This window comes from Paenibacillus sp. S25, assembly GCF_019454085.1.
Taxonomy (GTDB): Bacteria; Bacillota; Bacilli; order Paenibacillales; family Paenibacillaceae; genus Paenibacillus; species Paenibacillus polymyxa_B.
In genome coordinates this window covers 2,973,187-3,088,529 of sequence record NZ_CP073683.1, presented here as the reverse complement: position 1 = coordinate 3,088,529, position 115,343 = coordinate 2,973,187, and the positions used below count along the sequence as shown (strand labels likewise).

Below are 115,343 nucleotides of genomic sequence, written 5' to 3'. Positions count from 1 at the left end.
CGTTACGAATGAGGCTATTGCCAAAGCTAGTCAACGTAAAAAAATTCATGATTGGATGGTCGTTGTCATTCTGCTTGTATTGCTCATTGCTGCGTTCACCATAAGTGCGAATACGGGAACCATCAGGCTTTCGCCAATGGAGCTATTTAGAACTTTGTTTGGACAAGGGACTCCGCAGCAGGAATTAATCCTATTTGAATTCCGATTGCCACGAATGGTTATTTCCCTTCTAATCGGTGCAGGTCTCGCTGTTTCTGGCTGCATCATGCAGGGGGTTTCGCGTAACGGCCTAGCCGACCCAGGGATTCTGGGGATTAATGCGGGCGCCGGGCTGATGGTTATGCTGTTTGTATTGCTTTTCCCATCAATGCAAACTACGAATTCATTATTTTTACTTCCCGCTCTTGCGCTGATTGGATCAGGAGCAGCTGCTATTCTAATCTACGCGCTTTCTTACAAGAAAGGCGAAGGCATTTCTCCAACAAGGCTACTGCTGAGCGGAATTGGCGTAGCGGCGGGTATCAGTGCTGCAATGATCATTATGACTCTTAAACTGACACCTGAAAGCTACACGTTTGTAGCTAATTGGTTAGCAGGAAGCATCTGGGGCTCAAACTGGAAATTCGTAATGGCTCTGTTGCCTTGGCTGATTGTATTGCTTCCTTTCGCATATTACAAAGCAAATGTGATGAATGTGCTTAATCTGGGAGATCAGACGGCATCGGGGTTGGGTACACCTATCGAAAAGGAACGTATTCTCCTTCTCGCAGCTGCGGTTGGATTGGCCAGTTCTAGTGTTTCGGTTAGTGGCGGTATCGGCTTTGTCGGTTTGGTGGCTCCACATTTGGCGAGAAAGCTGGTGGGTCCGAAGCATAAAATGCTGCTGGTAACCTGTGCTTTAGTCGGAGCACTCCTGGTACTTGTAGCGGATACGATCACACGATCCTTACCTTTGCAGAAAGAAATACCGACAGGTTTGATTGTAGCCATCATTGGTGCGCCATACTTCTTATATCTGCTGAGTCGCTCCAAAGGGTAACATCACGAAAGGGTACCACCTGTCAATTAGAGGATACACAACAAATAACCTTCAACACCACTAATGAAGTGGGGCTGAAGGTTATTTGTTTTATTTGATTTAGCAGCCTTTCATCTCAACGGGAAGTATTCAAGGCATGAGAGGTTTGATGCAGCTCTCTGATCATTTTATGCAACGTGTAATTTTCCTGACGTGTCACGCCGTGTTGATTTTCCTGAACCAGCAACTGATGGATGTTTCGTTTTAGAATTTCACTTCGACGTTCCAGCATTTCGGTACTCATAAATAAATAAACACTCCCTTTGTCATGAATAAACCTACATTTTTGAAATGAGCATAGGCTGAAAATAAGGTTGCCTTTCGACTTCTTTAAGTATATCGTGCTAGATGATCAAGGGAAAACGGAGCGAGACTGCAAATTACTTTTTCTCATCATCCATGCCGTGTCGACAGTGACTCACCCCATGAGTTCTTAGATATACTTCCTGATGCTGGCGATAACAGGGGATTAGGCGTAATTAACTTCATGTATATAATTTGACTAGCTCATGTTTTGTGATATAAACGGATTTAGTGTATTAATCCATTTAAAATATTTGTCCGTAAGGGATATTACTCAGGCTGTCCTGAACAAGCAGGGGCTTAATAGCGAGCTAATACAAAGGATCAATTGTGTATTTGCAGAAAATCAATTTGTGCGCTTAAAAGTTAGCTAGGTTTTCTGAAGATCAGCATTTACATACAGAATTTATAGATGAGCCCGACCAGTTAAAGCGAATGTATATGGAATCACTTTCAGTTTGCAGAAAGCCATGATCCGAATGAAGCACCGCTCCAGATACGTCTATTTTGTGTGCATTCATAATACCAATTTCTTTATCCCCCGGACCGAAAAGATTCGGAGTGGTGGAGAAATAGCTGCTTTATCATCATTATTTGTATTGTGGATATACCGGCTGAACGGCTACCTGCTCAGGATCATGACCGAAGAACAACAGATTCGGCTTAACCTCCTGCACAATCTGCTGAATGCGGGCGATTGACTGGCGTGCCTGTTCACGGTTAAAGCCGTCAAACGGCACGTCGTTTGCGTAATTCTCCTGCGTGTAGGCAACATCAATCGTCAGCATGACCGGACCCGACTCCTTTGTTGTGACCAGTGCGGACTGATGACCCGGCGAATGACCCGGAGTATAGAACAGTTGCAAACCTGGAATCAGCTCATGATCCCCTTGAAGCAGTCGGTAATTCAAGTCCACCTGCACGCATTCCGGTGGCGCATACTCAAGATTACCGATCGCAGCGTCTGCTTCGGTCTGCTGCACATAAATCGGTGTATTCGGAAAATGCGGATTGCCTCCGGCATGATCCATATGCATATGAGAGATTACGATGGCATGGATATCGTCCGGTTGATAGCCGATCCGATCCAGTACAGCCACGATACTATCATCGGCTGACATATGGGGAATGAAGCGCCCTTCAAACGGTGTACTTTTAAAATAATTTGGATTGTCGATAAACGAATCCGGCATACCAGTGTCAATGAGAATCGGACCGTGATCAGTCTCCAGCAGATACGACCAGATTTGCAGACGCACCAGTTCACCGGGCTGTGCATGATGGTTGAGTGAGGAGCGATCAATATCAAGCTGACCGATCGGTAACCAGTACAATTTGTTAATCATACAATCATCCTCCAATCTTAGTTTACATAATAATTATTATGTAGTTATTAATCAGGGTTTCGACTGACAGAAAGTGATGTTTGTATTTTCGTTTGTAAGATCCGGGTGCTGGAGCCTCATGTTGTCGTTGTAATCTCACTCTTTCGAAAATTAATTTTTAATAGTTTAAATGATAAGGCATGTAGACGTCCAGCAGAAATTTGCCCAGAACCTGGATCACACGGTCATCATCTCGAAAATCGGTGAAATTTTTGGTGATCCACTGCTGCTAGTGGGTGAAAATTACAATCAGCTAGCAGACTATCATATGGAGATGGTGCACGCGCCGGAAGGTGATCCGGATAGCGAGCTGGAAACTACACATGATATTCATGTTTTGGCCACTATGGCGATTTTGACTGCTACCGATCGAGAGCAGCGCCCCCAGCTTGCTGATGAAGTAGAGAAGTGGTGCCCCATGCAAGACTATTGGCTATTTAGTATTGTTTTGGATATGAATGAATTACATTAGGTGAACTTTTCTTGAGCGTGTTTTAATTTGTCTACATTGTGGAATCGCCCCCCCTGACCCTATGCCACCCCTTTAAGTGCTTTGAAATATCTGCTTGAAGGTGATACCAGGCTGGACAAGAGGGGAGCGCTTTATTTATACTTAAAAAGGGCTGAAAAAACAGCGTATAATATAAATTATACGCTGTTTAGGTTTAAAACGACTTTTAGAATCCCTCCTGCATAAGATGTCGATTGGATTGTCGATAAAAATCAGACGAAAATGAGCGTTTTACAGTATATTTCGGAATATGAACTGAATTGGAGGCGAACGGGATGAAAAAAGAGTTGCGACATGTGGAGCTCGATACAACTGAAGAAACTGATGAAATATATACTGAGGAGCTGGAAGCTTTTTTGATCTGGATGAAGGATGCGGGATATACGATACATACGCAAAAAAATTATATGGGGGATGTAAAGCAATTTTTACGCACGTTGCGTGAAAAACCACTCGATCAGGTGAAGAAGATTCATGTTATGTCGTATTTGTCTAAAGCGCGGGAAGGAGGCGCCGGAGATAGTACGCGGAACCGGAAGCATGCAGCGGTGAACAGTTTTTTTAAAGCGCTACAGGAATTTGAGTTATGCAGTACAAATCCGGCAGCGGGAATTAAAAAAGCAAAAACTGAAAAGAATCGTATGCCCGTCTATCTGGATGAAAAGGATATTCATCCGTTTTTGCTCGCGGTGGAGGGGAAATATGCAAATCGTAATATGGCTATTTTTCTGCTGATGGTCTACATGGGATTGCGGGTGGGGGAGGTTCATTCATTGAATGTCTCGGATTACAGCCGAGAAAGACGTACCTTAGATGTGTTCGGTAAAGGACGTAAGTGGCGTACTCTCCCGGTACCGGAAGCCGTATGTGATTTTGTAGAGCATGCGTTGGAGGAAAGATTGACGCCGTGGAGAGGTAAAGAGGATGCGATGTTCGTATCCCAAAAAGGCCGCCGTCTGGCAGTGCGCACCATTCAACAGATCGCTACAGAAACGTTCGAACGATTCCAGCAAGATAAGAGTATAGAACGTAGGGAGGCTTATTCTAGCCATAAGCTGAGACATACATTTGCGACAATGCTATTACGTAAGGGAGCAGATCTGCGTACCGTACAGGAGCTACTGGGGCATTCATCCATTCAGACAACCACAGTATATACACATGTCACTGATCGGGAAAAGGAAAAAGCAATGGATAAGCTGGATATTCAGATACCAATATCAGGATTGTAAGTATAGCATGAAATTTGAGATTATATGAAAATTGAGTTTACATAATAATTATTATGTAAACTCAATGGACAGAATTACATCCTGACTTGAAAATCACATCAACGGCTTTAGGTCATTACAATCATGAACGTAGTATTCTTTTTCATAGCGTTAGTTTTGTTTTTGATTGATTTGCTCCAACCTGATACTGATTAGCTGCCATCCAATCATTTTGCGCATACGATTCAATTTTGGTTCTTCAACAGCATTCTTCAATAGATTAGCCTCCTTATTTTAGCGATCATCTTATGTTAAGCATGAGAACAATTCAAGATAAGCTGGAAAGCAATAGTGTATTAAAAGTTAGTACGATATTGCCTTGACAAAGGTAATATTTTGCTGCAAAATTAGTAAAACAACTTTATAAAAATGGTTTATAAAGTTGTTTTATGATGTTATAAAAAGAAGGTGCTATGTATGGAAAAAGCTAATACAAATTTAATTAAAGAAATAAATCTGAACCTGGTTCGCAAAGTATTGAAGCAGATCAGTAAGACAACAAAACCCCAACTAGCCGCATTGACTGATTTAAGTGTGGTAACTATCAATACCCTTATGCAGGAATTGCTTAATAATGGAGAGATCTTTGAAGATGAAATCGTCCCTTCAAACGGAGGCAGGCATGCGTTAACCTATCGTTTTAATTATGAGTATAGTCTAGCACTGATTATACATATTAATGAAAAACAAGGGACAGATGTAGTGTGTACTACGGTAGTTAATTTAAATGAGGACGTTCTGATGAAAGAAGAGCATCCCTTTCAAATTTTTAATGCTACACAATTTTATTCCACGATTCAAGACATCATTTCTCTCTATCCTTCCATTAAAGTTATTGGAATAGGAATCCCGGGACAATCTGTAAATGGAGAAATTACAGTCAGCAGTCATGAAAGATTAAATGGAATTCGGTTGGCAGAGGATGTGCAAAGCAAATTTGGTTTGCCGGTTATTGTGGAGAATGACGTAAATGCCGCTGTATGTGGTTACGTCTATAGAGAACAAATAGATGAAGATCAATGTGTACTGGCTATTTATTTTCCTGAGAATTCTCCACCAGGAATGGGGATTTATTTGCGAAATGGGGTTTTGAAAGGCAAACATGGATTGGCTGGTGAAATCAAATTCCTTCCGTCGATAGTTTGGGATGAGAGCAAGGGAACGGAAGTCTTCTTCAATAGTATATGTGAAATTATTCAAATATTACAATCTATATTTGATCCTGATCGAATTGTGATCTATAGAGAGAATATAGAAGAAGTGTCTTTTTTTCATTTTTTAGAATCCTACAAATCTAAGCATAAAATGCCTTTTTACCCTGAGGTTATTCTCTCAGATTTATTTTATGAAGATTTTAAAACAGGGTTGAGAGGGTTAACTCTAAAAGAATTGGAACGTCCAATCATTGTCTTTAAATAATGTATAAAATACTGTACAAGTTAAGAACATCCCCAAACAAAAGCTATTCGAAAGAAAGGAGTTAAGAATTACAGGAGGACTCATTTTGTTGCTTCCTTTTTATGCTGTTCAGTTCAGAACAAGTGAATCGTACATTGAACAAGAGAACTTTGAACGGTTAACCCAAGATTATATCTTAAATCATAAACACCCATGACAAAAATGTGTTTTTCTATAAATTATCACTTGACCTGAAACGCGTTTCATCAGCTAAAGTAAACGTGTAACCTAAAAGAGAAAGCGAGGGCACTCTATGATCTCACTGATTTTACTTTGCTCAGTTATATGGGTTGGTACTTATTGGTGCTTAGCATTATCCGGGCAGCCTAAGGAAGTAAAACCTTACCGCTCCATTGATGATTTTTTCGAATAACTTTGTATGTCCACTTAATAAAGATACTTTTTTTACTTACTTTATTAATATGTTTAATTAAATGGTTTAATAAGTGTACAGGGGATGTAATGCACCTATTAAATGAATGTTTGAAGATTTTAAAAGAGATTTTGATGTTGATCCATGGAAAGAAAATGAAAAGCCGTAAATTAAACTTGACTAATAAAGATCTTTATACATTAAGGGAGGATTTATATATGTTTAAACTGGTAGTAAGTGATCTGGATGGTACTTTTCTGAATAATAGTAGCACTTTCGATGTGGAATTATTTAATCAGGTGTATGGAGAAATGCAAGAAAATAATATTTCCTTTGTAGCCTGTACAGGCAAGCAGTGTGAAAGAGTAGAAGAATTATTTGGAGAGCACGGAAAAGGGATCTGGATCTTAGGGGACAGTGCTACGCGGATTAAAAAGGATGGAGTCGTCGTCAAAGAGTTTACAATTGAACGCAATTTAGCATTACAAGCGATAAGAGATATCGAAAGTTTTTCCAATGATTTCATTATCATAGCATGTACAACGGAAGCAGCATTTGTTCATTCTCATATTCAAGACGAATACTATAAAATTGTGAAAGGCTCGTATAAAGAAGTGATTAAGATTGATTCATTTGATCAAATCAACAGTAGCTTTCTTAAAATAACTGTATATGATCCAGCTGGAGGAAGTTCCTTATTAAGAAAACATGTTGAAAAGACTCTAATGGATCAAATTTATATCGTTGATTCTGAAGCAAATTGGCTGGATATTACAGCACTTCATACCCATAAAGGGGAGACGGTAAGAAAACTCCAAGAGATATTGGGGGTTACTGAGGATGAGACCCTGTCTTTTGGAGATGGTGAAAATGATGTGGAACTTATGAGTATAGCAAAATATAGTTTTGCTATGAAAAACGCATGTGAGAATACTAAAAATGCAGCCAGTTTTATCACTAAATCCAATGAAGAAAACGGTGTCTTATTAACGATAAAAAAAATGATGGATTTACAAAAGCAATAATATTAATTATCGTTATGGAGAGAAGACCCCAAATTGCCTCATGAAAGGACTATACGTAGCATGAAAAATAAAATACTGGTTTTTGATATTGGTGGCTCTTTTATTAAATTTAGTTTGTATTTTCAAGGTGAATTTATGTGCAAGGGGAAAGTAAAAACTCCATTGGACTCACTTGAGAATCTGCTTGTAGCTTTGAAGCAAATTCATAATCAGTTTATGGATGAATGTGAAGGTATAGCCGTCAGCATGCCAGGTATTGTGAATTCGGAAAGCGGTCACATGGTGCATGGCGGTTCATTAAGATATATAAATGATATAAATATGCTTGACGTTTTTAAGAAAGCGTTTCAAAAGCCTGTAGCGATTGAAAATGATGGAAAGTGTGCTGCTCTTGGAGAAGCATGGCGTGGTTCATTACAAGGGATTACCGATGGTGTCGTTCTGGTCGTTGGAACAGGGATGGGCGGTGGAATCATCTCTCAAGGGAAATTGCTGAAGGGCCATCATTTGTCAGCTGGAGAGTTCTCCTTCATTAGAACGAACAACGAAAATGCAGACAATGATGATTATCTGCTTGGTATGCAAGGGAGTAGTTTTGTTTTAACTAAAACCGTTGCGAAAGCCAAAGACCTTCCTGCAGATTCTATGACAGGTGAAAAGATATTCAAGTTCATAGAAGAAGCTGATGACACGGTCCAAACGATTTTTCGAGAATACTGTAGGAACATCGCAACACAAATCATTAATTTGCAATCCATACTTGATCCTGAAAAGTTTGTAATTGGGGGAGGCATATCTGAAAATCCTTTACTGGTTATTACCATTAGGGAAGAGCTAGAAAAGCTTTATAAGGATTCTTTCTATAATTTTGTGCGTGCAGATATTGAACAAAGTAGATTAGGCAATGAAGCGAATTTGCAAGGTGCTATATATAACTACAAACAATCCTATCATCTTGAATGATAACTAAAGTTATATTTCGATGAGTGCGGGATTGAGTATTATAAACCGAGTTTAACATGAACTTTGGATGTCTGATTTATCTTGTCCCTTCCTAGTAAGGAATCAATAAGTTTACATAATATATATTATGTTTTTTATTGTGGTAAAATCTGCAAGTGGATCACTCTTATCAAGTGTCTGCTTGCAGATTCAAGTTTCACTGACCATATAAAAATAACTTATTTTATATTGAGAATATACACATGCGTCTATATTTCATTTTCCGGGGGAGATTCAATCATCACTCCTTCGACATGCTTGCGTCCCAGCAATTTTCGTTTTTTGCGGTTTTCCTTGTTTTCTAAAACAATATCCAGATCATAGTCGTCAGGATACAGTTCAGTAGCAGCGATGTGAAGGACGAGCCTCTTTTTGTTTATGGTTAGCTTCTGTCCTTGGATTAAAATCCCGACATTCCCCCGTTCATCCTCGGTTTTGTATACAATTCCAGTTCGATCAAGGTAGCCTACATAAACACTATCACCAAGGGCAAATGGCTTGGTTTTGAGAGGAATTTCTTGTTTCCCCCGTTTTGTGACTGTACCGTCTAAAGCCGCTTTTTTAGGGAGAGGCTTATTTGCATCATCAGACTTTTCATCATCTACAGAAGGGGGAATAACAAACGATTCCTGTGTTTTCCGAGACGCTCTGCCTGCAGAAATGGCCTCAGAACGCTCGATAATACGTGTCCACATGCCCAGCTTCAAGGCAATTGCATATGCATAGCTTTCTCCGGCCTCTCCAATGCGAAGTCGGTACAATGGTTGCAGCGTTTCGGTATCAAACTCCATACGAGCATTCTGAAATCCCGGTGTGTTTTCAGCAAAATGCTTGATTTCGCTAAAGTGCGTTGTAGCCACTACTGTCGCTCGGCGACGATGGAATTCTTCTAGCAACGCGATAGAAAGGCCAACTCCCTCTCCTGGATCGGTGCCGGATGCCATTTCATCAATCAGAATCAGAGTAGAGTTGCCTGTTGTTTCTAAAATGCTAATCATGTTGCGGATGTGTGCAGAAAAGGTGCTCAAAGCATGTTCAATGCTTTGTCCATCCCCTATGTCAACCACAATTTCCTCGAATACTGCCATTCGGCTGCCATGCAAAACAGGTACCAGTAGCCCAGATTGCACCATTAATGTTAATAGACCGACGCTTTTGAGGGCCATCGTTTTTCCGCCTGTGTTCGGTCCGGTGATGATGAGTGAGGAATATCCTTCACCAATTGAGAAATCAAGCGGCACCATGGTATTGGACATCAACGGGTGACGTGCACCTCGGATGTCTATAATCCCGTCAAGGTTAAGTTCGACAGGGACAGCATCCAGAGTCATGGCGTATTTGGCTTTTGCCAATAAAAAATCCAGTACACCTACCGTCTCTGTATTGATGCTTAGTTCTCGGTTGTATGACTCAGCCATTGCCGTCAGGTCTCCCAGCACTTTCATTTCTTCTTTTGATTCTTCTGCCATGTTCGCGCTCTGATCGAATTGCAGATTCGTGATCTCGGCAGGTTCAACGTAAACCGTTTGACCACTTCCTGATTCATCCAGTACACTTCCTTTCACTTGTTTACGGAATTCTTTTTTGATTGGAAGCACGTAACGGCCATTGCGCTGACTAATCATATTTTCCTGCATAATGGATCGGTGCTGGCTGGCGAGAGAGTCAAGTTTTCTCTTGATACGTTCTTCAGTAACCGCAATTTTTTTGCGAATTTTAGCTAGTTCTTTACTGGCCATATCCGTCACACGTCCCGAATGAATACATCTTTCGATTTCGGATAGAAGTGGCTCCATGCTATACATGGAAGATGCATAAGCGCTGACGGTTGGAGCAGCGTCCGCCTTGGAATGCATATATTTTATGAGTTGAATGCAGCTTCTAATGAATTGGGCCATATGAGAAAAATCGCGCTCGCTGAACATATACCCGGTCCCGAGCAGATGAAGAATGTGCTCCATTCCTTCCAACGAAGGAACAGGGACGCTTGCTCCGTGGCGAATGATCTGTAAGGCTTCGTTGGTTTCGTCAAGACGAATCTTAATTGTACGGATATCAGCAATTGGCCGCATAGAAGCAGCGTGACGCTTACCCAGGTAAGAAAAAGCACATTCGGAAACTCTTGTTTTAATTTGATCATATTCCAAACGCAGCATTGTAGTTTCGTTCATGAATAAATCGCTCCTTTAGTTGTGTAGTGTCAGGATTTTGGAAACCTTGCTGTTAAAATTAAAAAGGGCGGAGAATGAACAAAACGTTCATTCTCCGCCCTTAAGGAAAGAGGGAATTTACCATCAAATAAGCCTGTTATACAGCTTTTGTAGTTCCGAGTTCCGTGTTTCCAAACATTCACACAACAGCTCTTTGCTAAGCTATTTGGATCGAATGGAAGACGTTTAAAGGGAAGTTACAAAATCTGAAAACAAAAAAACCGCGCTGAACACAGCACGGAATAGGGCCTGGATGAAGATAATCCCGAAGGCGATTTATGATATCCGCATGTTCTTAACTAATATCAGGGTAACAACACGGCAACAAACAAACCTGTCCCCGAAGGGTACAAGCGCCTGATGATACTCCCTGAATATGCAATTGCTTAGTTAAGAACGTTCACCGACATCAAAATCTCTCCCTTAATTGAAGATATAACCATACTATACGATTGGACAGGCATTGAAGTCAAGGTCGACTTCTTTAATTCGATACAATGGTGATCATAAAAATAACATAATATATATTATCCTGAATTTCGAAAGCCCGTAAGATCAAAGAAGCCAGAGACTCACCGCTCAAAAAACCTGTAAGAATCAGGGTGTATTAACAGGGGGGATATTCCAAAACGGCTTACCGGCACGTAGATTCCCCCTCCCCAGGAGACAGGGCATCTACATTTCCATGTGAAATTTTAGGAGCGCTCATTCCAATAGGTCGATTCGATATTCCATCTGTTTCCAGATGTGGCGATTGGCGAATGCCTTCGCCAGTTTGAGTACGATGCTTCGACTATGACTCACCAGGATGACCGCAAAGTGGAAGAATTCCAGACGTAAAATTATTAATCTTTATTAAAAGAAGCACTTCAAACTGCCCCATGAAAGGACTACATGTAGCATGAAAAACAAGATATTAAATTAGGCAGTGAAGCCAATTTGCTAGGCGCTATATATAACTACAAGCAAACAATGATCTTGAAGTATGACATTCATTTTATTTTGACGGGTGCATAATTGAGAAAAATAAACCGTTACAAAAAAGCGTGCCTTTAACCCGAGACACGCTTTTTTGTATGAAAGCCACTAGTATAGGTGACTTCTATGAAGGATAGGCCCTGTGTGCTCTGTACTTCGTAGTTAAACCTTCAGCTTTGCAAGAATGTCCTCCATCTTCTTCAGCTTACGATAAACAGCGGAGCGATCAATTCCTAGCTGTCTGGCTGCTTCGGCACTATTGCCACCACAGACCTGCAGCATCTGCTGAATGTATCGTCCCTCGGTTAACGCCGTATATTCCTTCAGCCCGCTTAGTTGACTGCGATTGGCCTGAATGAAATGGTCCAATGTGAACCAGTCTGTAACTTGTTCGACCGGCTGCTGCTGGCGCAGCACGGTCTGATCAGTTACGTTCAATCGTTCGATGTAATTACGAAGCTCACGCGCATTCCCATGCCATGGCTCGGCTAGCATTCTTTGAAATTCGTCCGCTGGCAATACATACTTTTTATCATATACCTTATTGAAATGAGCAATAAAGCTGGAAATCAGTCCGACAAGATCCAGTCTGCGACTACGTAGCGGCGGGATATGGATCGGAATGACATTGATTCGATAGTACAAGTCCTCGCGAAACAATCCTTTTTTCACCATACTCCATAGATCACGATTGGTAGCAAATATCATCCGGCATTGAATGAGAATGGCTTCGGTGCTCCCCACACGCCGGAATTCACCACGCTCAAGCACATCAAGCAGTTTGGCCTGTATTTCCAGTGGAAGCTCGGCGACCTCATCAAAGAACAAAACGCCTCCTCTGGCCACCTCGAACAAGCCTTGCTTCTCGTCCATTAAGCCGGGCATAGCCCCCTGAACATATCCGAACAGCTCATATTCGAATAATGCGGCTGGAATAGCGGCACTATTAATCGGAATGAAAGGTCCGTTCCACTTTGCGCTCTGGCGGTGAATGTATTTGGCAATTACTGATTTGCCTGTCCCTGATTCGCCCAAAATCAGTACTTTGCTATCGTAAGAAGCGATCTGGTCACACACCTGAATAATTTGCTTCATCGCCAGGCTCTCAGCAATGATCCCGTTATTCTTAAGTACAGAGGCTGAAGTGACTGAACGTTTGCTGTTCTCATACCCATGTGGCAGCGTAGGGGCAGCTATGATGGATAATCCACCTTTATAGTTGTTAGTACTGGTAACAACGAGCTGCACCTCATCTGTACTATCAAGTATTGGAAGAGCAGTGGACTTGAGCTTAAAGCCACGTACAGTGTTGATATACTGGGTTACCTTTTGTTTGGACTGTATTGCTTTCATTGTTATTGATTCCTTGTAGTAGCCGGCTTTCACCAGGTCCTGTACATTGTAGCGCAACAGCTCCTCCAACGGAATGCCGATAGTCAAGGCAGTGAATTCATTGGAGATTAAAATATTACCTTTGGAATCGGTGACAAACAGTGGGGCAGGGGACTGATCGCTCTCATCGGTGGAACGTTTATCTATACGTCGGGTCATGATCGATCAACTCACTTTTGGATTATCGAGGCTATGCTGAAATGATTGTTTCATTTTTATTATATCTGCTTTACGCTACGAACAACAGAGGTTACCCAGATAAAAATTAGCACGCAAATCTAATCAAAAAACGGACCGTTTCCTATTAAATATGGATATGGTCCGTTTTTTTCTTTGTTTACAAGTTATATTATACTGATGCTATCTGCTCACCGGTAATCTGTGTCTGTCCAAGACGATTTAGCAGTGCCTGCGCTTCGCTGAACATTGTCGTAATCATCTGCTCAACTGTCGTAATCTCGTCGCACAGGCCGCATATTTGTCCTGCCATGACCGAACCGCGATCTGTATCACCTTCGAAGACGGCTTTGCGCAGGGAGCCAAGGCTGATCTTCTCCAATTCGTCACGGGAGGCATGCTCTTGCTCCAGCTTGAGGTATTCGGCGATCATGCTGTTCTTGATGCTGCGGACGGGTCCACCGATGCTGCGTCCAGTAACCGTAGTGCTGGTATCGTCGGCGTCAATGACGGCTTGCTTGAAATTGTCATGCGTCGGGCATTCGACGGTGGTGAGGAAGCGCGTTCCGACCTGAACTCCCTGTGCGCCGAGTGCAAAGGCTGCTGCAATTCCGCGTCCATCGGCAATGCCGCCTGCGGCAACGACAGGGATGGATACGTTGCTAACAACCTGTGGAACGAGTGCCATGGTGGTTGTTTCACCGACATGGCCGCCAGCTTCTGTACCTTCGGCCACGAGGGCATGCACGCCGATAGCCTCCATTTTTTTGGCAATCTTGACGGAAGGGATGACGGCGATCACCTTAATGCCATGCTCCTTGAAGATTGGCATATACGGAGCTGGTGTGCCCGCGCCCGTCGTAACAATGTTGACTTTTTCCTCGACGATAACCTCGATCAATTCGGGAATATTATGCATCATCAGCATCAGATTTACGGCAAACGGCTTGTTGGTGGCTGCGCGAACCTTGCGAATTTCTTCACGAAGTACCTCAGCCGACATGCCGCCAGAGCCAATAATGCCCAGCCCGCCAGCATTGGATACAGCACTTACGAGTGGTTCACGGGCAATTTGGGCCATAGCACCTTGGAAAATAGGGTACTGGATACCGAGCAGTTCTGTAATATTCATGGTTAGTTCCTCCAATATAAATTTATAGGTTGTACTATACTTAATACTAAAAATAGTGATTTGCTAATATAGCAACGGATTGATCAAACGGTTTCAACAGCAGCTGGTGCAGGGTTCTTACTATTTTCCAAGGCCTTATACAGGAATGTCAGCGCGAATCCGACCAAGGCAATAACGAGCGCAATGTAAAAGGCGTTGGTGAATATGCCGTTATTGGCGGCAGCTACCGAGTTCGCAATTCGCGGTCCAAAGAATGCGGCACCGGAATAGCCGATAAAGGTTATTCCGTAGTTGACACCATAGTATTTCATGCCAAATTTCTGTCCGACGATTGAAGGGAAGACGCCCATCGTACCACCAAAGCACAGGCCGATGCCAATAATGGCAATAGAAAATCCAACTATGGAGCCGGATAATGCAAGTGTCAGCATCATGGTGGCAATGACCAGATAGATCATCATCAGACAACGCAGATGGCCAATCTTGTCTGATATGGCTCCCCAGAAAATGCGTCCCAGACAGTTGCTAAGCGAATAAAGACTCACGAACAAGGCTGCTATACTGGCCGATAGACCGAACATCGTCTGGCCAATGACGGAAGCATTGGATGTAACCATCATGCCAGATAAAGCGCCGATCAGGAACAGGCAAGCAATGACGTAGAACAGGGGTTGCTTGATCATCTGCCGCCAGTTCAAATTCACGGCAACCGGACGTAAACCTGACGTCTGCGGTGGTGTCCAACCAGAAGGGATATATCCTGCCGGACAAGCTTGAGTAAATAGCCCACCTGCCAAAATGACGATCAGAAAGGAGGTGCCAAGGATCATCATAGTGGTCTGAACTCCTGAGTGGGTAATCATCGCGTTTGCAAGTGGGGCAATGATTACTGTTCCACCGCCATAACCTGCGGTCACGATTCCAGCCGCGAGTCCGCGTTTGTCTGGGAAGAACTTGATAGTGTTACCGATTGTTGCCGCATAGACGACACCTTGTCCAAGACCAGAAATGATGCCATACGTCAGATATAGCATCCAAGGTGCAGTCGCAAGGCCAGTCAAGATGAAGCCAAGTCCAAACATGGTACCGCCAATGAAGATGGCAATTCTGGCACCTCCCCGGTCTACGAGCTTTCCGCCAAGAATCGCCGGAATCGGTGCAATTGCGCCGTTAATCGTAAAGGCCATCATAATTTCAGGCATGCTCACTGCAAGCATTTTACTCAGTGGCATTGCAAAAATGCTGAAGGCGTAAATGGAGCCGACGCAAATATTGATCAGGGTCGCGGCGATTAGAATGCGCCAGCGATTCAGTTGTACATTTTCCATTTCGTGTTGGTCCTTTCATATGCAGGATCAGTGCGCGTGGGATGAAGCATTACTCCGCAATTCCATAATTCGTGTCTGGTAGTCCGTTTGACAGCTACCGGTATCTCCTGAGCTGTACTATACAGTAGTCAAAGCGTCAGCCTCATGCTTCGCTTGCTCGCTACCCTTGATCGTAATCACGTCATGCAGCTTACCCCAATGTTCACAGAACATGCCGGTGTCCATTTCCTTCAGTTCTGGTGAGATGACAGGCATGAAGTCCATCTGATCGAGAATCTGGGTCTGCAAATCAATACCAGGCGCGATCTCTGTCAGTGTCATTTTTCCATCTTGCAGCTGGAATACCGCACGTTCCGTCACATAGACGACCCGCTGCTTGACCTTGGTCGCATAAGAGCCACTGAAGGTAATTTGCTGGACCTCCTTCAGGAATTTCTTAGTTTTACCCTCCTGTACAATCCGAAGCTTGCCGTCCTCAACAGCAATTTGCAGGCCTCCTGCTGTGAAAGTTCCGGCAAAGACGAGCTTTTTGGCTGATTGAGAAATGTTGATAAAGCCGCCACAGCCCGTAACACGGGTACCGAACTTGCTGACATTCACATTCCCGGATTCGTCGGTCTGAGCCAGCCCTAGCACGGATAGATCAATACCACCGCCGTCATAAAAGTCGAACTGGGACACATGATCTACGATGGCCTCAGAGTTGTATGCATGCCCAAAATCCTTGATGCCTGCTGGTACGCCGCCGACTGAGCCTGCTTCGGTTGTCAGAATCAATTGGTCACTGACGCCTTCCTCTGCCGCAACCGTAGCCACACATACCGGAATACCCACGCCAAGATTCAGAACGGTATTTGGTACTAGCTCAGCTGCGGAACGACGGGAGATAATTTTACGCTCGTCGAGCGGAATTACTTCCATGGCGTCCATCGGTACCTTTACATGTCCTGCAAAGGCAGGGCTGTATTGTGTGTTTTCAGTCTGGAAATGATTTTGCGGTTCGGAGATAATTAGATGATCGATCAGAATGCCTGGCACTCTAACATCCTTTGGATGCAGGGTCCCGTTCTTGGCCACAGTCTCTACCTGAGCAATTACGATACCGCCAGAATTGCGCACTGCCTGAGCAATCTGTAGAACCTCCATATGCAGGCCTTCCTTTTCCAGCGTCAAATTCCCGTTCTCGTCAGCTATGGTACCGCGGATCAATGCGACCTGAATCGGGAAGCTCTTATAGAACAGCCATTCTTCGCCTTCCAGTTCAATCAGCTTGACGATCTCCTCCGTTGTGCAGGCTGACATTTTGCCGCCTTCCACACGAGGGTCGACGAAGGTCTCCATGCCTATCTTGGTAATGACACCTGGGCGCTTGGCTGCAATTTCACGGAACAGCTGTGTGATTACGCCTTGCGGCAAATTGTAGGCTTCACATTTATTGTCTTCAATTAATTTAGCCATAGCAGGCGAAGCAAGGGCGATCCCGCCGATCCAGCGTTTGATCAGACCTTCATGGCCTAGATGGCTCATTCCCTTGGTCCGGCGGTCGCCGACCGCACTGGCATGAACAACTGTTAGGTTGCGAGGATGACCAGATTCCAAGAATCGTTCTTCGATGGCGATACCCATCTCCTCGGCCCAACAGGAGAGCCCAAAGCCGCTTGCGGCAATGGTGACTCCATCCGGGATAAGTGCTGCTGCTTCACTCGCTGAAATGATTTTGGACATAGAGTGCTCACTCCTTCAATAAAATGGATTGAAATCATATGGATATAAGTACATAGATTAGAAGTTCACATTACGTGCGGGCAAGCTGCCGAGTGTCATGTGCAAGCTAATTGCCGTCATCACGGAATAAGTAGAATAATAGAAAAGCGGATATTCTGTTTATTGTGTGAAAACATTCACTTTCACTCCGGAATGAATTGTGAATATTTTCACTTGAATCATAATGCGTGTTTTTTTTCTCGTCAACCGGGGGCCAACGACTCGGGATAGAGGTGAGGAAGTGTAGCAAAATTGCGAATATGATGAGGGGTGAAAGGTAAGAAAAGCATGCAAATAAGGAAGAAAAATTGTTTATGGCAAGGGGCCTGAGCATAATAGAGCCTTGGAACACGGGATATAAAAGGAACGATGTCTTGTTTCAATAAGAAGAATCAAGGGGAGCCGAGGGAAAGTCTGGGGAAGTTATTATGCGTTAGCAAAAATGCAACACTTTCTTGATCTTGTGAGAATGGACGATGGGCAGAGGAGCCATTAAACCTTGAGGGTACTGGGGATATTCAGCAAGTAAGCACTATGTAAGTCCAATACATAACAATTCATATACCCAGGGCGAAGGGAGAATTCTGCATGAACAGTTTAAGGAGTTCATAAATAATGAAAAAAAATTATGTTGTCTGTCGAGGTAGATTTTTTCGCAATTTTGCTACGATATACTTTTTCGGAAATGGAAATACTTGACTGTAGAAACTTGGCATTACTTAGCTATCACAGTCCGTCCCGAGCTAAGAGCTACGTTTCGAGCCCTGTCCTCGAAGGAAGCAAACGCCTGATAAATGAAAAAGATATTGCTGGCTTGCGCAGGAGGATTTTCTACAAGTATGCTGGTGGAGAGAATGAAAGAGGCGGCTCGTGCACAAAATGTGGAAATTGTAATCGAAGCTTGTAGTGAGAGTAGCATAAGAGAGCATATGCCGGTCAATATTGTTATGCTGGGCCCCCAAATGGGACACGCGGAAGATGACGTGAAGAAAGAAGTGGGCAACGAGATTCCAGTCACTGTAATCAATATGATGAATTATGGAATGATGAATGGAGCGAATGTGCTGAAAACAGCGCTGGATATGATTTAAATCGCCAACTTTATAAAGCGTTATCATTCCTCACATTTAAACCTTTAAGACTACTTATAAGCAGTCTTAAAGGTTTTTTATTTCTGTATCCATAAGTTATGTTCAAGCATCCATATTTTGAAAATTCGATAAATTAAACAACAGAGATTAGATATTGATATGTTAAAACTACAGAATAGAAAATTAATCTCGCAATAAATATTATGTTAACTTAGTAGCGAATGGATGTTATTATCTTTTGGATGAGAATGATAATCATTATAATTGTAATCATGAATGGAACTCGTATGCACTACGAATCCAGATAAGGGAGGAAGCGATAACAAGATGAAGATACATAATTCTCCGTCTACATTTAATGATTACTATAACCATATAACCATATAGCCGATTCAAACCTTATAAACGATGAAAATGATCTCACTCAATCGGCATTGAAACATGAACATATTTTATCATATACCCGAATAGTGGGGAAGCGGTGTGCCTCGTACACATTTTTTTACGTAAAGGTTTCGAGCTTTCACACAGTAAAATGCTATTTCATGATCCAGTCCAGATTACAAGAAGGTTCGGTACGCCTTATTTAGAGCTAGCGCTGAACATCGACTATTCAGCCGCCTGTTCCGTGGATGGCTTTCATTCAGAGCATAGGTTATCTCCATATCTACGACATGGTTCGATTCTCTTGAAGGTGTTTTGATTTGTCTCACGTTATGGGGTCAGTCTCATCCCCATTAATGCTAGTAGGGTGTTTTTCATTAACAGGAGTGTCCTTATGACAAATGATGAGCATTCCCGGTTTCAAGAAGCAAAAAAAGTACAACCGAGGCAGGGATTTAAGACGTCCTGCAGTGCCCGCCCTTTGGGTATTGGTAAATCAGGACAACAGGGCCATGATGAGGGCTCTGAGGCCTGCGGAAACCAGGAGGAATAACACTGTAAAATTATAGGAAGAATAGGAGCGATTCAATTTTATCTATAGTATAATGGTTACTTCAATATGGGATGAAAACAGGGAAAGAGGAAACGAATGCCTACTATACTGGTTGCTGACGACGATGCGAACATTCGCGAACTCGTCTGTTTATTTCTACGCAACGACGGATTCGTAACAGCCGAAGCCGCAGACGGTAAGGAAGCACTGACCGTCTACGCTACAAGGCATATCGATCTTGTCGTGCTCGATATTATGATGCCGATAATGGATGGTTGGACGTTATGCAAGGAGCTCAGAAGAGCCAATCCTGATCTTCCCTTACTTATGCTGACTGCGAGAGGCGAAACATGGGAGAAAGTGAAAGGTTTCGAACTTGGAACAGATGATTATTTGACGAAACCGTTTGATCCACTAGAATTGACAGTTCGGGTCAGAGCACTGCTGAAACGCTATCGGATTGGCACCACGCAGACGATCCAGTTCGGCAACGTCATCCTTGATCGGCAGACCTATAAGGTGATGAGAGGGACGGAGTCGCTCACGTTGCCGCTCAAGGAGTTCGAATTGCTGTATAAGCTCGCTGGAACACCTGGACAAGTGTATACGCGCGAGCAGTTGATCGATCAAATTTGGGGGATCGATTATACTGGAGATGATCGAACGATAGACGTACATATTAAACGCCTGCGCGAACGGTTCGCGACTACACCCGATTTTCGTATCGAGACGGTGCGTGGGCTTGGCTACCGGCTTGAGGTTTACGAATGATCAGATCCTTATATACACGTGTTGTCCTGACATTTCTGGTCTCCGTCCTAGCGGGGACGATCATTGCTTTTTTTATAACATTTTGGGTGTTTGAAGAGAAATTGAACGAAAATTTGCAAACCACCTTATTTAACTTTGGTCAGGACATTGTCCGGGTTTACGAAACCATTCCGTTACGTGAAGCGGACTTATTTGTAAGTGGAATGAAACAACTCGATTCCTATTATATTCGAATTTTCGATGAAACGGGGCAGTTCCAGTCTTACGGAACGCTTAACGGACAAAATCCTGTTACTGTGACGATGGATCAAGTAAGGAAAGTATTGGATGGAGAAGTTGTTCAAGTTAATCCGAGTGGTGTTTCAACGAACCTCTTGGGACTGAGGTTGAAAACGGAAATGGGAATGAGAGCGATGTTTGTGGAGCCTCTTATGTATCCTTCCGCCTCTTTTGCCCAAAAATGGTTATTTACTTTTTTGACCTATTCATTGGTAACAGGAAGCCTATTGATTTTGGTTGCTTCTATATTCCTAGTTAGACCGATCAAAAAGCTAACAAAAGCGACCAGACGTGTAGCAGTTGGAGATTTCAACGTCAAGCTGAATATTAAGCAAAAGGGTGAGCTAGGTACTTTGGCTCGCAGCTTTGAAGAAATGATGCATGATCTACAGCAACTTGAGCAGATGCGTAGGGAGTTCGTCACGAATGTGTCGCATGAAGTTCAGTCGCCGCTCACCTCGATATCCGGTTATGCTATAGCACTCAAGCAAGTAGACATAGCAGATAACGAGCGAAGCCGTTATCTCGATATCATTATCGCGGAAGCAGATCGGATGTCCAAGATGAGCGATAGCCTGCTAAAGCTGAGTTTGCTTGAATCGCAGTCACAGCAGATGCGGCAGGTCACGTTCAGCCTTGATGAACAGATCAGACGAGTCATCGTCGCGTTCCAGCCGCAATGGTCGGCTCGCAACATCCGTTTCGAGCTCAATTTGAAGACCGTTCGCCTATTGGCGGATCAAGATCAATTAAACCAGGTATGGACGAACATACTCGGTAATAGCATCAAATTTTCCAAGGATGGTGGCGTTATTAACGTCAGCATCAAGCAAGATATCAAAAGCGTAACAGTTCGAATATCCGATACGGGCATTGGTATTTCCCTTGAGGACCAGAAGCGTATATTCGAGCGGTTTTTTAAAGCTGATCGTTCCCACAGTCGCAAATATGGCGGTAGCGGTATGGGACTCGCCATCGTTAAACAGATCGTATCGCTTCATCAAGGCGACATTCGAGTGGAAAGTGAACCCGGCCAAGGAACGACCGTCATTGTCACCTTGCCAATCACAACGCCACCAGATTAGTTAGATTCATAGGGTATCATTCGGATGAACTAAACCGCCTTTTCATGATACAGCATTATGCGCAGCTTCCTTGGACAACGTAGCATTTTTTGCTTGTTCATACTCCGTTCATATTGTCGTCATAGGGAGTACATCTTCTTTCGTTAAGCTTTCATTAGCGGCTCGTTAAGGTAGCCCAACAAACAGAATGGGGACAGGAGAAGTTGAGCGTGAAACGAAGAGAGGTAATGAAAATGAGGAATGGAACGAGAACAAATAAAGTACGAAGCGTTTTGCTTAAAATAATAGGAACAATAATTATAGCAATCGTGCTTTTTCTAGCCGTTGTCTATACAGTTAATATTATCAGCAGCAAATCAGAGCAAGGAAAAATACAATCCTATGGTCAGTTCGTACCTGTAGATGGGAAAAAAATGAATGTTTTGATTCAAGGAAAAGGCGAAGAGACCGTCGTGTTACTACCAGGTTATGGAACAGCAGCACCAGCACTTGATTTTAAACCGCTAGTAGAAGAGCTATCTCCATTTTACAAAGTCGTCGTTATTGAGCCTTTTGGTTATGGATTAAGTGATCTAACCGAAAAGGAACGAAACACAGAGAATATTGTAAGTGAAATTCATGAAGCTTTACAGAGTCTTAAAATTGACCGATATATTTTAATGGGTCATTCCATTGCAGGCATTTACGGACTGGATTATGTGAACAAATATGAAAACGAAGTGAGTGCTTTTGTCGGGATTGATAGCAGTGTTCCAACACAAGGTGGTATGGATGCTGAATTACCAATAAAAACGTTTAAATTTCTCAAAAAATCAGGTTTAGCCAGATTGGTGATGAAACTAACTGGTGACCCATATGCTGGACTACCCTATGATGATGAAACAAAAGAACAAATGAGAATTCTTTCTCTCAAAAACATGTATAATTCCAGCACCTCAAACGAAATGGAAAATATTTATCCTAATTTTAAAGCAGCTAAAAATTTAACATTCCCAAAAAATCTGCCTCTTATTTTCTTTATACAAACGAATAATACAGATGTGGAAAGATGGATACCACTACATGAAGAGCAAGTCAAAGATTCTGTTCATGGAAAAGTAACGACACTTGAAGGAGAACATTATTTACACCATACCAAATCAAAGGAAATCGTTGAAAACTTCAGGAACTTTATGAAAGAAATAAAATAAGTGCACTGAAAAAGATACCTTCCTATTGATGACAACAGGCAGGGGAGCGTATCGTCCAATTGCTGAACGAGCCAGTGATGCCGGGTGACCAGCTGCCTTCTTAAAGACACGACATTAAGCTGAGGCGCATAAGCTTTGGGTATGGTGACCAGCCTATACTGCGGGATGTGAGCATGTTTATGCCATTCCGTTCTTTCACAGCGCTTATAGAGCCTTCTGGTAGCGGAAAAAGTACGGCCTGTATGCACGAATGTGGAAAAGACAGCATGAAGGAAGAGAGTCATAATCTGTATGAAATCATGATACAACATTAAGAAACCCGCCCCCGGAGGAAGCCATATCATATCCCAGGGGCGGTTTCTTGTGCTGTTATTTAGAATCATCGGCTATGACAGCTTGTACGGGCTGCCTGTCACGAAGCAATGGTAACAATAGCATTGCTCCGACCAAAAACAAGCCGGCGCTCACCGTATATACAGTGTTCAGGGAGGATTCGTGTTTGAGTGTTCCCCCGATACTCATACCGACGACCATCATCCCGGAGAACAGGGGAGAGAGGGCACCACCGACGCGACCGATAAAAGCAGCTTCGGCGTTTTTCATCATCATTGTGTTGATACCGATATGAATGCAAGGATAAAATAGGCCACTGAAAACTTGTAGTGCCATGGTGAGCACAATATTGTGCGACCATCCGACTCCAAAGGTTGTCAGTGTGCTGACCAAAAGTCCGGCCACCAGCAGCAATTGCGGCTGTACTTTTTTGGCAACCCCCATAATCAGGCCGCCTCCCACCAGCATAGCCGCTCCGTTCGCCATTAACGGCCATTGCAGGAATTCCTTGTTTTGTCCAAGGTTCTCGATGGCGACAAAAACCATTAATGGTTGAATAAGTCCAACCGCCAGCCCGATTACGGTAAATGTTCCCCCAAGCGTGCGAAGTGTGCGGTTATTCCATACATAACGTATTCCTTCTTTAAGCTCTTGAATGAAATGAGTTGGTTGATTATCTATCTCAAGCGCTTGTTCATCTTGTGGAATACGAGTCAGAACAAGCGCCGAGATGAGAAACAATATTCCGGTTATAGACATTGAAGTGAAAATTCCAAAGTGTTGATAAATAAATGTGCCGATAACAGGGCCGATAACCATAAATAATGCCATGAGAGATTGAAAAAGGGCCATCACTCCCTGTAGCTGTTCTGGTGCTACATGCTGCTTAAATATCTTCATCGCAGACGGCTGAGAAAATTGAGATAGAATGGCTGAAAAGAAAGTGGACAGCAAAAGCACCTGCCATGACCCGTACCATAACGCTAACAAGACAATAAAAATAGAAGCCGCGGATAGCAAATCGCAACTAATCATGGTCCGTTTGGGTCGCCAACGGTCCGCGAATGTTCCTCCAATGATAGCGAACAAAAAAATAGGCATGAATTCAGCAACCGAAATGAGCGATACGTATACGGGATCATTATTAGTCAAATCTGTTACATACAACAGTATGGCAAAGTTGCGCACCCAAATGCCCAAATTTAGCAGCGCATTGGAAGCGATAATGGTCCTTATATATGGATTTTTAAACAACAACAAACTCTCCTTTCCTGTTTTCAGGGCGCAACCCCCTTGAAATATCATTTTATATAAACAAAATATATTTTTGTCTATATAATAATAGATAATATAATAAATCAACTACTGATTAGTCAAATGTTTTTTGAAATCATGAAGAAAGTAGAGCATGGAAAATAAAGAGGTCAATGATCCTTAAGGACGTGAATTAGAATAGTGGTAAAAGTACTCACTTTAAACTTGTGAATTGGGAATGATATCTAAATAAAAAAAACGATCAACATAATAAATATTATGTTAACTAAAATGTTTATCTAGTAATAGGGATCTGAATCCGATGTACCTTTTAAAATCATAGTGATATAATTACGCGTACATGCCTGAAAAGGAGCGAATGGAACGTAAATGAACTTTCAAGTGGATTTTTTATCTTTTTTTGTAATTCAGGTAGATGGAAAAGAAGGACAGGGTGGTAAGTCCTATAAGCATTACGCTACAATGGACGATTACGATTATGACGAAAGCGATGTTAAAAAATTTCTGGACGGGGAATTTGCTCGTATTAGCAAGCGGAAGGTTGAAAAAAACCCCAGCACAGAGCAGGCACCGACCAAAATCGGCCGCTTTATCGTCGAACCGGAGCATGAATTGAGCAGTAATCCGAATTTCAATATGTTCGCCCGACTGCGGGCAGCAGAGGATAAGGAAGATTTTAAAAATGCTTGTGACGATCTGGTGCGGATGTATCTGGATACGAGCGCAGTACGCGGCGGAGCGCTGATCATTGTACAGGCTACCTTGAATACACACTCGGATGATCCGTTTATTTTTGTGCTTAAATGTGATTTCGAACCTAAAATTGCCAGAATTACTGAAAGCAGTCTGGTGAGTGAGGTCGAAATGGCTATTTCTGCCCGTAATATGAAATCCATCATGTATCCTTACATGCTTGAGGAAGGGATGAACGATGAGTGGGAGCTTAAAATTCACCAGTCTTCGCATGCCCGGTATTTTGAAGATTTTTTGAAATTCGTGACCTATGAGCAGTCCATGCCGGAAATCGTCAATGAGCATGTCATGGGCTTCGTTCAGAACTATGTAGAAACCAAATGGCCGGATGCATCTAATGAGGAAAGACAGCAGGAAGAGCGCGATCTGGAATTGTGGGCGGCTAGCGAAAAACGGGATCTGCAAGGGAAATGGGAACCCCTTCAGGTTGTAGAGGCTGCACAGCATATTGTCGAGCTGAAACCAGAAATTGAAGTTCGTTTCAAACTAGATGATACGGCCGTGCGTGGGCTACTGTCCGACTTTGGCGCCAAACTGCATATCACGAAACTTCATGATAGATATGCACTTATTATTGAAGGTGATGCATTTACGTTTGAAAAGGGATTTTCACCGATTGAGTTGCTCCAACCTGAATCGTTTGAAACGGTGGCTGAGCGGCTAAAAGAGAAACGCCAGCATGAACATGAGGATGTGGATGGCGATACGCCACCTTGGTAATTCGATTGCATAGCAGGACGACAAACTGAACTTTTACATTATAATGACTAAAAAACTGGCCTCTCAACGGAAATTACCGCTGTGGAGGCCAGTTTTGTTTAGTTTTTACGTTCGCAATCTACATATGAACTTTGCTAATTTGATCTTTCAGCTTGTCCGCAGATTGAAGCAACCTTGCACGCTCCTCGTCATTGAGCGGAAGATCCAAAATTTCACGTACCCCATTGTGATCTACAATACTTGGAACACCTAAATATACGTCAGATACTCCGTTATAATCTTCCAGCAAGGTGGACACATTAAGTACAGACCCCTCGTCCCCGAGAATGGCGGCTACGATTCGGTCGAGAGCCAGCCCGATAGCATAAGAAGTTGCGCCTTTAGCATCTATAATTTCATAGGCAGCATTCTTGGTATTTTCAAAAATTTCATTTTTCGTTTCTTCACCCAGTTCCAGTGGAGTTCCAGCTACGTTGGCTGTGCTCCATACAGGTAACTCGGAGTCACCGTGTTCTCCAATAATATGGGCGTGGATGCTTCGTGGATCGATGCCCTTTTGCTTCCCGATCAGATAGCGAAAGCGTGCGCTGTCCAGCAACGTTCCTGATCCAATGACTCTGCTTGAAGGCCAACCACTGCGTTTCCAAGAGATGTAGGAGAGGATGTCCACTGGATTGGTTGCGATCAGCAAAATGCCGTGTGTATTGACCTTGACGATATTATCAATAATACTTTCAAAAATTTCGGCATTACGCTTCAGCAAATCAATGCGCGTTTCTCCCGGCTTTTGTGAAGCCCCTGCTGTAACAATAATGATATCTGCATCACGGCAGTCTTCATAATCACCTGCCCACACTTTGACACCCCCGAGAAAGGGAAGCCCATGATTCATATCGAGCATTTCCCCCTTCGCCTTTTTGACGTTGACATCAATAAAGACAAGTTCTGACATGCGTTGGCGCAGCAGTAGGGTATAGCCGGTTGTTGTACCAACCGCTCCCATGCCGACAATGGCCACTCTACTTCGTTTGTAAGGTTTTAAGCTCATAAAATCCTCATCTCCTTCTCGGGTTGTATACCTTTTCATTTTGGGCTATTTCTTAAAAATTTATCTTTCCAACTTAGTGTACCGTATATATTTACCCACCGCAAAGAATTATGACATTTTTCCTTGACTTCAAAGGCGAGCTCGCTAATAATTAATCGAATGATAAGAACACGCACTAAAGCGTTGCAGCACCGATATTGACGCATGAAATTATGGAAAGAGGATTCGGCATATGGACTTATTTCGAAAAAAAACAGGACTGCTCCCGCATGAGGAAAGCGGATCTACAGGTCACTTAAAGAGAACAATGGGTGCCTTTGATCTCACCATGCTAGGTGTAGGATGTATTATCGGTACCGGGATTTTTGTTATTACTGGCAAGGCAGCAGCAGAAAATGCAGGTCCTGGATTGATGCTCTCCTTTGTTATTGCAGGTATTGCCTGCGTACTAGCAGCCTTGTGCTATGCGGAGCTTTCATCTACAGTTCCCGCAGCTGGGAGCGCTTATGCGTATAGTTATATTGTATTTGGAGAAATTTTGGCCTGGGTCCTGGGGTGGGACCTGATTCTGGAATATGGAGTGGCGGCCGCTTCTGTGAGTAGTGGATGGTCTGCTTACTTCCAAGGCTTGCTGGCTGGATTTGATGTACATTTACCGCTGGCTTTAACCGCAGCCTTCGATTCAACCAAGGGAACCATTATTGATCTACCAGCCGTGTGTATCATTATGCTCATCACATTGTTACTGAGTCTCGGAGCCAAGGAGACGGTCCGATTCAATTTAATAATGGTTTGTGTTAAAGTCGGAGTTGTATTGCTATTTATTGGGATCGGTATTTTTTATGTTAAGCCTGACAACTGGACACCATTTTTGCCTTATGGTTTTTCTGGTGTTTTGAGTGCTGCGGCAATCGTATTTTTTGCTTATCTGGGTTTTGATGCCATCTCAACTGCAGCCGAAGAAGTTCGCAATCCGCAGCGGAATATGCCCATCGGCATTATTTCCTCACTAGCGATCTGCACGGTACTGTATATTGCGGTTTCAGTTGTACTAACAGGAATGGTACCTTATACGCAGTTGGGGGTAAGTGATCCTGTTGCGTTTGCTCTCCGCTTTATTCATCAGGATTTTGTAGCCGGATTGATTTCAGTCGGTGCGATTGCGGGGATGACCACCGTTTTACTGGTGCTGTTGTTTGGTCAAACGCGGTTAATTTTCTCTATGTCACGCGATGGCCTTTTACCCGTTTTTTTATCTAAAATAAATATCAAAACTCAAACACCGATACGAAGCACTTGGCTGGTGGGCAGCATTATCGCATTGGCTAGTGGATTGTTCCCATTACATGCACTGACCAATTTGACGAGTATTGGAACCCTGTTCGCTTTTGCTGTGGTATCGGTAGGGGTTATCGTGCTGCGCAAGAAACGCCCTGATTTGAAAAGAGGCTTTACCGTGCCGTGGGTGCCGTTGCTCCCGCTTTTAAGTGCTTTGGTGTGCATCGGTCTGATGCTTCAGCTTCATATTAGCACCTGGATTGGATTCATTGTGTGGCTCCTGCTTGGATTGCTGATCTATTTCTTCTATGGATACCACAAAAGTTTGTTGAACCGTAAATCTTAATAAATTCTAGTTTAAAAAAGCCGGCATCCTACACTTTTGTGAAGGGTCCGGTTTTTTTTGTCATTACGCGAAAAGTGTCACATAGAGGCGTTTATGGTATAATTCTGTTTCAGATAAGCTTTTGGCACGTGATTACAGCATGCCATCGAGGGAGGATTTTTATATGAAACTGCGCTGGCGTGCGCTCTTGGGGGGAGTACTGCTGCTGACGGGCATTCTACTGACTGCCTGTTCTGCTGAAGCCCCAGAAACGTTAACTAAACCTCCGATTGAGGAACCTGATGACCAGGGTCAGACGATTACTATTAATCCACCAGTGACTCCAAAGGTGGGCGATCCCAACGCCAAATATGTAGTTCAGACGCGAATAGCGGATTTTCATTTAATTGATAACAATAAAGGGTTAGTTTGGGGAGTTACCCATAATGAGCTCCGGCTTTATGATACTCATGATGGCGGAAAGACATGGAATAATATTTCTCCCTCCGAAAACGTTCAATTTCAAGACAAGCTTGAATATGGAAAGGACATCAGTTTCACTGATTCTCGTCACGGTTGGGTTGTCCGTCAAAATTTGGACAAAACAGCAACCGTCATTCTGAGAACAGCAGATGGAGGACAGAGCTGGGATGTTTCAGCGCTTCCAAGCGGGGATCATGTGAGCTCGATTCAATATGTAAATCCAACTACTGGCTGGATCATGGCATATGTAAAACTGAATGAGCAGGATGAACAAAAACTGTTGTATCACACCACTGACGGGGGAGCCACGTGGAATAAAGTTGCGCAAAGTTCTGATATGACATCCAACAAAACAGGCTCAGGTTTACCCGATCGGGGCAGTCTAGCGGGAATGAGCTTTTCTTCCAACAATCAGGGTTTTGTAGCGATCAATCTGGATAGCAGTGTTAAGTTATACAAGACTTCGAATCAAGGGAAAACCTGGACTCCGGTAGCTAACAGAATACAGGGCTGCCCTCAGGCCAAAGCAGAAGCTCAGCAGTCTCTGAAAGGGAGCAGTTCCTCGTATTGGATTCCGGTTCTTTGCTATGGGGCTAACGGCACAAAATATAATGGACTGTTTACAAATGATACAGGGGCCCAATGGAGCGGTGTGCCTTTGGGTCTGAGTAGCAGCATTAATTCTATTATCCCTGGCCGTACGTTTCTAAACGAAAAGGAAGGGTGGATCATAACTGAAACCGGAATGAGCCATACATTGGATGGGGGGAAGACGTGGACAAGCCTCACAGGCAACAAAATACTACCTTTGAAGCTAAAAGACTACCCACGATCGGTCAAGCTCCGTTTCGCTTCTTCTTCGGTGGGTTGGCTCCTTTTGGAACGCCTTGATGACAAGAAGTCACTGCTGCTGAAAACGACGGACGGCGGTGCGAACTGGAGAATTTTATAATCGCTATAAAGCTGATTGCCCTGGGTGTTTTTCCCAGGGCGTTTTATTTTTAAAAAATTTAAATTTTATACGACTATATGTGAAAAAAATCACAAACTAACGAATAAGCCGCTGTTATACTAAACCTGTAAACAACGATAGGAGTGATAATCATGAGAGCGAATCAGGATCATATGTTAACCCAATACTACCTTCAATTTTGTTATACTTGCCAGGATGCCTATGGTTGCACGACTGAAGAGGACTGCAAGCAGTGTGCAGAGCGTTATGCTGAAGACGAAGATCATGAAGTTCTGGATGAAACACAACGTTATCTCCAGCTTGTACATGTGTAAATCGATGCATCATTCTGATATCGCCATATCTTGAGCCTCCCGGATTATTCCGTGGGGGCTCTTGGCGTTCTTGAGAGTTGCTATCAAATTTGGGCAGGAACATACATATACTGTTATAGAAAGCTTAGGTCAGGTCAGGATGCCCGGTAGTTTCCCTGTGGAATGCCTGGCGGAGAGGAGTGCGGTGCATGGGTTTTGAGTCATTATGGATGTTCGATTGGCTGGGCACGGTACTGCCCGTATTTTTCGTTGTCGTGTTGGGTATTGTCGTGTTGTCTGCAGGCAGGGAAGTCATGGAATGGAGTCGGAATAAAAGGCAGCCTGTATTGACGGTCGGTTCCCGAATTACAGCCAGAAGGACACATCTCCAACAGAGGCGGCAGGAGGAACAAGGGACTCGTACCTATACTTTCTATTACGTAACCTTCGAGGTGGAAAGTGGCGACCGGATGGAGTTTAAGGTATCTGGGGAAGAATATGGTCAATGCGCTGAAGGGGATGAGGGACGGCTTACTTTTCAGGGTACAAGGTATATCGGGTTTCAGCGTCTTAATCGCTATAGCTTGGAACAGGTTAAAATGTAGAATTCAGTCTAATGTTCTTGGATTCATTTACAGCCTTCTGCGAGAAACCAGGGTAGGGGGCTGTAGATGTTTCTTGTACAGCACATTTTGGTACATATATACTAGAACAGAGTAGTTCAGAGGAGGAATGATTTGTGTCATTTGAGGGACAAGTTGTTATTGTAACAGGAGCGGCGCATGGCATCGGGAAAGACGTCGCTTTTGCCTACGCTGCTCAGGGTGCCCATGTTGTATTTGCGGACCACAATGAGGAAGAGGGTGCCGCAGCCGCTGCAGCAGCCCGTAACGAGGGCTATCAGGCCATTTTTATTCCTTGTGATGTGCGGAAGGAAGAAGATATTGTAGCGCTAATCCGTGCCACGGAAGAAGAATACGGTACGATTCATACGCTAATTAACAACGCTGGCGTGTCCAAATGGAAATCTCCATATGAGTTAACGATAGCAGAATGGGATGACATTTTGAATACAAACGTACGCAGCTGTTTTATTGCCACTAGGGAAGCGGCTAAGGTAATGAAACGAAACGTAGAAGGTGGCTCTGTGGTCAATATGACCTCTACACGAGCTTTCATGTCAGAGCCGGATACAGAAGCCTACGCGGCATCCAAAGGAGCCATTGCGGCCCTTACACACGCGATGGCTATATCGCTAGGAAAGGACGGAATTCAGGTCAATTGCATCAGTCCAGGGTGGATTGAAACCGGGGATTATGAGCAACTGCGTGCAGAAGACCATCAACAGCATCCGTCTGGGCGAGTAGGAACCCCTAAAGACATCGCACGGGCCTGTCTGTATTTGACACAACCCGGCAATGATTTTGTAACAGGCACGAATTTGGTAGTAGATGGTGGCATGACACGTAAAATGATTTATTAGCCATAATAAAAGCCTAAATGAGTAGTCCCAATCTTGGGGCTATTTTTTTGTTTTCTGGACTGTCACCCATTGGGCATTTGTACCATACGATAGGGTATGTGATGGAGAAGCGAGGAGGGGACGCGGTGGCTGTAATCAAGACCAACTCAGAGGATGTAAGGACCCTGGCCCGGCTCATGCGGGCTGAGGCCGAAGGCGAAGGAGAGCAGGGAATGCTCATGGTCGGTAATGTTGGGGTGAACCGGATTTTATCCAATTGCCTGGATTTCCAGGGCATACGTATGATGAATGACATGGTGTTTCAAAGCCCCGGCGGGTTTGAGGCTACTCAGAAGGGGTATTTTTATCAGAGGGCCCGTGATCGGGACATTCGACTTGCCCAGCGTGTAATCAATGGGGAGAAAATACGTCCGGCATCCAATGCATTATGGTTTTTCAGACCTGCCGGAGACTGTCCGGGCACTTGGTATAGCCAGACCAATACCGGACGTTTTAAAGCCCACTGCTTTTTTAGCCCAACTGTACAGGATTGTCCTAATGTATATTAGACAATTTACAGAATGGCTTGAAGGATTAAATTAAAACCATTTTAGGAGGAATTTACATGATTTCACAGCAAGCTTACCGTCCCGTATCTTATGCTTCCGGCAATGGATATCCCGAATGGCCAAGAGGGATGACTCCAATCGGAACCATGCAGCCTATGACTGGCTTTCCACCTCAAGTAAGTAGTGGCAGCCCTATGACACCAACGGGTACCGTAGTGCAAGTTCAGACTCCGCAATACGAGCAATCATACATCGAAAATATTTTACGCTTGAACTTAGGAAAAACGGGAACTTTTTATATGACCTATGAAAATAACCGGGAATGGAATGCGAAAATATTCAAAGGTATTCTGGAAGCAGCAGGTCGGGACCACATTATTATTAGTGATCCGGCGACGGGCAAACGGACCATTCTACTGATGCTAAACCTGGACTATGCAACATTTGATGAACCATTGTTGTACCAATATCCCGGCGTCATCGGGAACCCGGGTGCATCCCCGGTTCGCTGATGCCTTCATATATATGAGTCTACATCCTCTGCCAGACGGCAGGGGATGTATTTTGTTTATAATCTTTCTCAAATATAGTAGCTTTCTTGGTGGTAAGCGGCGAAAACGAGAGCTTTATGACCTAAATGATAGGGGGGCTCTTTTTTCTGACATTGCTTGTGGTTTGACTGTATAGAGTATAGTTATATAATTAAATATAAGCTGATGAATGATCTAATCATTTATGCGGAATATGGCTTTGGAAGCCGGAAGGAGTGAATGTGTTGGGAAGTTGACGCTGCTTATGATGTGTTATCGTTCTGTCTATGATGAAACTATCCGAAGGAGGTGCGCCTGTCTGCCGTAATGACGGCTGATGGGGAGCATATTGAGTGACCCTTTACCGAGTATGTTTAACTTATTTATTGTTTTTGCATTAGTACTATTGAATGGTTTTTTTGTATCTGCGGAATTTGCCATGGTGAAGGTCAGAGGCAGCCGTATTGAAACATTGGTGGAAGCGGGCAATAAAAAGGCCGTGTACGCCGCCAATATGTTACACAACTTGGACGCTTATTTGTCTGCCTGCCAGTTGGGTATTACACTAGCATCGTTGGGACTAGGATGGATCGGAGAGCCGGCCATCGCACATTTGATCGAACCTGTATTTACAGCCGCCGGATTAGGAGCGGTATATGTGCACGGTACTGCCGTGGTTATTGCATTTATTGTCATTACGATTCTGCATATTGTGTTGGGTGAATTGGCGCCCAAAACGATAGCTATTCGTAAATCTGAGACCATTACGCTGTATTCAGCCATGCTGATGACTTGGTTTTACAAGTTGATGTATCCATTCATATGGGCGTTGAATGGAATGGCGAACAGCCTGCTGCGTTTATTCCGTCTGGAGCCGGTATCTGAAAATGACGATTCCGCGCATACCGGAGATGAAATACGCATTCTGATGAAAGAAAGCAATAAGAGCGGACTAATTGATAATACGGAATTGGCGCTTGTTGATAATATATTTGATTTTACCGACACGACCGCCAGGGAAATCATGATTCCGCGAACTGAGATGATCTGCTTATACAGTAATGAGTCCACAGAAGAAAATCTCGCGATTGCGACGGAAAGCATGAGAACCCGTTATCCAATCTGCGCCGAAGATAAGGACCATATTATCGGCTTTATCCATATTAAGGACCTTCTACGGGCGAACACACTGGATACCCGTACGATGATTCGACCGATTCTTGCTGTCCCTGAATCTACGCAAATTAGTGATCTGCTCAAACGCATGCAGCGTAGCAAGACGCAAATCGCAATTTTGATTGATGAATATGGCGGTACATCGGGTATGGTAACACTGGAAGATATTATGGAAGAAATCGTTGGTGAAATTCAGGATGAGTTCGATCAGGAACGTCCGAGTTGTGAGCAGATTAATGACGAGGAATTTTCCATTGACGGCATGTTATTAATTGATGAAGTGAACGATCGCTTTGGACTGGATCTTGATCATGAGGATTATGATACGGTAGGGGGCTGGCTATACTCACATGTCGAGGTTATTCCCCCACAACCTGGCCAGTCTGTAGTGTTTGAGGGATGTATGTTCACGGTAGAAGAAGTTGAAAACAAGCGGATTTCACGTATTCGGCTGATAAAACAGCCTATCATCGTGGAAGAAGCAGGAGTCTCATAACGGAATAAATCTAGAGAGCGACCTTGAACGATGTGGGGTCGCTTTTTATTTTGTCTTCTTTACAGAATGGACATGAATTGATATGATGTTTGTGTGATTGTCAACCTAATTATATCATATTAGGTTGACAATAAAAAACTTCCTCTACGCTGAAAATCTTTTCCATTTACATGATCATTAAATTTTGGGAGGCAAGAAGTATGAATTTACTAAACAAGGTTATAGAATGGGACTCGTTGGCTGAAAAAGCAATACATGGCAGTCGTGTATCGCTGGAAGAAGGCATAGCGGTACTGGAAGCCGACGATGAGGAATTATTACCGATTATGCAAGCTTCATTTCGGGTGCGGCATCATTTTTATGAAAAAAAAGTAAAGCTCAACATGATCCTCAATGCCAAAAGTGGTCTATGCCCGGAGGATTGCGGTTATTGCTCACAATCTATCGTATCCACGGCGCCTGTGAGCAAGTATAGTATGTTGGACAAGGAATCACTGTTGGCTGGAGCTAGGGAAGCCGTAGCGCGGAGAGCAGGGACTTATTGCATCGTAGCTTCCGGCAAAGGTCCAACAGATCGAGAACTGGATCAGGTGATTGAGGCAGTACAAGAAATTAATAGCACGATGTCGCTCAAAATTTGCGCCTGCTTGGGGATTCTCAAGGGAGATCAGGCACGGCGGTTGGCAGAGGCTGGGGTACATCGATACAATCATAATTTAAATACAAGTAAGGCCAACTATCCCTCGATTACAACCACACATACATACGATCAACGCGTCGAAACTGTGAAAATGGCTCAATCTCACGGAATGTCTCCATGCTCTGGCGTTATTATCGGGATGGGGGAAACGAATGAGGAAATCGCTCAAATGGCTTATGCTTTACGCGAGTTAGATGCTGATTCTATTCCAGTTAACTTCTTGAATCCAGTCCCGGGAACCCCGTTGGAGGGAGCAAAGCGCATATCACCTATCCAAGCTTTGAAGGTGCTGGCACTGTTCCGCTTCATCTGTCCATCCAAAGAAATACGCGTTGCAGGTGGACGAGAGTTGAATTTACGCTCGTTACAACCGCTATGCCTGTATGCAGCGAATTCAATTTTTGTAGGAGATTATTTAACGACAGAAGGCCAAGAGGTCACATTTGATCATCAAATGATTGAAGATCTTGGTTTCGAAATTGAGATGTGTGCCCTTTCAGCCGTATAATAGAAATTGTACAAACTTGGAAGGGAGAGTTAAACGATGAGCGAAAAAGTATTTATTAGTCCAGGTAAATATGTGCAAGGGAAAAATGTGATTGATAAAACAGGTGAGTATGTTAAGCCATTAGGTCATACTGCCTTGGTTATTGCGGACAAGCTGGTTTGGGAGATTGCAGCCGACCGCGTGGTAAAAAGTCTGGAACAGGCTGATATTACGGCGGTTAAAATTGAGTTTCAAGGGGAAGTATCCAAAAATGAAGTCAACCGTATTGCGGATCAGGGACGAAGCGCCCAGGTCGACATTGTCATTGGTGTAGGTGGTGGTAAAACACTGGATACTGCCAAAGCCGTTAATGAACTACTCGGTTCCTCGGTTGTGATTATTCCAACAACCGCTTCTACAGATGCACCCACCAGTGCACTATCCGTTTTGTACACCGATGAGGGTGCATTTGATACGTATTCCTTTTTCAGTAAAAATCCGAGCTTGATTCTGGTGGACACGAAAGTTATTTCTCAAGCACCGCCTTTGTTCCTCTCCTCAGGCATTGCGGATGCTATGGCGACGTGGATTGAAGCCCGTGCGGTCATTGAAGCTCGCGCAACGACAATGGCTGGTGGTTTGCCAACCTTGGCGGCAGAAGCCATTGCGTCCAAGTGTGAGGAAGTTCTTTTCGATTACGGACTGCAGGCTTACGAATCCGTGAAACGCAAAGTCGTCACACCTGCGCTTGAAGCGGTAGTGGAAGCCAATACGTTGCTAAGCGGTTTGGGCTTTGAAAGCGGCGGTTTGGCAGGCGCACATGCGATTCACAATGGTTTTACCGTTCTGGAAGGAGACATTCATCACCTAACACATGGTCAGAAGGTAGCTTTTGGCACCTTAGTCCAGCTTGCTTTGGAAAAAAGACCTTTGTCCGAGGTGGAGCGGTATATTGACTTTTATCTAAAACTCGATCTGCCTGTCACGCTGGAAGACATTAAGCTCCAGGAAGCTTCCCGAGAGGATTTGTACCGGGTAGCTCAGGCTGCTACCAAAGAAGGCGAAACTGCTCACAATCTACCATTTGCTGTCACAGCGGATGATGTGCTTGATGCGATTTTAGCGGCTGACCAGTATTCACTTGCCTACAAGGCTAAAATTGGACATAGAAACTAACCCGATACAAAATAAAGTAGAATCAAGGGTCGCTGATCAGCGGCCTTTTTCCCATTATTTAACTTGCAGCTTATGTTATGATTTTATGGTACATAATCAGGAAATTACGGGAGTATATCTATGACTCCCCAAAAATTTGAGAGAGGTTTAGCGATGGCAAAATGGAATGTAAAATAGATCTAACATAGCCTATAGGATGAAGCAAGAAGGCTCTCACGCATGAAGCGGTGAGAGCCTTTTTTGCCTTGTTAGATCGCCCAATTTCCTTTACGGAAGATAGGTTCCTCAGTACCGTCCTCGGTAACGCCGTTGATGTCCATTTCACCTGATCCAATCATAAAGTCGACGTGTGTCAGACTGGAATTCAGGCCGTTGGCAGCCAACTGCTCTTGAGTCATATCCTTGCCGCCTTTAAGGTTAAATGCATAAGCATTACCGATGGCCAAATGGTTAGAGGCATTTTCATCAAACAACGTATTGTAAAATAAAATATTTTTATCAGAGATAGGTGACTTATGAGGTACGAGAGCAACCTCACCCAGATAGTGTGAACCTTCATCCATTTCTACGAGATGCTGAAGAGTTTCCAAACCGGTCTCTGCCTGTACATCAACAATACGTCCATTTTCAAAAGTCAGTGAAAAGTTGTCGATGATATTTCCGCTGTAGCTAAGTGGCTTGGTGCTGCTGACCTTACCGTTCACTCCCGTTTTGAGCGGAGCTGTAAACACTTCCTCGGTAGGCATATTGGCTACAAAAGTATGTCCCTGTTGGTTGACGCTTTCAGCTGCTACCCACAGATGATCTTTTGCCAATTCGATGGTGAGGTCTGTGCCTGGAGCCAGATAATGCAGCTTTTTATAGCGTTTGGCATTTAAAATATCAGATTTGCTGGAGAGGGTTTTCAAATGCTCTTTCCACGCCTCCACGGGGTTATCCAGATCCACACGCACGGTGCTGAAAATGGCATCCCACAGTTTATCCATTTGCTCTGAAGCTGGCAGATCAGGGAATACTTTGGCAGCCCATTCTGCAGAAGGGTAAGCAATCAGAGACCAACTGAATTTGTCGGCCATTTGATATTCACGGTATTGACGTAATTCATGTGACCGCACGCGCTGGGCAGCAGTAATTCGACTGGACGGAATTCCTTTAAGCAAATCCGGATTTTCTGCAATGACATGGAGTACAGCTGCACCATTTTCGACCTCTTCAGTCATTTCGGCTGCGTACCATTTGGGAGCAATATTAAAAGTTTCATCAGGAGCTAGTTCATACTGTAATCGAGTAATGGTTTCATCACTCCATTTTACTGTAACCAGCTTGGCTCCGGCAGTATACGCTGATTTGACAATAAGTCTCACGAGTTCGGCGGACAAAATTGGTGCATGCACGATGAGTGTCTGCCCAGGATGAACATTGGCGCCGACCCGAACGGCTAGCTCGGCATATTTTTGCAATTTTTGTTGAAAATCTGACATGTAACTTTCCTCCATTTCACGAAAAGCCTTAAACAAGGCTTGGGTAACTTGCACAGTTTTTTTGCAAATTCGACACATAGCTTATATATTGTACAATGTAACGAAAAGGTTCACAAATCAGTTTTGGTACTATTTAGTGAAAATGAAAGGGCGGATAGATGAATGACAGAGCAAAATTCACCTCAGGAAGTGAAAGAAGTACATATTCAACAAGCACAAATGACAAGAGATGAGAATGGTGCTTATCTGGGCCAAGTGGTATTTGGAGTAGATGGGCAGAGTTCTATATATGAAATCACGTTCCATAGTAAAAGGGGAAAGGAGTGGGATTACAGCCTCCATTTTGCGGGAGAGCCACGGGTAGAGGAAGAGATGCTGCAAATGGATAGCTGGATCGAAGAGAACGATGATTTGTTCGACTATTTGCTAGATACGGCATGGAGCAAATTACCCGAGTAATGTAAACATGGTCTATTTTCGTGACAAGCGGATTATATTAAGCAGTGTCCGCATAATCTGCTGACATGGGGGAAGCCTAAAGGTCGATATTAACAGGAAATTCCATGTGAATAGGAGGGTGAAGCTTTGGCAAATCATCTGTTCACCGAAGGAATGACGGCAAATGAAGAGGCTGCTCCCGATCTCCTGAGCTTACGGACGTTGTTTGTAAATATGTGTTTTATTGGGGAGCCGGGAAGCCGATCCTGGGTGCTGGTGGATACGGGGATGACAGGATTTACAGACTCGATTATACGCCTGGCAGAGGAACGGTTCGCTGGCCCTCCGATCGCTATTGTGCTTACTCATGGTCATTTTGATCATGTAGGTTCGGTTATTGAGCTGGTACAGCATTGGGGTACTCCTGTTTATGCACATCCTTTGGAATTACCTTATTTGACGGGAATGAAGGATTATCAAAAACCTGACCCTAGTGTAGGGGGAGGTTTAATGTCGGGCATTTCCTTCTTATACCCCAATGATGCTATAGATCTCGATGATCGCATCACATCCCTGCCCCATGATGGCAGTGTCCCCGGTGCCCCTGGTTGGAAATGGCTGCATACGCCAGGACATACACCTGGTCATGTATCGCTTTTTCATGAGCGAAGAAGGTTAATGGTGGCCGGTGACGCTTTTATTACGGTGAAACAGGAATCGGCACTGGCCGTTCTTTTACAGGAAAAAGAAATACATGGGCCTCCTGCGTATTTTACAACAGATTGGCGAGCTGCGCAGCGTTCGGTGGAAATGCTGGCCAAGTTAAAGCCTGAGATTGCAGTTACAGGACATGGTCATTACATGCATGGTGCTGAGCTGACAGATCAGCTGGAGCGACTGGCGGGAGATTTTGAGCACATGGCTGTACCCAAACAGGGACGTTATGTGTAGTGATGTGTGAAGGACGATGCCTTGCGGGGCATCGTTTTTTTTGTGGACGTGGAATTTTTTTGCTCAGCATGGTATAGTCAAGCCAAAAGCTAAACGCTTTCATTAAACATCGTCATTTCATCAAGGAGGATTTTTTGATGACACAACAACATGCTGCAATTGGTGATCTTTATTATGGAATACCGGCGATTCGTCTTAAATTTGGACGATATGAAGCGGTTGCCCTGCCGGGAAACGGCGCAAATCTGATTTCTTTTCGTGACAATGAAACGGGATATTCTTTTCTGCGTGAGCCAGATGCTGAGAGCATAGAGGCTTTTAAGCAAAGCCCGTCCGTTTACGGAATTCCTTTCCTGTTCCCTCCGAATCGGTATGAGGATGGAAAATTCCTGTGGAATGGTGTTACATATGAGCTGCCGATAAATGAAGAGGCGACCCACAACCATCTGCACGGCTTTTTACACACTGTTCGGTGGGAGGTTGAGGACTACGGTTCCGGGGAGCAAGGTAGCTATGTGGTAATGAATCAGCATGTAAGGGAAGGACATCCCATGTTCCGCTATTTACCCTTCACCTTTACCATGAAGTTAACGTACAGCCTGGACGAATTTGGCCTGCATCAGCGTTATGTGATCCATAACGAGGGCGATCAACCGATCCCCAACTTATTTGCCTTTCACACCGCGATTCGCGTTCCGTTCGTACCCGATAGCTCGCCTGAGGATTACAAGATTAAGGTCACAATCGGTGAGCGTCGTGAGCTGACGGAACGGTTGTTGGCCACAGGCCAGTTCCAGCCTTTATCTCCGGAAGAGGAACTGCTGAAGACGACGGGAGTTAGTCCTTATTTTGCCTCTATGGATAATCATTACACGGCAGCTCCGCAAAATGGACGCAACTACATGGAACTGACACACAGTAAGACAGGGGCTACCCTCGTATACGATGTAGGTACAGCTTATAAGCATTGGATGATCTGGAATAACAAAGCGAACAAGGAATTCATTTGTCCTGAGCCGCAAATGAACATGATCAATGCACCGAATCGTCCGGACCTACCAGCGGAGGAGATCGGATTGATTGCACTGGCTCCAGGCCATATTTTTGAGGCAACCAGCCGTTTGTATTGTATTACACCTAATAAATCGAAATCCTAGCTTTTAATTTATCCTTATAAGCCTGTATCGTGTCCAACGGTGCAGGCTTTATTTGGGTATGTAAAGCACAGGTAAGGGCCAATGGGGAAGGAGGAAGAAAAAGGTTGCAGAATGCCAAGCAGTCATAGTATGATACGAAACAGGAGATGATCAGATGAATTTTCCTTTTCAAGCCGTCAAACGCAAGCAAATCGCCGATGAAGTAGCTGAACAACTGCAACGAAAAATTGCTGCTGGTGAATGGAATGTGGGGACAAAGATTCCAACCGAGCCTGAGCTCATGAAGCTATTCGGAGTCGGGCGATCTACAGTGCGTGAAGCGGTTAGCGTTCTGGTACATGCCGGTCTATTAGAGAAAAAGCAAGGACACGGAACTTTTGTCTGCCAACCGACGACTTCTCAAGAACCATTGGATTACCGTCTAAGCCGTGCTGAAATTATTGAAGTTTATGAAGTGCGGAGTGTGTTGGAACTAGAGATTGCCAGATTGGCTGCATTACGTCGTAATGACGAGGATTTACACTTAATGCGTGCGGCGCTGGACCGTCGTGCTGCAACTTTGGCCGCTGGAGATTTGTCTGGGTACTTAGATGCGGATATCACTTTTCACTTGGCTGTTGCCGGAGCTACACGCAATAAGGTGCTTACAGACGTATATGGCAGCTTTGTAGAGGCCATTCGCAAGGCGTTGAACAATCTCATTACCGATCCAGCGATGCAAAATCATTTTACTTTGCAGCATGAAAAAATATATGAAGCAATCCGGGATCAGGATGGCAAGGCTGCCGAGCTGTATAGCATTCAACATTTGGACGGCACCAAGCTGGAGCTGCAAAAGCATATGGGAAGTTCATAAATTTTTTTACTCTTAAACATCAGATGATCAGACGAATGATAAAACGAATTTTAAGCCTTCTACTCGAACATCTCCTAAAATCAATCCAAAGGTGGTATCTGTATGCGTAAAATATGGGTGTTGGACACAACGTTAAGAGATGGAGAGCAATCACCAGGAGTTAGCTTAACCAGCACAGAAAAGGTGGAAATTGCTCTTCAGCTGCAAAAGTTAGGCGTAGATCGGATTGAGACTGGCTTTCCAGCAACCTCGCCTGGTGAGATTATCAGCATGCAGGAGATTGCCAAACAGGTTACCCAAGCAACATTGGTTGGTTTTGCACGCTCGAAGGAACAGGATATTGACGCAGTCAGAGAGGCGCTACAAGGAGCTGAGGATGCCTGTCTTCATTTGTTCCTGGCTACCTCACCCATTCACCGCCAATATAAGCTGCGAATGGATAAAGCGAAAGTATTAGAGACCGCTGCTGCTGCCATTCGTTATGGACGCAAGTATTTCAGCAAGGTAGAATTTTCAGCAGAGGACGCCAGTCGTACCGAGCTGGACTTTATTTGTGAGGTCGTGGATATGGCGATTCGTGCTGGTGCGACAGTCGTCAACTTACCAGATACGGTGGGATACGCCTCGCCGGATCAGTTCGGTGAAATGTTTAGAATTGTAAAACAACAAGTGCCCGGTATCGAAAAAATACAACTTAGCACACATTGTCATGATGATCTTGGTATGGCAACAGCTAACACGCTGGCGGCTATCCGTAATGGTGTAGACCAATTTGAAGGCACCATCAATGGCATCGGTGAGCGAGCCGGAAATACACCTATCGAGGAAGTTGCACTGGCCCTTGACACTAGAACCGAGCTCTATGGTGCACAAACGAGTCTGGTTTTGGAGGAGCTGTATGCCACCAGTCGCCTGGTGAGCAAACGTACAGGGATGTCGGTACCGGGAAACAAGGCCATTGTTGGAGCCAATGCGTTTGCGCACGAGTCTGGTATACATCAGGACGGAATGCTTAAAGAGCGTACAACGTATGAGATCGTGTCCCCTGAGCGTATTGGTCTGAAGACAAGTAAACTTGTATTGGGCAAGCACTCGGGTCGACATGCATTTAAAGAAAAACTGGCGGACATGGGGTTTGAAGCTTTGACGGAGGAACAACTGCAAGAGGCGTTCCGCAAATTCAAGGCCTTGACGGATAAGAAAAAACAGGTGTTGGATGAAGATTTGCTCGTCCTGATGGATGAAAGCCGCAATGCCTCACCTCAAATTTACACACTGGATTCCATTCAGGTGTCTTACGGCAATCAGTCGGTTCCAGTCGCATCCATTCGGTTGGGTAAACAAGATGGGACAGCAATTGATGAAGTAGCAATGGGTAACGGTTCTGTAGATGCGATTTTCCATGCTATAGACAAGGCCAGTGGTGAAGAGGTGGAGTTGGAGGATTATTCGATCCAATCTGTAACATATGGCAAAGATGCGTTGGGGGAAGTACACGCCATTTTGAGGCAAGGTGAGTACACAGCACTGGGGAGAGGCACAAGTACTGATATTTTGGAAGCTAGCGCCAAAGCTTACATCGATGCGCTGAACAAGCTACTGGGCAGAAAAGAAGTCCATGGCAAAAGAAATATCACCATTAGCTGAACTTAGTGACCCAGGATAGTAGCTGAAATCTCCTTTTGCCTCCTCTGGCCTCATCGTAAAAAAGCGCTTGCAAAATAAATGATAACATTTGAAATTTAATGTATAATAGGCAAGAGAGATCACCATATTTTGTCTGAATTACATAGGCCAAGAGGAGGAAATGAGTTGAACTACCGCATCGAAAAGGATACGTTGGGCGAAATCAAAGTACCGGCAGACCGTCTGTGGGGAGCGCAAACACAGCGCAGCAAGGAAAATTTCCCGATTGGTTCGGAGAAAATGCCATTAGAGGTCATACAGGCGTTCGCGGTGCTTAAAAAGAGCGCGGCGATCAGTAACTATAAGCTGGGTAAGTTATCACAGGAGAAGCAGGATGCCATTATTTATGCAGCGGACGAAATTCTCGCAGGGCGGGTTGATGACCATTTCCCATTGGTTGTATGGCAGACAGGGAGCGGTACGCAGTCCAATATGAATGTGAATGAAGTGATTGCTCATCTGGGAAGCCAATGGTTACAAGAGCAGGGAAAAGATACGAAGCTGCACCCCAATGACGATGTGAACATGTCGCAAAGCTCAAACGATACGTTTCCTACAGCGCTTCATGTAGCGGGTGTCATTGCAGTGGAGGACCGTTTGTTGCCTGCCATCGATAAGCTGAAAGAGACTTTTCAACAGAAGTCAGAGCAATTCAAGGATATTATAAAAATTGGACGAACCCATTTACAAGATGCGACACCGCTTACGCTGGGCCAGGAAATAAGTGGCTGGTATGCCATGCTGGACAAGAGCAAGCGAATTATCATCGACACGGTGCAATATATGAAGGAGCTGGCGATTGGCGGTACAGCGGTGGGAACAGGAATTAATGCTCATCCAGAGTTTGGCTCCCGAACCTCTGCGGAAATTTCCAGTTTCACTGGCAAAACGTTCACTTCCGCACCCAATAAATTTCATGCATTGACCAGCCACGATGAAGTGGTGGCCGTACATGGAGCAGTCAAAGCGCTCGCTGCCGATTTGATGAAAATCGCCAATGATGTTCGTTGGCTGGCAAGTGGTCCGCGTAGCGGCTTGGGGGAAATTACGATCCCTGCTAACGAGCCAGGTAGCTCCATTATGCCCGGTAAGGTGAATCCGACCCAGAGCGAAGCACTGACGATGGTCGTTACGCAAGTAATGGGTAATGATGCAGCTATCGGCTTTGCTGCGAGTCAGGGTAATTTTGAACTGAACGTGTTTAAGCCAGTAATCATATACAATTTTTTACAGTCTGTTCATCTGCTGGCCGATTCCATTATTGCTTTTAATGACAACTGTGCGATCGGCATTGAGCCTGATCTCGCTAAAATTGAGCACAATTTGAATAATTCGCTGATGCTGGTGACAGCATTGAATCCACATATCGGATATGAAAATGCCGCTAAAATCGCCAAACTTGCACATGCAGAAGGACTGTCTCTAAAAGAAGCGGCTCTCCGCAGCGGACTGTTGACTGAAGAACAGTTCGATCAATATGTTGTACCTGCGCATATGATTCATCCTAAAGCCTAAAGCACGACGATGTCTCTGCTTAACCTTATAAAAAATATACAAACCAGCTCATCGAGTGCGATTTAGCACAGACCATGAGCTGGATTTTTTGGTTTTCTCATATATTTTTTTACTTAAGATTAGTATTCTGTGTGATTTGAGGGTATATAGATAGAAGGCGAAAAATTGAACATCCATTTTCAAGATAGGAGAAGCCGTATGGAACAGACAACCCTTATAAATTTGATTGTGCTTTTGCTGTCCAGCTTGCTGCTGGTCGGTGTGCTGACTACCAAATTTTCCAGCCGTTTCGGTATGCCTGCGCTTGTTTTGTTTATTGCCGTAGGTATGGTGCTCAGTCAGTTTATTTATTTTGATAATGCCTTTATCACACAGCTGGTGGGCATTCTCGCGCTCATTGTAATCTTGTTTGAAGGCGGGATGCAGACAAAGTTTGCAGACGTTAAGCCAGTTATTCGACCTGCGTTATCATTATCAACGTTAGGGGTCATCATTACGACCGTAGTCATTGGCGTATGCGCCAAGTTTATTTTAGGCGTAAGCTGGATGGAATCCATGCTGTTTGGCGCTATTGTCGGATCGACGGATGCGGCAGCGGTGTTTTCCGTTCTAGGAGGTAAAAACATCAAAAAACGAATTACCTCGACGCTCGAAGCGGAATCCGGCAGTAATGACCCGATGGCTGTATTTCTCACGGTAACATTGATTGAGCTGATACATCACCCTGAGCAATCCATTTGGATACATATCTTGTTGTTTTTATGGGAAATGGGTTTTGGTTTAATCGTTGGTTTTGTACTTGGACGTATAGGTGTATATGCGATTAATAAAATGAATTTTGATTCATCCGGTTTGTATCCTGTAATGGCGCTGGCATTTGCAGTCTTGACGTATGCGGCGGCATCGTTACTGGAGGCAAGCGGATTGCTGGCGGTTTATGTCATGGCCATTGTCTTGGGAAATTCCGACTTGACCTACAAGCGATCCATTATTCATTTTAACAATGGTTTCGCCTGGATGGTGCAGATTATGATGTTTGTCCTGCTCGGCCTATTGGTTTTTCCTGATCAATTGCTGGGCATTGCGTGGCAAAGCTTGGCGCTCTCCTTCATCCTCATGCTCGTGGCTCGTCCAATAGGCGTGTTCCTAAGCTTGCTTTTTTCCAGGTACTCTGTGCGCGAGAAGACACTGTTATCCTGGGCAGGACTGCGGGGGGCGGTACCTATTGTACTAGCAACCTATCCTTTACTGGATGAGATGGATGTAGGACCCTTGTTTTTTAATGTTGTATTTTTCGTCGTGCTCACCTCTGCGATCATTCAAGGTACAACTATTTCGTGGCTAGCGGTGAAGCTTGGCTTGATGGACCCTAACGAAACATCGTCTCCTTCATTGCTGGAATTAGTTTCTCTGGGGAAAACCACTTCGGAAATCAACCACATTCAGGTACAAAAGGGGATGTCGATAGCGGGCAAAGCGATTCAGGATATACAGTTGCCTGAAGATATTTTATTCACAGCCATAATTCGGGACGAGCAAATTATTGCCCCGAGAGGCACGACGGTGATTGAACCGGGCGATACATTGTATGTGCTTAGTCCCAAACTCAAGCGACAGCAGATGAAAGAACTGTTCATGCTACTCGAACCAAAGGCTGCTCCGTAAAAAGCGTAGAGTACCCTTAATTACAGTCCTTCACATTCATGTGGAGGACTTTTTCCTGTGTTTTTTTTCAGAGTGGATGAATCTGTTAAAAAATTGACACTATCATTCTACAAAATTAGTTTATGATATTGTCGTTAGATGTCGCTGCCTATCGTTACGGATCATTTGATGGGCCATAGTGATGAATAAGATAGAAGTCACCAATAACAGGAGAGATGATGAATGAAACCGGAAGTCTTGCCACAGCGTGCAGCAGCTCGCAGGCAGAAAAATAGAAAAAAGAAACGAAAAGGAAAATTCGGTCGCTTTATGCTGCGGCTTTTTATTGTATTCCTGTTAGCAGGAATAGGGGGCGGTGCGTGGTTGTTCTTAACGCCATCTGGCAAGGATATGCGCTACTTGGCTGCTGATACGCTGATCACGACCCAACATCGTCACTGGGCGAAGTACTTTATCGGTGAAGCAGAGGCAAAAAAACGTGTGGCTGAATATTCGGCCCGTTTTGAAGCGATGGGTGAGGAGAAGGACAGACATACAATCAATCTGCCTGATCTGATACCGACCAAAGTACAACAAACGCCGCTGGTTGAAGTGGAAGAGGTATCGGGCCGCAACTATCATGGCTATGTTATGACGGTGCATGACCCCACTAAAATCCGGCTCGGGGTTCCTGCCAAGGTCGGCCGGGGAGAAAGGGTATCTAGTATGGTCGAACGTTTAGGAGCTGTTGCTGGTGTAAATGGCGGTGGCTTTGCCGACCCCAACTGGAATGGGAATGGTTTTAAACCGATTGGCGTTGTCATTTCCCAGGGTGAGATATTCTACAATGATATGGGTAAAAATGCCTCTGTTCAAATCGTAGGTATTGATAAGCAGGGAAAAATGATAGCCGGTCACTATTCGTTGTCTGAGTTGTCCAAAATGAATGTGCAAGAAGCGGTTACTTTTCAACCACGCCTAATCGTGAATGGGAAAGGTCTGATTCGCAATGCAAGCGAGGGGTGGGGGATTGCTCCCCGTACCGCAATGGGGCAAAAAGCAGACGGGGCCATTATATTTGTGACCATCGACGGTCGTCAGCCTGGGTACAGTATTGGTGCCAACTTGTATGATATGCAAAATATTTTGCTTAAACACGGAGCGGTTATCGGTGCTAATCTGGATGGAGGTTCCTCAACGGTGCTCGTCAAGGATAATGCCATTGTGAACAAGCCTTCTTCTGAATACGGAGAGCGGTATTTGCCGACTGCGTTTCTCGTATTTGAGCATCCAGAGACCGTTAGTATCCCGAACATATGGGAAGGTCTGAATCCTGGAGACATTGACGCAGCCAAAAAGAGATAGATCAGGAATGAACAAGTTCATTAAGTGAACGGAGACTGATGATGAAGCTAAAACGAGCAGGATTTCAGCGATTGTTTGTCGCCTTGTTAATGCTATCCTTACTCTTGACCACAATGCATCAAGCGGTTGCCGAAGCTGCTGAACAGGGTGCCATAGCGTCTCAATCAACGCAGTTCATAGATATTGTTATAAACGGTCAGCCTATAGACAGCAAGGCTAAGCTTCTATTGATCGACGGAAAGCTCATGGTTCCGCTTAAACCTTTCGCCGAAGCTGTGGGTGCAACCTATCACTGGGATGTCAAAAAGAAGCAGGTTACGCTACAAAAGTGGGCAGAACCCTTGGTTCTTAAGGAGCGACCACGTAAGAACCAGCAGCAACTTACCTTTGAGGTTGTAAGTAAACAAGTATATGTACCTCTGAGAGATGTGTCGCTTGAATTAGGTTATACGCTGGAGAAGACAAATACACAGATTCAGGTGCAGCCAGAGATTCATGGTAAATTAAAAGAAGAAATATACGAGGGAGATCTGGCGACAGCGCGTGATGCGTTAACTCGTTTAGGCAGACGTTCTGTCCATCCTTATATCCAAGCACATTTTCCCAATACTGAGCTCCTGTCGAGTGTCTATATGTTCCCTCAAGGTGAAGCATTACGGTATTTTACGGTGAACGGGGATGTGCTGAGCTTGGTTGAAGTGAAGGACGGTTTTCCACTTGTCACCTATCAAGGGTATGTGGGAGCCCCTTTTGATAAAACATTTACAATGGAATATGATCCGCTTGAGCGTTTTTTGAAAAATAAAGCAAAAAATCGGTGGGGAACTTATCCGAAGCTAAATAAGCCGCTGATCTACGAGTTTACTACAGGATGGGGAGACAGCAGCACTACTTATTATGGACGGATTACCACGCTAAATAAAGAAGAACTGCTGGGTACTACGGGTGATCCCGTAACTGGACTCCCTGCTAATACCAAACAAATTATGAAATCCTTCAAGCTGCCGTGGGAATCGCGTACAGATGCCCCAGCAGGCGATGGATAAGTTAAGAGCAGCAATAGTAAGTGAAAATTTAAAAAGCACGTATCGTTGAAGTAAAGATACTTCCGGTACGCGCTTTTTTTGATGGAATTTGTACTTTTGTTGCTTCATGCTTGCGTAAGTATCTATTAAGCGTCATTATCTGCTTCGAGAAATACGGAAATCAGGATACGTGCGTTGTTTTCACCCACGTTTTTGGCATAATGGGGGATAGCTGCCCTCCAGCTAAAGGAATCTCCTGCTTCCAAAGTAGCTGAATCCTCGCCTTGCTCCACGTATACCGTGCCCTCCAAGATAAAATGAATCTCATCCCCCGCATGAGCATGCTCCTCTTCTGTAGATGAGCCTGGCGGCATGTCCACCAGCATCATTTTAACGTTTCCTTGCCCCCCTAAATGATCAACCTGGAGGTTGTTTTTACCATATAACGTTTTACGACGCTCGTCCTTGCGAATCACTTGCATCCGTTCCTCTTCTTTAAGAAGCAGAAAAGCAAGGGGAACCTTAAGCGCATTAGCGATGCTGTCCAATGTTGCGATGGAAGGGGAGGTTTTATTATTTTCTACTTGACTCATAAACCCTTGCGATAGTCCGGTTCGTTCACATATTTGCTGGATGGATAAATTTTTACGTTTACGAGCGGCGCGTATGTTGCATCCTATACCCATAGAGCGTTCCTCCTTTAAGGGAATATAATGTATACTAATTTAATATTTATCATACCAAATAATTTGTTGACAGACTACAGTTTCTTATGATAAATTCACATTACAAAATAATTATTTCTATTACTAATAATTCGAGTTTGATTCACACTAATGTGGTGGTGCGGCAGAGATTCAGACAGTATTATTTTTTTAACCAAATTATTAGTAATATAAATTAATTATTCATATGCACTTGTATGAGTGTAATAAACAAACAGAATGGAGAGATAAACATGAGTTCAGCAAGCAGAAACATTTCTACAATTATGCGGGTGGCGCTGGGAATTTTGTTTTTGGCACACGGAATTGCTAAATTCCAAATGGGGTTGGGTAATGTAGCAGGCTGGTTTTCCAGCATTGGCGTTCCAGGATTTTTAGGTTATGTCGTTGCGGTGATTGAGTTGGTCGGCGGGATTGCATTGATTCTTGGATTGCTCACTCGCTATGTATCTGGGCTTTTGGTTATTGTTTTGATCGGCGCTATTTTCACAGCAAAATTGTCCGGCGGGTTGATGGGGAATGGTCAAGGCGCTGGCTATGAGCTGGATATTGCTTTTATTCTGGTAGCTCTTCATCTGGTATTTGCTCCAACGACTCGATTGTCTCTGGATTCTTTATTCAGCCGTCGTGAGTCAACCAAACAATAATTTTTGATTAGTTTTAGTCCTCCAATCCATGTAGAAAGAGGGAAATCTCATGACAGCACATATTCATGACAACACCAAAATCGGGCAGGTTTCATTAAAGGTTAGTAACTTGGCGCGTTCTATTCAATTTTATACAGAGGTCGTTGGCTTTCAGCTGCTGCGTCAAACGGCGGATACCGCTGAATTGACTGTCGATGGGAAGCATGCGCTACTGATCCTTAATTATATTGAAAATGCAGTTATTCTGCCGCGTCAATCTGCTGCTGGGTTATATCACTTTGCTATTCTTCTCCCAAACCGTGTAGCTCTGGGCCTGTCTTTACGTAATCTGCTGGCCCATGAGATTGAAATCGGACAGGGAGACCATGATGTAAGTGAAGCCCTATATATCCATGATCCCGATAATAACGGAATTGAAATCTATGCAGATCGTCCCCGTGATCAATGGAAAAAGGATGCAAATGGATTTTACATTATGGGAACAGATCCTGTGGATGCAGAAGACTTGGTTGCGATTTCCGAAAATCTACCTTGGCAGGGACTACCGCAGGGAACGGTAATCGGGCACGTCCACTTCCATGTGTCTAATTTGCTCAAAGCACAGCAGTTTTATTGCGATGTGCTTGGCTTTGACATTACGTGCCGGTATGGCTCTTCAGCCATGTTCGTTTCCGCAGGTGGTTACCACCACCATATGGGCTTGAATATATGGGCAGGTGAAGGAGCACCACCAGCTCCTGAGAATGCTGCAGGATTGGATTATTTTGAATTGATCGTACCGAATCAGAATGAATTGGATGCCATTGTAACTCGTTTAGAGGCAGCAGGCTATGGAATACAAGAACGCGATGGCGCCAAGTATGTAGCTGATCCGTTCCGCATTCAAATTAAACTGATTAACGGTCAAATCTCGTAACATAGAAGACACGCAACAAAAAAGGGTATTCCTATAAGCCGTAAAGGCTGGGAATACCCTTTTTTTCGTATACTTAGAACAAGCTCCAGTCCAAATCCCGAGACATCTTCTCCAGCAAGTGTACACCGGCTGTACTGTTGCCCATACGGTTCAGAGAAGGTCCAACCAGTCCAATGCCATATCGTCCGGGTACCATCGTCATAATACTGCCTGATACGCCGCTTTTGGCAGGTAGTCCGACTTGAATGGCGAATTCCCCTGAGGCGTCATACATGCCGCATGTCGTCATAAATGTTTTGGCGATCTGTACATAGCGGCGGGGAATCAGCGGTATACCTGTCACCGGATCACGGCCGTTGTAAGCTAGTACAAGTCCCATACGTGCTAAATCTGTACAGTTCAATTTGACAGCACAATGTCTGAAATAAACTTCAAGCACATCCTCCACATGACCTCTTAAAATTCCTTTTTCCATTAGAAAATAAGCAAGGGAACGGTTCAAATGGCCTGTAGCTGATTCTGAATCGTAGACATCCTGATCATATTCCAATGTGTCATTGTGGGTAAGCAGGCGGAAAAATTGGAGAACACGCGCAAATCTCTCTTCTGGACTGTTCCCGCGAATCAGAGAGGAGACTGCGATCGCTCCGGCGTTAATCAGTGGGTTAAACGGAATACCCGGCTCGACCAGTTCTAGCTTTAACATGGAATTAAAACGGTCTCCGGTAGGCTCCATACCCACCTTAGAGAAGACAACGTCCTCACCATTATCCATCAAGGCCAGAATGAGCGTAAATACCTTTGAGATACTTTGCATCGTAAATTGGATTTCCGTATCCCCAGCTACCACAGTTTCACCCGCACCGTTCATTACAACAACACCCAGCGCGTCGGCCGGGGCTTTGGACAGTTCGGGAATATATGCTGCTACCTTGCCATGAATATACTCATGACGGCTTTGTTCTACCCATTCCGGCAGTTTGGTCTGTAATCTCTGCCACTCCGATGTCATTTCTTTTCCTCCAGTCGAGTAACCAATCTGTGGTATTTTATTGTAGAGCAAAAAGTAGCTATATACTTATTTTAAAGAAATTTTCAGTCGAAAAACAAGCTCTGATGTCATTTCTTTTTCTCCAGTTAAATACCCAACCTAATGTAATATCGGGATTATGGTTTATCCTCTGTAATCTTCATTCACTTCATCCAACTGCCTATCCAGAAAACACTTCTAAGTGCCACACATACTCTTTTTTAGCGTTGGCTCATACAAAAGATTCCTATCTTTAAAAAAGTTAATAGGAGAAGGAGATGAAATGGAGTATGTTACACGGTATGTTAGCGGATTACCCGCGGGAGAAAACGATTCATCAATTGTTTGAAGAGCAGGTTGAGCGCACACCGGATCACATAGCGGTTGTATTTGGGGACAAGCACTTGACGTATGCTGATCTGAACAAACAGGCTAATCAACTAGCACATGTTTTGCGGGCTAAAGGTTTAGATAATGACGAGGCTGTCGGAATTATGGTCGAATGTTCATTGGAAATGATCATCGGAATTTTCGGGATTTTAAAAGCTGGGGGAGCCTATGTGCCAATTGATCCTGAATACCCGAAGGAACGTATACGCTATATGCTGACGGATTCTGGTGCAAATCTCCTGCTGACCCGGCTTCCAATCCACCAACAAACAGAGCTCGACAGTGTTGTACTGGATTTGATGGACAAGCGGAACTACGGGAAAGAAACAGGAAATCTCACATCTAATCAAGGTTCCGACACCCTTGCTTGCATTATGTATACGTCTGGCTCAACCGGCGAACCTAAGGGTACCCTGACGATGCACTACAATATTATACGTGTTGTTAAAAAGACGAATTACATCCAATTCTCGACAAAAGATAGGATATTACAAGTGGCCAGTTTTTCGTTCGATGGTTCTACATTTGGTATTTATGGGGCTTTGCTTAACGGAGGCACTCTCGTTTTGAACTCACAAGATCAAACCATGAATGCACGTGAGCTATCAAGCGTCCTACGGACACAACAGATCACGAAATGCTTCGTCACGACAGCACTTTTTAATGCATTGGTGGATGTTGATCCCGATTGCTTTGCAACTATTGAAACCTTGCTATTCGGTGGTGAGAAGGTTTCAGTCAGCCATGTGCGTAAAGCGTTTGCCCGTCTAGGTCCGGGCCGTTTAATTCATGTCTATGGACCGACAGAAAGTACGGTGTTTGCTACTTATTACCCGATTGATCATTTGGACGAAAATGCAAACACCGTACCGATCGGCAAACCAATCAGCAGCACGAAGGTTTACATCTTGGATCAAGAGCAGCATCCTCTGCCGCAGGGAGTTGCAGGTGAACTGTACATCGCTGGCGATGGATTAGTTAAAGGTTATTTGAATCGTCCAGAGCTGACAGAAGAGAGGTTTATTCAGTCTTCATGGGTACCTGGAGGCAGGTTGTATCGAACTGGAGATTGGGTGCAAGAGCAAGCGGACGGAAACATCGAATATATCAGCCGGATTGACGGTCAAGTGAAAATACGGGGTTATCGAATTGAGCCTGGGGAAATAGAGTCGCATTTATTAAAAATAGATGATGTACAAGAAGCGGCAGTTATTGCCCGTGAAAATGAGGCCGGTCAAAAGCAGCTGGAAGCATACTTTACGGCGACCAAGAAACTGACAGCAGATGAAATTAAAACCGCTCTCTCTATAAAGCTGCCGAATTACATGATTCCATCTTTTTATATACAACTAGAGCAAATGCCATTGACACTGAATGGTAAGCTGGACCGCAAGGCACTGTTGGCCCTTGAAGAGAATATACATGGTGGTGCAGAATATGTGTCTCCGAAGCCGGGACTGGAAACGAAGCTGATGGACATCTGGCAGGATGTATTGGGTGTGCAGCAGTTCAGTGTTTTAGATAGCTTCTTCGACCTCGGTGGGCATTCTATTCATGCGCTTACATTAATGTCGAGAATGGAGCGTGCAGGATATCACGCCACTTTAACAGACATATACCACTATAAAACGATTCGGGCACTCGCTGATTATCTTCGTTCAACTCAGATAAGTGTTATAGGGTCCCAAAAGCAGCAGGGCATCATAGAAACTACTCAAGAGTTGGTGTCTTGGCTTCACCAAGAAACAGATGGTGTTTACGAGCTGGTGAAATACCAAGTAAGGGATTTTATTCACGAAGTTAGAGATATTCAGGTGCTTTACTACGACACGGCGGCCGACGTAAACCATATCATGCGGATCATGGATGGGAAAATAGCTCAAGAGCTACTGCCTCACTACATTGTACCACTGCATCAAAAAGCTAACATGGCTGATCCATACTGGACCATGGATGAAGAGGAGTTTTTCCAGCGTCTAGGCTTAATAAGCATGGATCTGGATCAGGCGGCAAGTTTACGCAAGCGGCTGGAAGACGATTATTTGAGAAAAGATCAGTGGATTAAAACAGGGCAAGTGGCACAAGAATATCCGCTAAGTGGAATTCAACAAATGCAAATTTCGTTTCATACACCTCCAAGCTTAGGTATATTTAGGCTAGATGAGTGTGTGAATTACGATTTTTTGGATCAGGCTTACGCTCTTTTTATACAAAGTCAAGGATTACTGAGAAGCGTCCCGGTACAAAGAGATGGATGGACTTATTGGTGGGAATACGTACTTCCTAGCGATGGTTTGCCAAAGCTCAACATTATTGACGTGTCGGATTACAATCCATGTGGTCCTATTGCGGACATGATAAATGATTATGTAACGAACACCCGTTTCGCCGTAGAACATACTTTGTTCCACATGTTTGTGCTGAAACGAAACCTGCGTGAACATTATGTCATTACTATTTATCATCATGCGATATGCGATCGGGTGACATCGGAAGTAGCCGAACGACAGTTGATTGCTTACTACAGGAGTCTGCTTCAAAATCAGCCCCTTCCTAAGGATGAAGTGAAGCCCTATGTGGAGTATGTGAAACAAATCCAAAGTGGACCGAAAGGAATTACGGAACAAGAATTGATATCAGCCTTTAATTTGGAAGCGTTCCAAAAAAGCAAGCAAAACGTCTTCCAAGCACCGAATCTTCGAACGAGCACAGAAGCCTATCTGTTTAACGTAAGCATCCCTGCTGAAAATCCTTCTTTGGAGTTTGCGCTTTCTGTCTATACAAAGGGCTTGCAAACTTATTTAGGTATGGATAAGCTACCATTGTTATTTTTATATGATGGAAGAAGGTACGACGAGGCGGCTTATTATAACACAGCTGGTGAATTTATTGATTTTGTGCCTATGCTGATGGAACTGAAGCAGAATCCAGATGAAATGATGCAGTCTGTCAGAAGCAGACTGGATTTATTAAAGCACCACACAATTAATTTTATGCATCTTCTTACAAGTCCTGATTACAAAGACAAGTGGGAACGGGCCAGAACACTCGTACAGTTTGGAAAGCAGTACGAGCAACTAGACTTGTTCATGTTTAACTATTTAGGAAACAGCGCCAAAGCAGGCTCAAAACACAGCAATTATTATGATGATATTGTCATAAAACAACCAAATCCGCTGCCGATCTATTCACTGTTCAATTGCATTACTTCTTCCTACACGGACGGCCTTATTTTTTCTATACGATGCAGTTACGAGATAGAGGTTAAGGAAGTCAGGGCTGCTTTTTATCAAGCTGCCGGTATGGCATTCCGGATAGGGGAGGTTTAATAAGTGATGGAATCAGCCAATACACCTAATCAGAGTTGTTCTGATAGGCCGCGACGTTACTTGCCTTTATTTTCTCACCATAGTGGAAATGCCGGACAGCCCGAAAGCGATGATCAAGCGCTTTACAAGATTCGTTTGGGGACAAGACAGGTCAAAGCGATTATGGGATTTGTACAGCATCATCAGCTGGGTATGCCTTCTTTTATAACAGCCATATGGTCCGTACTGCTATCCCATTACGCCAATCAATATGCTCTGCCTGTTTTATATTCCGTGGTATCAGACAAAGAAGGGGAAGAATGTCGTCTGGATTATCCACTACTCATTCATATACAGAAGGAAGATCATCTTCTCTCTTTGATACAAAGGATACAAATGGAATGGAGCCAACAACATAGTAGCGATGAATTGAGAGAGGATTTTTCGCAGCAAACTAAAGTTGATCCTCTATCAGGGGGAAAGAAGGATTTCTTCAATGTGGGTATCGCAGAAATTTATGATAATTTCCCATCTCCAAGTTTAAATATGGTAGAGCTGGCTCCCCTACATGGTATAGATCAGCGAGAAATCGCGCTCTGCTACCGTTATGGCCCGGATGTATTGGAGTGCGCAATACAGTATGATGGCAGTCGTTTTGGAAAAAGGCAAATCGCTAGATTCGCAGGCCATTTCAAAACACTTCTGGCAAATGCACTCCTTCTTCCGGAGAAGAGGGTACTATTTCACCCCATGCTGACCACAAGAGAACGTAGACAGATGCAACAATGGAATGATACGGAACAAGCCTATCCTTTGGATAAAACTGTGGTTCAATTGATCGAGGAGCAGGCTGGCCGAACACCCGATGCAATCGCCTTGGAGTTTGGAGAGCAGAAGCTGACCTATTATGAGTTAAATCACCGGGCAAATCAAATCAGCCGCATGATTTTAGAGTCGTATTCGATACAGGGGCATGGCGTTCTGCCGACCGGCACGCTGATTGCCATCGTCTTGGACAGAAGCGCAGACGTGATCCCATCGATGCTTGGAGTTATGAAAGCGGGCGCTGCTTATCTTCCGGTCGATCCGCAATATCCCGGGGAACGGCTGCGATTTATTTTAGAAGATGCACAGGCCCAAATGATTATAACGCACAGCCAATTAGTAAGTAGGCTGAATCCATATATTTCTCAAATGGGTATGGGAGCACATTCGCTGATTTGTGTGGATGAATGCTTGGTGCAGCAGGACTACTATCCCTACGAAAAGTTGAAGATCAAGGTTAAACAGAATGATCTGGCTTATGTCATCTACACATCCGGTTCTACTGGAAGACCAAAGGGAACACTTATTGAACACGCTGGTCTGGTTACATTGATCCCTTACCTTGTTGAAAAGTTTGGTATCACCTCAGATTCAAGAGTCATGCAATTCGCCTCCATTAGTTTCGACGCTTCGGTCTACGAATGGATCGGCACGCTATCAGTAGGCGGAACAGTGGTTGTTCTGGCAGACGAGGAACTGCCTCCTTATGCAGACATTTCAGATATTCTTGAAGAGAAAAATATCCACATTGCCATGCTGACGCCATCTGTGCTGCGAACGATGAAACATAGGGAACTGCCAAGGTTGCGGACAATTGTATCTGCTGGAGAACCCTGTACGTCTGATATTGTGGACTATTGGGGAAGAGGAAGACGATTCGTGAACGCTTACGGGCCGACCGAAGTGACGATTATTTGTTCTACTTCTGTCTGCAGACCAGGAAAAGAAATTACGATCGGCAAACCCGTCTATAACAAACGTTTATTCGTTTTGAATCCATTCGGTAGTCCTGTGCCTGTCGGCGTTCCCGGCGAACTATGGGTGGGCGGTATAGGGCTTGCCAGAGGATATTTGAATCGTGAAGAACTGACTCAGGAACGGTTCGTTCACAAAGAGGTTGTAAACAGCAGTGAAAAGCCACCACACAGTGAGCGGTTATATAAAACCGGGGACATTGTGAAATGGACGCCGGGCGGTGAATTGGTATTTATCGGCCGTAGTGATGAACAAATTAAAATCAGAGGGTATCGTATCGAACTGGGTGAAATAGAACATCAGCTCTGCCAACATCCCGACATCGGTCAATGTATCGTTCAAGCCTGGAAAGACGGGTCCTACCATAAACTGGTGGCCTATTATACTGCCGTAGAAGAACTGAAAGAGGCCGATCTGACACAGCACTTAAACTCTGTATTACCAGCTTATATGGTTCCTTCATATTTTTGTTATCTGGATTCATTTCCAGTAAATACAAACGGAAAAGTCGAACGTGGAGCTCTCCCCGATCCGAGGGGCAACTTATTTATTCAAGCTGATGAAGTTGTGGAAGCAGACGAGGACGGTTTCGAAAAGCGCTTGCTTTGGATTTGGCGGCAGATTTTAAAAAGAGGAGATATCGGGGTTAACGACCATTTTTACGCGGTTGGGGGAGACTCAATTCTTGCCATTCAGGTCGTATCTATGGCCAGGGATCATGGTATCATGCTTACTCCAAGACAAGTTGCGGAGTATCCAACCATTCAGAAATTAGCTACTGTGGGTACTTGGACAGACAATGATCAAAAGGAAGGTCTCAGCGTTGACTTGACAGGCGAATTTGGTTTGACACCGATCCAGCACTGGTTTTTCGAGCAACAGTTTGTAGAGCCGCATTATTTCAACCAATCTCAGCTGTTTGTACTCAGTGATTGTGATGCTGTGAAGCTGGAAACTGCCATTAATCAATTGATTCGATTACATCCAGAGCTTTCAATGGAGATCGTAGTCAAGGAACATGTGTATTCGCAGCGCTACCGAAAGGATGCTTCCATTCAACTGGCTAGCTACACCCTTCAACAAGTCGATTATCCCGAATCCGAAATTTCAAGCATATGTGATACGTGGAACAGACAATTGAATTATGAGACGGGCGCCATGATGAATGCAGGAGTAATTCAAGGTCACCCTGACGGTAAAACCCGTCTGTTTATGACTATACATCATCTAGTCATTGATGGAGTGTCTTGGAGAATATTGGTCCAGGAATTGTATCAATTGTATCAGGGTATAGCGCTGCCTACTGTTTTAAATCCATACAAAAAATGGCATTCTGTATTGATGAGTTATTCTAAACATAAAGATACTTTACGTCATATTGAATATTGGAAAAAAGTGCAGCATCAAACCGCAGCATTTGTGCTGCCAGTAGACCATTCCCCGGCTCGTAAAAAGATCAGTGAATCTTCGGGATGGGTTACGATGCTTACTCCAGACGATACGGAACTGCTTTTGCACCATTGCTCCCAAGCTTACCATACCGAGATTAACGACCTGCTACTTACAGCCTGGTCCCTGGCGCTCTCCGCTTGGTCTGGGCAGAAGACGATTGCGTTTCGCTTAGAAGGTCATGGACGTGAGCACTTTGTATCTGATATAGATCTGACAAGAACCATCGGTTGGTTTACCTCCATGTTTCCGGTATGCATTCAGATTACGGACAGTTCCCCCTTGGGAGCGACGATTAAATCTGTCAAAGAGCAGTTGCGTTGTATTCCTCACCGCGGCATATCATATGGCGCTTTGAGATACTGCCATCCGAATACAGAAGTCCGTTCCGAGTTATCAGCTTCTGAACCTCAGGCTCTTTTCAATTACTTGGGCCAGTTTGATCAGGGGAATGCGAGCGAATTAAATCAGTGGTTAGGGTTTACAAGTGACGCAGCACAGGACTATAGCTCGCCGCTTAATCATGGAACAAGCCTATTGGAACTCAACTGTTCCATTGTTCATGGCAAGCTGCATTTGTTTATGAAATATAGCAAACGTCACTATGAAGAAGCCACCATTACTCAGTTATTTGATACTTTTATAACACGTTTGCTTGCTATTATCGAACATTGCAGCCGGACTGAACACCAAGAGTTCACACCTAGCGATTTTCCATCAGTATCACTGGAACAGCATTCGCTCGACCAGATCGTAAAGACATATCATTGGCAATATGGTTTGGATAAAATGATGTACCTAAGTCCCTTACAAGAGGGACTGCTGTTCCATTATTTAGATCATCCTAGTTCCGATCAATACTTTGTGCAGGTTAGTTGGAAATATCATGGCAGGCTAGAGGTAGACCGTTACCGAGAGGCCTGGAACAGCGTCATTGCCGAAAATGATAGCTTGCGGACTTGCTACATTTGGGAGGCGTTGGACAAGCCCATACAATGTATTGTCCGAAATGCAGAATGGGATTGGACATTTTTGGATTTTGAAGCAGAGCAACCAGAGCAGCAACAGGAGTGTATCGAAGGCTGGATGACAATGGATCGTAATCGCCGTTTTGATCTGAGTCAGCCTGCGTTCCGCATAACACTGATTCAGACCGCTTCGAATGAATGGACGATGATCTGGAGTTACCATCATATTTTGCTGGACGGTTGGAGTCTGCCGCTACTACTGAGTCGGGTTCATGAGCTCTATGCTTGTAGCCTGCAAAACCGGATGCCACAGCGCAGCTTGACCCGTTCTTTTGAAACTTATATTCGTTGGTTAAACAATAAGGATCGCACGGAGGCCGAGTCATTCTGGAAGGCATATTTGGCCGACGTAACGGAGCCAACCCATTTGCCGATAGAGAAGGGCGTACTTCCCGATGTACATCAACCGATTGAGAACCAACAGATCGAGACTTTTTGTATCGATTCGAGACGAGCCAAGCGGATCGCTGATTTTGTACAGCAAGCACAAGTTTCGCTAAATACGTTGGTGCAGTTCGCATGGGGCAAAGTGCTACAAGTCTATCAAGATGCGGATACAACCGTATTTGGCATGGTCGTGTCCGGGAGGGGATCGGATCTTGCGCAATCGGATCGGGTCACGGGTATGCTGATTAATACGTTGCCTTTGGTCATGCACTGGAATGTGGAGCAAACCATCACTGAATATGTACAAAAGCTGCACCAAACCATTCAGAAACTAAACGACTACAGCTATGTGAGTCTGAACGAACTGAAGAGCTGGTCTGGTATTCAAGGACATGTCATGTTTTACAGTATCGTGGCATTTGAAAATTATTTGAACGACTATCAGCAGCCTGAAAATGAATTGAAGATGTCAGCTATGGAGGAACGAGAGAAAACGAATTATCCAATGACGATCACCGTTGCCAATGACGGGGAACAGATCACCATCAAGTTTATGTATGATGCAGATCGACTGAAACAAGAAACGGTTTGCCGACTGGCAGAGCAACTGCTAAATACGGTGCAATATGTGTTGGAATATCCGAATCACACCGTCGGAGACGTTTGCTTTATGAACAAGGATGAATATGATCAAATCGTCTATGACTGGAACAATACGTATACAGCATATCCCAGAGAACGTTCAATTGTTGATTTATTCCAGGAGCAAGCGAAACTACGGCCTATGCAGCCGGCAGTAATTGTGCACAATCAGGTTTTGTCCTACCACACCCTAAACCTCATGTCTCAGCACATTGCCAAGATGTTAACGGATAATGCTGATGATAACAGTCATGGAAAGTTTATCGGGGTTTACTTGTCGCGCTCTCTTGAATTCATTGTCTCCATCCTAGCGATCATGAAAGCGGGATATGCCTATGTTCCCATTGACCCCGATTTTTCGGCAGCAAGAACCCGTGAATTAATCAAGGACGCTGGACTGGGCACCATCATCACCTCACAGGAAGGAGCGGAACGCATCTCGGAAGCCTGTAAGGGAGTCCGTGTAACACTGATTAATACAGAGCATTTTGACCAAAATGAAGTGGTGCAACAAGAAGAGAAGAAGAACATGATTGCTCCCAATGACCTTGCTTATCTAATGTATACATCAGGATCGACAGGAAAACCGAAAGGCGTTATGGTGGAACATCGCAGTGTCATTCGCTTGGTCAAAAACACCTGTTATTTCCCGTTTTCCTCTGATATCAGATTGCTCTATACGGGTTCGCCTGTTTTTGACGCTTCTACGTTTGAAATTTGGGGGACGTTGCTGAACGGAGGACAGCTGTTTGTAGTTTCAAAAGATGATCTTCTAAATATCCATGTGCTGGAGCAGCGGATGAAGGAGTGGAGAATTAATACACTATGGCTAAGTTCCGCACTGTGTAATCACTGGATTGAAGAAAATGAAAAGATATTTGCTGGACTCCAATGGCTGCTCATAGGTGGGGAAATTTTGTCGGTTAAGCATATAAATCGTATCCGGCTTGCCTATCCGGAACTTTCGATTCTCAATGCATACGGCCCTACGGAGAACACCACCTTTTCGACGAGCTACCGGATCGAAAAGCCTTTTGAGCAGAATATTCCTATTGGCAAGCCCATTAGTAACTCAACTTGTTATATTCTGGACAAGTGGGGTCGTGTTCAGCCTGTCGGAGCAATCGGGGAATTATGCGTGGGGGGAGACGGGGTTGCAAGGGGGTACTGGCGGCAAAACCAATTGACACAGCATGCGTTTGCACTGAATCCATATCGCTCTGCCAAAGATGGCGAAAGAGGTACAAATTTAATTCTATACCATACGGGAGATCGGGCGAGATGGCTGCCAGACGGGAATATCGAGTATATCGGACGGGCTGACGATCAGGTAAAACTTCGCGGCTATCGAATCGAACTCGGAGAAGTCGAGTCCCGTCTTAGCAGCTATCCTGTAGTGAAAGAATGTCTGGCCTTTGTCCGGGAGGTTCATGGCGATTTGCGGATGATCGCTTACTATACAGCGGAAGAGGAGCAACGAGTGGAGCAGCTTCATACTTTTATGGCTGAAGGTCTTCCATCTTATATGATACCGTTTCGTTATGTTTGGCTGAAATCGTTCCCATTAACGGCTAACGGAAAAATCGATCGCAAAAAGCTTCCTTTACCTGAAATTCATAGTAGTGATAGAGAATCAAATGCTGGATCGAAGACTGAATTGGAACAAACAATAGAAGAAGTTTGGGGTATGGTTCTGAAGCTAGATTACATTGGCAAAAATGAAGACTTTCATACGTTGGGAGGACATTCGCTCCATGCGCTACGCATAGCCAGCCTGCTGCAAAAAAGCGGATATCCGGTTACGGTCAACCAAATATTTCGCGAACAGACGATTGAACGTTTGGCCCTTTCATTAAGTAATGCAATGACAGATACAGCAACTGTCCTTTGTCCGAAAATGGATATCTCATATATTCAGTCCATAAGAAAAGCATATCCGGATGACGGATTTCCGCTGTCTGCTGTACAAAAACGTTTTTTCCAAAGAGATCTCGTGAATCGTAACATGTTTAATGTACCTTATCTGGCCCGGCTCAAAAATTGCATTCCTATAGAATTGCTGAGCACGTCGCTTGAGTCACTATTGAACAAACATGAGGCCTTGCGACTATCCTTTGCTCAACTGGATGATGAATGGTATCAGTTTGAGCAGAAAATAAGTATAGAACAGGTGGTCTCTTACGTGGATTTGCACATGGTCTCGGGATCACATGACGCCTACATTTCGGAATACTGCTCGAAAGTGCAGCGTGAATTCGATATCAAGGAAGGACCTTTATGGAAAGTTGTGTTGTTTGACCATTATTGCGAAGAGAGACAACAGGTGATATTACTTCTGTTCCATCATTTAATTTTTGACGGGATTTCCATAAACATTTTTTTAGAAGAGTTGAGACATCTTCTCCTGCCGGGAAAAGGGAATGATCTGGCGTTACATGCGGAGGAGGAGGGAAGCAGTTATCGGGATTGGTGCATAGCGTTGACGCAATATGCGGCAAAAGATCCTTTTCCTAAAGCATCCACTTTCTGGAGTAAGGTTGTGGAAGGCGGCCAATCTTTACAGGTTGACACGGAATCGGAGATACAGCCTCTTCACCGACACATGAGAACCATTACGTATGATTTACTTGAAGGAGAGGAGCATATGCTTCTTCTAAAAGCATTGGCTGTAAAGCATCATACTACACCACTGAGCATCTTACTGACGGCATTGTCACAGGCTTGTTTCCAATTGAAAAAGCAATCAGATTTGCTGCTGCATGTGATGTCTTATCAACGTGAGTCCTTTTTGCCAGGTATCGTGATTGATCGTACAATTGGTTTTTTCGCCGGAGCATATCCCCTTCGAATTCAGATCCCGGAAGGAGAACTGTCCGACAATTGGGAAATGGCACTGGGACATGTCGTACACACGTTGCGGCATATTCCATCTGAAGGCATGGATTACTTTATTTTACGTCATTTGATACAGTATATTTATCCAAATACGGAACCACTAAAGGACGGAACACACATGCTTTTCCATTACCAATCAGAGGAAATGAACGGGATAGCCGATGAGTTGTACGAGCCTTTATCCATTTCTTACGGAAATACGAACGCGGCAGACAATCCCTCTGCTTACAAGCTAAATATAACAGCAGGTCTTAGACGCGATAGATTAAGTTTAACCTGCTATTATAGTTCACTACATTATAAGGATCAGACGATCGCTGAGCTAATACGCTTCATATCCGAACATCTGTGCCAAAGCATCGGTGTTCGCCCATATACCATGATAGGGGAGGGGAGCTTCAGATTATGAAAGTATATGAATTTTGCCCGTTTTTCAATGAAAATCGCATTGCAGATATTAAAATAAAAGAAAATGCCGGCTGGATTGACGAGCTGCACGTGATCGAAGCCAACAAGACGTTCAGCTATTTGGATAAGCCCTGCAACTTTAATCCAGATTATGTTGGTCCCAAGGTGATTCATCATCCATTTCACGCGGATCAACTGTTTCGTGAACCTGAGAAGCACTCATTGTACTTCGATGTGGATAGCTGCGGCGCAGATAACTTTGACCGCTGGTACTGGCGTCTGCTCAGCTATAACAGTGCGTTTCATAATGAGGCTTGCCAAAGAAACAGGAGTACCTCTATCTTACAGGATAAAGTTAAAGACGATGATGTGATCATTTTGGCTGATTTTGATGAGATCATTGACAGTCGGATGGCGGATCGTATTGTTTCGGAAGTGAAGAAACATCAAGTTATTACAATTAAAATGCACTATTCTGTATTCTTCCTGAATCTTTTTTGCCAATCTAATCACGGTGCTCCTCATTGGAGCTACCGCGTGTTCGCCATGACCGGCCGGCACTTCAAAAGTATGCCTTTCTCACCCGACTATCTCAGGAAGAAGGGAATTGCTGAAGCGTTGTATCATGATATTTATTGTCTGGAGGAGCCAGCTGGATTCCATCATTCATGGCTTGAATATCAGAAAACCGCGCTTCCCAAATTACAAGCTTTTGCTGCCAATGTAGAAGATAAAAGTATATTAAATGCAGAGTATATTGATCAATGCTTACATGATAAAAAGCTGTACTATATTGATACCGAACTTTATGTTGATAACTCAAAATCGTTTTTGAGCAGTCTACAGGAACTTGAAACAGATGATCTTTGGTATAAGTAAAGGAAGTTAGGTTAGCTGCCTGAGAAACGCGGTCCACACAAAATCAGGGTTTCTCTTTTGCTTTTTTTCAAGCTATAAGGGGGAGCTACGCCAATTGGGAGGAGTAAAGCGAAAAGAGATCAAATAAAAACTGCCGACGGGATCGGCAGTTTAGATTAAAGACCTTCTGATGTATCAGCTTGATTCATCAGAAGGTTATTTTGCTATGTACTTGAAATCAATAGTAGCTGCTTGAATTCAATGAACTTATGATAGCAGGCAACAGAGCAACAGCCATAATGATATAGATCACAATTACAATAGCGGCCCAAAGAAGGCCTGCTTTAGCATAGTTAGCTTTGCTCGGATTAGTCGAGCCGCTAAATGCCCACACAAACAGCATAATAAGTCCAACTACCGGTATAGCCATCAAAAGTAAACTGATCATCCACTCCTTGAATGATACAGGAGGCGGGTAAACAGGGGCTGGTCTGGATGGTGCTCCTTGCTGATTGTTTTGCGGGTTAAACTGGTTAGACAATTAGATCTTCTCCCTACGTGTTTAGTATGTTGTATTTCCTATATTGACCAAAACATCATACATGATATGACAATAAGCAACAAGTAAAATTCAGTAAACAGTCTAATAGTACTATTCAACAATTGAAAATAGGTCTATACACCCTATTGACGAAGCACTTTTTATATATTATTGTATTGATATTAACATTTTGTTTTTATCAATTGATTCAAATTAAAAATTACATAAAGCATTCGTCACTTTTGAATCAAAAGCGACAAATGACCATATATGAACAGGTAGGTGACGCAAGTGACAGATGGATCGAAACATAATCACAGTGGCTTAACGGAAGAGGAGTTCTTGGCCGCTTATGATGCGAATGAATATGAGCGCCCATCCGTAACGGTAGATATGCTGCTATTTACGGTAATGGATCAGCTCCAACAAAATTACCGGAAGCTGCCGGAGAAGACCCTCCAGCTTCTTTTGATCCAAAGAGGGGAGCATCCCTATATAGGGCAATGGGCGTTGCCGGGTGGTTTTGTAGGCATACATGAAAGTCTGGAAGAGGCTGCACGACGCGAGCTTAAAACAGAAACGAATGTGGATCAAATTTATATGGAGCAGCTATATACTTGGGGAGATGTGGCACGTGATCCTCGTATGCGGGTAATCAGCTGCGCTTACATGGCATTGGTGGACCATGATTCCTTGGAGGTACAGGCGGGGGATGATGCCGCTGATGCCCAATGGTTTGAGCTGGATTACAGCGTAGCTCAGGAGACGCGGACGAATCAGCCGGAAGGCTACACATGGGAACAAGACATTGACATCACATTAAAGCATGGGGACATCCATCTGTCAGCCAAAGTAAAAATAACTGAAATTCTTAAGGGAAGAACCATTGAAATCAAGCGAGAAGTGCTGGAGTCACAAGGAATTGCTTTTGATCATGCAAAAATTATTGCGTACGGTATAGAGCGTCTACGCAGCAAAATAGAATACACAGATATCGCGTTTCACCTGATGCCAGTTCTATTTACATTGAGTGAGCTTCAGCAGGTGTATGAAATTATTCTAGGTAAGGAGCTGTTGGCCGCAGCTTTTCGTCGTAAAATAGCTGATCTCGTTGAAGAAACCAATGAGTATAGAAAGGCAGCCGGACATCGTCCGTCCAAGTTATACCGATTTAAGCCTCGATCGCGTTTTATGTAGCATAAGGAATATGAAATGAGGAATCTTCATGGAAAAGTTTACGTTTTTTTATCGCAGTCATTCGCCGTTTTCGCAATGGTATCCTTCTGATTTTGTCGTGGATGGATTGGAGTTTAACTGTGCCGAGCAATATATGATGTTAAAAAAAGCACAGCTTTTTGGGGATGAAGAGGCGGCCCTGAAAATTATGCAAGCCCCTACCCCAAGGGAGCAAAAAGCCCGTGGCCGCAGTGTGCGCGGATTTGACCAGTCCTTGTGGGAGGGCAATTGCCAGCAATTTGTGTATGACGGTAATTACGCCAAGTTTACACAAAATCCGAATTTGCTCAAGCACTTGCTTAAAACGAAAGGAACCACTCTGGTTGAGGCTAGTCCGACCGACACCATTTGGGGTGTAGGCTTAGCTGAGAGCGATGCTCGTATACGGAACCGCAAGCTATGGCGTGGCACGAACTGGCTAGGAGAAATATTGACGAATTTACGTGAGGATGTATTGCAAAAGGAGGAATAGTCACCGTGAAAAATACAATGAATTCCCGGAGCAACCGGGATGCCCGATCGCATATGGCGCAGGAAACACTATCCATTTTGGAACATGGGTATTATACGAATATCAAACAGGTTCAAGTAAATATGACAAAAGAAATAGGAAATGCGGTCACAGACTCGAAGTTATATACACCTTCTCAGCTGATAGCTGTAAAACAAGAGGCAGAGCAAAGAATAAAAAGTATATTGGGGCCTTCTTCCCGCATAGAAGAACAGACGATCATTGCAAAATTGGAAATTACGGGAGAAAGCACGTTACAGGCGGCATACAGACTCCAGGTAGAGGAGAAGCTGACCCACGTGGCGTGTTTGAATTTTGCATCAGCCAAAAATCCGGGAGGTGGATTTCTCGGAGGCAGCCAGGCTCAAGAAGAAAGCTTGGCTCGTTCGTCAGCATTGTATCCTTGCATTTCACAAATGGAAGAGATGTATGGACATAATCGGAAGCTGCGGAGCTGTTTTTATTCAGATTATATGATTTATTCGCCTGAAGTTCCGGTATTTCGGGATGATCACGGGACATTGTTGGAGGAGCCGTATCAAGTCGATTTCCTGACCGCACCTGGTGTAAATGCTGGAGTTGTGCGAGAACGGAAACCAGAGCAGGTGAATCGGATTGGTGAAGTGATGCTGGAGCGGATCCGTTACATTCTTGGAATGGCTAAGCAAAACGGCGTAGAACATCTTGTGCTGGGAGCCTATGGTTGCGGAGTATTCCGCAATAAGCCGGAAGAGGTTGCCCTCTGGTTCAAGCAAGTGCTTGTAGATGAAGGATACGGTTTGCTGTTTGACCGGATTGTTTTTGCAGTGTTGGATCATAAAGCAGACCAACGTACCTTAAACAGCTTTAAAAATGTTCTTTCTTGAAGTAAAGGCAGCGCATTAAATCGTTTACTATAATATCTCATGAAAAAGGAAGGTGCTGAATGAATCCATCTTCGAATTTAACCTGGCATGTGTCCGATGTTGATAAGCAAGCGCGTCAGCTTTTGAATGGACATAAAAGTCCGGTGCTTTGGTTTACGGGGCTGTCTGGTTCGGGGAAATCAACGGTATCCTCCACACTTGAAAAAGCGTTATACGCACGAGGCATACACACGTTTATTTTGGATGGGGATAATGTTCGGCATGGTTTAAATCGGAATCTAGGTTTCCTGCCCGCTGACCGTAAAGAAAATATCCGCCGTATTGCTGAAGTTGCAAAGCTAATGGCACATGCGGGTGTTCTAACGATTTGCGCCACCATTTCCCCTTATCGTGAAGATCGTGAAATGGTAAAGGAGATTTTACAGCAGGAAGGTTGCTATGAGATTTATATACAGTGCAGCCTGGAGGAATGTGAGCGACGCGATCCAAAAGGAATGTACAAGAAAGCGCGTGCCGGAGAAATTCATCATTTTACGGGGATTGATGCTCCCTATGAAGCACCGCTGGAACCCGATCTAATCGTATCGACTGAAGGTCGGGAGGTAATCCAGTCGGTTCAGGATATCTTGGATTTTCTCGATAGGAAGCAGCTGCTTTTATGATCTTATGATGAATTCTACATGAATATTGTCTGAAAGCCTCCATACCAAAACTTCGAGAAGTGATCAAAGTAATCATTACAGAACATAAAAATGAAGCATACCTATTAGTAAATAAATACAATACTGCATATACGGCAAGCCTTATGAGGCTTGCTTTTTCTGTTTATGATTTTAAACTAATTCTAAATCCTAGATTATAATAATTATAAAAAAGTATTGATTTTTGTTTGTACACAATTTATAGTGAAAGGCACATAGTCAACCAACAACCAATTCATTCAAGAGGTGATGTCAATCATGAGTAACCAACCAACGAACCTGACCACAAGCTGGGGCGCTCCTGTTGGAGATAATCAAAATTCGATCACAGCAGGCTCACGGGGTCCCGCACTAATTCAGGATGTGCATCTGCTGGAGAAATTGGCGCATTTTAACCGGGAGCGTGTGCCGGAACGTGTCGTTCATGCAAAAGGTGCAGGGGCGCACGGATATTTTGAAGTCACTAATGATTTGTCTGCATTTACAAAAGCAAGCTTCTTGTCTGAGGTGGGCAAGCGTACACCGATGTTTATTCGCTTTTCGACTGTGGCTGGTGAGCTGGGCTCGTCCGATACGGTGCGCGACCCACGTGGTTTTGCGGTGAAGTTTTATACAGAAGAAGGCAACTATGATCTCGTGGGCAATAATACACCTGTGTTTTTTATTCGGGATGCCATTAAATTTCCTGACTTTATTCATACGCAAAAACGTCATCCCCAAACCCATCTGAAAAACCCGAATGCGGTCTGGGATTTCTGGTCCTTATCTCCTGAATCGCTACATCAGGTAAGTATCCTTATGTCTGACCGCGGTATTCCAGCTACACTTAGACATATGCATGGTTTCGGTAGTCACACGTTCAAATGGGTCAATGCCGAAGGACAGGCAGTATGGGTGAAATATCATTTTAAAACAGAGCAAGGTGTGCAAAATCTTGATGTGGATTTGGCTGCGAAAATTGCCGGTGAAAATCCTGATTATCATACAGAAGACTTGTTTAATGCCATCAAAAAAGGTGATTTTCCTGCATGGAAACTTCATGTGCAGATTATGCCGGTAGAAGATGCAGATACGTACCGCTTTGATCCATTTGATGTGACAAAAGTATGGTCTCAAAAGGATTATCCGCTGATTGAGGTTGGGCGCATGGTGCTGAATCGCAATCCTGAGAACTACTTTGCTGAGGTAGAACAGGCGACATTCTCTCCGGGTTCATTTGTTCCTGGAATTGAAGCATCCCCGGATAAGATGCTGCAAGGACGCCTGTTTGCCTACGGCGACGCACATCGCTACCGTGTAGGTGCAAATCATAATTCGTTGCCGATCAACCGTCCGCATGCAGAAGTACACAACTACCAACGTGATGGTGCATTACGCAGTGACAGCAATGGCGGAGGATCTGTTTATTACGAGCCTAATAGTCTCGGTGGACCCAAAGAATCACCTGCGCACAAAATTGCTCCTTTTGAAGTGTCTGGCGAAGCTCAAAGTGTAGCCTACGATCATCATGATCACTACACACAGCCAGGCGACCTGTACCGCTTGCTCAGTGAAGAAGAACGTGCACGTCTGGTCCGAAACATCGTAAATGCGATGAAGCCCGTAGAAAGTGAAGAAATCAAACTGCGTCAGATCGGACATTTCTACAAGGCTGATCCTGAATACGGACGTCGTGTAGCGGATGGTCTGGGCTTGACCGTTCCACAAGGCGAATAAAAGGATTTTTAAACTTCTAATCTGATAAACCCGTATGAATAAATAATAAAAGGATGTCCCAACACCACGTACATGGTGGATGGGACATCCTTTGTTTTTGAGAGCGATGTAAATCAGGTGCTGTTATATCCTCTGCAAGCGAGGTAAATAGATTACAAGAAACAGCGACCGTCCTAGGGCAAATACAATAAAGGACAGCCAAAGTCCGTGATTCCCATAATGGGGAACGCACCAGAAGAGAGCGATCAAAAAGCAGAGCAATGAGATCAGCATCGAATTACGGATCGGATACGTTACCGTCATCCCTGTAAACACACCATAGAACACCAGTCCCAGCCCGGCTGCCAGCGGAAAGACCACAAGCCATCCATTATAAGGGCCTGTAAGGCTAATCACTGTAGCATTATCCGTAAATAGCGAGATAAGCGGCTCTTTCAGTGCGAAATACAATCCTCCCGTCACTACGCTGGTCACCAGTGTCCAGAACCAGGACAAGTGAATAACCCTTTGCAGCATTTTACGATCTCCGGCACCCCTAGCCTGACCCGTCATAATGCTACTGGCGTTGGCGAACCCATCAAAAAAGTAAGCCATAATATAATGGATCTGCAACAAAATAGCGTTCGCCGCCAACTGATCGGTTCCAAAGCTCGCACTGCGTGCCGTAAACAGATTAAACATTGTCAGCAGACAGGCTGTGCGAATCATGAGATCAAGGTTTGTTGCCATGACATTTTTCAACTCTGAAGCTCCAAACCAACCTCGCCAATTCATCTGTCCGCTTTGCTTCCATTCTCTCCAAATCGATGAGCGGAACACCAGCACCAGACCCAATACACATGCAAGAATTTCTGCAATCAGAGTAGCGCTTGCCACACCCGTGACATTCCAATGCATGATCTGTGTAAATACAATAGCTAATACCATATTGATCACATTCATCGAAATTTGCAAAAACAATGTAGCCTTCACGCGGGACAAACCCATCAGCCAGCCTAGCAGCACATAGTTCACCAATGTAAGGGGTGCTCCCCAAATACGAATGTTAAAATAAATCGCTGCCTGCGCCGCCACATCCTGCGCCGGATGGATTAGCTGGAGAGAAGCCAGCAGAATTGGCTTTTGCAACACAATGAATACCGCACCAATGAGTAAAGCAATGGCCAGTGGGCGCATGAGAGCAGCTATGCCCTGGTCGTTATTTTGTGCCCCTGCGGCTTGTGCCGTGAAAGCTGATGTGCTAACTCGCAGAAAGCCAAACAACCAATATAAAGTATTGAAAATAAGAGTGCCCACCGCTACACCGCCTAAATACGCGGAATGGCTTAAATGACCGATTACTGCTGTATCCACCGCACCGAGCAGCGGGGTTGTAATCGTCGAAATAATTAAAGGGATAGCTAAAGCAAGATAGGCTCGGTGGGAAGGCAACATGTTGAAAAAACCTCCAGTAATGATTGTGTATAGGGATGGCGTTCCGAATGAAATAATGCTTCTTTGGGAAAATGCTCAAGCACACTGCCTTCTTTCATGACCATGATTCGATCACTCATAAAGTGCACAGCCGCCAGATCATGTGAGATAAACAAATAAGCCAGTCCTAGCTCATCCTGCAAATCCTTGAGCAGATTTAAAACGGTGGCTTGTGTAGTCACATCCAAACTTGCCGTTGGCTCGTCCAATACGATAAAATCCGGCTCTGTACTGATAGCACGTGCGATGGTTACACGTTGTTTTTCCCCACCGCTGAGCTGATGTGGAAACTTGTCCAGATAGCTGGCTGGAAGCTTTACCATACCAAGCAAATGTTCTGCTATATCCCGACGTTCTGAGGACATACCCGCCATAAAGGAAGGAACATAGCACTTAAGCTGGTCCAGCGGCTCCAGCAGGGATTGCAGGATGGTTAGTCTGGGGTTCAAAGCCGCAGATGGATGTTGAAATACTGCCCCCAGCCTGCTGCGAATCCGTTTTAATTCGCTCCGCTTTAGCCCACGGATAGACTGTCCATCCAGCCTAAGCTCACCTTGATCAAACGGGTCCAATGTCAAAATACAGCGAGCGAGTGTGCTTTTCCCACTGCCGCTTTCCCCGACGATACCCAGACATTCTCGGGGGGAGATCGACAGAGCAACATCTTGCAGCACCGTTTTACCTCCAGCGTAAGCCTTCGTCAAACCGGAGACGGTCACGACAGCATTAGACGTGTCTTGCTGCTGAGCGTAGGCGGCTTGATTATTCATGTAAAGCGCTCCTTTCCAATGCGTTCTGTTCTTCAGTGTTGTTGTAAGGCAAACGTGCTGGAGCGCCCGGAGACAGCGGTGGAATAGCCGCCAGTAGACGACGAGTATACGGGTGGGCCGGATGGTTCAGCACCGCTTGCGTTTCACCAGTTTCAACCAGTGAACCTTCGCGCATCACTGCGATTCGATCTGCATACTTGCGTACATGACGCAGGTCATGAGTGATCCACAAGACGGAAATACCCGTCTCCGTCCGGATTTGGTCAATGAGCTGAAGCACCCGATGAGCTGTGAGCGTATCCAGCGCTGTTGTAGGCTCGTCGGCAATAAGCAACTTCGGCTCCAGTAGCAGTGCAGCCGCAATAGCTGCCCGTTGCAATTGACCGCCGCTGAGCTGGAACGGATAGCTGCGGTACACGCGCTCGGCGGGAAGCTGTACGCGCTCCAGCACCTCGATACAGCGTTGCTTACGTGCCTTGCGATCTTGTTTGCCGTGGGCGCGCATCAGCTCGTCCAGTTGGCTGCCCACACGCAGAAAGGGGGTGAAAGCCCCGTGGTAGTCTTGAAAAATGTAAGATATTTCACTACCAAGCAAAGAACGTCTTTGTTTAGCGGATAGATCCAGCAAATTCTTGTCCTTCCACGCAATAATTCCTTCCGCTGTAACAGAAGAGGGGAGGAGGCCGCCGATAGCGAACGCCGTCATGCTTTTGCCGCTACCGCTTTCGCCGGCAAGAGCACACCATTCCCCCGGACGAATGGCAAGCTTCAGTTGCTCTACAATCGTTTTTACATTTGTCCGAATCGTTAAGCCTTCAATAGTCAGCATGTGCCAGTTCACTCCTCTGTCCGGGTTTTAACATCATAACGGTCGCGCAGTTTGTCTCCTAATACATTCGCCAGTAGCACTGTTAGCACGACAGCTATCCCTGGAACAAGCATCAGGTGGGGAGCCATTTGAAAATACGCTCGTCCTTCATTCAGCATCGTACCCCATTCAGGAATTGGCGGCTGTGGACCTAAGCCCAAAAAAGATAGGGAGGCAATCATTAAAATGATTTTGCCGATATCCAGCGTAGCCAGCACAAGAACATTCCCAATTGCATGGGGGAGAATATGCCGCATGACAATCCGCAGGGAGGAGGTACCCGCCAGTATGGATAACGAAATGTAATCCTTTTGCTTTTCAGCCAGAACGGTACTACGCACCAGGCGTGCATAACCAACCCATTTTACCGCAGTCACCGCGAAAATAAGATTTACTAAGCCTGGTCCGAGCAAACCGCTCAGTACAATGGCAAAAATATAATCAGGTAATGTCATGAAGGCATCGACCACCCGTTTGAATACACGATCCATCCAGCCTCCAATAAACCCTGAAAGCAGACCAAGAGGGACCCCGACAACAAGCGAAACGGCCAAAATCAATAAACTGGTTCCGACAGTCGTCCGAAGTCCAGCTATCACTCTCGATAGTACATCTCTGCCCAAATGATCTGTTCCCAGCCAGTGTGTAGCGCTGATCGATTGTAGTCGATTCCCCATCTGGATACGATACGGATCTTGCGGAGCAAGAAACGGAACGACTGTAATTGCTGCAAGAATGAGCAGGATGGAGAGCGACACGATCCATGTATTGGACAATCGCGTTCTAGTGAGCTGCCTGTTTTCCGCATGTACGGATTTTATCATGATAAACGTTTCTCCTTCAAAGCGATTTCAGGATTGACCCAACGGTAGGACAGCTCTACCAAAATATTGATACATACAATGAATGCAGCCATAAATACGGTATAGCCCTGAATAATGGGGTAATCCCTTGCTGCAATGGCATCCACAATCCATTTGCCCAGCCCTGGATAGGCGAATAGCACTTCAATCACGACTGTGCCTCCCAGTAGGCTGCCTATACTCTCACTGAATACCGTAATGAGTGGAACTAGACTGTGACGGAGCATATGTCTGAAAAAAATGCGGATGGGGCTGATTCCACGCGCTTGCGCCGCTTTGATAAAGTCTTGCCCCGAGCTTTCAATCAGACTTGCGCGGATCATTCGTACATAAACGGCCGCCATTGCCAATCCCAAGGTAAGAGAAGGCAGTACCAAATGAAAAGCGGTTCCTTCACCCATAGACGGCAAAATGCGCAATTTAACTGCAAACCATTCAATAAACAAAAGCCCCAGCCAAAAGCTGGGAATCGAGGAGCCAATTAAGGCAAACACACGACTGGCTCTGTCAACCCAGCGGTTACGGTAGAGCGCCGCCATCGTTCCCAACGGGAGAGCTATTAGCAGCATAATGAACAGAGACCCTCCGGTCAGCAGCAGTGTATAAGGCAGTTTTTCCATAAACTCTGTGAATACTGGACGATGGGTTAAATAAGATTGTCCAAAATCAAACTGAAGCAACTGAACCAACCACTTACCATATTGCACAGGTAATGGTTGATCCAGCCCCAGTTGGCTGCGCATATCCATAATTTGCTGATTCGACACAGCTACATCGTCGACTCGGAGAATGCTCCGGACGGGATCGCCCGGAACAAGCTTAAGCAGACAGAAGCTCACAAAGGAAAGAATAAGAAAGAACAAAACCAGTTCAAGAGACTTTTTGGCGATGGATTTAAACATGCTAGTTCACATCCAGGTCCTGGGTCAGCAAGTAGTATTCACTTTGGCTAGTTACCCAGTTATGTACGTAATCGCGATAGGCCACTACGTTGTTTGGATGGACCAGAAAGGATTGCAGATTTTCTTGGTCAATCAGCGTGACAGCCTTCAGCGCCAGCTTGTTGCGTTCTTCCTCATTCACGGTTGTGTTCAGCTGTGAAATCATACCCGTGAGTTCCGGTACATGCACACGCCCATAATTCAGTGCTCCGTCAGGCATGTAAGCCGCATTCAGAAAATAGCTTGCATCGCCGCGCGGGGCTGTAATGCTACTATAAGTCGCTAAATCCCAATCCTGATGAGCGGCAAGATATTCGTCAATATTATCAACCTGACGGATATCAATCGTAATGCCAAGTTCTTTAGCGTTAGCCTGAATCAGCTGAGAGATGAGTGGAAGCTCCGCTCTCGACTGGTAAGTTAGCAATGTAAGATGAAGCGGCTTGCCGTCGGGGTTCGCAACTTTTCCGTTCTGTACTGTATATCCAGCTTGCTTGAAGCCTTCTCGGGCAGCATTCAAATCAAACTGTTTCGTAATATATTCCGGTGAAAAAGGAAAGTTGGGCAAGAACGGGCCTTGAGCAGGGGTTCCCTGACCAGACATGATACCACTGGCGATCTCATCCCGGTTAATCAGGTTATCAAATGCTTTACGTACAGCCGTCTTTTTCAGATCGTTATTGTTCATATTGTAAATAAGCTGATGCGTTCGCAAACTAGGAAGTGAGTCAACCTTTACGGTAGAATCAGCTTTCAATAGCTCCAGACTTTCAATTGGCGGGCGATACACAATATCAGCAGTTTTGGCTTGAAAAGCAAGCTGACGTGCATTGGCGTCTTCGTTAAACATGAATTTAGCATGTTTCAACTTTACTTCACCGTTCCAATATTGTTCATTGCGATCTAAATTCAGTTCACTTCCAGCACGGAAGCTGGCAACCTTGAACGGTCCCGTCCCTGATGGGAAGTCATCTGTAGCTGTGGTGTCTATAATAGCGGTATTCGGATGAACCAGCTCGGACACAAATTCCGGAAAAGGCTTGTCTGTCGTAATGGTCAAAATCTGTCCATCCGCATGAATATCACGGATATGTAGCGCATTTTTGACCGATGGATTGAGCTTTAGCGCTCTTTCCAAGGAGGCTTTGACAGCAGCGGCATTGACGACTTTACCGCTGTGGAAGTTCACATCTGTTCGGATGTTGAAGGTCCAGTGCTGTCCGTCCTTGCTGTCCCATTTCTCTGCAAGCCAAGCTTCCAGCTTAAGATCCTTGTTCACTTTGATCAGTGTTTCACTTACTCCAGCACGAACAGCTGTGTAATTTACATCTGAATGAGGATCTATAGAAGGGCTTTGCACATTGAACAATAAGGTGACACTTTTATCTTGTGGTGCAGCAGATGGAGAGGGTGAAGCTGACGGAGATGAAGCGCAGGCTACCATCATCACCGCAATTACCGCAGGTATAAATAGTTTAAAATACAAACGCTTAAACAACAGAGAGTCCTCCTTAATAGTAATCGTAATTTTTACGCTTTAATTCATAAATCATATCGTAACCAAATGAAGGAGCTTTGTAAATATGTAATTGATGAATGTGTATGTAAATTCATATGAAAAAAGGCTGCATAACCAATAGTGAGATGGTTAGCAGCCTTTAAGTGTATTTAGATATTTTTATTTGGAGTGGCAAAAAAAATTATGAATTAATGCATGGGTGCTTTGGCAGTGCCATGTTCAACATGAACTCTGCGGATGAAAAACGCAAGGATCAAACCGACCACACTAATGATCATCGCAAAGAAAAATGAATTTTGTGATCCGATTGTCATGGCATTGGCCATTTCATTTACCGATTCAGGCATACTGGATTGGCTCAAATAGCTGTCCATGCCTTTCGAGAGAATGCTTACCGCTACGGCTGTACCGATAGCACCAGCAACTTGTTGGAGCGTGCTCATAATGGCCGTTCCGTCTGGGTATAGATCCATAGGGAGCTGGTTAAGGCCGTTTGTCTGAGCTGGCATCATAATCATGGAAATGCCGATCATCAAGCAACTATGAAGCACAATAATCAGTACGAGAGTTGAAGTTGTTGTAATGCCGGACAGGAAAAACAAAACAGCGGCCACAATCACAAGGCCTGGAATAACAAGCCATTTGGGACCAAATTTATCGAATAGGGAGCCCATAATGGGAGACAAGAGACCGTTGATAATCCCACCAGGCAGAAGTACCAAACCTGCTGTTAGAGCAGACAGAGCCAGCCCTTTTTGCAAAAAGAGTGGAAGAATCAGCATCGTAGAAAGGATCGTCATCATACATAGGAACACCATAATAACGCCGATAACGAACATTGGATATTTAAACACACGCAAATTCAACATTGGCTGCTTCATTTTCAATTGACGTACAGAGAACAGTATCAACGATACCAGACCGACGATCACAGGAAGCAGAACCATCGGGCTAGCCCAACCTTCGCCACCTTCTCCAGATTTACTGAAACCAAACACGACACCGCCGAAACCAATGGAAGACAGGAGGATAGATAAAAAATCAATTTTGGGCTTGGTCGTTTTTGAAACGTTTTGCATAAATAAAATACCGCAAATCAGTGAGAGAACCAAAAACGGAAGAGAAATCCAAAAGATCCAATGCCAAGACAGATTTTGCAGTACCAGACCTGCAATGGTAGGTCCCACCGCAGGTGCAAACATAATTACCAATCCGATGATTCCCATAGCCGCGCCTCTCTTTTCAGCCGGGAAAATGATCAAGATGGTGTTAAACATCAACGGCAATAACAGCGCTGTACCAATGGCCTGAAGAATACGAGCGATCAATAGCACTGAAAAAGTAGGTGAAAGTGCAGCAACGAGGCAACCAGCTATTGAGAACAGCAACGATGTAACAAACAGCTGTCTTGTCGTAAAGGTTTGAATCAGCAATCCCGATACAGGTACTAAAATACCGAGTGTCAGCAAATAAGCGGTCGTCAGCCATTGGGCGGTTGCAGTTGTAATATGCAAAATCTGCATCAAATCATTCAGTGCAATGTTAAGTGCCGTTTCACTGAACATTCCAATAAAGCCACTAAGGAGCAGGGCAATCATAATAGGTAGCACCTTGAACGTTTTGGGTTCAGAGGGTGAACTCGTTTGACTCTTTGTACTCATGTTGTTTTTGTTCCTCCAATAAATTAATGGGTATTGAATTATAACGATCGGTCTATATATAATAAACATGTTGTTATTTTTTTGTCAAAGGAATTATAAATAATATATAATGAAGGATGCTGTATATGGCTGCTAAACCCGAATCATACGAGAATATCGTACAAACCGCATCGAAGCTCTTTTTTCATCAGGGGTATCACGCGACCGGACTGAATCAGATTCTTGCGGAGAGTGGATCACCGAAGGGCTCACTTTATTATTATTTTCCGCGTGGTAAAGAAGAATTAGCTTTGGAGTGCATAAGAAGAGGGAATGAATTTATTAAGCAAAAATTAAAACGTACACTGGACGAAAACGATAATCCTGTACTAGCCATTCAGAATTTTATTCGCAATACAGCTGAGGAGGCAGACCGTACCGGCTTTAACGACTTCATGCCGATTGGCTTCTGGGCTGCTGCGGAAACTTCCTGTATTAGCGAATCGCTACGTCATGCTTGTGTGAATACATTTGCAGATTGGCAACGCATTTATATGGAGCGTCTTCAGAAATCGGGATGGACAGAGGAAAAGGCACACAGTCTGGCGGTACTTATCATTTCGATGCTCGAAGGTGCATTAATTTTGGCTGTTACGCAACAGAGCAGTGCTCCTATTTATAATATCGTGGATTACATTCCACAGTTGGTCAAATAATCCTGTCTCTTCGATTTTCAATCGCTCCTAATGAGCTCCAACAAGCAACTTTAAAAAGCCGATGTTCTCGTTTTTGAGAACTTGGCTTTTTAGTGTATTTGAGACGTAATTTTACTCACATTACCAGCACCAAATGATGAAAAGTATGGTAAAATGGAATGAATTTGATTTTGATTTTGCACGAAAGGAAGGGTGATAGCAAATGGCAAAAGCGAAGGTAGCCAAACGGCCTACTCGGGATGAATTTGTACTGGAGGAAATCGGGAATCAGCTTGTAGAAGCACAACGTGAGCAATCCGAAATCGTATTGACCGTATGGGGACGCCAAGAAACAACCCGCGGACAGATCGTTAAAATGGACCCGAGAACGGGAAAGGTTCATGTGGAGAGTAATGGAGAAACAGAAAAAGTTCCTTTCATGGATATTATGAGTGTAAATTACCCGAGAGATTAGTTGTTGTGATTACATAAATATAGCAGAAAGGGACGAAAAGAATGACAAAGTTAGGGTCTCCCTTACTGCTGTGGGAAAGTAACAATTTACAATTCGCGTATACAAAAACAACCGAGTGGTTTAGAGCCATCGGTTGTTTTTGTATGCTGCTGCATGAGTGGGAAGAGAAAGCCGCGTTATTGTATTGGCACTTTCCCTTGTACATGCTTATGTAGCTTTTATCGGGCTGGTATGACTGGCACGTGCTTCGGCTTTCTTAAGCACCTTACGATCAAAAATGAAGGGGCCAAACGGCAACAGCGATGCAATCAAGGCTGCAAGACTTTGCAGTAGCGTTATTTTCCGCAAAATCAGCATGACCACAGTAGCTATGACATAAGCCACGAACAGTACCCCATGGATCATACCCACCCAGCTTACCATTTGCGGCATTCCAGCTGCGTATTTAAGCGGCATAGCGATACACACAAGCAGCAGATATGAAATCGCTTCAATATTACCAATGACACCAAACATCTTAAAGGTATTTTTGAACATAATACACCTCCTTCTCCTATTGCTTAAAATTTAATATATCCTATAATGCAATGTTATTAAACGGTAGAAAGTTACGATATATCGAATATTTACAGCTGAACCCCAAGGTTATGTCAGAGCTTTCACATGACTGAAGTATCTCCCATCAATGCTTCATTTCGCTGATTCCAGCGTCCTACAGATTATCGTTCCCGGAAACTTTAATCGTAATTTCGTTTACCTTGTCAAAGTGACGGAATTGAAGCAAACAATAGGGCATAGAAAGATGGCTTGAGTAAGAAAAAACACTAAGCAGATCAAGTTCGAAGGCTTAGTATATGCTGTTTGCGCGACCCTATCAGTAAAAATGCTAGTGTGAAGCCTAAACATTTTGTATGCAAATTCCGATAACAGTTAAATGAACGTGTGTACATTATAGTGTGAATTTCAAAAGCTGGATGGCAGCAGAAGGGTTTGTAAGCTTAACTTATTAGTTTTGACAAATAAAATTTCCATACTGGTATCAAGGAGAGCATAGATCATGAATAAAAAACGTTTGCGTCAATGGATGGCTCCGTTCGCAACGGCTACACTGATTTTGAATACGGGATATGGCATTTTGGCACCCGATGCAGTGGCTAGCGCGTTGCCGACTGAGAGGCATAACTCAAATCTGACAGGACTGAATACAGCACAGTTACATACCAAATTAGCAACCGCTCAAGGTCGTAATGTGCCTGTTACTTCAGGCACGAAAGTGACTACGTTAACAAAAGGTTATAGTCAGAATACCTATCTTAACCAAATGCTAAAAGTAATGTCGAGTCAAATGGTTACTGCGAATATCGCACCGGCAGAGGTCGGCAATCTGACAGCGGTTCCTACAGATACAACAAAAGTAAATTTGTCCTGGACCAATCCGTCGGACATTAATTTTGACCACATAAAAGTGGTAAATGTCACTAACGATGTATATGTAGATAACATTCGAAGTAACTCTTATATGATGAGCGGTTTACAGCCGAACACGACATATACCTTTCGCGTGAAAACGGTGAATAAGAGTGGAGATGAATCTCTAGGTACGACAATACAGGCTAAAACGGCTTCCGTTGATGGTCCTGTGGATAAGACACCCCCAGGAGAGGTAAGCGGGCTGACAGCTACGAATGTAGGATATAACGCTTTTACCGTAAATTACATATTGCCTAAGGATGCTGACCTGAGCCAAGCGATCATCTATTTAAATGGTAAGGAAGTGCAGCGAACTACAGGGACGTCCTATACGTTCAGTGGATTGATTGCTTCCACAAATTATACAGTTCTGGTCAAGACTATTGACAAATCCGGCAACATCTCTGGAGGAATCAGTATTCCGGTTACGACCTCAGCGCTCACCGTTGATAACGTGCCCGAAGTGACAGGAGCTTCAGTGACATCAGTTAATAACTATAGCGTCACTGTTTCCTGGACGAGACCCAGCGGAATTAGTACAGTCAGTCTGTATAAGGACGGGCAACTGGTAACCGATTCATCAGGAACATCCTATACATTCAACAATCTTTCTTCAGGGCAGGCCTATTCGTTCACGATTAGGTCCAAGCGAAGCACAGGTGCATTGTCCTCCGGTGTGAGACTGACTGCCACAACGGACAGTACGTCCTCCAATTCGTCAGAAGTGTCCAATCTTGAAGTAGATAGCAAAAGTGACACCTGGATCAAAATCACCTACGATATGCCGAGTAAAGCCGACAAGGTGAAGATATATGTTGATGGAGATTATAAGGGAACTACAAGCTCTGAGTCCTATAAAATCACGGATTTGCGAGAAGGACGCTGGTATGAGATTAAGGTCGTAACTGTCAATAGTAATGGAAGAGAATCTAGCGGTGTAAAGATATCAGAACGCACGAATTCGGATGGTTACTATTCTTCTTCGTCATCTAGTTCATCGAATTATGAGAAAGCGAGAGATTTGATGCGAATTGCAGAAAACAGTCTGAATGCCTCGGACTGGCGTTCTGCCAGAGATGCAATCAGTGATCTGCCGAGCGGAACCCGTAAAAGCGATTTGCTGGATCGGTTAGAAGCTATTCGCAATAGAGCGATTGGTACCAGTAGTTCATCATCCGGGACGAGTTCTACAACAACAACTTCTGGTACAACGTCCTCATACCCTAACAATGCGGTTTCCTCATATTCAACTTCGTTCACCCTGACACCAGGAGCTAAATCAGCTTATGTCGATGGTCGTGCTACGACGATGGCTCAGGCTCCGCGAATCATAAATGGGGCGACGATGGTCCCGCTGCGCTTTATCAGTGAACGGATAGGTTACGAGGTAAATTATGAAAAGGCGACCAAAAAGATCATTCTGACTCGACCTACAGATGGCAAACAAGTAGTGCTTCAAGTCAAGAATTCGACCCTTGCCGTATATGAGTTAAACAACTCCCGGAGTTATTCGACGAACATCACAGCTCCGGTAATTGTTAACGGCTACACGCTGGTTCCATTACGAGTGATTAGCGAGCTTTCGGGGTATCAGGTGAACTATAATACTGCATCCAAACAAATTACGATTACAAAATAAATACTTCTGCAAGAAAGGGTTCTAAAGTTTTCACTTTAGAACCCTTTCTGTGTATTAGGAAGTGTATGTAGAACAATGACAATCTGTTACTCTGTAAACAAGTTATTTTGATTGAAAAGAATATCGAGTTGCTTAAGCTCGCCACTTGTTAGTCGAACACCCAGAGTTTGAAGATTGGACTCGATTTGATCAGACTTGGTTGCACCTGGAATAATTAGATCAACGGCTGGACGCGTTAATAGCCAAGCTAGCGCAATCTGTGCAGGATCTACACCCTTGTCTTTCGCGAATACTTTGAATCGATCCACGCGTTCCAAATTCGCGAGAAATGCTTCTTTTTGAAATAAAGGATTATTCATTCGTGAAGTATCATTAAATACATCATCCTTCTTATATTTACCGGCCAACAGACCTGATGCGAGCGGGAAAAAAGGAATCAGTGAAATTTCGTGCTCTAGACAATAAGGAATAACGTCGGCTTCTGCATGACGGACCAGTAGTGAGTACTCAGCTTGAAGAACATCCAAGTGCTTATCAGCATTAAAAGCCTTAAGCTGCTCAAAGCTTAAATTTGAAGCGCCAATGGCTTTGATTTTCCCTGACTTCTTCAGCTCTGCAAGTGTGTCAGCAGCTTCAGCCAGCGGGGTACGGCTGTCGGGAAAATGAAGAAAGAAAATGTCAACATAGTCTGTCTGTAATCTCATCAGGCTGTCATCCACAGCCTTACGTAATGCAGCTGGACTGTTGTCGACTTCCAGATGGCCTTGATTAAATTGCGGGTTAGAAGAAGCTTTAGTAGAGATTACAAGATGTTCCCGGCCACCATGTTCCCGGATGGCTTCACCGATTAACTCCTCAGAGTGGCCCATTCCATACAGAAATGCGGTATCAATGAAATTGATTCCTTTTGCAAGGGCAGTTCTAATTAATTGTCGGCTTAGAGTATCATCGACTTTTGGATACATCATTGAATTACCTACCACACCTGCTCCAAAACCAAGTTTAAATGCTTTTAATCCTGTTTTTCCTATTGCTATTGTATTGTTCATGTTTATAAGCTCCCTTTTGTATGATGTGGAATCCTTGGAGGGAATCTAATGCACATCTTACAACCTGGTGTAAACACTAGGTCAAGCAGAGCAATTCAGTTTTAAAAAAAGATTAAGTTTGGGTCTCAAGCGGCAAAAACTTTTGGCCAAATTTTTGCCCGGTTTGCAATTTCAATTCAATCATATCCTTAATTTCCTGAAGTTCTTGCAGCTGCTGATCTATCTTTTTTTGGTAATTGTAAAGCCTATCATACCATTCATTATTTGATATGTTGCTCTCATCTAATTGAAGCTGGATAATAGGTTTTAACTCCTTCAGCGACATTCCGGCTTTTTTTAAACACTTGATCATTAGAAGTGCCTCTTTGTGTGAATTGTTATATATCCTGTGCCCATTATTTTTGCGGGCCACGGGAGGAAGAAGACCCATTTTCTCATAGTACCGTAAGGTATCCTCACTGATTTGGAATTGATCCATAAGTTCTTTCATTTTAAAATTTGTTGTCATCTCTCGTCACCTTCGTAAGGGAATCTTTAACGCTTAATGAATGTATTAATTATAATACATGGAGTTAACACGAGGTCAAATGCTGATCTACATATTACTGTATATTCGAACAGGCATTAAAACGAAATTCATGCGGAGTAAATCCACATCGTTCCTTGGAGATTCGATAGAAATACTTCATATCATGAATCCCGACTTCAAGTGCGATCGTTTGAACGCTCCAACTAGTATCTAGTAGTAAGCTACAACTCTCGTGAATACGAATATCCTGTAGCATTGTTGTATAGGTCATTCCGCTAGCTTTTTTAAATTTGCGTTGAAATTGACGTGAACTAATGTTTCCCGGTGCTTTGATTGCTGCATTGCTTGGGTTGGTAGGTGGGAAAATTCGGATGCAAAGGGCAATCGCTTTGTATTCTCGTTGGCATTCCTGTTCCAAGTCATGGCAAACACCATTTCTCGAACATTAAGTGGTAATCAAACCGGAGCTGGTATGGGTATCTATATGATGGGAAGCTTTATGGCAGGGGCTATCGGAACGTCTATTCTTGGTTCCGTACTTGATCAAAGAGCATAAAGCAAAATTATGTTCAGCTTTTTTTGATTTTGGGCATATGGATTATAGGCTTTGCTATTTTTATTTTACAGTTTTTCGTAAGGAAGTATCACCGTTCAGCAGGACATATAGTAATCCAATAACCAATGTTCCTTATAATAATCGCGAGTCTGTGCCAGGAGTGTTTTCATTCCGATGGCAAAATGATAAAACGCTACTGACCTTCATATGTCAGTAGCGTTTTAAATTGTTTCAATAACAAACGAGGAAGAGGTGTGTGCCTTATGAATCGAACCAAGCTTAAGAGCAAATTATTTATTTCGGTAATTTTCTTATTATGTCGCTAATGAACTGACGGAATCTCAATGCTTACCTGTCCGCCGCCTGTCTGAGTGGAGTTGGTGATGATCAGCTTTCCACCATGTAGATTGACAATGGATTTTGTTATATACAGACCCATACCGTAATGTCCATTTATTCTTCTGGACGAGTCACCCATATAGAACTGCTCGGCGGCCTGTTTGAGGCCTTCCGGAGAGAAGCCTGGGCCTTCGTCTAAGATGCTGAACCGAATGCAGTCTTCCACAGACTCTATGGTCAGCTGGATCTCGCTATATTCAGGCGCCTGATCTACCGCATTAGAAGCAACATTCATAATGGCTCGCTCAAGTAGAACTGGGTCTGCATACAGCGTCTTAGGGAGGTTATATGCAGCGAATGCTACAGATATTTTTTTGACAGCAGCCAAGGCCAATATCTGATCTTTCACTTTCGTTAAATAGAAGTCAGCATCCATCGTTTCCGCCCGCAGGGTGACAAGCGTTTCCGCTTTTGAAATTTCAATAAGAGTCTTAATATACTGCTCCATCTGCCTGGTGCTTTCCGATATATAATCCGTATAGTTCTTTTGCTCTTCGGACTGATTGGTCTCGGACAGTAGCTCTATGTTTCCACGAACGATAGTGAGTGGTGTTTTGACATCGTGTGCTAGGGCGGATATTTGCTCGTGGCGAGATCTTTCCAGATTCCACTGTTTCTGAAGCGAAGTCTTTAAAGTTTCTTTCATTTTATCCATGGAATGCAGCACCTGATCGATCTCCATCACGCCACTGAATTCGATTGAGAAGTCCAGATCCTGTGCTTGAATTTGTTTGGTGGCCTGCTGCAACCCACTCATCTTACGTGCCAGCTTTCGTCCGAAGGAGGAAGCCAGCAAGGCACCTCCCCCCAGAAAGGCGATACAGAACACGGCAAAAAAGGACAATTCCGCGTTCGGCAGGTATTGACGCAGGATAGGAAGTTCAAACTGAGCCGAGACAGAATAGCGCATCACAGTAACTTTATCATTATGTGAGACTTTTACATAGTTATAGGGAAATTGATAAGCAGTATCGTTCTGCTGCGTAACACTCCAAGCAGTTTGAGCCTGCTTTTCAGAAAGGTTTCCCTCATTGAGGCGGCCTTCCGAAGTGAATGATGCGTATTTATACAGTTTCTGCCGAGAATCCGGCTGTAGGGTCTTGCCAGCTTCAATGATTGTCTTGTCCTCCCGCACCTGATTCTCAGCATAGTTCGCGGGGAGAATGGTCCCACAAGACATCAGGACATAGAAGATGAGAACCAGGAACAGAGCGAGCGCAATCGTCCCGATACAGAACATAACTAAATAACCCAGAAAAATGGTTCGTAGTTTGGTTGTCTTGCATGCTTGCTGTACTTTGGTTACTTCCATCGGTACCCGATCCCCCAAACCGTCTCCACTGGCGAAACCTCTACTTTGCCAAGCTTGGCTCGGATATTTTTAATATGCTCCACGATGGTGGCGGAATCGCTGTCCCCATCCAAGCCGAAGACAGCTTCGTAAATCTGCTCTTTAGGGAACACCTGTCCCCAGTTCAGGGCTAGAAACTTACATATCTCATATTCGCTTTTGGTAAACGGGACTACAACATTCTGAACGGTGATTTCCTTGCCGGACAGATTAAAATGAACTTCCCCAATGCAGAATACATTACGCCGTTCACGATTCTCCCGTCTGAGATGGGCGTTGATTCTTGCGCGCAACTCTCCAGCACCAAACGGCTTGACAATATAATCGTCGGCCCCTTCCCCAAGCCCTAACATCACATCGTTCTCCATGGATTTTGCGGTGAGGAACAGGATCGGGCAGTCTATTTTGCTGCGAATTTCCCGACAGAGTGTGAACCCGTTCATGGTAGGCATCATCACGTCAAGCAGGATGAGGTCAAAGGCTCCAAGCTGCATGGTGAGAACCTGTGGGGAGTCGGAGACCACCGTGACAACATGGCCATCTTTCTGCAAAATATTTTGAAGGAGTGCCAAAACGGCGGGTTCATCATCAACGGCCAACAAGTTTGCCATGCTTAATTCACTTCCCTTGCTTTCTTTACTCTAGTCTTTATTCCGACGAATTGTGTCCTTCCCAACGACAAATCCATAATCCTAATAATACCATGATGACTACGGTCCCTACTACGCAATATCTGACTCCCGAATCAAGCCGTATAGCTTCAGGAATAGATACTGCTGAGTTTATACCGTATTGCACCCAAATCGTGATGAATCGGGCAGTCCAAGCAGAGGGGATGAATATCCAATTATGATCACCCAGCCCTGTAAGAAGCAAAGCGGACAATAGACTCTCCATAATGCCTAGACCGATGGAAGCTCCCTTGCCGAACCGCAAACTAATGAAAAAATGCAGAAAATAGAGGAATACACTGGACATAAACAGAATGCAGGCAGCCAACACATAAAACTTCAAGCCATACGGTGACTCTCTCATAAGATATATATAGCCAGCCCCAAAGCCACCGGAGGCAAGCAGCACACTGCCAAATCCCAAGATCAGGAGCAGGCTGAGCTTGCTCAGGAAAGGTAGCAGCTTCACTGGCGAGATCAATAGCTGCTGGAAATTGCCAGCGACTGCCTCCTGCTCAACAGCAATGGAGCAGACAATACCAATCATGGTAGGAAGAACCACGGCCAAGACCTGCAAATAGCCGTCCACCTTTGAAATCGGTGAATACGGAGTAAAGGAATAATAGGCTAGAAAGATTGCTATGCCTAAAAGCGGCACAAACAGCTGCACAAGCAGTAAGGGCTGCCTTCTAAGTTTAAGCACATCGGATTTCAGATAGCGGAAAAAAGAAATCATCTTATTTATCCTCCCGCTTGCGGAAGGATATCGCCGTCAGTATCGACAGAATTATAAACAGGCAGATTGTGATCACTAGGCCGGGCACAATCACGCCTTTATCCAAAAGCGGATCTCCTGAAGGAACGGCAAGCCCATTAGGTAGTACTTTAATGACGGCGCACATTAATCGGGCTGGAATAGCATAAGGGACCGCCCACCACACAGAGGACGTAGCGAACAAAATGGTGCAGGATACGTTGCCCAGCATATTAATAATTAGAGTGGCAAACATGCCTATTCGGTCCGTCAGGAACAGGCAAAGTGGAACTTGCCACAAAAAGGTGATGAAGAGGATTAGAGTTGCGGCAACGCTTCCTGCTAGTGTCACAGAAGTTGAGAATACGAATCCGCCAAGAGTTATCCCTATAAATAGGACAATAAAGGAAACCATTAAGAGTCTTACGCAAACCCCGATTTTACCGTACCATACCTGAGCCAAATCTACAGCCATGCCGAGGACAGCACGGCATTTCAGCTTCTTGCCATCCTTTTGGATCACTCCTGAGCACATTAAGGTGAGGGCACCTGGCAGCAGCATGAAATACCACCAATTGTAGCTGGCGCTTTGGAGCATACGTCCTCCCATGAGTACGGTACACAGAAGAAGAGTAGCGATGGGGGCAAGCCAGACCAACTTTTTTGTGAAGGTACGCTTTAATTTTAGATGTTCGGCGGCTATATATTGCTGCATTCTACTCATCTCCTTTTCGGTATTCCTGTGCAATCTGCATGAACAACGATTCCAGGCTTTGTCCTGGAGTGACCGCCTCTTGATAAGCTAATACGCCGCCCGCAATGATACCGACATGGTCAACGATTTGTTCGACTTCGGATAAAATATGGCTGGAAAGAATTACGGTAATTCCTTGCTTCGGGAAGGAGCGAATCAACTCGCGTTGCTCCTGAATACCAATGGGGTCTAGTCCGTTGGTTGGTTCATCTAAGATCAATAGCTTGGGATGATTGAGGAGAGCAATGGCAATGCCCAGCCGCTGTTTCATACCCATCGAGAACTTGCCCGAGCGCTTTTTCCCGGTATGGGTCAAATCAACAATGTTCAGCACTTCATCAATCTGCGAATCAGGCAATCCCAGCAACGTTGTACGAACTTTGAGGTTCTCTCTAGCTGTCAAATTTTCATAGAGTGGAGGGGATTCGATCAGTGCGCCGATCTGAGCAAGATCTTTTCGGGACCAGGGTTTTCCTTGAAATAAAATCTCACCGGATGTCGGGCGTAGCATACCGGTTAACATTTTCAAGGTGGTTGATTTTCCAGCCCCATTTGGGCCAAGTAGTCCATAGACGGAATTCTCCTGAATAGACAGTGTGACGTTGTTCACCGCCTGTTGTCGTCCGAAGGTTTTGCAGAGATTTTTAGTCTGTAAAATAATGTTATCCATATCAGTTCATCCTTTTCATTTGTTCTGACAACTACTTTAAAGATCAATTCTAAGAACTTTATAAGGATTTAAAATATTAATTTCAAACTTTATGCATTCATGCACTATTCGCTATAATGGATACAGTGATTTAGGAAAGGGATGTAATCATGAAGAAGGTCATCGTAATCGGATCAGGAATTCTGGGGGCATCGACAGCATTCCATCTAGCAAAAATGGGTGCTAATGTCATTATTGTAGATCGTAAAGATAAAGGACAGGCTACTGATGCCGCTGCTGGCATTATCTGTCCCTGGCTATCACAGCGACGCAATCAGGCTTGGTACCAACTAGCCAAAGCGGGAGCGCGTTTTTACCCTGGGTTGATTGAAGAACTCAAAAGCGAGGGAGAAACAGAAACTGGCTATGCTCAAGTGGGGGCTCTCAGTATTCATGATGATTTGGAGAAAATCAAAAAAATGGAGGAGCGGGCACACTTACGACAAGCGGATGCACCGGAAATCGGTGAAATTACCCGGCTAAATGAAAAAGAAACCCATGAACGGTTTCCTTTGTTAGTAGAAGGTTATCATTCTGTTCATATTAGCGGTGCCGCCCGAATAGATGGGCGTGCGCTGCGGGATGCGTTGGTCCGATCAGCACAAAAAAACGGGGCGGTCCTTATACAAGGAAATGCTACGCTTCAATATGAGTCCGACCATGTAACGGGAGTAGTGGTCGGTGCACAAAGCTTCTCGTCTGACAAGGTCATTGTTTGTGCAGGTGCATGGGCAAATCAACTACTGTTGCCTTTGGGCATTCATTTTAAGGTTAGTTATCAGAAAGCACAAATTATGCATTTGCAGGTTTCTAATAGGCAAGACACAGGCACTTGGCCTGTAGTCATACCACCTTCTGATCAATATCTGCTGGCTTTTGATAAACAGAAGATCGTAATAGGGGCGACTCACGAAAATGAAATCGAAGGTTACGATACGAGAGTAACAGCAGGTGGGATGCAGGAAATTCTGGATAAAGGTTTAGAATTGGCCCCTGATTTAGCAAACAGCACTTTTCAGGAGGTAAGAGTTGGTTTCCGTCCTTTTACACCCGGTTTTCTACCAGTGATCGGAGCTGTTCCAGGCTGGGATGGTCTTATAGCGGCAAATGGGCTTGGAGCATCCGGGTTGACCATGGGCCCCTTTATTGGAAATCAGCTGGCAAAGTTGGCACTTGGAATGAATTTAGATATCGATATCAATGATTATGATATTCGAAAAGCAATAGATGAAAGTTGATTCTTGACCGGAGAAATGAAGTCGCCACAATGGCGGCTTTTTTAGCGATATAAGTTCTTTTTCTCAACTTTAAGTGAACTTATATCGCTAGCTGAAAAGGGCAATTACAGGTTTCCATTTTAAAGATTAGATAACCATCTAACCGTTGAGTAGTTTATAGAGATTGACTCATATTAATGTTCAAAACTCCGCTACGTAAGAACAAGATAAGTGACATACTAAAACAAATCACAGTAAACAGGCTAACGGAAATAAAACCACCAGAGTGTGCATATAGCATTCCGCTGTGAAAGAGCCAACCGCCGTACCACAATACATAGAAGAATTGGCAAGTGATGAAATTGTTCCTCGTGCTGTAGCAGACAGGGTTTGAAGCAAACTCATCATAAGTGGAAAAATCATTCCAAGGATGAGGAAGATCAGGAAATATGTAATTTCGACATAAGTTACGCTAGGTAAATATGGAAGAAGTAAATAAAGCAGGCCGATGAAGATTATGCCATATTTCAAAGAGTGTCTAGCACCTACTTTATTAACTAGGCTACTACCAAATAAGCTGCTGATCGTATTTCCTAAACCAAGGAACAGAATTACCGTACCAATACTTGCAACATTGAGACTGAATTTATCGGAAAGCCATGTGCCAATAAAAGAGAAAGCAGCAAAATTTCCGAGTTGGAATAGGAGATAGGCAAGAAAAGCGATCTTAGGTGTTGATCCGCGTAGTAATGAACGATATCTACTCCCAATAGAGGAAGCATTATGCTTCTGTAGAGAAGCAGGTAAGGAGGGCAAGAGAACAGCAGTCAAAATAACGATCAAGAAGGTGCAGCAACCAGTTATAATAAAAGGTGTTTGCCACCCTGTGGTAGCGAGATAGCTGCCGATGGGCACACCCAGCATTTGGGAAACGGCCAATCCTGCGGTAGCAACCCCCATGGCTTTTATACTTTATGTGGTTGAACCAGCTGAGGAATGGCAGCCCAAACTTGAGGCGACGCGAAAGCGGCGCTAATCCCAGCCAATAAGCGAAAAGCAAACATGGACCAAAAATCCGTGGCAAAGCCGCAAAGTAAAGTAAAGATACCAAAACCAAGCAAGCCGAACAGTAGTACTTTTTTTCGATTCCATTCATCTGACAAAGGTCCTGCAATTAAGGCAAACACAGCATAACCTAAAGCATAGGCCGAAACGATCCAGCCTGATTGCTCGATAGAAATGCCGAAACTTTCACGAAGAATAGGTAAAAGAGGCGATACAATGAACGTATCTGTGCCGATGAAAAACATGATAAAGAAAAACAAGGTGATAATTTTATTCAAAACTAATTCCTCCATTTGTTCTATTGTTCGATAATTTTCGAACATTAGAAATATAACATTGCAATATGTTATAATGCAACTATAATTCTTTATTCAGGTAGGTGAACGGATCTTGAGAACACTGTATCATCCTAGCGTTAATGAAATTACTCTATCTACAGTTTTATATGCCCTGAGTGACCCGATTCGGCTTAATATCATCAAGATTTTGGACGAAAAGGGGGAGCAATCCTGTAGCTCGATAGATATTTCGGCCCCAAAGTCAACCTTGTCCCATCACTTTAAGGCTCTTCGGGAATCAGGAGTCGTCCATACAAGAATAGAGGGTACCCAACGCTTTATTTCAATCCGGTACGACGATGTGAATTTACGATTTCCGGGATTGCTAGCGGCTGTACTGATGGGCTTGAAGCAATAAAATAAAGGTCTAGTTAGCATGATGCTGACTAGACCTTTATAGACGGAGGTAACGATAGAAAATCATAAGTTTCCGCTTATTTTGTAGTTAGAGGAAGAACAATTACTCTATACGTCATTCATCATGTCATTGAGATGCGAATTCTCCAACGATTGTGTTGTGGTTTGCATGTTTTTCAAGTAGTCGATTTTATAGATACAGGAGTAAATCACATTTAATACATAGTCAAAGGCAATTTGCGACGAAAATGTACCAATCTTGGCATGTTTTACTTCGTCATTAGGCACTTGGATACAGATATTACTGAGTTTGGCCAATTCATTTTGATTGGTTGCTGTAATTGTGATAAAAGGGATATTTTCATGTGCGAAATGCCGTGCTGCTTTTAAAAAAATCGGCGACTTTCCGTGGTAAGTTAAAAAAACAGCGCAATCCTGTGTCGTAAGATTAGCCGTATGGTAAGCCCACTCAGACAGCTCCGTGGCTATAACCACATACTTGTTTATTTTTACTAATTTATTTTGGAAACTTTTCGCACGGATTTGTGAATCACCTAACGCATATATAAAGATTCTTTTTGCTTGATCCAGCAGTAGGGCTGTTTGCGACAATAAATCATCATCCAAGAATGTAAAGTTTTTTTCAATCGTTTCTTTCATTAATTCTGCAATTTCTTTCGCTACTTGAAGTGGGGATTCATCAAAACCGAAAGGATAGTTGGGGTCTACATTGGAAATGTTCTGGGTATTCTGCTGAAATTCCCGAGCAAGTTTGATTATAAACTCCTTGAAGCCCGATAGCCCAAGTTTATGTGTTAATCGATTAATCGCAGAATGCGAAGTATATGTTGCCTTTGCAAGCTCCTGAATATTTAAGTGCAAGATACTTTCCTTATGAAGCAAAATATAGGATGCAATGCTTTTTTCGTTTGGTGTAAAGTTTTGCATTTCGGATAATTGCATCAGTATTTTCAACAGGTTCACTCCGGTTCAATTGAAATAACGTTTGATAAAGGATATAAAATAAACATTTTGTTTAAAAATAAACAACCATTTTTAAAAATAATCGGTTGATTGTACCATTTTGGCGGCAAATCCTTTACGATCAACGTTCTTCTTCTATAATAAATGAAAAAGAGCCTAAGGGGGAAATAATATGCTTACCATCGGTTATATTGGAAATGGGAAAAGCACGAACCGTTATCATCTTCCTTTTTCATTGAACAGAGCTGATTTGAAAGTGAAGACGATATACGCACGCAATCCAGATAAAGGGGAGTGGAAAAAAATCCCTGACGTGCTGTATACAGATAATATTGAATCTCTAATGAACGATAAGGAGATTCAGTTGATTGTTATCTGTACACCTGTAGAATCCCACTACGACTATGCGAAAATGGCGCTTGACCACGGGAAAAATGTACTTGTTGAGAAACCTTTTATGTTAACCAAAGAAGAAGCCATGTCGATCTTCCAATATGCTAAAGAGAAAAATCTGGTTATACAATGCTATCAGAATAGACGTTACGACTCGGATTTCCTCACTACCCAGAAGGTTATTGAATCAGGAAAACTTGGAGATTTGCTGGAAGTGGAGATGCATTACGATTATTATCGCCCTGAGATCCCGAACTCCACTTCTCATTTTTCTAAATATAACAGTTACCTATATGGACATGGCGTTCATACCATTGACCAGGTTCTTTCCTATTTTGGGAAGCCGGACACAATCCATAACGATGTTCGTCAATTGCTGGGTGCTGGGAGAATGAATGATTACTTTGATCTGGATTTTTATTATTCCTCGCTCAAGGTATCCATCAAATCCAGCTTTTTTCGCTTAAAAGAGCGGGCGAGTTTTGTTGTATACGGCAAAAAAGGCGTTTTTATAAAGCAAACGAAGGATCGTCAGGAGGAGCATCTGAAATTATACTATCTGCCTAAGGGACACGCCGATTTCGGCATCGACCTGCCCGAGCATTACGGCATCTTAACATATCTGGATGATAAAGGCGAGTATCATGAAGAAAAAGTCGTTTCTGAAAAGGGAGACTATGCTCGAGTGTATGACGATATTTATCAGTCGATCGTATTTGGTAAAGAAAAAGTGATTAAAGACGAAGAAACCATAATTTGTATGGAAATACTTGAAAAAGGTATAGAGGAGTGCAACTAAAATGAAGTTGGGAATTGTCGGAGCAGGGATGATCGTAGGGGATCTATTGAGCTTTATTCAGGAAATCCCAACTATTTTATTAAAGGGCATTTGTTCTAGACCTAGCCACCAGGAGAAATTACTGGATTTGAAAAATAAATATGGAATATCTCAGATTTATTCGGATTACAGTGAGATGCTGATGAACCGTGATGTGGATACAGTTTATATCGGGTTGCCTAATCATCTTCATTATTCATATGCCAAAGAAGCATTATTGAGTGGTAAACATGTCATTTGTGAGAAGCCGTTTACTTCCAATTTGCAAGAATTTCTAGAGCTAAAAGAAATTGCTCAGCAAAGAAAACTGGTATTGGTGGAAGCCATAACGAATCAATATTTGAAAAATTATTTGTCAATGAAGGAGTATCTACCTAAACTTGGTGAGATCAAAATAGTTGAATGCAACTATTCTCAATACTCATCTCGATATGAAGCTTTCAAAGCGGGAATAATCCAGCCTGCATTTAATCCGGAGATGTCTGGTGGAGCCTTGATGGATATTAATTTATATAATATTCATTTTGTTGTTGGATTCTTCGGGAGCCCTAAGAAAGTGGAGTATTGGGCGAACATGGAGCGTGGAATTGATACTTCAGGTATGCTGCTGCTTGATTACGGTGATTTCAAGTGTGTCTGCATAGGTTCAAAAGATAGTACGGCCTCCAATGCCGTGAACATTCAAGGCAATAAGGGCTATATACACATGGCAAGTTCGGCTAATATATGCAACTGCTTTGATTACACTGCGAATAAGGAAACGCCAATTCGGGTCGACTTAAAAGATCATCCGCATCGAATGTATGACGAATTCGTTGAGTTTGACCGTATCATCGAGGAAAAAGATTTGGAAAAAGCCTCGGATATGCTTGAACATAGCGAGAAGGTCATGAATGTCATTGAGAAAGCCAAGCAGTCCGCCAATCTTGTATTTGGCCCTGATAAACACGATCTATAATACTTTTAGATCAGTTAACGAACTGAATGTTAAAGAAGCAACTCGCTAGGGTTGCTTCTGACTCGCTGATTTGAGAGTAGCAGACATAGTAGCCTGCTACTCTTTTTTTATCAGATTCACAATTTCCGGTCCAACAGCATGCCTATTTGCTCTGCCATCTCGACAGGAGGGAGAGGTTTATCATTCAAAAACCACCACTCCATAATCCCTACCACAGCGGACGCTGCATAACGGACAACCACCTCTTCGTTTAGTCCCCGATTTCTTGCTTCATTCATGTCGACCTCTTCCCGAAGTTCATCGATCATAAATTCAAGAAACTGAGTGCGGAAGTAAGGGGCGCCTTTGCTCACCAGCATCGTGGAGAAAAATAAATAGTTAGCCTCAAAATATTCAAACCAAACAATTTCGGCCTCTGTAAAGCTCAAATGAGCCGATTCAATACATAATCTTCGAAGTTCATTGATGTGTGCGGCAATCAGCTTATCCAGCAAATCATATTTGTCCACGTAATGAAGATAGATGGTTCCCCGGCTTACATTCGCTTTGTCGGATAGATCCTGAATCGTAATATGGTCGAAACTCTTTTCGGCCATCAACTCCGTTAATGCTTTTTTCAAGGCTTCCTGTGTTTTGAGTATTCTCCTGTCCACTTTCACTGTGTTCAACCCCTAAACTTCTAAATGATAATTGACTGTTTTAACTTATATGTCTATTAATGAACAAATCAAGCGTATTTAACAATTGCAAGCATTCTGTATCATCTTATAATAATAGACACAAGTTCAATAATGTATCTCTTTCAATTATAGATGCATTTATATGAAGGATCAATGCAAATGAAGAAAGAGGAGATATCACATGTCAGATACTCAAAAACTTACGGCTGCACAGCGAACGATTGGGCTTTCATTTGAGTAAAGCCAAAGACAACGGCCTGACGGAAGAGGAACTGATCGAAGTCATTACCCATCTTGCCTTTTATGCGGGCTGGCCGAAGGCGATGTCCGCTATTACAGTGGTGGCCAAAGAACTATTCGCAAAAGAAAACTAAGTCTCAAAGCAAACATTTTATATCCAATCTCAGAACCTCAATTAAGCAATTCAAATTAGAAAGGATGTTCATTCTCTATGTCCAACATTCAAGATAAAGTCGTTATTATTACAGGTGCTTCCAGCGGAATCGGAGAGGCAACGGCCAAAGAGCTGGCATCTAAAGGTGCGAAGCTTGTGCTGGCGGCTCGCCGTGAAGACCGTTTACAAAAGCTGCAAGAAGAAGTTGAACAAAGCGAGGGGACAGCCATCTACAAAGTAACCGACGTGACATCGCATGAACAAGTGGAGGAGTTGGCTTCGTATGCACTTCAAGAGTTTGGGAAAATCGACGTACTTATCAATAATGCCGGAGTCATGCCGCAATCGTTTCTCTTTAAGAAGAAAATTAATGAATGGGATATGATGATTGATATTAATATCAAGGGCCTCTTGTACGGGATTGCTGCTGTTCTGCCTGCGATGCGGGAACAGAAATCTGGCCATATCATTAATCTGTCTTCTATTGCCGGACATAATGTCTACCCCGGCGGCACTGTATATTGCGCGACCAAACATGCCGTAAGGGCGATTACGGAAGGTTTACGTCAAGAAGAGGCGATCTGTGGTACCCAGATTCGTACAACGAATATCTCTCCAGGAGCTGTCAGCACTGAATTGACGGAGGGAATCACGGATGCAGAGTTAAAACAAACCTACGATGAGTTATATCAAGGAGCGATTAAAGCGGAAAGTATCGCACGTGCGATTGCTTTTGCGATTGAAGAGCCAGGAGATGTTGCGATCAATGAAATGATTATTCGCCCTACCACACAACAGGCGTAAGTCAACAGCAGGAGGAATGACGATGAATTATCGTACAGTAGGAAAAACAGGAATCAAGGTTTCAAATTTATGTTTTGGCACGATGTCCTTCGGCGGAAATGCCGATGAAGAAACATCCAAAAAAATGTTCAACCGCTCCCGCGAAGCTGGCATTAACTTTTTCGATACAGCAAACGTGTACAGCCAGGGTCGCTCCGAAGAAATTCTGGGCGAGTGCATCGAGGATTGTCGGGATGAGATTATACTGAGCACCAAAGTTTTCTATCCGATGGGACAGGACGTGAATGCTAGGGGGCTTTCCCGCCGTCATATCATGCTTGAAGTGGAAAACAGTCTGCGACGCCTGAAGACGGACCGCATCGACTTCTACTTCGTGCATATGTTCGACGAAAATACGCCAATGGAGGAGACGCTTCGTGCACTCGACGATCTCCAAGCGCAGGGTAAAATCCTTTACCCAGCGGTGAGCAACTGGTCGGCCTGGCAGATTGCCAAAGCGCTCGGCATCTCTGCCAAGGAGGAGCTGGCACGCTTTGAATTGATCCAGCCGATGTACAACTTGATCAAACGTCAGGCTGAGGTAGAAATCCTGCCTCTTGCCGTTTCCGAGCAGATTGGGGTCATTTCGTACAGCCCTCTGGGAGCCGGGATTCTTACGGGCAAATACGGAACGAACAAACGACCGGAGCAAGGACGGCTGGTCGAAGAGCAGCGGTATACGGACCGCTATGCGGATGAAATGAATTTTACCGTCGCCGACCGCTTTACTGCACATGCAGCAGAACGAGGCGTGAAGCCCTCGACGCTTGCGGTAGCCTGGGCGATATCCAATCCTATGATCACGGCGCCAATTATTGGCGCAAGAAACCTCGCGCAGCTGGAAGACTCACTGGGCGCTGTCGATGTAGAGATGACTCCAGAGTGGCGCGATGAGATTTCCAGACTTTCGGTGACTCCCGCGCCTGCTACAGACCGGGGTGAGACGCTGCTGCCGAATTGGGCCTAGTCATTCATGACCTGGTCATATTTTTCCTTCAATCGCTTGATGTCAGCTCTCGGAGGAGCACCGAACGTGCGGGAGTATTCACGGCTGAATTGGGAAGAGCTCTCGTAACCAACTCTGAAAGCGACGTCTGCGGCGTCCGCCGATTCAGCCAATAAGATGCGGCGAGCTTCCTGAAGTCTCAGCTGTTTTTGGAACTGAATTGGGCTCATGGCGGTTACCTCTTTAAAATGCCGATGGAACGAAGAAACACTCATGCTGGCGGTGTCTGCAAGATCTTCGATCCGAAAAGACTGGTCCCAATTTCGGACAATATGGTCGATAGCTTCCCGGATCCGATAGGTGCTGCTTCCTTCGACTGCAATCTGAGCCAATTCGACTCCATAGGGCCCCTGCAGCAGCCTGTACAGAATCTCCCTCGTGTAAAGCGGGGCCAGAAATGGGATTTCTCCCGGGGTGTCCAGCAGACGGGCAAGCCTGAGCACGGCGTCCTGAATGGACGATTCCATCCGGCCGACGAACAGGGCACGCTTGGCATTATCTTTTGACGTGACCTTAATATCACAATCGTTCAGCACTTCAAGGATCTGGTTCTGTGTAAATTCGAGCTTGAGACTCAGGTAAGGAGAGTCAGCAGACGCTTTTATAATTTGACCGATCACAGGAAGATTCATGGAAGCGATCAGATAATTGGACGGTCCATATTCAAATCTCTCCTGTGCCAGCAAAATTTCTTTCAGACCTTGAACGACAACACAAAAAGAAGGCTTGTAAACCCGATACGCGGGCTCAGTTATGCTGGAATGCTGATAGAAAAATAGGGAAGGGATCGCCGTTTCCTTGGTGCTATTCTGAAGCGAGTGACGCTCGATTAATCCGGTAAGCTCCTGTTGCTGTTGAATAAGGTTCTCGGGCATTCAAATCCTCCTTGCAGGTTTGTCTGGTCCCATTATAAGACTTATCCGCCTGTAGCAACAGTAGCCGTAATAGGATTGGGCAATCATTTAAGACGAATGAGATATCGCTTCGCTTTTTCTGTTCGGCATAATAAGACTAAGTTCACAGAATCAAGCAAGGGGGAGAACAATGTAACAGCTAAGCGGATGGAGTGACAGATGCCTCTAAACTACCGTAAGCATAACGACATTACTATAAGAACAAGTTTAAAAAAGGGAGGAGATGAATTATTTGAATCGTTGGTTTAGGAACTTATTGGTTCAAAGGCTTATCACATTAATAGAGTTTGAAGAACATGAATTTTTCAAAAAATTATATAATAGTTCTCTTGATAGGATAGTAAGCCAATCAACTAATGAAAAATAATAACATTTATAATGACCAACTCTCTAATTAGATAAAGATAGAATCATATTAAGAAAGGAAGATGTATGATGGAAAAGCGTAAATTGGGAAATAGCGGTCTGGAAGTTTCCGCAATCGGACTTGGATGTATGGGAATGAGTTACGGTTATGGGCCGGCTTCGGACCAAAAGGAAATGATCTCGGTCATTCGGGAAGCGGTCGAGCGCGGCGTGACTTTCTTTGATACCGCCGAAGTATACGGACCCTACACGAATGAAGAACTCTTGGGCGAAGCTCTTCTTCCTGTTCGAGATCAAGTCGTGATTGCCACGAAGTTCGGCTTCAATATCCAGGATGGCAAGCAGTACGGAATGAACAGTCGCCCTGAGCATATCAAGAAAGTTGCCGAAGAATCGCTTAGTCGGCTCAAGATTGAAGCCATCGACCTGTACTATCAGCACCGAGTCGATCCAAATGTGCCGATCGAAGAGGTAGCGGGAGCCGTGCAAGATCTGATCCGGGAAGGAAAGGTGAAGCACTGGGGATTGTCTGAAGCAGGAGTGAAGACCATTCGTCGTGCACACGCGGTTCAGCCACTCACTGCAATTCAAAGTGAATATTCCCTGTGGTGGAGACGCCCGGAAGAGGAACTCCTCCCTGCCCTAGAGGAGCTCGGTATTGGCTTCGTTCCGTTCAGTCCTTTGGGGAAGGGATACCTAACGGGGAGTTTTAACGCGAATACGACATTCAATCATGGCGACTTGCGCAGAGTTCTTCCACGTTTTACTCCAGAAGCACTGGAGGCCAATCAGGTGCTGGTCGATCTGCTTAAAGAGATGGCTGAGCAGTTAAAAGCAACGCCAGCCCAAATCGCACTCGCCTGGCTGCTAGCTCAGAAGTCGTGGATCGTTCCGATCCCGGGCACACGGAAATTAAGCCGTCTGGAAGAAAATCTAGGCGCAGTGGACATTGAGCTCACATCCGAAGATGTGCGTAATATTAACAGCGCAGCCTCGCAGATCACTTTGATGGGCGCCAGATATACGGAGGAGCTGGAGATGAGAACGGGTCTTTGATCTAATTCTTAAAGTCATAATCCAACATGAGGAGATCTCTTTTGTTAAAGTAAATAATTGAGATGAAAAATCGTATTTCTCCGCAATATTAAAATCCTGTCCCGCCTTATGAGGCGGGGTGAGTATAAGTCCAATGTTCATTAACTCGCTGTCGGTAAAACGTTGGCCCAGTTCTTCCACAAAATATACTGCCATTTCGTCCAGTCCAACCAGCTTTAGCCGTAAACAAACTTCATTCGGGCGTGATAGCAGCTGGTACCAACCGACGAGAGCATGCTCACGTTTTGCATCAATGGCCATCCAGGCAGTCTCATTTTTTTCAAAGGGACTTAGCAGACGATAAAAGGTTCCCTGTGTAATTAATCGTCGGTGACGTTTATACACTTTTATTTGTTCTTTGATTACTTTGCACTCTTCTTCTGACAAAGCCCATGGATCAAGTTCATAACCGAATACACCAAAGTAGGCGGCATTGGATATGGTTTGCAACGGTGCGGTTCTGCCTACCTGGTGGTTCGGGATGCTTGACACATGAGCACCCATGCTGCTAAGCGGATAGGCCATGGAAGTGCCATACTGAATCTTCAGACGTCCTATAGCCTCACTATGTCGTTTGTCCATGTTTGGGGAGCATAATAAAGCATCCCTGGATCAAACCGTCTCCCACCGGAAGCACAGAACTCAAACAAAATCTCAGGGTGTTCGGTAACGAAAAGAGCTTATCCATCTTTCGAGCACGCTTTTTGGGATTGACAGAGGTATGGTTGCATGAGAAAATGTACGCGCGTACATAAAATGATTTGGAGGTGGGTAATATCGTTTCGCGCAAGGAAGTAGCAGAACTTTCCGGCGTGTCTGAAGCGACGGTATCCCGGGTCTTAAATGCAGTAGGTCCTATCAAAGAGGATACCCGGAGAAGGGTTCTGGACGCAGCTAATCAGCTTGGATATGTTCCCAGTGCGCTGGCCCGTAACTTTGCCCGAAGCAAGAGTGGCCATCTTGGTGTAGTTATGCCTTATGTCCCGAAGGCGCACCTGTTCTCAGCCTATTTTTTCTCTGAGATGCTGAGCGGTATCGGAAACAAGGCCAGAGACAGCGGGCTCGATCTGCTTCTATTGTTCCGGAAGCCGGGGGAACGGATTGATTACAGTAGTCTTTTCCGCCAGCAAAGGATCGATACCTGTATCATCCTTGGAGCCAGGGATGACCACGATGAGGTGGAAGCTCTAAAGAGACTTCAGGAAGAAGGGCGTCCGTTCTGCGTCATGAATCACCATTTTGAAGGGCAATCGTTCTGTGAAGTGGATGCAGATCATGTAGAAGGCAGCCGAACGGCTGTAAGTCACCTCATCGAGCAGGGTTACAAACGGATCGCCTTTCTCAACGGCCCGGATATCTATTCCAATAGTACTGAGCGAATGAAGGGTTACCGTACCGCGCTTCAGGAGGCCGGTATTGAATATGACCACGATCTGCTTCTGGAAGGTAACTATAGCCGTCGAAGCGGGCTCGAAGCCTCAGCTACAATAGCAGACAAATTGATTGATATTGATGCCGTATTTGCGGCGAACGACCGGATGGCCCTTGGGGTAATGCAGGGTCTCCGTGAGCGCGGACTGCCAGTTGACCGGTTCCCAGCGTTTGTAGGCTATGACGATTCGGATGCGGCTGAGATGGCTGTTCCGCCACTAAGCAGTGTCCGCGTTCCTTTTTATGAGATGGGAGAGCTTGCAGCCTCGAAGCTTATACCCGATTCTCTGAACCTTATTCCAGCCCTGGAACTGACCGGGTCCGACTCGATAAGAGAACTCCTGTCCACAGAGCTGATTATCAGGGCGTCATCCATTCGTCCATAACACCAATCGTCAAAAACTCGTTGAAACTCAGACCCATAAGGAGGATCACGACATGTCTAATCGTCTTCGTATCGGAATGGTTGGCTACAAATTTATGGGCAAGGCTCACAGCAACGCTTACCGTAGTCTACCCATGTTCTTCCCAGATGCCCCGCTGCAGCCAGAGATGTCCGTTATCTGTGGACGCAACGCGCAGGGGGTTCAGGCGGCTGCCCGCCAGTTCGGCTGGACCGAAAGTGTTACGGATTGGCGTGATCTAGTGAAACGTAACGATATTGATCTCATTGATATTAACGCCCCGAGTAATGCCCATAAGGAAATTGTCGTTGAGGCTGCCCTCCATGGCAAGCATCTGTTCTGTGAGAAGCCGCTTGCGCTCTCGCTGGCGGATTCCCGTGACATGCTGCAGGTAGCAGAGGAAGCAGGGGTCAGACATATGGTAGGCTTCAACTACCGCTTTTCTCCGGCTGTCCAGCTGGCAAAGCAGCTAATCGAGAGCGGTCGCCTAGGAAAAATTTATCATTTCCGGGCCTTCTTCCTTCAAGACTGGATCATGGACCCGTCCTTCCCGCTGGTATGGCGACTGCAAAAAGAAGTGGCCGGTTCTGGCTCTCATGGTGATCTTGGCGCCCATCTGATTGATCTCGCTCGCTTCTTGGTCGGCGAGTTCCATGAAGTGATCGGCATGAGCGAGACATTCATCAAACAGCGCCCGTTGGCTTTGGAGATGAGCGGGTTGAGCTCCAAAAGGAGCGCAGAGGCAAATGCACCGATGGGAGAAGTGACCGTCGATGATGCCACGCTGTTCCTGGCACGCTTCGCCGGAGGTGCGCTGGGCAGCTTCGAGGCCACACGTTTTGCTGCCGGACATCGGAGCACAAATTCATTCGAGATCAACGGTAGCCTAGGCAGCGTGCGGTTTGACTTTGAACGAATGAACGAACTGGAAGTGTATTTCATACAGGATGAGGAGGACGTTCAGGGCTTTCGCCGCGTACTCGCCACCGATCCGGCACATAAGTACTCCGAAGCCTGGTGGCCTGCAGGACATACAATTGGATTCGAGCATACCTTTACCCACGAGATGCTTGAGATGTTGAGTGCCATCTCCGAAGGGCGGCAACCTTCGCCGAACTTCCACGACGGTGTCGCTTGTCAGGCTGTGCTTGAAGCGGTAGAACGATCCATAGAGGAACGACGTTGGGTATCCATTGAAGAAATGTAGTATAACAATACATTCCGAAAGGTGAGTGGTTACAGATGCGCAAGGCACTGATTGTATGGGGTGGATGGAACGGACATGAGCCTGAGCAGGTGGCGGCGATTTTTGAACGCATTTTGAAGGAAGAGCAGTTCGAGGTGGAGGTGTCTAATACCCTTGAAGCCTACCAAGATGCAGAGAAACTGCTTGACCTGGACTTAATCGTTCCAATGTGGACCATGGGACAGATTGAGCAGGAACTAGTCAATAATGTCTCAGCAGCCGTTCAAAGCGGCGTAGGTCTCACAGGCTGCCATGGCGGCATGTGTGATGCGTTCCGGAACAACGTGGATTGGCAGTTCATGACAGGCGGGCAATGGGTTGCGCATCCCGGCAATGACGGGGTGGAATACATGGTGAACATGAAGCGCGGCTCCAGCCCACTTCTAGACCACATTGAGGATTTCCAGGTCAAAAGCGAGCAGTATTACCTCCACGTAGACCCGGCAGTTGAAGTGCTGGCAACCACACGCTTCCCGGTCGTCCCGGGCCCCCATTCAGCCAATGGGCCGGTGGATATGCCTGTTGTATGGACGAAGCGCTGGGGGAACGGCCGCGTCTTCTACAATTCGCTGGGCCATCACGCAGATATCATAGATATGCCTCAAGTGACCGAGATGATGCGCAGCGGGTTTCTGTGGGCAGCCGCAGGCAAACAGGCGGTGACCACCCGCGGCAACTCTCTGGCAGAGGCTTATACAGGCATGACAGACAACCAGCAGCGTTAGCGTGGACCGGATGAATTGGTAGTACCTCTGGCAAAGAGTTTGACCACCTGAACTCACCATGGTCAGAAAGGGACAGAGCACAGAAGGAGAACAGACAACACGGACGGTAATACCGTTAGGCATCTACCCTTATGCAATGATGTCCTAATTGAATTGAATTCGTATTGCCAGTCTCCATTTGATTGATACATTGATGATTTGTAATTTTACAATATTTAACAATCAGAATAAATGAGCTTGTTTACAAGCCCCGTTCAGCGACAGAATAGTATCCGATGAAATAAAAGAATGCCATTATCCATTTTTTCTGAAGAAGAAGGGAGTTCAGGCATGAACAAAATGAAAGTAGGCATTATCGGGTGTGGTAAAATTAGCGGAATTTACATGGAAAATTGCCATCGTTTCGACATTCTAGAGCTGTACGCAGTAGCGGATCTGGACCAAGGTCGGGCAGAGGAGCAGGCGGTAGCGTTTAACGTTCCGAATGTATATTCGGTAGATGAGATTTTGGCTGATCCGGAGATCGAACTCATTATTAATTTGACCATTCCGGGCGTTCACGCCGACGTTTGTCTCAGAGCTCTTGAGGCAGGCAAGCATGTTTATGTGGAGAAGCCACTTGCCGTCACCCGTGAGCAGGGGCAGGCTGTCTTGGATCTTGCTCATCAAAAGGGACTGCTTGTCGGCTGCGCACCGGAGACCTTCTTCGGTTCCGGTATACAGACGTCATTGAAGCTGATTGAAGACGGAGTCATTGGGAGTCCGGTAGCCGCTACGGCTTTCATGATGAGCCGTGGACATGAACATTGGCATCCTGATCCTGAATTTTATTATGCAGTCGGCGGCGGTCCAATGTTTGATATGGGCCCCTATTATTTGACGGCTCTGGTGCAATTGCTGGGTCCGATTGCTACCATTTCGGGCATGACAAGCAAGGCGATGGATCAACGAATGATTACAAGCGAGAAAAAGAGAGGCCAGACCATCCCGGTCGATATACCGACCCATGTGGCCGGATTGCTGCGCTTCAAGCAGGGGGCTGTCGGCACGCTGATTACCAGCTTTGACATCTTTGGTGGAAGCACTCTGCCACCTATCGAGGTATACGGCACTCATGGCACGCTACAGGTACCAGACCCGAACACGTTCGGAGGGCCAATTCGCTATAGGGTGCTAGGCGAGCAAGAATGGATAGAGGTACCGCTGCTGCCGGGTTACCAGGAGAACACACGGGGCATCGGTGTTGCCGATATGGCCTATGCTATCCGCAGCGGACGGCCTCACCGCGCCAGTGGTGAATTGGCCTATCATGTGCTGGAGGCGATGTGGGCGTTCCACGATTCCTCCGATCAGCAGACCTTCTATCCAATGCAAAGCACATGTCTGCGTCCGGCGGCTTTACCGGAAAACCTGCCTTTGTACACGTTAGATACGTAAACAAATGTCAGCCTAGTGCTAGTCGGCAGCATTCAAAAATTACAAGACTGGAGGGCATGTCCCAAAAGTCAGTTTTTATTTTTTTACATTCCGCTTTGAATGTTCATTTCTATTGAAAAGAAGACTCCAGCTCCGTTTTGACCGCGGCTTTGGAGTCTTCTTAGTTCACTTTTCGGAAAATTTGACAGATAAAGAAGTTGTGGAAGTCCTTTCAATAAAGAATTATAGAGCAAAGACTAAGAGAGGAAAGACTAAGCAAAGTAACCGTGGACCTGATCTTAATTTCGGTCATAAAATCATTCTTTACCGATCGTTCTAAATATGTTATATTATTGCCGTGGGAGGAGTACACGGATAAGAAGCCAAGAGTTATGAGGAGTGGTGTGAGATCTTGCAGTGGCGCTCTTCTACGCATATTAGAATGATCGTTCTCATTATAACAGATAGAGAAGGGATGGATTGAACATGGAATATCGTGTATTAGGAAATACAGGCCTTAAAGTAAGCAGTTTTGTATTAGGTACAGGTACTTTTGGTTTTTGGGGAAACAATACGGAGAAAGAAGCTGCAATCATACTGGATGAAGCTTTGGCAGGAGGCATTAACCTAATCGATACAGCGGATGTCTATTCAAGTGGTCAATCCGAAGAAATTCTGGGTCACATCCTAAAAGGACGCAGGCAGGATGTTATTCTGGCCACGAAAGGCGGAATGCCCATGGGCAGTGGGATCAATCAATCCGGTAACTCGAAATATTGGATTAAGCGTGCAGTAGAGGATAGTTTGAGAAGGTTGCAAACGGATTATATCGATTTGTATCAACTACATCAGCCGGATCTCCATACCGATATTGAAGAGAGTCTTGACGCACTTACGGACTTGGTTCGTGAAGGGAAGATTCGCTACATTGGTACATCCAATTTTCAGGCATGGCAAGTGACCGAAGCACAATGGACTAGCGAACGCAAAAATACCGCACACTTTATATCCGAGCAAGCCCCGTATTCCATTTTGAATCGAAGCATCGAATTCGATCTGCTTGCTGCAACCGCAAAATACGGAATGGGCGTACTTGTTTGGAGCCCACTTTCGGGTGGCTTACTGACGGGGAAATATCGTTTAGGAGCAGCCGTTGCCCCGGATTCAAGAGCAGCCACCTTCGCTGGACGCTTAAAATCTGTTGTTGACCCTGATCGAGAAGAAAATCGCACCAAATTTGAAGCCATTGCTAAGCTCCAAACCCTTGCAGATGAAGCAGGATTAAGTTTGCCTCATCTTGCCATGGCATTTACACAAGCTCATTCGTCAATTACTTCTGCTATAGTGGGGGCAAGAACAATTGAGCAACTACGTGAAACGTTAAAAGGCAGTGACATCCGATTAAGCACTGATATCCTGGATGCGATAGATGCTATCGTTCCGCCAGGAGTAACCCTGGATGCCCTGGAAAAAGGCTGGACGCCTGATTGGTTACAAGCAGACAAACGAAGAATCTTGGGTTAAATATATAAGACAGACCTCATAACTGTAATGTATTCACTTTTTTTAAACCTAGTTTGCCGATCCTTCACTAAATTGTATAATGATTATTCGAGGTGATGACGATGGCAAGATCAAAAGAATTTGAAGTTAATGAAGTATTAGATAAAGCAATACACCTGTTCTGGGCACAAGGATATGAGAAAACCTCAATGCAAGATTTGGTTGAGTTTATGGGTATTCACCGAAGAAGTATCTATGATACCTTTGGGGATAAGCATGCCTTATTTATGAAAGCTCTCGAACGATATGAAACGAAGCAGACCAGCAAAATGAGGTTTCTAATTGAAAAACAAAAACCGATTAAAGAATTAATTCGTGAGTTGTTTGAGGCGACAGTAAGAAATGAAGGAGAACCTCTAGGGTGTTTTCTCGTGAATTCAGGCGTGGAACTCGGCGTGTTGGATCCTGAAGTTGCATCCTTAGTTGATGAGAGTTATTCGCGAACTGAGGAACTCTTGACTAACCTTGTTCTAAAGGGGCAACAATCGGGTGAGTTCAAGGCTGACTTTGATCCTGTAGTTATTTCTCATTATTTAATGAATGCGTGGTTGGGGCTACGTACGTTGGTTAAGACAACAACGGATCAGCAAAAATTAAAGAATATTATTGATATGACACTGTCCGCTTTAGATTAAAAGTGGAATTACAGCATGGCAGGCAAAAGGAGTCACCTAAATGGAAGTTTGTTTCCGTGATACAAGTTCTTGTTCTCTAACTGAAGAAAGAACTTGTATCTTTTGCCTCAAACAAGTCAAGGAATACAGCTCTAAAATTAAAATTCTTAGCCACAAAAAAATTATTTACTGTTCGTTCTAAAATTGATATGCTAATAGCAAGTTAGATCTAACTGTTTTTTACTCCAATAAGAATGATCGTTCTAAAATCGTCTTTAAAACTCATTTATACTAATCTGCATGTTATGAAGGAGAGAATATTATGAAGTATACAGTTATTACAGGAGCAAGCTCAGGGATTGGATATGAAACGGCATTGGGCTTTGCTACACGTGGCAAAAACTTAATTTTGGTAGCTAGAAGATTGAATAAATTAGAAGAACTCAAATCAGCAATTAAGGATATTGATCCTACTGTAAATGTTATTGTTCATACAAGTGATCTGTCTGTTACAGATCAGGCCTACACACTATATAACAATTTAAAGGAATACCAAATTGAGACCTGGATTAACAATGCGGGGCTCGGTGAAGCTTCTTTTGTAGCAGAACAGAATTTAGATAAAGTTGAAACTATGTTACGTGTTAACATCGAATCCTTGACGATCCTTTCTACACTATATGTGCGAGATTATGCTGATGTAGAAGGAACTCAGTTAATTAACGTCTCATCCGCACTCGGATATGCCATTGCTGTTGGGAGTGTTGCTTATTCTGCATCTAAATATTACGTTAGTGCCTTCACAGAAGGGCTTGCAAAGGAACTAGAAATTAAAGGTGCAAAACTAAAAGCTAAGGTTTTAGCACCAGCTATAACAGAAACGGAATTCGTTAAGAAATCATTAGATACTGAAGAATTTGATTACAAAGCAAGCATGCCTAAGTACCACACTGCCAAACAAATGGCGGGCTTCATGGTGGATCTTTATGATAGCAACGAGGTGGTAGGGATTGTAGACCAGAACTATGATTTCAATCTGAGAGGAAAAATATATACAATAATTCCAGAATTTTAAATTTAATTCATATATTAGATTTGACTTACCTTCATGTCATGCATCTTGGGAATGAAAAGCTGCTCAAGACATTCGCTCAATCTGGGACGAATCTATTGTTAGTCAATCGTGCTGAACGAGCTCTGGAAGATCTTAGCGTTATACTATCCCCAAATTAGTAAAAGAAGAGGATGAATGATGAGAGCAGCACAAATACAGAAATATTCAAAAATAATCCAAGTGGAATTAAATGATGTTAACATACCACAGATCAATAACCATGAGGTACTTGTCAAAGTAAAGGCTGCAGGTGTAAATCCACTGGATATTCTTAATCTGAATGGCAGTGTTCGGATGATTGCCAACTATAAGTTGCCATTAACTTTAGGGAATGAACTATCCGGCATTATTGAAGCCGTTGGTGATGATGTTTTGAATTTTAAGGTTGGTGACCCTGTTTATACGAGGTTGCCGCTTAATAAAATCGGTGCTTTTGCTGAGTATGCGGCTGTAAATGAAGATGCTTTATCCATCATGCCTGAAAATCTATCTTTTATTGAAGCTGCTGCGGTACCCCTTACTGCCTTGACTGCTTATCAAGCATTGCACGATGTACTCCATGCTCAGCCGAATAGAAAGCTATTCATTCCTGGAGGAACCGGAGGATTTGGCGCTATGGCAATCCCCATTGCCAAATCAATGGGATTATATGTTATTACAAGTGGAAGTGAAAGAGGCAGATCACGTACACTGTCGGTCGGGGCTGATCAATTCATAAATTATAAGGCAGAGAATTATGCTAACATACTGTCCGATATCGATTATGTGATCGACACCTTGGGTGCCAAAGAGATCAAAGCTGAACTGGGCATTTTAAAACGACAAGGGAAATTGGTATCATTGAAAGCCGGACCTAATTATCGCTTTGCGGTTGACAATCATTTTCCGTTGTGGAAAAAAGCAGTGTTTGGTCTAGTGGGTGCTCGCTTAGATTCTTTAGCACGTAAAAATCAAAATGAATATCGCTTTTTATTTGTGCAAGCCAATGGAAGTCAATTACAAGAAATCACTAAACTTGTTGAAAAAGAGAATATAAAGCCCTCTATAGATTCAACTTATACGTTTGGTGACATTAACAAGGCGCTGATTAAAGTGTCGATGGGCCACTCCCAAGGCAAAGTGATTGTGACCTTCTAAAGTAAGCACATCTAATATTATAGACGCCGTTACGAGATGACCTAAATAAACGATTATTGCTGGAAACGTAACAACAGGTGAAGCGACACGGGATTTGATACTACTTTGTGAATCCAAAAAAGGGAAGAAGAACAGATACTTAGTCATGTGGATGTTGATTATTTAAAGAATTGGTTCTCATTAATGCAATCCCCCTGACCAAAGTTTCTGGCAGGGGGATTGCATTAATGTAAGTTCTAGTTCACATACTTCTCTATCGTGCTTCGGACTGCACCAGGACCTGCCAGCATCTCATGAAACATGGCTTCAATCTTGTCGCCCAGACCAATCTCATATAATCGGACACCGAACAGTTTGTCATCCTCGAGTAGGCAGCGAACCTCGGAGGTTTGATCGCCCAGCTTCGTATTTTGCAAATATCCCTGTAATGTATCCAGTAACGGGTCCGGACTGAGTGTGAAGGGTGCTCCTTGATCATCCACTCCCAGCAAATAGCGACACCAGATCGCAATGGTCAAGGGAATAGCAGTCAAGTTCGCAGGATCAAGTCCATCTGTGCTAGCATAAGACTTTATGGTTTCACCAAAACGGATGCTCATCTTTTGAGATGTATCTGTGGCAATCCGCTGAGGCGTATCAGGAATATGGGGATTGGCGAAGCGTTCCTGCAATACCTCGTCAATAAATGGTTTCGGTTGGATAATACCGGGATCAACTACAACAGGCAAACCTTCCTTGTAGCCAATGGTTTCCACCAGACGACGCAATGTGTGATCCCTCATTTCATCTGCAATAAGCTCATATCCAAGCAGACACCCAGCTAGGGCCAGGGCTGTATGCAGCGGATTGAGACAGGTAGTGACTTTCATCTTCTCCACTTTGTCCACCGTATCCCGATTCGTGAAGATGATGCCAGCTTCCTCCAGTGCAGGTCTCCCGTTCGTAAACTTGTCTTCAATGACCAAATACTCGCTAACCTCAGCATTGACAAAGGGAGCCGTATACGTATGCCTTGAGGTAACGATCATCTCCATGTCGGCTAACCCCAGCTCCCGAAGAGCAGACTGTACTTGCAAGGAAGGGCGGGGAGTAATTTTGTCAATCATAGTTAGGGGGAAGGTTATTTTCTCCTCATTCTGCAGATAGTCTGCAAATCCTTCCTCTACCAGGCCTCTGCGAGTCCACTCCTTGGCGATAGCAATCATACTATCCTTTAACAGATCGCCGTTATGGGAGCAATTATCCATGCTCACAAAGGTCATTGGATGCCGCCCCTTCAGATAACGCCGATAGGCAAGCGAAGTAGCTATGCTCATCACATGCACTGGCTGTTCAGGACCATTCGTCAAATCCCTCTCCACAACAGCCAGATACTTGCCGTCGGGCCCGGTCAGGGCGTATCCTTTTTCCGTGACAGTAAAGCTTGCCATCTGCAAGGATGGATTCTCAAATGTTTCAATCAGACGGAGGTAGTCGTCTGGACGATTTTGCTCTGCTGCGAGTCCCTCAACGATGCTTGCGACCACGCTCTTGTGAAATCTTCCGTCTGCACTCATCAACACCAGTAAGGTTAGATTGTCGTAAGGCTTATAGGCTTTGTCGATCATTTCAAAATCAAAGACTTCGGCTGCAACAATACCTGTATCCGCTTTCAATTTATTCAGCAGTTGTTGCTGCGCGTTGGCTATCAACCCTCGAAAAATATTGCCTGCGCCGAAATGCAGCCATTGTGGTCTAACTCGGGTGTTATTGGCTACAAGCTCCAGATCATATTTTGGCAGTTCGATGCCTGCTGCTCCCCAGGCCGCCTTGTCTGAAAGGCCTTTCCGGTTAAGTTGGAGCATTTATTTCACTCCTTTGCCTTGAGCGAGACTATCCCAGACACCAAGCAAGTACATAACTCCCAGTGCACGGTCATACAAACCGTAGCCTGGCCGACAATTCTTTTCTTCCCCCCATAGATGTCTGCCGTGATCCGGGCGTACATATCCCTGATAGCCGTTCTCGTGATAAGCTCTAACTACTTCCGGAACATCGACGCTTCCGTCCTTTCCGCGGTGTGACACTTCAATAAAGTCACCATTCTCAAACACCTTGACATTACGAATATGCGCAAAATGAATACGATCGTGAAACTCCCGAATCATGGCAGGCAAATCATTCTCAGGATTGCTCCCCAGTGAGCCTGTGCAGAAGGTTAGACCATTATAGGGACTGTTCACTGCATCTAGGATGCGCTGGATGGTCTCACGACTACGGACAATTCTCGGCAATCCGAAGATGGGCCATGCCGGATCATCAGGATGAATGGCCATCTTGATGTCAACCTCCTCGCAGACCGGGATGATGCGCTCAAGAAAATACTTCAGGTTGTCAAACAACTTGTCTTCTGTGACATCCGCGTAAGCAGCAAAAAGTTCATCCAGTCTCGCCAACCGCTCCGGTTCCCAGCCAGGCATGGTGAACTTTCCGGCTCCCTCGAGAATCCGATCCACCATTTGGCGGGGATCATCGGTAATGGCAGCCTTTTCATAAAAGAGGGCGTTGGACCCGTCAGGTAGTTCCTTATACAGTTCCGTTCTTGTCCAGTCAAAGACAGGCATAAAGTTATAGCAAATCACCTTGACTCCCACTTTGGCTAATTTTCGAATGGTGTCGATATAAATGTCAATATATTGATCGCGGGATGGCAGGCCGATTTTGATATCATCGTGGATATTTACACTTTCTACGACCGCCGTACTAAAGCCCTTACTCGTAATCTGATCAGCTACTTCCTGAATTCGCTCCATTTCCCATACTTCACCGGCTACCTTATCATGTAAAGACCAGACAATGCCCATAACTCCCGGAATTTGCCGGATATGATCCAGTGTAACATTGTCATTGCCTTCCCCATACCATCTCCAGGTCATATTCATAACGATACCCTCCCTGATTGTATTTCGTTTATCTTGTATACAAGATTGAGTTGATCATAAATTATAAGATTTGTTCTTGTCAATGATAATTTCAGAGGAGTTCGTCACATCAAAATGCTTTATAATAAAACTAGATTTATAAAGTGAAGGTAGGAATGATATGTTTACAAAAGAAGAAATCATGCAACTGTTGAAAAAAGATATTTTGTCCCTGACCTTAAAGCCGGGTACTCTTCTCAGTGAGACGACCTTGTCAGAACGCTTCCAGCTGTCCAGAACTCCGCTACGCGATGTATTGAAGTGGCTTGCGCTCGAGTCCTACATTGATATTTATCCCAAGAAGGGAAACATTGTTTCCTATATTGATCTGGAGTCCGTGGAACAAATTATTTACTTAAGAAGCGCATTGGAAAAGGAGATTATGAAGGAGCTTTCTTCGCAAATTGTATTAAAGGATGTACAGAAGCTGAGCGATATTCTGGACAGACAGAGAGCTGTGATTGAAGAAGATCATGCTACGGATCAATTTCTCAGTCTGGATGATCAGTTTCACCAAACCATGTTCCAATTGGTGGGGCGGGGGTTTCTTTGGCAGCTCATTCAGCAGTCGAATGTTCACTATATCAGATATCGCAAGCTGCATATGCTGGAAACAGGGAAGCTGATGGGCATCTGGCATGAGCACCAGGCTATGCTTGAATACATGTTAAATAAGGAAACAACCAAAATGGATGATCTGGTTCATCATCATCTCAGAGAGGATATCCATTCGCTCGATTTTCTCCGGAAGTTCGCTGATTATATCAAGAAATAAGGGAACTAGCTCAAATTAACATGTATGAATATTGAAGAAGTGAGTAATTCATGGAGGCTGTTCTACGAGTTGGATATGTCGGTGAAAGAGCGAGTAAGAAATGCGAGACTGCAGCAAAATTTAAGGCCGGCAACATGCCAGCCTGTGTCATTCCATTCTTGCTCGTGAGTATTGTTATTTACAGTCAGGCGGTGGTCAAACTGGAGGAATCCTCACAGGAACTTGCGGACTTGTATACATGTCAGATGGAATCCTCCTTGAATACGCTCATGGAATAATATAATAAATTGTCTAGCTTGGTACCTTAAAATAACCTTGATGTTTGCCTTTCTTATTAACTTCAGCAATACCCTCAGTCTGTGACTGTTTGATTCCCAACCCTAACTTGTATTTCCG

General features: G+C 44.4%; 96 protein-coding genes and 3 pseudogenes (2 of these 99 only partly in view). 62 read left to right on the top strand and 37 right to left on the bottom strand.

The window, feature by feature from the left end; genetic code table 11:
- Positions 1-1,039, top strand: partial view of a FecCD family ABC transporter permease gene (locus KAI37_RS13180; RefSeq protein ID WP_220029574.1) — the 3' portion only. 8 nt of this gene lie to the left of the window's left edge; only the last 1,039 of its 1,047 coding nucleotides appear in the window; the start codon falls outside the window, past its left edge; the stop codon is at positions 1,037-1,039.
- A gap of 115 nt (positions 1,040-1,154) precedes the next feature.
- Here the strand turns inward: KAI37_RS13180 and KAI37_RS13175 are convergent, their stop codons facing one another.
- Positions 1,155-1,322: a hypothetical protein gene (locus KAI37_RS13175; protein ID WP_007432475.1), complete on the bottom strand. Its 168-nt coding sequence runs from the start codon at positions 1,320-1,322 to the stop codon at positions 1,155-1,157.
- A 649-nt stretch (positions 1,323-1,971) separates the two neighbouring features.
- The gene (gene aiiA, locus KAI37_RS13170; RefSeq protein WP_071641025.1) at positions 1,972-2,727 is read right to left on the bottom strand and encodes a quorum-quenching N-acyl homoserine lactonase AiiA; all 756 of its coding nucleotides are present in this window, start codon (positions 2,725-2,727) and stop codon (positions 1,972-1,974) included.
- A gap of 169 nt (positions 2,728-2,896) precedes the next feature.
- Here aiiA and KAI37_RS13165 point away from each other — a divergent pair, with 169 nt between their 5' ends.
- The 5 genes from KAI37_RS13165 (at position 2,897) to KAI37_RS13145 (ending at position 8,367) form a co-directional block, all read left to right on the top strand.
- Positions 2,897-3,238 (top strand): hypothetical protein, encoded by a 342-nt coding sequence (locus tag KAI37_RS13165; protein ID WP_220029573.1) that lies wholly within the window; start codon positions 2,897-2,899, stop codon positions 3,236-3,238.
- 314 nt (positions 3,239-3,552) lie between these two features.
- Positions 3,553-4,509: a tyrosine-type recombinase/integrase gene (locus tag KAI37_RS13160; protein WP_220029572.1), complete on the top strand. Its 957-nt coding sequence runs from the start codon at positions 3,553-3,555 to the stop codon at positions 4,507-4,509.
- A gap of 456 nt (positions 4,510-4,965) precedes the next feature.
- Entirely contained in the window at positions 4,966-5,967 is a 1,002-nt protein-coding gene (locus KAI37_RS13155) for an ROK family protein (RefSeq protein WP_071641019.1), read from the top strand.
- A 630-nt stretch (positions 5,968-6,597) separates the two neighbouring features.
- Entirely contained in the window at positions 6,598-7,404 is an 807-nt protein-coding gene (locus KAI37_RS13150) for an HAD-IIB family hydrolase (protein WP_071641018.1), read from the top strand.
- Between the two features lie 60 nt (positions 7,405-7,464).
- A complete protein-coding gene (locus tag KAI37_RS13145) occupies positions 7,465-8,367 on the top strand; it encodes an ROK family protein (protein ID WP_220029571.1) in 903 nt (300 codons plus the stop codon).
- Positions 8,368-8,615: 248 nt separating this feature from the next.
- On the opposite strand, the gene KAI37_RS13140 is transcribed toward KAI37_RS13145, so the two are convergent.
- From KAI37_RS13140 to KAI37_RS13120, 5 genes are all read right to left on the bottom strand, one after another.
- On the bottom strand, positions 8,616-10,577 hold the full coding sequence (locus KAI37_RS13140) for an endonuclease MutS2 (protein WP_076293639.1): 1,962 nt from the start codon (positions 10,575-10,577) through the stop codon (positions 8,616-8,618).
- Positions 10,578-11,756: 1,179 nt separating this feature from the next.
- Complete coding sequence (locus KAI37_RS13135; protein ID WP_076293640.1) at positions 11,757-13,145, bottom strand: sigma-54 interaction domain-containing protein; 1,389 nt, start codon at positions 13,143-13,145, stop codon at positions 11,757-11,759.
- A gap of 190 nt (positions 13,146-13,335) precedes the next feature.
- Positions 13,336-14,295, bottom strand: a complete 960-nt coding sequence (locus KAI37_RS13130; RefSeq protein ID WP_023988901.1) for a DUF561 domain-containing protein — start codon at positions 14,293-14,295, stop codon at positions 13,336-13,338.
- An 83-nt stretch (positions 14,296-14,378) separates the two neighbouring features.
- A complete protein-coding gene (locus KAI37_RS13125; RefSeq protein ID WP_220029570.1) occupies positions 14,379-15,623 on the bottom strand; it encodes an L-lactate MFS transporter in 1,245 nt (414 codons plus the stop codon).
- Positions 15,624-15,740: 117 nt separating this feature from the next.
- Positions 15,741-17,348 (bottom strand): acyl CoA:acetate/3-ketoacid CoA transferase, encoded by a 1,608-nt coding sequence (locus KAI37_RS13120; protein WP_220029569.1) that lies wholly within the window; start codon positions 17,346-17,348, stop codon positions 15,741-15,743.
- An 833-nt stretch (positions 17,349-18,181) separates the two neighbouring features.
- Between KAI37_RS13120 and KAI37_RS13115 the strand changes: the two genes are divergently transcribed.
- The 5 genes and pseudogenes from KAI37_RS13115 to KAI37_RS26370 all read left to right on the top strand — a co-directional run.
- Positions 18,182-18,478 (top strand): PTS sugar transporter subunit IIB, encoded by a 297-nt coding sequence (locus KAI37_RS13115; RefSeq protein ID WP_023988898.1) that lies wholly within the window; start codon positions 18,182-18,184, stop codon positions 18,476-18,478.
- A 1,033-nt stretch (positions 18,479-19,511) separates the two neighbouring features.
- Positions 19,512-20,186 carry a response regulator transcription factor gene (locus tag KAI37_RS13110; protein WP_028541655.1) on the top strand — a complete coding sequence of 225 codons (675 nt, stop codon included), beginning with the start codon at positions 19,512-19,514 and terminating at the stop codon, positions 20,184-20,186.
- Positions 20,183-21,550, top strand: a complete 1,368-nt coding sequence (locus KAI37_RS13105; RefSeq protein WP_071641010.1) for a sensor histidine kinase — start codon at positions 20,183-20,185, stop codon at positions 21,548-21,550. Before KAI37_RS13110 ends, KAI37_RS13105 begins: the two co-directional genes overlap by 4 nt.
- Positions 21,551-21,777: 227 nt before the next feature.
- Complete coding sequence (locus KAI37_RS13100) at positions 21,778-22,740, top strand: alpha/beta fold hydrolase (RefSeq protein ID WP_420538177.1); 963 nt, start codon at positions 21,778-21,780, stop codon at positions 22,738-22,740.
- Positions 22,741-22,772: 32 nt separating this feature from the next.
- Positions 22,773-22,976: pseudogene (locus KAI37_RS26370) on the top strand (ABC transporter ATP-binding protein); the annotation flags it as partial.
- A gap of 133 nt (positions 22,977-23,109) precedes the next feature.
- Here the strand turns inward: KAI37_RS26370 and KAI37_RS13095 are convergent.
- A complete protein-coding gene (locus tag KAI37_RS13095) occupies positions 23,110-24,327 on the bottom strand; it encodes an MFS transporter (RefSeq protein WP_220029568.1) in 1,218 nt (405 codons plus the stop codon).
- A gap of 390 nt (positions 24,328-24,717) precedes the next feature.
- Between KAI37_RS13095 and KAI37_RS13090 the strand changes: the two genes are divergently transcribed.
- Entirely contained in the window at positions 24,718-25,821 is a 1,104-nt protein-coding gene (locus tag KAI37_RS13090) for a DUF3900 domain-containing protein (RefSeq protein WP_071641004.1), read from the top strand.
- A gap of 118 nt (positions 25,822-25,939) precedes the next feature.
- Here the strand turns inward: KAI37_RS13090 and KAI37_RS13085 are convergent, their stop codons facing one another.
- Positions 25,940-26,869, bottom strand: coding sequence for an L-lactate dehydrogenase (locus KAI37_RS13085; protein ID WP_013310450.1), 930 nt, complete (start codon positions 26,867-26,869; stop codon positions 25,940-25,942).
- Between the two features lie 232 nt (positions 26,870-27,101).
- Here KAI37_RS13085 and bcaP point away from each other — a divergent pair, with 232 nt between their 5' ends.
- The 10 genes from bcaP (at position 27,102) to KAI37_RS13035 (ending at position 36,817) form a co-directional block, all read left to right on the top strand.
- Positions 27,102-28,493, top strand: a complete 1,392-nt coding sequence (gene bcaP / locus KAI37_RS13080) for a branched-chain amino acid transporter BcaP (RefSeq protein ID WP_220029567.1) — start codon at positions 27,102-27,104, stop codon at positions 28,491-28,493.
- A 163-nt stretch (positions 28,494-28,656) separates the two neighbouring features.
- Entirely contained in the window at positions 28,657-29,907 is a 1,251-nt protein-coding gene (locus KAI37_RS13075; RefSeq protein WP_071641000.1) for a WD40/YVTN/BNR-like repeat-containing protein, read from the top strand.
- 152 nt (positions 29,908-30,059) lie between these two features.
- Complete coding sequence (locus KAI37_RS13070; protein ID WP_025720704.1) at positions 30,060-30,242, top strand: hypothetical protein; 183 nt, start codon at positions 30,060-30,062, stop codon at positions 30,240-30,242.
- 188 nt (positions 30,243-30,430) lie between these two features.
- Positions 30,431-30,826 carry a DUF2500 domain-containing protein gene (locus KAI37_RS13065; protein ID WP_013371386.1) on the top strand — a complete coding sequence of 132 codons (396 nt, stop codon included), beginning with the start codon at positions 30,431-30,433 and terminating at the stop codon, positions 30,824-30,826.
- 134 nt (positions 30,827-30,960) lie between these two features.
- Positions 30,961-31,704, top strand: a complete 744-nt coding sequence (locus tag KAI37_RS13060; protein WP_220029566.1) for an SDR family NAD(P)-dependent oxidoreductase — start codon at positions 30,961-30,963, stop codon at positions 31,702-31,704.
- A 125-nt stretch (positions 31,705-31,829) separates the two neighbouring features.
- Entirely contained in the window at positions 31,830-32,252 is a 423-nt protein-coding gene (locus KAI37_RS13055; protein ID WP_220029565.1) for a cell wall hydrolase, read from the top strand.
- A gap of 56 nt (positions 32,253-32,308) precedes the next feature.
- On the top strand, positions 32,309-32,764 hold the full coding sequence (gene gerQ, locus KAI37_RS13050; RefSeq protein WP_023988884.1) for a spore coat protein GerQ: 456 nt from the start codon (positions 32,309-32,311) through the stop codon (positions 32,762-32,764).
- A 388-nt stretch (positions 32,765-33,152) separates the two neighbouring features.
- Positions 33,153-34,454 (top strand): hemolysin family protein, encoded by a 1,302-nt coding sequence (locus KAI37_RS13045; protein ID WP_179085934.1) that lies wholly within the window; start codon positions 33,153-33,155, stop codon positions 34,452-34,454.
- Between the two features lie 200 nt (positions 34,455-34,654).
- Positions 34,655-35,662: a biotin synthase BioB gene (gene bioB, locus KAI37_RS13040; protein ID WP_220029564.1), complete on the top strand. Its 1,008-nt coding sequence runs from the start codon at positions 34,655-34,657 to the stop codon at positions 35,660-35,662.
- A gap of 36 nt (positions 35,663-35,698) precedes the next feature.
- On the top strand, positions 35,699-36,817 hold the full coding sequence (locus KAI37_RS13035; RefSeq protein ID WP_220029563.1) for a glycerol dehydrogenase: 1,119 nt from the start codon (positions 35,699-35,701) through the stop codon (positions 36,815-36,817).
- A gap of 248 nt (positions 36,818-37,065) precedes the next feature.
- Here KAI37_RS13035 and KAI37_RS13030 read toward each other — a convergent pair whose 3' ends face one another.
- Complete coding sequence (locus tag KAI37_RS13030; RefSeq protein ID WP_025722749.1) at positions 37,066-38,298, bottom strand: aminopeptidase; 1,233 nt, start codon at positions 38,296-38,298, stop codon at positions 37,066-37,068.
- Positions 38,299-38,460: 162 nt separating this feature from the next.
- Between KAI37_RS13030 and KAI37_RS13025 the strand changes: the two genes are divergently transcribed.
- The 9 genes from KAI37_RS13025 (at position 38,461) to KAI37_RS12985 (ending at position 48,956) form a co-directional block, all read left to right on the top strand.
- Positions 38,461-38,757 (top strand): hypothetical protein, encoded by a 297-nt coding sequence (locus tag KAI37_RS13025; RefSeq protein WP_076293652.1) that lies wholly within the window; start codon positions 38,461-38,463, stop codon positions 38,755-38,757.
- Positions 38,758-38,883: 126 nt separating this feature from the next.
- Positions 38,884-39,687 (top strand): MBL fold metallo-hydrolase, encoded by an 804-nt coding sequence (locus KAI37_RS13020; protein ID WP_220029562.1) that lies wholly within the window; start codon positions 38,884-38,886, stop codon positions 39,685-39,687.
- A gap of 137 nt (positions 39,688-39,824) precedes the next feature.
- A complete protein-coding gene (locus KAI37_RS13015) occupies positions 39,825-40,844 on the top strand; it encodes an aldose 1-epimerase (protein ID WP_013310435.1) in 1,020 nt (339 codons plus the stop codon).
- 154 nt (positions 40,845-40,998) lie between these two features.
- Positions 40,999-41,700: a FadR/GntR family transcriptional regulator gene (locus KAI37_RS13010; protein WP_023988876.1), complete on the top strand. Its 702-nt coding sequence runs from the start codon at positions 40,999-41,001 to the stop codon at positions 41,698-41,700.
- 102 nt (positions 41,701-41,802) lie between these two features.
- Entirely contained in the window at positions 41,803-43,347 is a 1,545-nt protein-coding gene (locus KAI37_RS13005) for a 2-isopropylmalate synthase (RefSeq protein ID WP_220029561.1), read from the top strand.
- A 165-nt stretch (positions 43,348-43,512) separates the two neighbouring features.
- Positions 43,513-44,901 (top strand): class II fumarate hydratase, encoded by a 1,389-nt coding sequence (gene fumC, locus KAI37_RS13000; protein WP_071640977.1) that lies wholly within the window; start codon positions 43,513-43,515, stop codon positions 44,899-44,901.
- Between the two features lie 198 nt (positions 44,902-45,099).
- Positions 45,100-46,566 (top strand): potassium/proton antiporter, encoded by a 1,467-nt coding sequence (locus KAI37_RS12995; protein WP_220029560.1) that lies wholly within the window; start codon positions 45,100-45,102, stop codon positions 46,564-46,566.
- Positions 46,567-46,788: 222 nt separating this feature from the next.
- Entirely contained in the window at positions 46,789-47,910 is a 1,122-nt protein-coding gene (locus tag KAI37_RS12990) for a phosphodiester glycosidase family protein (protein ID WP_220029559.1), read from the top strand.
- A 38-nt stretch (positions 47,911-47,948) separates the two neighbouring features.
- Positions 47,949-48,956 (top strand): copper amine oxidase N-terminal domain-containing protein, encoded by a 1,008-nt coding sequence (locus KAI37_RS12985; RefSeq protein WP_258382970.1) that lies wholly within the window; start codon positions 47,949-47,951, stop codon positions 48,954-48,956.
- Between the two features lie 125 nt (positions 48,957-49,081).
- Here the strand turns inward: KAI37_RS12985 and KAI37_RS12980 are convergent, their stop codons facing one another.
- Entirely contained in the window at positions 49,082-49,621 is a 540-nt protein-coding gene (locus tag KAI37_RS12980) for a helix-turn-helix domain-containing protein (protein ID WP_013310428.1), read from the bottom strand.
- Positions 49,622-49,893: 272 nt separating this feature from the next.
- Between KAI37_RS12980 and KAI37_RS12975 the strand changes: the two genes are divergently transcribed.
- Both KAI37_RS12975 and KAI37_RS12970 read left to right on the top strand, forming a co-directional pair.
- Positions 49,894-50,307 (top strand): DoxX family protein, encoded by a 414-nt coding sequence (locus tag KAI37_RS12975; RefSeq protein WP_071640969.1) that lies wholly within the window; start codon positions 49,894-49,896, stop codon positions 50,305-50,307.
- A 49-nt stretch (positions 50,308-50,356) separates the two neighbouring features.
- Positions 50,357-51,223, top strand: a complete 867-nt coding sequence (locus tag KAI37_RS12970) for a VOC family protein (RefSeq protein ID WP_076293657.1) — start codon at positions 50,357-50,359, stop codon at positions 51,221-51,223.
- A gap of 73 nt (positions 51,224-51,296) precedes the next feature.
- Here the strand turns inward: KAI37_RS12970 and glsA are convergent, their stop codons facing one another.
- Positions 51,297-52,235 (bottom strand): glutaminase A, encoded by a 939-nt coding sequence (gene glsA, locus KAI37_RS12965; protein WP_061828299.1) that lies wholly within the window; start codon positions 52,233-52,235, stop codon positions 51,297-51,299.
- Positions 52,236-52,531: 296 nt separating this feature from the next.
- Here glsA and KAI37_RS12960 point away from each other — a divergent pair, with 296 nt between their 5' ends.
- The 3 genes from KAI37_RS12960 to KAI37_RS12950 are packed head-to-tail and all read left to right on the top strand — an operon-like array spanning position 52,532 to position 65,439.
- Complete coding sequence (locus KAI37_RS12960; protein WP_258382969.1) at positions 52,532-55,972, top strand: amino acid adenylation domain-containing protein; 3,441 nt, start codon at positions 52,532-52,534, stop codon at positions 55,970-55,972.
- A gap of 6 nt (positions 55,973-55,978) precedes the next feature.
- Positions 55,979-64,561 (top strand): non-ribosomal peptide synthetase, encoded by an 8,583-nt coding sequence (locus tag KAI37_RS12955; RefSeq protein ID WP_220031476.1) that lies wholly within the window; start codon positions 55,979-55,981, stop codon positions 64,559-64,561.
- Complete coding sequence (locus KAI37_RS12950; protein ID WP_220029558.1) at positions 64,558-65,439, top strand: glycosyltransferase family 17 protein; 882 nt, start codon at positions 64,558-64,560, stop codon at positions 65,437-65,439. Before KAI37_RS12955 ends, KAI37_RS12950 begins: the two co-directional genes overlap by 4 nt.
- Positions 65,440-65,656: 217 nt before the next feature.
- On the opposite strand, the gene KAI37_RS12945 is transcribed toward KAI37_RS12950, so the two are convergent.
- Positions 65,657-65,959, bottom strand: a complete 303-nt coding sequence (locus KAI37_RS12945) for a hypothetical protein (RefSeq protein WP_181127204.1) — start codon at positions 65,957-65,959, stop codon at positions 65,657-65,659.
- 291 nt (positions 65,960-66,250) lie between these two features.
- Between KAI37_RS12945 and KAI37_RS12940 the strand changes: the two genes are divergently transcribed.
- The 5 genes from KAI37_RS12940 to katA all read left to right on the top strand — a co-directional run bounded on the left by KAI37_RS12940 (position 66,251) and on the right by katA (position 70,989).
- A complete protein-coding gene (locus KAI37_RS12940; protein ID WP_104494642.1) occupies positions 66,251-67,156 on the top strand; it encodes an NUDIX hydrolase in 906 nt (301 codons plus the stop codon).
- Between the two features lie 28 nt (positions 67,157-67,184).
- The gene (locus KAI37_RS12935) at positions 67,185-67,667 is read left to right on the top strand and encodes a riboflavin biosynthesis intermediates N-glycosidase (RefSeq protein ID WP_104494645.1); all 483 of its coding nucleotides are present in this window, start codon (positions 67,185-67,187) and stop codon (positions 67,665-67,667) included.
- Positions 67,668-67,672: 5 nt separating this feature from the next.
- Entirely contained in the window at positions 67,673-68,572 is a 900-nt protein-coding gene (locus KAI37_RS12930) for a TIGR02452 family protein (protein WP_220029557.1), read from the top strand.
- Between the two features lie 59 nt (positions 68,573-68,631).
- Entirely contained in the window at positions 68,632-69,234 is a 603-nt protein-coding gene (gene cysC / locus KAI37_RS12925; RefSeq protein WP_220029556.1) for an adenylyl-sulfate kinase, read from the top strand.
- Positions 69,235-69,531: 297 nt separating this feature from the next.
- Entirely contained in the window at positions 69,532-70,989 is a 1,458-nt protein-coding gene (gene katA / locus KAI37_RS12920; protein WP_220029555.1) for a catalase KatA, read from the top strand.
- A gap of 123 nt (positions 70,990-71,112) precedes the next feature.
- Here the strand turns inward: katA and KAI37_RS12915 are convergent, their stop codons facing one another.
- The 7 genes from KAI37_RS12915 to KAI37_RS12885 form a co-directional block, all read right to left on the bottom strand.
- Entirely contained in the window at positions 71,113-72,423 is a 1,311-nt protein-coding gene (locus tag KAI37_RS12915; RefSeq protein WP_220029554.1) for an MATE family efflux transporter, read from the bottom strand.
- On the bottom strand, positions 72,390-73,232 hold the full coding sequence (locus tag KAI37_RS12910; RefSeq protein ID WP_220029553.1) for an ABC transporter ATP-binding protein: 843 nt from the start codon (positions 73,230-73,232) through the stop codon (positions 72,390-72,392). Before KAI37_RS12910 ends, KAI37_RS12915 begins: the two co-directional genes overlap by 34 nt.
- Entirely contained in the window at positions 73,225-74,061 is an 837-nt protein-coding gene (locus tag KAI37_RS12905) for an ABC transporter ATP-binding protein (protein ID WP_220029552.1), read from the bottom strand. Before KAI37_RS12905 ends, KAI37_RS12910 begins: the two co-directional genes overlap by 8 nt.
- Positions 74,062-74,069: 8 nt before the next feature.
- Positions 74,070-74,924: a nickel transporter permease gene (gene nikC, locus KAI37_RS12900; RefSeq protein WP_023988850.1), complete on the bottom strand. Its 855-nt coding sequence runs from the start codon at positions 74,922-74,924 to the stop codon at positions 74,070-74,072.
- Complete coding sequence (gene nikB / locus KAI37_RS12895) at positions 74,921-75,865, bottom strand: nickel ABC transporter permease (RefSeq protein ID WP_220029551.1); 945 nt, start codon at positions 75,863-75,865, stop codon at positions 74,921-74,923. The genes nikC and nikB overlap by 4 nt, the downstream gene beginning before the upstream one ends.
- Position 75,866: 1 nt before the next feature.
- Positions 75,867-77,402, bottom strand: coding sequence for a nickel ABC transporter substrate-binding protein (nikA, locus tag KAI37_RS12890; protein ID WP_220029550.1), 1,536 nt, complete (start codon positions 77,400-77,402; stop codon positions 75,867-75,869).
- Positions 77,403-77,611: 209 nt separating this feature from the next.
- A complete protein-coding gene (locus KAI37_RS12885; RefSeq protein WP_071640939.1) occupies positions 77,612-79,084 on the bottom strand; it encodes a DHA2 family efflux MFS transporter permease subunit in 1,473 nt (490 codons plus the stop codon).
- Between the two features lie 125 nt (positions 79,085-79,209).
- Between KAI37_RS12885 and KAI37_RS12880 the strand changes: the two genes are divergently transcribed.
- Together KAI37_RS12880 and KAI37_RS12875 are read left to right on the top strand one after the other, a co-directional pair.
- Positions 79,210-79,779 (top strand): TetR/AcrR family transcriptional regulator, encoded by a 570-nt coding sequence (locus KAI37_RS12880; RefSeq protein ID WP_071640937.1) that lies wholly within the window; start codon positions 79,210-79,212, stop codon positions 79,777-79,779.
- Positions 79,780-79,981: 202 nt separating this feature from the next.
- The gene (locus KAI37_RS12875) at positions 79,982-80,233 is read left to right on the top strand and encodes a YolD-like family protein (protein ID WP_023988845.1); all 252 of its coding nucleotides are present in this window, start codon (positions 79,982-79,984) and stop codon (positions 80,231-80,233) included.
- A 207-nt stretch (positions 80,234-80,440) separates the two neighbouring features.
- Here the strand turns inward: KAI37_RS12875 and KAI37_RS12870 are convergent, their stop codons facing one another.
- Positions 80,441-80,770: a DUF3817 domain-containing protein gene (locus tag KAI37_RS12870; protein ID WP_071640935.1), complete on the bottom strand. Its 330-nt coding sequence runs from the start codon at positions 80,768-80,770 to the stop codon at positions 80,441-80,443.
- Between the two features lie 520 nt (positions 80,771-81,290).
- Between KAI37_RS12870 and KAI37_RS12865 the strand changes: the two genes are divergently transcribed.
- Complete coding sequence (locus tag KAI37_RS12865; protein WP_071640933.1) at positions 81,291-83,342, top strand: fibronectin type III domain-containing protein; 2,052 nt, start codon at positions 81,291-81,293, stop codon at positions 83,340-83,342.
- An 86-nt stretch (positions 83,343-83,428) separates the two neighbouring features.
- Here the strand turns inward: KAI37_RS12865 and KAI37_RS12860 are convergent, their stop codons facing one another.
- From KAI37_RS12860 to KAI37_RS12825, 8 genes are all read right to left on the bottom strand, one after another.
- Positions 83,429-84,391, bottom strand: a complete 963-nt coding sequence (locus tag KAI37_RS12860) for an aldo/keto reductase (protein WP_076293660.1) — start codon at positions 84,389-84,391, stop codon at positions 83,429-83,431.
- Between the two features lie 112 nt (positions 84,392-84,503).
- Positions 84,504-84,899: a MerR family transcriptional regulator gene (locus tag KAI37_RS12855; protein WP_076293661.1), complete on the bottom strand. Its 396-nt coding sequence runs from the start codon at positions 84,897-84,899 to the stop codon at positions 84,504-84,506.
- Between the two features lie 94 nt (positions 84,900-84,993).
- Complete coding sequence (locus KAI37_RS12850; RefSeq protein ID WP_256703328.1) at positions 84,994-85,191, bottom strand: helix-turn-helix domain-containing protein; 198 nt, start codon at positions 85,189-85,191, stop codon at positions 84,994-84,996.
- A gap of 607 nt (positions 85,192-85,798) precedes the next feature.
- The gene (locus KAI37_RS12845; protein WP_220029549.1) at positions 85,799-87,187 is read right to left on the bottom strand and encodes a HAMP domain-containing sensor histidine kinase; all 1,389 of its coding nucleotides are present in this window, start codon (positions 87,185-87,187) and stop codon (positions 85,799-85,801) included.
- Complete coding sequence (locus KAI37_RS12840; RefSeq protein WP_220029548.1) at positions 87,178-87,837, bottom strand: response regulator transcription factor; 660 nt, start codon at positions 87,835-87,837, stop codon at positions 87,178-87,180. The genes KAI37_RS12845 and KAI37_RS12840 overlap by 10 nt, the downstream gene beginning before the upstream one ends.
- A 37-nt stretch (positions 87,838-87,874) precedes the next feature.
- Positions 87,875-88,633, bottom strand: a complete 759-nt coding sequence (locus KAI37_RS12835; protein WP_068938791.1) for a lantibiotic immunity ABC transporter MutG family permease subunit — start codon at positions 88,631-88,633, stop codon at positions 87,875-87,877.
- A 1-nt stretch (position 88,634) separates the two neighbouring features.
- Positions 88,635-89,366 (bottom strand): lantibiotic immunity ABC transporter MutE/EpiE family permease subunit, encoded by a 732-nt coding sequence (locus tag KAI37_RS12830; protein ID WP_076293665.1) that lies wholly within the window; start codon positions 89,364-89,366, stop codon positions 88,635-88,637.
- 1 nt (position 89,367) lies between these two features.
- Complete coding sequence (locus tag KAI37_RS12825) at positions 89,368-90,075, bottom strand: lantibiotic protection ABC transporter ATP-binding protein (RefSeq protein WP_220029547.1); 708 nt, start codon at positions 90,073-90,075, stop codon at positions 89,368-89,370.
- A gap of 149 nt (positions 90,076-90,224) precedes the next feature.
- On the opposite strand from KAI37_RS12825, the gene KAI37_RS12820 reads away from it, so the two are divergent.
- Positions 90,225-91,352 carry an NAD(P)/FAD-dependent oxidoreductase gene (locus KAI37_RS12820; RefSeq protein ID WP_220029546.1) on the top strand — a complete coding sequence of 376 codons (1,128 nt, stop codon included), beginning with the start codon at positions 90,225-90,227 and terminating at the stop codon, positions 91,350-91,352.
- 154 nt (positions 91,353-91,506) lie between these two features.
- Here the strand turns inward: KAI37_RS12820 and KAI37_RS12815 are convergent.
- Positions 91,507-92,674 (bottom strand): annotated as a pseudogene (locus KAI37_RS12815) (MFS transporter).
- A 112-nt stretch (positions 92,675-92,786) separates the two neighbouring features.
- On the opposite strand from KAI37_RS12815, the gene KAI37_RS12810 reads away from it, so the two are divergent.
- Positions 92,787-93,092 (top strand): ArsR/SmtB family transcription factor, encoded by a 306-nt coding sequence (locus KAI37_RS12810; protein ID WP_075154246.1) that lies wholly within the window; start codon positions 92,787-92,789, stop codon positions 93,090-93,092.
- Between the two features lie 107 nt (positions 93,093-93,199).
- Here the strand turns inward: KAI37_RS12810 and KAI37_RS12805 are convergent, their stop codons facing one another.
- Positions 93,200-94,066 carry a MurR/RpiR family transcriptional regulator gene (locus KAI37_RS12805; protein WP_220029545.1) on the bottom strand — a complete coding sequence of 289 codons (867 nt, stop codon included), beginning with the start codon at positions 94,064-94,066 and terminating at the stop codon, positions 93,200-93,202.
- Positions 94,067-94,247: 181 nt separating this feature from the next.
- Between KAI37_RS12805 and KAI37_RS12800 the strand changes: the two genes are divergently transcribed.
- Complete coding sequence (locus KAI37_RS12800; protein ID WP_220029544.1) at positions 94,248-95,267, top strand: Gfo/Idh/MocA family oxidoreductase; 1,020 nt, start codon at positions 94,248-94,250, stop codon at positions 95,265-95,267.
- Position 95,268: 1 nt separating this feature from the next.
- The gene (locus KAI37_RS12795; protein WP_220029543.1) at positions 95,269-96,264 is read left to right on the top strand and encodes a Gfo/Idh/MocA family protein; all 996 of its coding nucleotides are present in this window, start codon (positions 95,269-95,271) and stop codon (positions 96,262-96,264) included.
- Positions 96,265-96,380: 116 nt separating this feature from the next.
- Here the strand turns inward: KAI37_RS12795 and KAI37_RS12790 are convergent, their stop codons facing one another.
- Positions 96,381-96,923 (bottom strand): TetR/AcrR family transcriptional regulator, encoded by a 543-nt coding sequence (locus KAI37_RS12790; protein WP_023988832.1) that lies wholly within the window; start codon positions 96,921-96,923, stop codon positions 96,381-96,383.
- A 254-nt stretch (positions 96,924-97,177) separates the two neighbouring features.
- Between KAI37_RS12790 and KAI37_RS26365 the strand changes: the two genes are divergently transcribed.
- The 3 genes from KAI37_RS26365 to KAI37_RS12775 all read left to right on the top strand — a co-directional run bounded on the left by KAI37_RS26365 (position 97,178) and on the right by KAI37_RS12775 (position 99,148).
- The gene (locus tag KAI37_RS26365) at positions 97,178-97,318 is read left to right on the top strand and encodes a carboxymuconolactone decarboxylase family protein (protein ID WP_258382968.1); all 141 of its coding nucleotides are present in this window, start codon (positions 97,178-97,180) and stop codon (positions 97,316-97,318) included.
- Between the two features lie 77 nt (positions 97,319-97,395).
- Entirely contained in the window at positions 97,396-98,142 is a 747-nt protein-coding gene (locus KAI37_RS12780; protein WP_071640923.1) for an SDR family oxidoreductase, read from the top strand.
- A 22-nt stretch (positions 98,143-98,164) separates the two neighbouring features.
- Entirely contained in the window at positions 98,165-99,148 is a 984-nt protein-coding gene (locus KAI37_RS12775; protein WP_071640921.1) for an aldo/keto reductase, read from the top strand.
- On the opposite strand, the gene KAI37_RS12770 is transcribed toward KAI37_RS12775, so the two are convergent.
- Positions 99,145-100,062, bottom strand: coding sequence for an AraC family transcriptional regulator (locus KAI37_RS12770; protein ID WP_071640920.1), 918 nt, complete (start codon positions 100,060-100,062; stop codon positions 99,145-99,147). The two genes, KAI37_RS12775 and KAI37_RS12770, sit on opposite strands and share 4 nt — an antisense overlap.
- A 474-nt stretch (positions 100,063-100,536) precedes the next feature.
- On the opposite strand from KAI37_RS12770, the gene KAI37_RS12765 reads away from it, so the two are divergent.
- Entirely contained in the window at positions 100,537-101,523 is a 987-nt protein-coding gene (locus KAI37_RS12765; protein ID WP_258383089.1) for an aldo/keto reductase, read from the top strand.
- A gap of 105 nt (positions 101,524-101,628) precedes the next feature.
- Here the strand turns inward: KAI37_RS12765 and KAI37_RS26360 are convergent.
- Positions 101,629-102,221: pseudogene (locus tag KAI37_RS26360) on the bottom strand (GH36 C-terminal domain-containing protein); the annotation flags it as partial.
- Between the two features lie 102 nt (positions 102,222-102,323).
- Here KAI37_RS26360 and KAI37_RS12760 point away from each other — a divergent pair.
- The 8 genes from KAI37_RS12760 (at position 102,324) to KAI37_RS12725 (ending at position 111,212) form a co-directional block, all read left to right on the top strand.
- Positions 102,324-103,379, top strand: a complete 1,056-nt coding sequence (locus KAI37_RS12760) for a LacI family DNA-binding transcriptional regulator (RefSeq protein WP_179085930.1) — start codon at positions 102,324-102,326, stop codon at positions 103,377-103,379.
- A 52-nt stretch (positions 103,380-103,431) separates the two neighbouring features.
- Positions 103,432-104,604, top strand: a complete 1,173-nt coding sequence (locus tag KAI37_RS12755) for a Gfo/Idh/MocA family protein (RefSeq protein ID WP_220029541.1) — start codon at positions 103,432-103,434, stop codon at positions 104,602-104,604.
- 35 nt (positions 104,605-104,639) lie between these two features.
- Positions 104,640-105,368: a ThuA domain-containing protein gene (locus KAI37_RS12750; RefSeq protein ID WP_071640913.1), complete on the top strand. Its 729-nt coding sequence runs from the start codon at positions 104,640-104,642 to the stop codon at positions 105,366-105,368.
- 330 nt (positions 105,369-105,698) lie between these two features.
- Entirely contained in the window at positions 105,699-106,805 is a 1,107-nt protein-coding gene (locus tag KAI37_RS12745) for a Gfo/Idh/MocA family protein (protein WP_071640911.1), read from the top strand.
- Positions 106,806-107,270: 465 nt separating this feature from the next.
- A complete protein-coding gene (locus KAI37_RS12740) occupies positions 107,271-108,308 on the top strand; it encodes an aldo/keto reductase (RefSeq protein ID WP_071640909.1) in 1,038 nt (345 codons plus the stop codon).
- 101 nt (positions 108,309-108,409) lie between these two features.
- Positions 108,410-108,982 (top strand): TetR/AcrR family transcriptional regulator, encoded by a 573-nt coding sequence (locus tag KAI37_RS12735; protein ID WP_071640907.1) that lies wholly within the window; start codon positions 108,410-108,412, stop codon positions 108,980-108,982.
- 301 nt (positions 108,983-109,283) lie between these two features.
- On the top strand, positions 109,284-110,036 hold the full coding sequence (locus KAI37_RS12730; RefSeq protein ID WP_220031418.1) for an SDR family NAD(P)-dependent oxidoreductase: 753 nt from the start codon (positions 109,284-109,286) through the stop codon (positions 110,034-110,036).
- A gap of 177 nt (positions 110,037-110,213) precedes the next feature.
- Positions 110,214-111,212, top strand: a complete 999-nt coding sequence (locus tag KAI37_RS12725) for an NADP-dependent oxidoreductase (RefSeq protein WP_220031474.1) — start codon at positions 110,214-110,216, stop codon at positions 111,210-111,212.
- 236 nt (positions 111,213-111,448) lie between these two features.
- On the opposite strand, the gene KAI37_RS12720 is transcribed toward KAI37_RS12725, so the two are convergent.
- Both KAI37_RS12720 and uxuA read right to left on the bottom strand, forming a co-directional pair.
- The gene (locus tag KAI37_RS12720; RefSeq protein ID WP_220031417.1) at positions 111,449-113,056 is read right to left on the bottom strand and encodes a mannitol dehydrogenase family protein; all 1,608 of its coding nucleotides are present in this window, start codon (positions 113,054-113,056) and stop codon (positions 111,449-111,451) included.
- Complete coding sequence (gene uxuA, locus KAI37_RS12715) at positions 113,057-114,133, bottom strand: mannonate dehydratase (protein ID WP_104494722.1); 1,077 nt, start codon at positions 114,131-114,133, stop codon at positions 113,057-113,059. It abuts the gene before it with no gap.
- A gap of 160 nt (positions 114,134-114,293) precedes the next feature.
- Here uxuA and KAI37_RS12710 point away from each other — a divergent pair, with 160 nt between their 5' ends.
- Complete coding sequence (locus tag KAI37_RS12710) at positions 114,294-114,947, top strand: GntR family transcriptional regulator (RefSeq protein WP_104494724.1); 654 nt, start codon at positions 114,294-114,296, stop codon at positions 114,945-114,947.
- Positions 114,948-114,997: 50 nt separating this feature from the next.
- Positions 114,998-115,225 (top strand): hypothetical protein, encoded by a 228-nt coding sequence (locus KAI37_RS12705; protein WP_220031416.1) that lies wholly within the window; start codon positions 114,998-115,000, stop codon positions 115,223-115,225.
- Between the two features lie 74 nt (positions 115,226-115,299).
- Here the strand turns inward: KAI37_RS12705 and KAI37_RS12700 are convergent, their stop codons facing one another.
- On the bottom strand, positions 115,300-115,343 hold the end of the coding sequence (locus KAI37_RS12700) for a MerR family transcriptional regulator (RefSeq protein ID WP_220031415.1). It continues 772 nt past the right edge of the window; the window shows 44 of its 816 coding nt (coding positions 773-816); its start codon lies off the right edge, out of view; its stop codon occupies positions 115,300-115,302.

Coding starts and splice junctions, on each gene's coding strand:
- KAI37_RS13175 (WP_007432475.1), bottom strand. CDS start 1,322: ATGAGTACCGAAATGCTGGAACGTCGAAGTGAAATTCTAAAACGAAAC.
- aiiA (WP_071641025.1), bottom strand. CDS start 2,727: ATGATTAACAAATTGTACTGGTTACCGATCGGTCAGCTTGATATTGAT.
- KAI37_RS13165 (WP_220029573.1), top strand. CDS start 2,897: ATGATAAGGCATGTAGACGTCCAGCAGAAATTTGCCCAGAACCTGGAT.
- KAI37_RS13160 (WP_220029572.1), top strand. CDS start 3,553: ATGAAAAAAGAGTTGCGACATGTGGAGCTCGATACAACTGAAGAAACT.
- KAI37_RS13155 (WP_071641019.1), top strand. CDS start 4,966: ATGGAAAAAGCTAATACAAATTTAATTAAAGAAATAAATCTGAACCTG.
- KAI37_RS13150 (WP_071641018.1), top strand. CDS start 6,598: ATGTTTAAACTGGTAGTAAGTGATCTGGATGGTACTTTTCTGAATAAT.
- KAI37_RS13145 (WP_220029571.1), top strand. CDS start 7,465: ATGAAAAATAAAATACTGGTTTTTGATATTGGTGGCTCTTTTATTAAA.
- KAI37_RS13140 (WP_076293639.1), bottom strand. CDS start 10,577: ATGAACGAAACTACAATGCTGCGTTTGGAATATGATCAAATTAAAACA.
- KAI37_RS13135 (WP_076293640.1), bottom strand. CDS start 13,145: ATGACCCGACGTATAGATAAACGTTCCACCGATGAGAGCGATCAGTCC.
- KAI37_RS13130 (WP_023988901.1), bottom strand. CDS start 14,295: ATGAATATTACAGAACTGCTCGGTATCCAGTACCCTATTTTCCAAGGT.
- KAI37_RS13125 (WP_220029570.1), bottom strand. CDS start 15,623: ATGGAAAATGTACAACTGAATCGCTGGCGCATTCTAATCGCCGCGACC.
- KAI37_RS13120 (WP_220029569.1), bottom strand. CDS start 17,348: ATGTCCAAAATCATTTCAGCGAGTGAAGCAGCAGCACTTATCCCGGAT.
- KAI37_RS13115 (WP_023988898.1), top strand. CDS start 18,182: ATGAAAAAGATATTGCTGGCTTGCGCAGGAGGATTTTCTACAAGTATG.
- KAI37_RS13110 (WP_028541655.1), top strand. CDS start 19,512: ATGCCTACTATACTGGTTGCTGACGACGATGCGAACATTCGCGAACTC.
- KAI37_RS13105 (WP_071641010.1), top strand. CDS start 20,183: ATGATCAGATCCTTATATACACGTGTTGTCCTGACATTTCTGGTCTCC.
- KAI37_RS13100 (WP_420538177.1), top strand. CDS start 21,778: ATGAAAATGAGGAATGGAACGAGAACAAATAAAGTACGAAGCGTTTTG.
- KAI37_RS13090 (WP_071641004.1), top strand. CDS start 24,718: ATGAACTTTCAAGTGGATTTTTTATCTTTTTTTGTAATTCAGGTAGAT.
- KAI37_RS13085 (WP_013310450.1), bottom strand. CDS start 26,869: ATGAGCTTAAAACCTTACAAACGAAGTAGAGTGGCCATTGTCGGCATG.
- bcaP (WP_220029567.1), top strand. CDS start 27,102: ATGGACTTATTTCGAAAAAAAACAGGACTGCTCCCGCATGAGGAAAGC.
- KAI37_RS13075 (WP_071641000.1), top strand. CDS start 28,657: ATGAAACTGCGCTGGCGTGCGCTCTTGGGGGGAGTACTGCTGCTGACG.
- KAI37_RS13070 (WP_025720704.1), top strand. CDS start 30,060: ATGAGAGCGAATCAGGATCATATGTTAACCCAATACTACCTTCAATTT.
- KAI37_RS13065 (WP_013371386.1), top strand. CDS start 30,431: ATGGGTTTTGAGTCATTATGGATGTTCGATTGGCTGGGCACGGTACTG.
- gerQ (WP_023988884.1), top strand. CDS start 32,309: ATGATTTCACAGCAAGCTTACCGTCCCGTATCTTATGCTTCCGGCAAT.
- KAI37_RS13045 (WP_179085934.1), top strand. CDS start 33,153: ATGTTTAACTTATTTATTGTTTTTGCATTAGTACTATTGAATGGTTTT.
- bioB (WP_220029564.1), top strand. CDS start 34,655: ATGAATTTACTAAACAAGGTTATAGAATGGGACTCGTTGGCTGAAAAA.
- KAI37_RS13035 (WP_220029563.1), top strand. CDS start 35,699: ATGAGCGAAAAAGTATTTATTAGTCCAGGTAAATATGTGCAAGGGAAA.
- KAI37_RS13030 (WP_025722749.1), bottom strand. CDS start 38,298: ATGTCAGATTTTCAACAAAAATTGCAAAAATATGCCGAGCTAGCCGTT.
- KAI37_RS13025 (WP_076293652.1), top strand. CDS start 38,461: ATGACAGAGCAAAATTCACCTCAGGAAGTGAAAGAAGTACATATTCAA.
- KAI37_RS13015 (WP_013310435.1), top strand. CDS start 39,825: ATGACACAACAACATGCTGCAATTGGTGATCTTTATTATGGAATACCG.
- KAI37_RS13010 (WP_023988876.1), top strand. CDS start 40,999: ATGAATTTTCCTTTTCAAGCCGTCAAACGCAAGCAAATCGCCGATGAA.
- KAI37_RS13005 (WP_220029561.1), top strand. CDS start 41,803: ATGCGTAAAATATGGGTGTTGGACACAACGTTAAGAGATGGAGAGCAA.
- KAI37_RS12995 (WP_220029560.1), top strand. CDS start 45,100: ATGGAACAGACAACCCTTATAAATTTGATTGTGCTTTTGCTGTCCAGC.
- KAI37_RS12990 (WP_220029559.1), top strand. CDS start 46,789: ATGAAACCGGAAGTCTTGCCACAGCGTGCAGCAGCTCGCAGGCAGAAA.
- KAI37_RS12985 (WP_258382970.1), top strand. CDS start 47,949: ATGATGAAGCTAAAACGAGCAGGATTTCAGCGATTGTTTGTCGCCTTG.
- KAI37_RS12980 (WP_013310428.1), bottom strand. CDS start 49,621: ATGGGTATAGGATGCAACATACGCGCCGCTCGTAAACGTAAAAATTTA.
- KAI37_RS12975 (WP_071640969.1), top strand. CDS start 49,894: ATGAGTTCAGCAAGCAGAAACATTTCTACAATTATGCGGGTGGCGCTG.
- KAI37_RS12970 (WP_076293657.1), top strand. CDS start 50,357: ATGACAGCACATATTCATGACAACACCAAAATCGGGCAGGTTTCATTA.
- glsA (WP_061828299.1), bottom strand. CDS start 52,235: ATGACATCGGAGTGGCAGAGATTACAGACCAAACTGCCGGAATGGGTA.
- KAI37_RS12960 (WP_258382969.1), top strand. CDS start 52,532: ATGAAATGGAGTATGTTACACGGTATGTTAGCGGATTACCCGCGGGAG.
- KAI37_RS12955 (WP_220031476.1), top strand. CDS start 55,979: ATGGAATCAGCCAATACACCTAATCAGAGTTGTTCTGATAGGCCGCGA.
- KAI37_RS12950 (WP_220029558.1), top strand. CDS start 64,558: ATGAAAGTATATGAATTTTGCCCGTTTTTCAATGAAAATCGCATTGCA.
- KAI37_RS12935 (WP_104494645.1), top strand. CDS start 67,185: ATGGAAAAGTTTACGTTTTTTTATCGCAGTCATTCGCCGTTTTCGCAA.
- cysC (WP_220029556.1), top strand. CDS start 68,632: ATGAATCCATCTTCGAATTTAACCTGGCATGTGTCCGATGTTGATAAG.
- katA (WP_220029555.1), top strand. CDS start 69,532: ATGAGTAACCAACCAACGAACCTGACCACAAGCTGGGGCGCTCCTGTT.
- KAI37_RS12915 (WP_220029554.1), bottom strand. CDS start 72,423: ATGTTGCCTTCCCACCGAGCCTATCTTGCTTTAGCTATCCCTTTAATT.
- KAI37_RS12910 (WP_220029553.1), bottom strand. CDS start 73,232: ATGAATAATCAAGCCGCCTACGCTCAGCAGCAAGACACGTCTAATGCT.
- KAI37_RS12905 (WP_220029552.1), bottom strand. CDS start 74,061: ATGCTGACTATTGAAGGCTTAACGATTCGGACAAATGTAAAAACGATT.
- nikC (WP_023988850.1), bottom strand. CDS start 74,924: ATGATAAAATCCGTACATGCGGAAAACAGGCAGCTCACTAGAACGCGA.
- nikB (WP_220029551.1), bottom strand. CDS start 75,865: ATGTTTAAATCCATCGCCAAAAAGTCTCTTGAACTGGTTTTGTTCTTT.
- KAI37_RS12885 (WP_071640939.1), bottom strand. CDS start 79,084: ATGAGTACAAAGAGTCAAACGAGTTCACCCTCTGAACCCAAAACGTTC.
- KAI37_RS12880 (WP_071640937.1), top strand. CDS start 79,210: ATGGCTGCTAAACCCGAATCATACGAGAATATCGTACAAACCGCATCG.
- KAI37_RS12875 (WP_023988845.1), top strand. CDS start 79,982: ATGGCAAAAGCGAAGGTAGCCAAACGGCCTACTCGGGATGAATTTGTA.
- KAI37_RS12870 (WP_071640935.1), bottom strand. CDS start 80,770: ATGTTCAAAAATACCTTTAAGATGTTTGGTGTCATTGGTAATATTGAA.
- KAI37_RS12865 (WP_071640933.1), top strand. CDS start 81,291: ATGAATAAAAAACGTTTGCGTCAATGGATGGCTCCGTTCGCAACGGCT.
- KAI37_RS12860 (WP_076293660.1), bottom strand. CDS start 84,391: ATGAACAATACAATAGCAATAGGAAAAACAGGATTAAAAGCATTTAAA.
- KAI37_RS12855 (WP_076293661.1), bottom strand. CDS start 84,899: ATGACAACAAATTTTAAAATGAAAGAACTTATGGATCAATTCCAAATC.
- KAI37_RS12850 (WP_256703328.1), bottom strand. CDS start 85,191: ATGACCTATACAACAATGCTACAGGATATTCGTATTCACGAGAGTTGT.
- KAI37_RS12845 (WP_220029549.1), bottom strand. CDS start 87,187: ATGGAAGTAACCAAAGTACAGCAAGCATGCAAGACAACCAAACTACGA.
- KAI37_RS12840 (WP_220029548.1), bottom strand. CDS start 87,837: ATGGCAAACTTGTTGGCCGTTGATGATGAACCCGCCGTTTTGGCACTC.
- KAI37_RS12835 (WP_068938791.1), bottom strand. CDS start 88,633: ATGATTTCTTTTTTCCGCTATCTGAAATCCGATGTGCTTAAACTTAGA.
- KAI37_RS12830 (WP_076293665.1), bottom strand. CDS start 89,366: ATGCAGCAATATATAGCCGCCGAACATCTAAAATTAAAGCGTACCTTC.
- KAI37_RS12825 (WP_220029547.1), bottom strand. CDS start 90,075: ATGGATAACATTATTTTACAGACTAAAAATCTCTGCAAAACCTTCGGA.
- KAI37_RS12820 (WP_220029546.1), top strand. CDS start 90,225: ATGAAGAAGGTCATCGTAATCGGATCAGGAATTCTGGGGGCATCGACA.
- KAI37_RS12800 (WP_220029544.1), top strand. CDS start 94,248: ATGCTTACCATCGGTTATATTGGAAATGGGAAAAGCACGAACCGTTAT.
- KAI37_RS12795 (WP_220029543.1), top strand. CDS start 95,269: ATGAAGTTGGGAATTGTCGGAGCAGGGATGATCGTAGGGGATCTATTG.
- KAI37_RS12780 (WP_071640923.1), top strand. CDS start 97,396: ATGTCCAACATTCAAGATAAAGTCGTTATTATTACAGGTGCTTCCAGC.
- KAI37_RS12775 (WP_071640921.1), top strand. CDS start 98,165: ATGAATTATCGTACAGTAGGAAAAACAGGAATCAAGGTTTCAAATTTA.
- KAI37_RS12770 (WP_071640920.1), bottom strand. CDS start 100,062: ATGCCCGAGAACCTTATTCAACAGCAACAGGAGCTTACCGGATTAATC.
- KAI37_RS12765 (WP_258383089.1), top strand. CDS start 100,537: ATGGAAAAGCGTAAATTGGGAAATAGCGGTCTGGAAGTTTCCGCAATC.
- KAI37_RS12755 (WP_220029541.1), top strand. CDS start 103,432: ATGTCTAATCGTCTTCGTATCGGAATGGTTGGCTACAAATTTATGGGC.
- KAI37_RS12750 (WP_071640913.1), top strand. CDS start 104,640: ATGCGCAAGGCACTGATTGTATGGGGTGGATGGAACGGACATGAGCCT.
- KAI37_RS12745 (WP_071640911.1), top strand. CDS start 105,699: ATGAACAAAATGAAAGTAGGCATTATCGGGTGTGGTAAAATTAGCGGA.
- KAI37_RS12740 (WP_071640909.1), top strand. CDS start 107,271: ATGGAATATCGTGTATTAGGAAATACAGGCCTTAAAGTAAGCAGTTTT.
- KAI37_RS12735 (WP_071640907.1), top strand. CDS start 108,410: ATGGCAAGATCAAAAGAATTTGAAGTTAATGAAGTATTAGATAAAGCA.
- KAI37_RS12730 (WP_220031418.1), top strand. CDS start 109,284: ATGAAGTATACAGTTATTACAGGAGCAAGCTCAGGGATTGGATATGAA.
- KAI37_RS12725 (WP_220031474.1), top strand. CDS start 110,214: ATGAGAGCAGCACAAATACAGAAATATTCAAAAATAATCCAAGTGGAA.
- KAI37_RS12720 (WP_220031417.1), bottom strand. CDS start 113,056: ATGCTCCAACTTAACCGGAAAGGCCTTTCAGACAAGGCGGCCTGGGGA.
- uxuA (WP_104494722.1), bottom strand. CDS start 114,133: ATGAATATGACCTGGAGATGGTATGGGGAAGGCAATGACAATGTTACA.
- KAI37_RS12710 (WP_104494724.1), top strand. CDS start 114,294: ATGTTTACAAAAGAAGAAATCATGCAACTGTTGAAAAAAGATATTTTG.
- KAI37_RS12705 (WP_220031416.1), top strand. CDS start 114,998: ATGGAGGCTGTTCTACGAGTTGGATATGTCGGTGAAAGAGCGAGTAAG.